We start from the raw sequence: 115343 nt of genomic DNA on the forward strand, positions 1-115343 counted from the left end.
GCCACCGTCATCGAGGTCAGCCGGGCGGCACGGCGAGCGGATGCGCGCCCGCACGACCACGAGCGCAGACCCCGACCGGCCGCGACTTTCTCAGACCACGCAATGCCGGCTCATAGACTCCTCATAGCCCACTGCCAATACTGGAGATGTGACTATCGACGGCTCCCTCCTCAGTGGCGACTCCCGCAGCAACCCCGCCAAGCAGCCCCGCCTGCGCCGGGCCGACGGCTCGCCCGTGCGCGCCCTCGTCGTCGACGACGAGAACACCCTCACCGACCTGCTCTCGATGGCGCTGCGCTATGAGGGCTGGGAGGTCAAGACGGCGAGCGAGGGGCGCCAGGCCATCACGATCGCCCGCGAGTTCCGCCCCGACGTGATCGTGCTCGACGTGATGCTGCCCGACATCGACGGGCTGCAGGTGCTGAACCGCATCCGCGGCGACGGCCACGAGACCCCCGTGCTCTTCCTCACGGCGAAGGATGCGCTCGACGACCGCATCGCCGGGCTCACCGCCGGCGGCGACGACTACGTCACCAAGCCGTTCAGCCTCGAGGAGCTGGTGGCGCGCCTGCGCGGGCTCATCCGCCGCTCGACCCTCGTCGTGGCCGACGCCGACGACCCGATCGTCACCGTCGGAGACCTCGAGCTGAACGAGGACAGCCACGAGGTCTTCCGCGACGGCGAGCCGATCGAGCTCACCGCGACCGAGTTCGAGCTGCTGCGCTACCTGATGCGCAACCCGCGGCGCGTGCTGAGCAAGGCCCAGATCCTCGACCGGGTCTGGAGCTACGACTTCGGCGGCAAGTCGAGCGTGGTCGAGATCTACATCTCCTACCTGCGCAAGAAGGTCGACGCCGGCCGCACGCCGATGATCCACACGGTGCGCGGAGCCGGCTACATGCTGAAGCCCGCGCTGTGACGCTGCGGCGCACGCTGATCGCCAGCGTGCTCGGCCTGATCGCCCTCGCCGGCGTGATCATCGGCGTCGTGAGCACGGTGGCGCTGAACGGCTACCTCGTGAACCAGCTCGACTCGCAGCTGCGCGAGGCGTCGAACCGCACCCTCTCGACCCTGCAGGGCGAGGGGCAGGGCGGTCCTCCGCAGGCGGGCTTCGGCCTCGGGCAGGCCTCCGGCACGGTGGCGGCCGTCGTGGCCGAGGGCGGATCGGCCGGTCTCGTGCTGAGCGAGGACGGCACCGCCGACTACCTCACCGAGTCGCAGCTCGCCGCCCTCTCTGGTGTCACCGCGGGCCCCGAGCCGGTGACGGTCGACATCGGCGACCTCGGCGGCTACCGCATCGAGGTGCAGTCGGTCGCGACCACCACGGGCGCCCCGGCCCTCGTGGTGACGGGCCTGCCGCTCCGGGACGTCGAGGGCACGCTGCAGCAGCAGATCGTCGTGATCGTGATCGTCACCGCCGGCGCCATGGCGCTGGCGGCCGTGGCGGCGTTCCTGATCATCCGTCTCGCCCTGCGGCCCCTCGACCGCGTCACCGCCACCGCCACCCGGGTGGCCGAGCTGCCCCTGGACCGCGGTGACGTCGCCCTCGCCGAGCGGGTGCCGGCGGCCGACACCGACCCGCGCTCCGAGGTGGGCCGGGTGGGCCTCGCCTTCAACCGGATGCTCGAGCACGTCGCCTCGGCCCTGACCTCCCGGCAGCAGAGCGAGAACAAGGTGCGGCAGTTCGTGGCCGACGCCAGCCACGAGCTGCGCACACCGCTGGCGAGCATCCGGGGCTATGCCGAGCTCACCCGGCGCACCGCCCCGGAGCTGCCGGGCGACGTGGCGCACTCGCTCGGCCGCATCGAGTCGGAGGCCACGCGCATGACCACCCTGGTCGAGGACCTGCTGCTGCTCGCCCGGCTCGACGCCAAGCCCGAGCTCGCGACGACCGAGGTCGACCTCTCGCTCGTGCTCGTCGACGCGGTGAGCGACGCCCACGTGGCGGGCCGCGACCATATCTGGGACCTCGAGCTGCCCGAGGAGCCGGTGACCGTCTCGGGCGACCCCGAGCGGCTGCACCAGGTCGTCGCCAACCTGCTGGCCAACGCCAGGGTGCACACCCCGCCCGGCACGCGGGTGACGGTCTCGGTCGACGGCTCGGCGGGTGCTCCGGATGCTCCGGTCGCCCTCGTGCGGATCGCCGACGACGGCCCCGGTATCGCGCCCGAGCTGCTGCCGACGCTGTTCGAGCGCTTCGTGCGCGGCGACGTCTCGCGCTCGCGGCACCAGGGCAGCACCGGCCTCGGCCTCGCGATCGTGAAGGCGGTGGTCGACGCCCACGGCGGTGCCGTCTCGGTGGAGAGCGAGCCGGGGGCGACGGTGTTCACGGTGGCGCTGCCGCTGGTCTCGATCGCGACGAGCCGGGAGCTGTGAGGGGTACGGTGAGACCATGACCGATCAGCAGAACGAGCCCATCATGGCCGGCGCCGACGACGCCGCGCTCACCGAGAAGGTCGAGGGCGTGCTCGCCCAGGTCAAGGCCGATTCCCCCGACGCCTCCTCGGCCGAGATCGCCGAGCTGCTGCGCGAGCGGCTCGACCAGGCCGGCCTCGAGGTCGACGACGACGAGATCGGGCGCCTGGCCGCCTGGGAGGCCGGCGAGAGCTGATTTGCAACCGGCGGCCGGGTGCCTTAGGCTTCACGAGGCCAAAGACCGCCGGTCGTCGGTGTGCGCTGCTGAGAAGCAGAGTTCACCGGCCGAAGATTCGTGAGAGCGAAGACCTGCGCAGGTGTACGAAGTAAGTCTCCAGCGTTCTGCTGTGTTCTCGCTCCGGCCTCCTGCGCCGGAGCTTTTCTTTTTCTTCTCCCAGAGCTCCTCTCCAGGTGCACCCGGTGGTCGTCCCGGCCGACACCATCGATTACTAGGAGCGCCATGGCGAACAAGGAAGCCTCGGTTGCCGAGCTCACGGAACTCTTCCAGAGCTCGACCGCCGTTCTGCTGACCGAGTATCGCGGTCTCACGGTCGCGCAGCTGAAGCAGCTGCGCGGAAGCATCCGTGAGCACGCGTCATACGCCGTGGTAAAGAACACGCTGACCAAGATCGCGGCGAACAACGCCGGCATCTCGTCGTTCGACGACGAACTCGCCGGTCCGTCCGCGATCGCCTTCGTCCACGGTGACCCCGTGGCCGTCGCCAAGTCGCTGCGTGACTTTGCCAAGGCAAACCCTCTTCTGGTCGTGAAGGGCGGGTACTTCGACGGTAACCCCCTGACCGCCGACGAGGTCACCAAGCTCGCCGACCTCGAGTCCCGTGAAGTCCTGCTGGCGAAGCTCGCCGGTGCCTTCAAGGCCTCGCTGTTCGGTGCCGCCTATCTCTTCAACGCCCCGCTGTCGAAGGCCGTTCGCACGGTCGATGCGCTGCGTGAGAAGCAGGAGTCCGCGTCCTGAGCTCCGGCTCCGGCACGCGGTTGAACTAACTACCACAACAAGGAGAACAACATGGCAAAGCTTTCCACCGAGGAACTGCTCGAGGCTTTCAAGGAGCTCACGCTCATCGAGCTGAGCGAGTTCGTCAAGGCGTTCGAGGAGACCTTCGAGGTCACCGCGGCTGCCCCCGTCGCCGTCGCCGGCCCCGCCGCTGCCGGTGGCGCCCCCGCCGAAGAGGCTGAGGAGCAGACCGAGTTCGACGTCATCCTCGAGGCTGCCGGCGAGAAGAAGATCCAGGTCATCAAGGAGGTGCGCGCCCTCACCAGCCTCGGCCTCGGTGAGGCGAAGGCACTCGTCGACGGTGCTCCCAAGGCCGTCATCGAGGGCGCCAACAAGGAGACCGCCGAGAAGGCCAAGGCCCAGCTCGAAGAGGCCGGCGCCACCGTCACCCTCAAGTAGTCTTCTCTGCTTCGAAGCGGATGCCCGGGCCTCACGGCTCGGGCATCCGTCGTTTAACCGGCCGCCCCTGATCGGCGCGGCGGTCAGCGCCGCGGGGGAGCCGTGGACGAGCGGATGACCAGCCGCGCCGGCACGAAGGTGTGCTTGGACGGCGGCGTCCAGCCCGGCTCCTCCAGCTGGCGGATCACCCAGTCGACCGCCTGCTCGCCCTGCAGGTCGGGCCGCTGCCCGATCGAGGTGAGCCCGAACATCTCGCTCAGCGGGTGGTCGTCGATGCCGATCACCGACAGGTCCTCGGGCACCGACAGCCCGAGCTCGCGCGCGGCGAGGATGACCCCGATGCCGACCTCGTCGCAGGCCGCGAACACGGCCGTGGGGCGGCGCCGCGGATCGCCGAGGAGCTGCTTGCCCACCCGGTAGCCGCCCGGGATGTCGAAGGGCGTCGCGACGTGGGAGTCGGAGTCGTAGCGGATGCCCGCCGCCTCCAGCGCCTCGCGGTAGCCGCGCAGCCGCTTGGAGTGCACGTGGAAGTCCATCTGCTCGTCAATGTCGCCGCCGACGTGCACGATGTCGCGGTGCCCGAGCAGCAGCAGGTGCTCGGTGGCGAGGCGCGCGGCCTCGATGTCGTCGATGCTGAGGGTGGGGATGCCGACCAGCGGCCCGCCGATGCCGGCGATGGGCTTGCCGAGCGAGAGCAGCCGCTCGGCCTCGGGAGCGGTGATCTCGAGGGTGACGGCGATCACGGCGTCGACCCGCTTGCGCACGAGGAAGTACTCGAAGACGCGGCTGCGCTCCTCGACCGTCTTGGTGGTGTTGTAGAGCATGAGGTCGTAGCCGCGGTCGAGCAGCGCCCGCTCGACACCCTCGATGATGCTGCCGAAGAACCACTGGTTGATCTCGGGGATGATCACCCCGACGTTGTTCGTGCGGCCGGTGACGAGGCTCGAGGCGCTCGAGGAGACGACGTAGCCCAGCGTCGCGGCGGCGGCGGAGACCCGGGTGCGCGTCTCGGCCGAGACGTAGCCGCGCCCGCTCAGGGCGCGCGACACCGTGGCCTTCGAGACCCCGGCGAGAGTCGCCACGTCTTCGATCCCCGACACGACGACCTCCTCGTCTTCCCGTGTGCAAACGCTTCCAGAATCCTAGCGCCACCTGACAGCGGATGTGGAGCACCAGTTTCGCGATCACCCTCTCGTCTGCTAGCGTGAGAGCGCTCTCTCCGAACCAATCGTTACCTTCTCGAGACATCGAGGACGCGGCTTGTCATTTGGTGGGAGTTATGGAAAGGTTTCCCTACACGCGCCTCCGAAGGCACCACGACGGAGCGCACAAACTCAATGAGGAGGAGATATGCGGTCACTTTCGCACCGCCGTGTCACAGCACCCATCGCCATCGCGGCGGGCCTCGGGCTCGCACTCGTCGGCTGCTCCGGCGGAGCCGGCGGCGGAGCGGCGGGCGGTGAGGCCGGTGAGGCCGACGGCGTCGTCACCGTCTACGGCACCATCGCCGACACCGAGGCCGAGCTTCTCGAACAGTCCTGGGCGGACTGGGAGAAAGAGAACAACATCGACATCCAGTACGAGTCGTCGAAGGAGTTCGAGTCCCAGATCGGCATCCGCGCGCAGGGTGGCAACCCGCCCGACCTCGCGATCTTCCCGCAGCCGGGCCTGCTCGCCGACCTCGCGTCGCGCGGCTTCATCCAGAAGGCCCCCGAGGGCGTCGAGAAGAACGTCGACGAGTACTGGTCGACCGACTGGAAGGCCTACGGCACCGTCGACGACACCTTCTACGGTGCTCCGCTGATGGCCAGCGTCAAGGGCTTCATCTGGTACTCCCCGAAGCAGTTCGCCGACAACGGCTGGGAGGTCCCGAAGACCTACCAGGAGATGGTCGACCTGACCGCGAAGATGCAGACCACCCTGGGCTCGGCCCCGTGGTGCGCCGGCTTCGGCTCGGGCGACGCCACCGGCTGGCCGGGCACCGACTGGGTCGAAGACCTGGTGCTGCGCCAGAGCGGCCCCGACGTCTACGACCAGTGGGTCAAGAACGAGGTCAAGTTCACCGACCCCGCGATCAGCGACGCCTTCACCTCCGTCGGCGACATCCTGCTCAACCCGAGCTACGTCAACGCCGGTTTCGGTGACGTCAAGTCGATCAACGCGACCGCCTTCGGCGACGTGGCGAACGCCATGGCCGACGGCAGCTGCGCGCTGACCCACCAGGCCTCGTTCTTCGACGGCTTCCTCACCGACGCCGGAGCCACGGTCGGCCCCGACGCCGACATCTGGGCGTTCGTCACCCCCGCGGTGAACGAGGGCGAGACCGCCGTCACCGGTGGTGGCGAGATCGTCGGAGCGTTCTCGAACGACGCCGACACCGTCAAGGTGCAGGAGTACCTCTCGAGCCCCGAGTGGGCCAACAGCCGCGTGTCGCTGGGTGGCGTCATCTCCGCGAACAAGGGCCTCGAGGCCTCCAACGCGCAGAGCCCCATCCTGCAGCAGGCCATCGGCATCCTCCAGGACGAGAAGACCACGTTCCGGTTCGACGCCTCCGACCTGATGCCCGGTGCCGTCGGCGCCGGAACCTTCTGGAAGGGCATGGTCGACTGGATCAACGGCACGCCGCAGGACGAGGTCCTGACCTCCATCGAGGGCGGCTGGCCGACCGAGTAGGTCGACCCGTCCATCCATAGACAGAACGGTCGCGATGAGGCCGCCCGAACCCTCGGGCGGCCTCCTTGCACCCTGGTGCTACGGTGTCCTCACGGCGCCGAGGGCGCCGGGCCGTTCCTGAGTTCAGAGTCGCACTCGAAAGGTTTTCATGTCCGATTTCCTTCTCTGGGTGGGGAAGCTGCCCGCGCTGGCGCAGATCCCCATCGTCCTCATCGCGTTCGGCATCGTCGTCGCGCTGATCCTGTTCTTCGTGGAGATCGCTCCACGAACCGGGCGCAAGTACACGATCATCCGTCTCGCGGTGTGTGTGATCGCCCCGTTCCTCGCCCTCGTGCTCGTGGGCTCGGTCTGGTGGGCGGCCCTCATCGCCGCGGCTCTCGGCCTGCTGTTCTTCTGGATCGACAAGCGCTCCTCGCAGGGCGCCGGCTATCTCTTCCAGCTCTTCGGCTTCCTGGCCCCCGCGATCATCCTGCTGGTGATCGGGCTCATCTACCCGACGGTCAAGACCGCCATCGACTCGCTGTTCTCGAGCCGCGGCAACTTCGTCGGGCTCGACAACTTCGCCTGGGTGCTCACGAACCCGCAGAACCTGCGCGTCATCCTGAACACCATCATCTGGGTGCTGGTCGTGCCGATCGCGTCGACCATCTTCGGTCTCGCCTACGCCGTCTTCATCGACAAGAGCCGCGGTGAGAAGTTCTTCAAGATCCTGGTCTTCATGCCGATGGCGATCTCGTTCGTCGGCGCGTCGATCATCTGGCGCTTCGTCTACACCTACCGTCCCGACGACCAGAGCCAGATCGGCCTGCTGAACCAGGTCGTCGTGTGGCTCGGCGGTCAGCCGGTGCAGTGGCTGCAGGAGTCCCCCTGGAACACCTTCTTCCTGATCGTCGTGCTCATCTGGATCCAGACGGGCTTCGCGATGGTCATCCTCTCGGCGGCGATCAAGGGCGTTCCCGCCGAGCAGCTGGAGGCGGCGGAGCTCGACGGCACCAACGCGTGGCAGCGCTTCACCAATGTGACGGTGCCGGGCATCCGCTCGTCGCTGATCGTGGTGCTCACCACCATCTCGATCGCCTCGCTCAAGGTGTTCGACATCGTGCGCACCATGACGGCGGGCGCGAACGAGACCAGCGTGCTGGCGAACGAGATGTACACGCAGTTCAAGAACTTCGAGTACGGGCGGTCGGCGGCCTTCGCCGTCATCCTCTTCATCCTGGTGATGCCGATCGTCATCTACAACGCCAGGCAGATCAAGAAGCAGAGGGAGATCCGATGAGCGCCGTGCAGCCGATCGACCTGCCGGTCGACAAGTCGACGAAGAAGCAGCTGAGGTCGGGCGAACGCGCGATCGAGCGCGACGAGACGGTGACCAAGCGTACCAAGCGCCGGCTCACCAGTCGCGGCGCGACGGTCGCCGCCCTGATCATCGCGGTGATCTGGACGATCCCGACCTTCGGTCTGCTGATCTCGTCGTTCCGCGAGCGGAACGCCATCCAGACCTCGGGCTGGTGGACGATCTTCGAGAACTGGGGCTTCACCCTCGACAACTACGTCGAGGTGCTGGGCTCGGGCAACTCCTCGGTCACCATCGCCTCGTCGTTCGTCAACTCGATCGCGATCACCATCCCGGCGACGCTGATCCCGCTGGTGATCGCGGCCCTGGCCGCCTACGCCTTCGCGTGGATCGACTTCAAGGGCAAGGACTGGCTGTTCATCGGCGTCTTCGCGCTGCAGATCGTGCCGATCCAGATGGCGCTCGTGCCGCTGCTCAGCCTGTTCTCGCGCGGTGTGGCCGTCGGTGACGACTGGATCTTCTCGGGCATCCCCTCGAACGGCACCTTCTCGCAGGTCTGGATCGCGCACACGATCTTCGCCCTGCCGCTGGCGATCTTCCTGCTGCACAACTTCGTGTCGGAGATCCCGCGTGAGGTCATCGAGGCGGCTCGCGTCGACGGCGCCGGTCACGGGCAGATCTTCTTCCGGATCATCCTGCCGCTGACCATGCCGGCGCTGGCGTCGTTCGCGATCTTCCAGTTCCTCTGGGTCTGGAACGACCTGCTGGTGGCGCTCATCTTCGCCGACGGCGGGGTGGCTCCGATCACGAAGCTGCTGGCCGAGATCACGGGCTCGCGCGGTCAGGACTGGTACCTGCTCACCGCGGGGGCGTTCGTGGCCATCATCGTGCCGCTGATCGTGTTCTTCGCCCTGCAGCGGTTCTTCGTGCGAGGGCTCCTGGCGGGTTCCACCAAGGGCTGACGCGCTCGCGCACGCATCGCGGTCACCGACGCTCTCACGGGCTCGGTGGCCGCGATTCGTGCGTGAGGCGGCGTTCGGGTTTCGCCCTGGGAGGACGGTGACGGTGGCGTCGGTGGTGCGGCGTACTGTCGTCACTATGAGTGGAATGGGCGGCGGTGGCCGCATGAGCGCCGTCGCGGCCGCCGGCGGGCGCACCCGCGTGGGCGGCGGCGGGGGCGGCGGGGGCGGTGGCCGCGTCTCCAGCGGCGACCGCGACGCGCAGCGCGCGGCGAACGCCGAGGCGCCGAAGATCCCGAACCTGCTGCGGCGCATCGGCGAGCTGTTCCGGCCCTACCGTCCGGCGCTCGCCGTCACCGCGGTGCTCGTGCTGATCGGGGCGGCCCTGACCGTGCTGCCTCCGCTGCTGACGCAGCAGGCCTTCGACCTCGGCCTCTTCCCGGCCGGCGGGCCGAACATCCCGATCCTGTTCGAGCTGGTCGGCGCGATGGTGCTGATCTGGATCGTGTCTGCCGCCCTCGGCGTGTGGCAGACGTACCTCACGGCCCGGGTCGGCAACAGCGTGATGGGCGATCTGCGCATCCGGCTGTTCACCCATCTGCAGCGCATGGAGCTCGCGTTCTTCACCCGCACCAAGACGGGCATCATCCAGTCGCGGCTGCAGAACGACGTGGGCGGCGTGGCCAACGTGCTCACCAACACGGTCTCGAGCGTGCTGGGCAACACGGTCACGGTGATCGCCGCGCTCGTGGCGATGCTGTTGCTGAGCTGGCAGCTCACGGTGGTCGCGGTCGTCCTGATGCCGCTGCTCGTGCTCGTGCAGCGCCGGGTCGGCCAGGTGCGGGCGCGCATCGCGGGCAAGACGCAGGAGTCGCTGTCCGACATGACGGCCATCACCCAGGAGACGCTGAGCGTCTCGGGCATCCTGCTGGCCAAGAGCTTCAACCGTCAGGGCGCCGAGATCGAGCGCTACTCCGACGAGAACCAGAACCAGATCGCGCTGCAGGTGCGCCAGCAGATGAGCGGGCAGTGGTTCTTCGCCATCGTCAGCATCGTGCTCTCGGTGGTGCCGGCGGTCGTCTACCTCGCGTCGGGCTACCTCATCCAGGGCGGGGTCGACGTCACCGCGGGCACGATCGTCGCGTTCACGACCGTGCAGGCGCGGTTGACCTGGCCGCTCCTCGGCCTGATGCGCGTGGGGCTCGACCTGCAGACCTCGGGCGCGCTGTTCGCCCGCATCTTCGAGTACCTCGACCTGAAGCCCACGATCGCCGATGCGCCGGATGCGGTGGACCTGCCGCGCGGGTCGGGTGCCGAGCGCGCGGGGCGGGTCGAGTTCGACCACGTGAGCTTCGTCTACCCCGACGGGGAGGTCGAGCATCCGACCCTCGACGACGTCTCGTTCGCGATCGAGCCGGGCCAGTTCGCCGCGTTCGTCGGGCCCTCGGGCGCCGGCAAGACCACGGTGTCCTACCTCGTGCCGCGGTTCTACGAGGCCACCTCGGGGGCCGTGAAGGTCGACGGGCACGACGTGCGCGAGCTGCGGCAGGAGTCGCTGATCGACCGGCTCGGCATCGTCAGCCAGGAGACCTACCTCTTCCACGCCACGATCGCCGAGAACCTGCGCTACGCGAAGCCCGACGCGACCGACGAGCAGCTGGCGACGGCGGCGCGGGCGGCCAACATCCACGACCGCATCATGAGCTTCCCCGAGGGCTACGAGACGCTCGTGGGGGAGCGCGGCTACCGACTCTCGGGCGGCGAGAAGCAGCGCATCGCGATCGCGCGGGTGCTGCTGAAAGACCCGGCCGTGCTGATCCTCGACGAGGCGACGAGCGCGCTCGACTCCATCTCCGAGCGGGTGGTCCAGGATGCGCTCGACACCGCCGCGCGCGGCCGCACCACGATCGCCATCGCGCACCGGCTGTCGACGATCGTGAACGCCGACGTCATCTTCGTGGTCGACGCCGGCCGCATCGTCGAGTCGGGAACGCACGAGCAGCTGCTGGCGCGCGGCGGCTCGTACGCGGCGCTGTACGCGCAGCAGCTCACCACGGCCTGAGCCGTCGTCGCGCGCGTCGTGCAGCTGCTCACGACGGCCTGAGCCGTCGTCGGCGCGCGCCGCGCCGCCCCGCCGGTCGCGCCCGCGCACCGGCCCGGTACGGCCTGAGCCGGATCTCCTCTCGGCACCCTCCGCGGTGAGGATGCGATCCGTCGCGTCGGCGTGATCGGAATATTAGCGTTCACATTAGGGCCTGCGGCGCGGGAACACCAGCACGATTCCGGTTATCGATTCGTTACCGAATTGCCAATTGTGAAGGCTCACATTTTGTGACTACCATGACGCACCGGCCCCGACGTGGCGGCCGACCCGGCACCATCACGCAGCACGACGCGGCCGGGACGATGAACAGAGAGGTTCACCATGAAGAAGAAGTTCCTCGGTCTCGCCGCGGCCGGAGCGATGCTCCTGACGCTCGCGGGCTGTGCCGGCGGCGGCACCAGCGCCGGCAGCTCCGAAGGCCCCAAGCCCGTCGACCAGCTCGTCGTCGGCTTCTCGCAGGTCGGCTCCGAGAGCGGTTGGCGCACCGCCAACACGACCGACATCCAGGCCGCCTTCAAGGACGCCGGCATCGAGCTGAAGTTCTCGGACGCGCAGCAGAAGCAGGAGAACCAGATCAAGGCGATCCGCTCCTACATCCAGCAGGGCGTCGACGTGATCGCGTTCTCGCCCGTCGTCGAGACCGGCTGGGACGCGGTGCTGAACGAGGCGAAGGCCGCGAACATCCCGGTCGTGCTCACCGACCGCGCCGTCGACTCGGCCGACGACTCGCTCTACGAGAGCTTCCTCGGCTCCGACTTCGTGGAGGAGGGCAAGAAGGCCGGTCAGTGGGTGCTCGACGAGTACAAGGACTCGACCGAGCCCGTCAAGATCATCCAGCTCGAGGGCACCACGGGCGCCGCGCCCGCCATCGACCGGGCCGAAGGCTTCGCCGACGCCATCAAGGGCGACGACAAGTTCGAGGTCGTCGCGAGCCAGACCGGTGACTTCACCCGCGCCGGCGGCAAGCAGGTCACCGAGGCGCTGCTGAAGTCGAACCCCGACGCGAACCTGATCTACGCGCACAACGACGACATGGCGCTCGGTGCCATCGAGGCGATCGAGGCGGCCGGCCTGAAGCCGGGCGTCGACATCAAGATCGTCAGCGTCGACGCGGTGAAGGACGGCATGCAGGCCCTCGCCGATGGCAAGATCAACTACATCGTCGAGTGCTCGCCGCTGCTCGGCAAGCAGCTCGTCGACATCGTCGAGCAGATCAACGACGGCAAGACGCCCGAGAAGCGCATCATCACCGAGGAGACCACCTTCACGAAGGACCAGGCCGCCGAGGCGCTGCCGACCCGTCAGTACTAGGTCGGCACCAGCACCACCAGCACCACCTGCACCACCTGAGAGCGGTGACGGATGCGCGGCCCCACACCCCGCATCCGTCACCGCCTCACCACGAACCCGCACCCGCACACCGCACCCGCACTCCCTCGAAGAAGAGAGAACTCATGACCGAACCAGTCGTGGAGATGAGCGCCATCTCCATCTCCTTCCCGGGGGTGAAGGCGCTCGACGACGTCAGCTTCCGCATGTTCCCGGGCGAGGTGCACTCGCTGATGGGCGAGAACGGCGCCGGCAAGTCGACGCTGATCAAGGCGCTGACCGGCGTCTACCAGATCGACAGCGGCACGATCGTCGTCGACGGCCAGCCCGTGTCCTTCACCGGTCCGGCCGCCGCCCAGGCCGCCGGCATCGCGACGGTCTACCAGGAGGTCAACCTCCTGCCGAACCTCTCGGTCGCCGAGAACATCCTGCTCGGCCGCGAGCCCCGCCGCTTCGGCTCGATCGACGGCCGCGCCATGCGCCGTCGCGCCGCCGAGCTGCTCGACGGCCTGAACCTCGACATCGACCCGGGCTCGCTGCTCGGCTCGCACTCGCTCGCCATCCAGCAGCTCGTCGCCATCGCCCGCGCGATCAACGTCGACGCGAAGGTGCTGATCCTCGACGAGCCGACCTCGAGCCTCGACGCCGACGAGGTGGCCGAGCTCTTCCGGGTGATCCGCTCGCTCCGCGACTCCGGCGTCGCCATCCTCTTCGTCTCGCACTTCCTCGACCAGATCTACGAGATCACCGACCGGCTCACCGTGCTCCGCAACGGCCGCCTCGTGGGGGAGTACCTCACCGAGGAGCTCCTGCGCATCGACCTCGTGCAGAAGATGATCGGCAAGGAGCTGACCGTCCTCGACGAGATCGGCCGCAAGGCCCACTCCGCCGACGGCGACGGTGCCGCGGCCGACCGTCCCGCCGAGTACGCCCGGGCCGAGGGCCTGGGCCGCAAAGGCGCGATCGAGCCGTTCGACCTCGTGATCGGCGAGGGCGAGGTGATCGGCCTGGCCGGTCTGCTGGGCTCCGGCCGCACCGAGCTGGCGCGCATCCTGGGCGGCATCGACCGCGCCGACTCGGGCACCCTGACCGTAGGCGGCGCCGGCTCGAAGCTGCGCACCCCGCGCCAGGCCATCTCCCGCCGCATCGCGTACTCCTCCGAAGACCGCCGCGGCGAGGGCATCATCGACGAGCTCACCGTGCGCGACAACATCGTGCTGGCCCTCCAGGCCGACCGCGGCTGGTTCCGCCCCATCCCCAAGAAGCGCCAGGAGGAGCTCGCCCAGAGCTACATCCAGGCCCTGAACATCCGGCCCGCGAACCCCGACGCGCTCGTGCGCAACCTCTCCGGCGGCAACCAGCAGAAGGTGCTGCTCGCCCGCTGGCTCGCCATCGCACCCCGCCTGCTCATCCTCGACGAGCCAACGCGCGGCATCGACATCGGTGCCAAGGCCGAGATCCAGAAGCTCGTCTACACGCTCGCCGAGAACGGCATGAGCGTCGTGTTCATCTCGGCCGAGCTCGAGGAGGTGCTGCGCCTGGCGCACCGCGTCGTGGTGCTCCGCGACCGCCGCCTCGTCGCCGACATCGAGAACGACGGCCTCACGGTCGACGCGCTGCTCGCGCTCATCGCCGACGGGTCGGTGGCCGAGGAGGGCGGGGTTCCGGATGCCCCGGCCGCCGTCTCCGGCTCGGGCGCCGCCCGCGCATCCGTCGCCGACACCCGCCCCGACGCCGACACCGACCCCGCCCCCCTCGAGACCTCGGGAGACCGACGATGAACGCCCTGCTCCTCCGCACCGTCTCGAGCCGGCTGTTCTGGCCGATCGTGATGCTGCTCGTCCTCGTGCTGATCAACGTGATCGCCTTCCCCGACTTCCTCACGGTGACGGTGAAGGACGGGCACCTGTTCGGCTCGATCATCGACATCCTGCGGAACGGGGCGCCGACGCTGATCATCGCGGTCGGCATGACGCTCGTGATCGCGACCCGCGGCATCGACCTCTCGGTCGGCGCGGTGGCGGCGATCTCGGGGGCCGTGGCCTGCTCGATCCTGCTCGGCTCCTCCGACCCGGGCAACCCCGGCACGGTGGCCGTCGCCGTGATCGTCGCGCTCGTCATCTCGCTCGTGCTCGGCGTCTGGAACGGGTTCCTCGTCTCGGTCATCGGCATCCAGCCGATCATCGCGACGCTCATCCTGATGACCGCCGGCCGCGGGGTGGCGATGCTGATCACCGAGGGCCAGATCCTCACCGTGAACAGCGCGCCGTTCAAGGAGCTCGGCTCGGGCTTCTGGCTGGGCATCCCGGTCGCCGTCGTGATCGGCGCCGTGATCTTCGCGGTCGCCGCGCTGCTCACCCGGCGCACGGCGCTGGGCATGCTGATCGAGTCGGTCGGCATCAACCCCGAGGCCAGCCGCCAGGCGGGTGTGCGGGCACGGGTGCTGCTGTTCACCGTCTACGCCTTCTGCGCCCTGTCGGCCGGCATCGCCGGGCTCATCCTGACGGCCAACCAGACGGCCGCCGACGCGAACAACACGGGCCTGTTCATCGAGCTCGACGCCATCCTCGCGGTGGTCATCGGCGGCACCTCGCTCGCCGGCGGCCGCTACTCCCTGGCGGGCACGCTCGTCGGCGCGCTGGTCATCCAGACCCTCGTCACCACGGTGTACACCGTCGGCATCCCGCCGATCGTGACCATGGTGTTCAAGGCGGCCGTCGTCACGGCCGTGTGCCTGCTGCAGTCGCCCACCACCAACGCCGCGTTCGCCCAGCTGCGCCAGCGGCTCGCCGCCCGCACCGCCCGAGTCAAGGAAGCAGCCGCATCATGACCGCCACCATCGACCGCCCCCGCACCGGGGCGCCCCTGCCGACCAAGCCCGGCCGCCCGCCGCGGCGCCCGGTCGACCGCCTGCGCGACGTGCTCACCAGCCCGAAGTCGGGCCCGGTGCTCGTCACCGCGGTGCTCTTCGTCGCCGTCTTCATCGTCGGCGGCGTGCGCTACAACGGCTTCTTCTCGGGCCAGGTGCTGCTGAACCTGTTCGTCGACAACTCCTACCTGATCGTGCTCGCGGTGGGCATGACCTTCGTCATCCTGACCGGCGGCATCGACCTCTCGGTCGGAGCGGTCGTGGCCCTGTCGACGATGATCGCGGCCAGTCTGCTGCAGACCGGGTGGTCGCCGGGGATCGTCATCCCGCTCATCCTGGTGCTGACCAGTGTGCTGGGCCTGCTGGTGGGCCTCATGATCCACGTGTTCAAGGTGCAGCCGTTCATCGCGACGCTCGCCGCGATGTTCCTCGCCCGCGGCCTCTGCTACGTGATCTCGAAGGACTCGATCTCGATCACCGAGCCCACCTTCGTGGCGCTCGCCGTGACGCGCATCCCGCTCGGCGGCGGCCTCAGCATCACCCCCAGCGTCGTGATCGCGCTCGCCGTGGTGATCGTCGCGGTCTGGGTGCTCGGCTTCACCCGCTTCGGCCGCACCGTGTACGCCATCGGCGGCAGCGAGCAGTCGGGCATGCTGATGGGCCTGCCGGTGGCGCGCACCAAGGTGATCGTCTACGTCGTGAGCGGCTTCTGCTCGGGCCTCGCGGGCGTGCTGTTCTCGTTCTACACGCTCTCGGGCTACCCGCTGACCGCGGTCGGCACCGAGCTCGACGCCATCGCCGCGGTGGTCATCGGCGGCACCCTGCTGACCGGCGGCTACGGCTTCGTGCTCGGCTCGGTGCTCGGTGTGCTCGTGCTCGGCGTGATCCAGACGATCATCACCTTCGAGGGCACGCTGTCCTCCTGGTGGACCAAGATCTTCATCGGCGCGCTGCTGCTCGTCTTCATCATTCTGCAGAAGGTGCTGACAGCTCGCAGGAGGTGAGGGTGCGGGGCCGACATAATACGTAGACGCGCGCGCATCCGCGGTGCCGATGAGGATCGACTGTGACTGAAGACGAGAGGGCGCGGGCCGCCACGATCTTCGATGTGGCGCGCCTCGCCGGGGTCTCGCACCAGACGGTGTCGCGGGTGCTGAACGACATGCCGAACGTGCGGCCGGCCACGCGGCAGCGGGTCGAGAACGCGATCAAGCAGCTGCGCTACGTGCCGTCGCCGGCGGCCCGTGCCATGGTCACCCGGCGCTCGCGCACCATCGGCCTGATCACCACCGGTTCGGCCGACTACGGGCCCTCGTCGACGGCGCTGCACTTCAACGAGACGGCTCGGGATGCGCGCTACGCCGTCATCACCGCGGGTCTGCTCGAGGCCGACGCCGTGCACGTGCGCAGCGCGGCCGAGCTGCTGGTGCGGCAGAACGTCGAGGCGATCGTGCTGATCGTGCAGCAGCGCGCGGCCGTGGAGGGCATCGCCGGGGTCGACCTCGGGGTGCCCGTGGTGGCCGTCGCGTCGGAGGACCGCGGGGTGCCGCACCGGGTGCAGCTCGACCAGTACGCAGGGTCGCGGGCCGCCGTCGACCACCTGGCGGAGCTGGGGCACCGCGACATCCGGCACATCGCGGGCCCGGTCGACTCGATGGACGCCGCGGAGCGCCTGCGCGGCTGGTTCGGCGGGCTCGCGGCGCACGGGCTCGTCAGCCGGGAACCGATGGTGGGGGACTGGACGCCGGCGAGCGGGTACGCGCACGGGGTGCGGCTCGCGGCCGAGGGGGCAGCGACCGCCGTGGTGGTGGCGAACGACCAGATGGCGCTGGGGCTGATCCGGGCGTACACCGAGGCTGGGCTGTCGGTGCCGGGCGACCTGAGCGTGGTGGGGTTCGACGACATCCCCGAGGCGGAGTACCTGTCGCCGCCGCTGACGACGGTGCGGCAGGACTTCACGGTGCTCGGGCGGGCGGCGATGGAGACGGTGCTCGAGGTGCTCGGGGAGCGGCCGGCGGAGGCCGGCGCGGTCGCGGCGGTCTCGGGGGTGTCGCTCGTGCGGCGCGGCAGCACGGCGGCGCCGCGCGCCCCGGGCGTGGCGGGCGCGGCGGGCGCGCCCGCCGCGCCCTCGGCGGCCGCCGCCTCGGCGGCGCGGCCGCCCGCGCCCTCCCGCGCCCGCACCCCCTAGCCCGCCCCACCCCTCCACCCTCGCGCGCACCCCTGCCTCGCCCCTCCACCCTCACGCGCGGATGGCGAGTGGTCACTTTCGGCGCCGACACGCCGGGGGGAGGCGACAGAAGTGACCACTCGCGAGGGGGTGGGAGCGGGCGAGGCGGGGCGCGCGTCGGGTGGGAGGCATAATCGGGGGATGGTGAGCGGGGGCGTCGGGGCGGGGCGGGCTGCCGGCGCGGCCGGCGGCGGTGGCTCCGGCGCGGGCGTCGGGGCGGGGGAGGGGGCCGCGCGGGTGCGGGCCGCGAGCGTGTTCGACGTGGCCAAGGCCGCGGGGGTGTCGCATCAGACGGTGTCTCGGGTGCTGAACGATCATCCGAGCCTCCGGCCCGTCACGCGCCAGAAGGTGCTCGACGCCATGCGCGAGCTCGACTACCGGCCGAACCTCGCCGCCCGGGCGCTGGTGACGAGCAGGTCGCGGATCATCGGCATCCTCTCGACGTCGAGCGGCGAGTACGGCCCCGCGTCGAGCATCGCCGCCGTCGAGGCCGCCGCGCGGGCGCGCGGGTACAGCGTGAGCATCGCCAACGCCGACGGCGTCGATCAGCGCTCGATCGACGAGGCGCTCGAGCACCTCGTCGACCTGTCGGCCGAGGGGATCGTCGTGATCGCGCCGCAGCTGCAGGTGCTGTCGGCGCTGTCGGCGCGGTCGTTCCGGATCCCGTTCGTGACGCTGCAGACGCTGCGGCAGGTCGACGGCGCCGAGCTCGCCCTCGACCAGGTCACGGGAGCGCGGCTCGCCACGGCGCATCTCGCCGAGCTGGGGCACCGCCGGATCGGCCACCTTGCGGGCGCCGTCGACTGGATCGACGCCGTCTCGCGCCGCGCCGGCTTCGCGGCCGAGCTCGAGACCCGCGGGATCGCCGTGGGCCCGGTGGCCGCGGGGGACTGGAGCGCGCCCTCGGGGTACCGGGCGGGGCAGGAGCTGATCGCCGCGGGCGTCACCGCGGTGTTCTCGGCCAACGACCAGATGGCGCTGGGGCTGCTGCACGCGGCGCACGACGCGGGGCTCGCCGTGCCGCGCGACCTGAGCGTGGTGGGCTTCGACGACACCCCGGAGGCCGCGCACTACCTCCCGCCGCTGACGACCGTGCGTCAGGACTTCGCCGAGGCCGGCCGCCGCGCCCTCGCCCGGCTGCTCGACGAGGACGGCACGAGCCCCTCGGCCGAGCCGGCGCTCGTCGTGCGGGCGTCGACGGCGCCTCCGTTGTGAGGCCGCGGCGGCCTCGCCGCCGCGGTGAAGGATTGACCCGGGAGAGCCTCGCCGCCGCAGGAGTGGTGGGTCGGTGGCCGCGGTGGCGGATTGACCCTGGGAACGGGCATCCGGATGCCGTACACTCGCTACGGCGGCCCTCATGTGATCGATCACATGAGGCGCCACGACACCACCTCATCTCGACGAAGGAGCCCCGATGACGAGCGACAGCGACCCGGCCGACGCGATCCGCAGCGGCCGTGCCACCCTCGGAATCGAGCTCGGCTCGACCCGCATCAAGGCCTGCCTGATCGGCGACGACCCCACCGAGGTGCTCGCCGTCGGCAGCCACGCCTGGGAGAACGAGTTCGTCGACCGCGTCTGGACCTACTCCCTCGAGAGCGTCTGGAGCGGTCTGCAGGCGGCCTTCGCCGACCTCGTCGCCGACGCCGAGCGCCGCCACGGCGTGCGCCCCGACACCTTCGGCGCCATCGGCGTCTCGGCCATGATGCACGGCTACCTCGCCTTCGACGCCGCCGGTGAGCTGCTCGTGCCGTTCCGCACCTGGCGCAACACCAGCACGGGCCCGGCCGCGGCGGAGCTCAGCGAGCTGCTCGGCGTGAACATCCCGCTGCGCTGGTCGATCGCCCACCTGCACCAGGCCGTGCTCGACCAGGAGCCGCACGTGCCGCAGCTCGCCTCCGTCACGACCCTCGCGGGCTACGTGCACTGGAAGCTGACCGGCCGCAACGTCCTCGGCGTCGGCGACGCCTCGGGCATGTTCCCGATCGACTCGACCACCAACGACTACGACGCCGAGCTGGTGGCGCGCTACGACGCGCTCGCCGCCCCGACCGCCCTGCCGAAGACGCTCGCCGAGCTGCTGCCCGAGGTGCTGCCGGCCGGTCGCGCGGCCGGCACGCTGACGCCCGAGGGGGCGGCGCTGCTCGATCCGAGCGGGGGGCTCCGTCCGGGCGCAGTGCTCTGCCCGCCCGAAGGCGACGCGGGAACGGGCATGGTCGCCACGAACTCGGTGGCGCCGCGCACGGGCAACGTGAGCGCCGGGACGAGCATCTTCGCGATGGTCGTGCTCGAGCATCCGCTGGCCTCGGTGCACCACGAGCTCGACCTGGTGACCACGCCCGCGGGCGACCCCGTCGCGATGGTGCACTGCAACAACGGCGCGAGCGAGCTGGCCGCGTGGGTGGGGCTGTTCGGGCGGTTCGCCGAGGCAGCAAATCCTGGGGCCGCCGTCGACACCGACGCCGTGTTCGACGTCCTGTTCCGCGAGGCGCTCGCCGGCGCCCCCGACGCCGGCGGCCTGCTCGCCTACAACCACCTCGCCGGCGAGCCCATCGCCGGCCTGGCCGAGGGCCGCCCGCTCGTCGTGCGCACCCCCGACAGCGACTTCAGCCTCGCCAACTTCATGCGCGCCCAGCTCTACGGCGTGTTCGGCACCCTCGCCCTCGGTATGCGGGTGCTCGCGGGCGAGGGCGTCGAGCTCGACCGGATGTTCGCCCACGGCGGCATGTTCCGCACCAGCGGTGTGGCGCAGCGCTTCCTCGCCGGCGCGCTGGCGGCCCCGGTGTCGGTGGCCGAATCCGCCTCGGAGGGCGGCGCCTGGGGCATCGCGGTGCTCGCCGCCTATGTGCGTGCGGCCGAGCGGGAGGACATCGCGCTCGACGTATTCCTCGACGAGCATGTCTTCGGGGGCGCCGTCTTCGAGACCTCGGAGCCCGACGTCGCCGACGTCGAGGGCTTCTCCGCCTACCTCGACCGCTACAGCGCCGGCCTCGCCGTCGAGCGCGCGGCGGTCGACGCCCTGACCCTGGAAGGACCCACCCGATGACCGATATCACCCCCGAGGTGCAGGAGGCGATCGACCGCGTGCGGAACGACGTCGCCGCCCTGCACGCCGAGCTCGTGCGCTACGGCCTCGTGGTCTGGACGGGCGGCAACGTCTCGGGCCGCGTGCCCGGCGCCGACCTCTTCGTGATCAAGCCGAGCGGCGTGCTGTACGACGAGCTGACGCCGGCGAACATGATCCTCTGCACGCTCGACGGCGAGGTCGTGGCAGGCTCGCCCGGCTCCGACCGCTCGCCCTCGAGCGACACCGCGGCGCACGCCTACGTGTACCGCAACATGCCCGACGTGGGCGGCGTGGTGCATACCCACTCGCCCTACGCCGTGGCCTGGGCCGCCTACGGCGAGCCCATCCCGTGCGTCACCACCGCGATGGCCGACGAGTTCGGCGGCGAGATCCCGATCGGGCCGTTCGCCATCATCGGCGACGACTCCATCGGCCGCGGCATCGTCGAGACGCTGAGCGGTCACCGCTCCCGCGCCGTGCTGATGAAGAACCACGGCCCGTTCACCATCGGCAAGGATGCGCGCGACGCCGTCAAGGCGGCCGTCATGGTCGAGGACGTCGCCCGCTCGGTGCTGTTCTCGCGCCAGCTCGGCACGCCGAACCCCATCCCGCAGCCGGCCATCGACTCCCTCTTCAACCGCTACCAGAACGTCTACGGACAAGACCCGACGGGATCACTCAATTGACCAAACTCAGCACCTCCCTCGACTCCTACGAGATCTGGTTCTTCACCGGCAGCCAGAACCTCTACGGCGAGGAGACGCTCCGCCAGGTGGCCGAGCAGTCACAGCAGATCGTGGCCACCCTCGACGGCGCCGACGCCATCCCGGTGAAGATCGTCTGGAAGCCCGTGCTGAAGGACTCCGAGTCCATCCGCCGCGCGGCCCTCGACGCCAACGCCGATGACAAGGTGATCGGCCTCGTCGCGTGGATGCACACCTTCAGCCCCGCCAAGATGTGGATCGCCGGGCTGGACGCGCTGCAGAAGCCCCTGCTGCACCTGCACACCCAGGCGAACGTCGAGCTGCCCTACGCCGAGATCGACTTCGACTTCATGAACCTGAACCAGGCCGCGCACGGCGACCGGGAGTTCGGCTACATCCAGACCCGCCTGGGCGTCGCACGCAAGACCGTGGTCGGTCACGCGACGAACCGCCGCGTGCAGGACGAGATCGGCCAGTGGGCGCGCGCCGCCGCCGGCTGGCAGGCCGTCAAGACGCTGAAGCTCGCGCGCTTCGGCGACAACATGCGCTTCGTCGCGGTCACCGAGGGCGACAAGACCGAGGCCGAGCTGCGCTTCGGCGTTCAGGTCAACACCTGGGGCGTCAACGAGCTCGCCGACGCGGTGGCGCTGGCAGAGGCGGACACCTCAGCCGTCGACGCGCTCGTCGCCGAGTACGAGGAGCTCTACGACGTCGTGCCCGAGCTGCGTGCGGGCGGGGACCGTCACCAGTCGCTGCGAGACGGTGCCGCGATCGAGCTCGGCCTGCGCTCGTTCCTCGAGGAGGGCGGCTTCGGCGCGTTCACCACGAGCTTCGAAGACCTCGGCTCGCTGAAGCAGCTGCCCGGCCTCGCCGTGCAGCGCCTGATGGCCGAGGGCTACGGCTTCGGCGCCGAGGGCGACTGGAAGACCGCCATCCTGGTGCGCGCCGCCAACGTGATGGGTGCGGGCCTGCCCGGCGGTGCCAGCCTGATGGAGGACTACACCTACGACCTCGTCGACGGTGCCGAGACCATCCTCGGCGCGCACATGCTCGAGGTCAGCCCGTCGCTGACGACCTCGAAGCCCACGCTCGAGATCCACCCGCTCGGCATCGGCGGCAAGGACGACCCGGTGCGCCTGGTCTTCACCGCCGACCCCGGCCCGGCCGTCGTGGTCGCGCTCAGCGACATGCGCGACCGCTTCCGCCTCGTGGCGAACGTGGTCGAGGTCGTGCCGCCGCGCGCCCCGCTGCCGAACCTGCCCGTCGGCCGTGCCGTCTGGCGCCCCGAGCCCTCGTTCGCCGTCTCGGCGGCGGCCTGGCTCACCGCGGGTGCCGCGCACCACACGGTGATGTCGACCGCGGTCGGGGTCGAGGTCTTCCAGGACTTCGCAACCATCGCCAAGACCGAGCTCCTGCGCATCGACGCCGAGACCACCCTCCGCGGCTTCCAGAACGAGGTCCGCTGGAACCAGGCCTACTACCGCCTGGCCCAGGGCCTCTAGCCCCTCACCCGGTAGCGCGAACGGCCCTTCGGCACCGTCCGGAGGGCCGTTCGCGCTACCCGGCCGGCAGGGTCAGCACGAAGCGGGCCCCGGGGGCGCGCGGTGGGGCGCAGGTGAGGTCGCCCGCGTGAGCGCGGGCGATGGCCCGGGCGATGGGGAGACCGAGGCCCGAGCCGCCGCCGGCCGCGTCGCGGGAGGCGTCGAGGCGCACCAGGCGGTCGAAGATGCGCTCGCGATCCAGGGCCGGCACGCCCGGGCCCTCGTCGGCGACCTCGAGGCGGGCGGTGCGGCCCTCGGCCGAGAGGGTGATGGTCACGGGGCCGCGGCCGCCGGTCATCCGGCTGGCGTTGTCGACGAGGTTCGCGACCACCTGGCCGAGCCGCTCGGGGTCGCCCTCGGCGCGCACCTCCTCGGGCGCCTCCACCCGCAGCTCGAGAGCCGGGTGACGGATGCGCTGCCGCTCGGCCTCGGCCGTGACGACCTCGCGCAGGCCGACCGGCCGCAGCGCGAGCGTGAGGCCCTCGTCGAGCCGGGCCATCAGCAGCATGTCGTCGATCAGGCGTCCGGCGCGCGCGGCCTCGCGCACGACGTGCATCGCCAGGCGCTCCTGCTCGGGTGGGGCGACGGATGCGCGCACGAGCGTGTCCGCCGCGGCGCGCATCCCGGCCACCGGGGTGCGCAGCTCGTGCGCGGCGTCGCTGACGAAGGCGCGCACTCGGCGCTCCGCCTCGACCGCGACGAGCTCGGACCGCTGGGACGCGGCCTCGGCCTCCCGCGCGGTCTGCTCGGCGTCGCGCGCCACGAGCTCGGCGTCGCGGGCGGCGCGTTCGGCGCCCTCGACGCCGTCGAGCATCTCGTCGAAGGCGCGGGCGGTGCGGCCGATCTCGGTGCGCGGGCTGGTGGGGTGCAGGCGCCGGCCGCGGTCGCCGCCGCCGATGTCCCGGGCGAGGGCGGTCATCGTCTCGAGCGGTCGGAGCGAGCGGCGCACGACGAGCACGAGGGCTCCGGCCGCCACCACGAGGAACGCGGCCGAGGCGGCCAGCATGATCCAGCGCAACTGCGCGAGGGTCTCGTCGACGGTCGCGGTGTCGGCCGTGAGGGTGAGGGTGCTGCCGTCGGAGAGCTCGGAGCGGAGGGTGAGCAGGCGGGCATCCGAGGTGTCGATGCTCGACGAGGTGACGGTCGCGCCGGTCGTGGGGGTGTCGGCGGCGCTGCCGGGGGTGGTCGTGTCGGTGGTGCCGGGCGCGTCGGTGTCGGCGGTGCCGGGCGTGGTCGTGCCGGGGGTGCCGGGGGTGGGCGCCGAGGCGGACGGCGCGGGGCCGGGCAGCGGGGGCAGGGCGGCGGGATCGGGGCCGCGGCGGAGCTCGTCGGGGGTGGGGCCCGCGACGACCGCGCCGCCGTCGGGCGACTCGATCAGCACCGAGACGCCCTGGGCCGAGAGCCGGTCGGCGAGCTCGTCGTTGGAGACCGTGCCGATCAGGGCGGCGGCCGCGGCGGCGCGGTCGGCGAGCCGCTCCTCGATCTGGGCGCGGAGGCGCTCGCCGAGCACGAGCTGCACGGTCAGGCCGAGACCGACGAGCAGCACCGCGAGCAGCCCGAGCACGGCGAGCACCGTGCGGGTTCGCAGCGATCCGGTGCGCAGGCCGCCGGCCGCGCCGGGAGCCGAGGGAGTGGTGGCGACGCGGGTCACGCGCTCAGCCGGTAGCCGATGCCGCGCACCGTGTGGATGAGGCGGGGGCCGTTCGCCTCCATCTTGCGCCGCAGCGAGCTGAGGTGCACCTCGACCACGTTCGGGTCGACGTCGTCGTAGCCCCAGACCTGGGTCAGGATCTGCCCCTTCGACAGCGTGCGCCCCCGGCTCTCGGCGAGGAAGCTGAGCAGCCGGAACTCGGTGGCGGTCAGCTCGAGCGCCGCGTCGGCCCGTCGGGAGCGGGCGCCGTCGACGTCGATCACGAGGTCGGCCACCTCGATCACCGCGGGGATGCGCCCCCGCCGCCTCAGCACGGCCGTCACCCGGGCGATCAGCTCGGCCATCGCGAACGGCTTCACGAGGTAGTCGTCGATGCCCTCCGAGAAGCCGCGCAGGCGGTCGTCGACGGCGTCGCGGGCGGTGAGCATGAGCACGCCGCAGTCGGTCGTGGTGCGCGCGGTGGCGGCGAGCTGGATGCCGCTTCGGCCCGGGAGCATCCAGTCGAGCACGACCAGGTCGGGCATGAACGACGCCAGCTCGCCGGCGAAGGCGCGGCCGTCGGGGAGGGCTCCGACGGTGAAGCCCTCGGCGGTGAGCGCCGTGGCGACGGCCTCGCGGATGGTCTCGTCGTCCTCGACCAGCAGGATGCGCGCAGGGGTGGTCATGGTGCGACCGTAGGCAGCGCGGCTATCGGCTCCCTATCGACCGGCTGAGAGCGGGCTGAGCTTAAGTCGAGCTTCAGATTCGCTTCCGAGAGTGGGGGATGCCGGGCCGAAGTCGCCCGGACGGCGCCCCGGCGCCGACACCGAACGGAGACCCCATGTCCGACCTGAACAGCTACTTCGACGACGCGACCAAGCCCATCCCGATGGAGCCGCAGCCGCCCCGCCGTCCCTCGCTCGCCCGCCGCATCGCCATCGGAGCCGCGTGCGGCGTGGTCGGCCTCGGGCTCATCGGCACGACGGCGGCCTTCGCCGCCTCGGGCGGATCGAGCCCCGTGCCGACCGTGGTCGCCTCGGCCTCGGCGACCCCGTCGCCTGCGGCCCCCTCGACCGACGCGGCCACGCCCCCGACTGACGCCCCCACGCCTCCGGCCGCTCCCGACGGCGCGACGCCTCCCGCTCCGGCGGACGGCGCCACCCCGCCGGCCCCGGGCGGCGACTGCGCCCCGGGCGCGGCCGGCGGCCCGCTCGCCGGCGGCCCCGCGGGCACCCCGCCCACGCTGCCCACCCCGCCCACCGACGGCAGCGCCCCCGCCGCCCCGACGCCCCCGACCGACACCCCCCAGGTGGAAGGCTCGTAACCCACTCAGCGCGAAGCGACTGTGCTGCCCCGCATCACGATCTTCGGGGCGACGTACTCGGTGCCGCCCTCCAGCGGCCCGCCGTCGATCGCCTCGAAGATGCGCTGGGCGGCACGGCGCCCGAGCTCCTGCAGCGTGCAGTCGATGCTGGTGAGCTCGGGCCGGGAGTTCACGGCCAGCACCTCCCAGTTGTCGTAGCCGATCACCGAGACGTCCTCGGGCACCGAGCGACCGTAGTCGCGGAGGGTCTCGAGGACGCCTCGGGCGATCTGGTCGGAGCCGCAGACGAAGCCGTCGATGTCGGGGTGCCGGTCGAGCAGCACGGCCGCCGCGTCGCGCCCCCACCCCTCGGTCCAGCTGCCGAACATCGGCTCGGCGACCGGGGGGACTCCGGCCGCGGCCAGGCCCTCGCGAAAGCCGGCGGCGCGGTCGATCGCCGCGGCGTAGCCGATGTCACCGGTGATGTGCGCGATGCGCCGCCGCCCGAACGAGAGCACGTGCTCCACGGAGAGCCGCCCGCCGACCACGTTGTCGGGGGTGAGCGACCGGTCGGTCGGGTCGTCCGACGGAGCGTAGGCGTAGACCACGGGCACCGGCAGGTCGTGCCCGAGGGAGGGCCGCGGGTCGGTCGAGCGCCCCACGACGATGATCCCGTCGACCCGTCGGTTCAGCAACGCCTTCAGGTGGTAGTTCTCGCGGATGCGGTCACCGCGCGCGTCGCAGAGGAACACGCTGATCTGGCCCGAGCCGAACGCATCCTCTGCCCCCATCAGGATGGGCAGCACGAAGCGGCCCTCGAGGTCGCTCGTGAGCAGCCCCACGGTGCCCGTGCGCCCCGCGATCAGGCTCTGCGCGAGGGCGTTGGGGGTGAACCCGATCTCGGTGGCAGCCGCCATCACCCGCTGCCGGGTGCTCTCGGCGACCTCGGCGCGGCCGTTCACGGCCTTGGACGCCGTGGCGATCGACACGCCCGCGAGGCGCGCGACGTCGTTCAGCGTCGCAGCCCGGCGCTGGCCGGATCGCGCAGTGTTGGCCATGATTCTCAACTTTCGAAAGCGTTGTCCCACACTAGCTCTTGACACAACCCGGATGCTTCGATTTACTTCTCGAAAGGCCTTTCGAAAACTTTCAGAAATGCCCCTGCACACAGCATCGCCGGGCATCCCGGCTCAATGACGAGCACACGAGGAGAACACACATGGCACGCATCAAGGGCCGTCTGGGCCGTATCGCGGCGGTGACGGTCGCCGGCGCACTGGCGGTGACCCTGGCCGCCTGCTCGAGCGGCGGCGGCGGCGGTGCCGCGGCACCCGCCGACATCCCGGCCACCGGCACCGACGACGGCAGCACCCTGACCCTCTGGACCAGGGCGCCGCTGGAGAAGCAGGCGAAGCTGCTCGTCGAGGCCTACAACGCCTCGCACGAGAACCAGGTCGACCTCACGGTCGTGCCGAACGACGACTACGTCGCCAAGGTCGGTGCCGCGGCCGGCGCGAACGGTCTCCCCGACCTGTTCGCGGCCGACATCGTCTACGCCCCGAACTGGGCCTCGCAGGGTCTGTGGAAGGACATCACCACCCAGATCGACGGCCTCGAGTACAAGGATGACCTGAACAAGGGCCACCTCGCCGCCGGAACCGTCGACGACAAGGAGTACGTCGTCCCGTTCGTGCTCGACCTGTCGATGCTGTTCTGGAACAAGGAGCTGTTCAAGGAGGCCGGCCTCGACCCCGAGAAGGCCCCCGCGAACCTCGAGGAGTTCGCCGACGCGGCGAAGAAGATCCAGGCCCTGAACAAGCCGGGCACCTACGGCACGGCCACCGGCCTGAACTGCGGCGGCTGCCTCGTGTTCACCTGGTTCCCGAGTGTCTGGGCCGACGGTGACCAGGTGCTGAGCGACGACGGGCTGGAGTCGCTGCTGAACAGCGACACCGCCAAGAAGGTCTACGACACCTGGAAGGACCTCTACGACTCCGGAGCGGTGCTGCCCTCCTCGACCGACGAGGCCGGCCCCACCTGGACCGCGGGCTTCACCGAGGGCAAGGTCGGCCTGCAGTTCTACCCGGCCACGCTGCTCAGCTCCACCCCGTTCGACGCGGGCGTGTCGGGCATCCCCGGCCCCGAGGGCGGCCAGTCGACCTTCGTCGGCGGTGACGGCATCGGCATCTCGAAGGACTCCGAGAAGTCGGCGCAGGCCTGGAACTTCCTCTCCTGGCTGACCTCCGAGGACGCCCAGGTCGGCGTGCTGGCGAAGAACGGCGACGCCGTCGCCCGCGGTGACCTGGCCTCGAACCAGTACTCCGAGGCCGACCCCCGCCTGGTCACCATCAACGAGGTCGCGGCCGAGGGCCAGACCCCGCTGGCGCTGAACTTCCAGCAGGCCTTCAACGCCCCGTCGAGCCCCTGGCTCACCCTGGTGCGGAACGCCGTGCTCGACGGCGGAGGCTCGGTTGACGCCGACAACGACGAGATCACCGCGGTGCTCTCGCAGTAGTCGATCCCACCACCGGCGGCCCGCCCACCCCACGGGGCGGGCCGCCCCACACCCGGTCGCGGGCCCCGAAGCCCCGGCCTGACACCGAAATACCGAAAGGCGCTCCATGTCGAGCAATGCCATCAAGACCCGCACCGCCCCGGTGCGCCGGCGCAGCGCGCAGCAGCGCGCCGAGGGCTGGCGGGGCTGGCTGTTCGCCGCCCCGACGGCGGTCATCGTCGTCGTGCTGTTCGTCGTGCCGCTGCTGCTGGTGTTCCAGATGTCGGCCAGCGACTGGCCGCTGCTCGGCGGCAACAAGGGCCTGAACGTGCCCGAGAACTTCACCGACGCCGTCGCCAACCGCTTCTTCTGGAACGCCGTCGGCTTCACGCTCCTCTATACGGTGATCACCACGGTCATCCTGCTGGGGCTCGCCCTCGGCCTCGCCCTGCTGGTGCAGGAGTCGACGCGGTGGAAGGGGTTCCTGCGCACGGCGATCCTCATCCCCAGTGCGCTCGGCCTCGCATCCGCCTCGCTGCTGTTCTACGTGCTCTACTCGCCGATCGCCGGCCCGTTCGCGGGGCTGATGAACGACCTCGGCTTCACCTTCCTCGGCACGCCCGAGGGGGCGCTCTGGTCGACGGTGTTCCTGATCGTCTGGCGCTACGCCGGCTTCTACATGCTGCTGATGCTGGTGGGCCTGCAGGCGATCCCCGACGAGGTCTACGAGGCCGCGCGCATCGACGGCGCGAGCCGCTGGCAGACCTTCCGCTCGGTGACCGTGCCGCTTTTGAAGCCCACCATCGCGATGACGATGGTGCTCTGCATCACCGGCTCGCTGCTGGCGTTCGAGCAGTTCTACATCCTCACCAAGGGCGGGCCCGACAACAGCACCATCACCGTGGTGCAGCTGATCTACTCCGTCGCCTTCCAGGGCCCCAACAACCTCGGTGTCGCCGCCGCCCTCTCGGTGATCGTGCTGGCGGCGCTCGTGGTCATCAACATCGCGCAGATCCGCGTGTTCAACGACAAGGAGCCGAAATGAGCGTCCAGTCGCTTCCGACCAGCAACACGACCAGCAGCAGCACCACCGGCCCCGCCACGGCCGGTGAGCCCGCCCCGCTGCCCCCGAAGCGCCGACGTCAGGGCAGCCGCATCGGCGGCATCGCCCTGCGCACGCCGTTCTGGGTGCTCTCCGGCGGCCTCGCGATCGTCTTCCTCTACCCGCTGATCTGGGCCGGGGTGTCGTCGTTCGCGCCGCTCGCCGGCACCAACCAGACCGACGGCTGGGGCATCGGCAACTACATCACCCTGGCGAACTACCAGGCCGGCATCTGGACCTACATCGGCAACTCGCTGTTCGTCTCGCTGCTGACCGTGGTGCTGACGCTCGTGACGTCGCTGCTCGGCGGCTACGCCTTCGCCCGCTTCCGCTTCCCGGGCAAGAACGCGCTGTTCCTCGCGACCCTCGCCATCCTGATGGTGCCGTACGCGTCGCTGCTCATCCCGCTCTACGTGCTGCTGAACATGATCGGCCTGTCGAACTCCCTCGTCGGCGTCTCGCTCGTGCTGACCATGCTGCAGCTGCCGTTCTCGACCTTTCTCATGCGGGTCTCGTTCGAGGCGGTGCCGAAAGAGCTCGACGAGGCCGCGATGGTCGACGGATGCTCGCGCTTCAGTGCTCTCTGGAGGGTGCTCATCCCCGCAGTGAAGCCGGGCATGATCACCGTCGGTCTGTTCGCCTTCCTGGCGGCGTGGAACGACTTCCTCGCCCCGCTGATCCTCATCAACGACTCCGACAAGATGACGCTGCCGCTCGCGATCTCCAACCTCCGCGGGCAGGTGCAGGGCGTCGTCGACTACGGCGCCACCGAGGCGGGAGTCGTCGTGCTCGCCCTGCCGTGCGTCGTGCTGTTCCTCGTTCTCCAACGTCACTACGTGCGCGGCTTCCTGTCCGGCGCCTTCAAAGGATGATCATGACCCTCATCGACCCCGCGGGCCGCACCATCGCCCGCTCAGACCGTCGCGCCGTCGTGGCGCCCGTGGTGCCGGCCTCCTCGGCCCTCGTGCCTCTCGGCGTGGGAGAGGTGCGCCTGACGGGCGGCTTCTGGGCCGCGCGTCAGGACGTGAACGCGGCCAACACCCTGCCCCACATCGAGCACTGGCTCGAGCGGGAGGGCTGGCTCGCCAACTTCGACCTCGCCGCCGCCGGCACCCTGCCCGAGGGGCGCCGGGGCCGCGAGTTCAGCGACTCGGAGGTCTACAAGTACCTGGAGGCCCTCGCCTGGGAGATCGGCCGCCGCCCCGACGCCGCGCTCGAGACCCGCTTCCGGGCGGTCGTCGACCGCATCGCCGCGGCCCAGGAGGCCGACGGCTACCTGAACACGCGCTTCGGCCGCCCCGGTCAGGAGCCGCGCTGGTCACAGCTCGAGTGGGGCCACGAGCTCTACTGCGCCGGGCACCTGTTCCAGGCCGCAGTGGCCCGGGCGCGCACCGCGCCGGGCGCCGACGACGGCCTGCTGGGCATCGCGACGCGGGTCGCCGATCTCGTCTGCGACGTGTTCGGGGAGCAGGGCATCCGCTCGGTCTGCGGCCACGCCGAGGTCGAGACCGCCCTGGTCGAGCTCGGCCGCGTCACGGGGGAGCCCCGCTACACCGAGCAGGCCCGCCTGTTCGTGGAGCGCCGCGGGCACCAGGTGCTGAAGGACATCGAGTACGGCCGCTCCTACTTCCAGGACGACATCCCCGTGCGGGAGGCCGACGTGATGCGCGGCCACGCCGTGCGGGCGAACTACCTCGCGAGCGGCGCCGCCGATGTGGCGAGCGAGCTCGGCGACGACGAGCTGCAGCAGGCGCTCCGGCGCCAGTGGCTGAACACCATCGCCCGCCGCACCTACGTCACCGGCGGCCAGGGCTCGCACCACCAGGACGAGGGCTTCGGCGAGGACTTCGAGCTGCCCAGCGACCGGGCCTACTCCGAGACCTGCGCGGGCATCGCCTCGATCCAGTTCAGCTGGCGGATGCTCCTGGCGGAGCCCGATCCCGCGTACGCCGACCTGATCGAGCGGACGCTCTACAACGTGCTCGCCACGTCGCCGTCGGAGGACGGCCGGGCGTTCTACTACGCCAACACCCTGCAGCAGCGGGTGCCCGGGGCGGTGGCGGACGTCGAGGAGGCGTCGCTGCGCGCATCCGCCTCTCTGCGCGCGCCCTGGTTCGAGGTGTCGTGCTGCCCACCGAACATCGCCCGCACGCTGGCGAGCCTCGACAGCTACGTGGCGACCCGGGACGCGCACGGCGTGCAGCTGCACCAGTACGCGCCGGCGGTCATCCGCACCCGGCTCGAGGACGGCGAGGAGATCGCGCTGACCGTGCAGACGGAGTACCCGGCCACCGGGCGCGTCACCGTGACGATCGACGCCGACGCGTCGCGCACCTGGACCCTCTCGCTGCGCGTGCCGGCCTGGGCCGAGGGCGCCGAGCTCTCCATCGACCCGGCCGACGGCACCACCGATCGCGAGCAGCGCACCGTGCCGCCCGGCACCGCCGAGGTCACGCGGGCCTTCCGGGCCGGCGACACGATCACGCTCCAGCTGCCGATGGCGCCGCGCTTCGTGCACCCCGATCCGCGGATCGACGGCGTGCGGGGATCGGTCGCGGTCGCCCGCGGCCCCGAGGTGCTCGCGCTCGAGTCGGTCGACCTGCCCGCCGGGATCGACGACGTGGCCGACGTGGCGCTCGACGCCTCGATCGCGCCGGTCGTGCGCGACGGCGAGGTGCTCGTCACGCTGCGGCCCCGCCGCGTGCCCGAGGCGCCGTTCCCGTACACGCCCGCCCCCGGCGCCGAGCTCGGCGACCCGGTCGCGGTGCGGCTGGTGCCCTACCACGACTGGGCCGAGCGCGGCCCCTCCACGATGCGCATCTGGCTGCCGACCACGTAGCCGACGACCCCGCCGGGCGCGGTTCCGACACCGCGCCCGGCCCTGCAGCACCACGAGCACCACGAGCACCATCTGATCACTCGACGATGAGGAGACCATGACCATGTCCAGACCCCGCCCCCGGTCGGCATCCGCCGCCCGCACGACCGTCGCCGGGCTGGTGACGGCCGCGGTCATCACCGGCGCCCTGGCCTCGCCCGCCGCCGCCGCGCCGAACGCCGATCTCGGCTATCCGGTGTTCACCGGCTCGGCGAACCCGGTGCCGGACACCGGCGTCGCCTACGACTCCCGCAACGAGCTCGGCGCCATCTTCGACGCCGACGTCGCGGCCGGTGCGGGCAGCTCGCCCGACTCCGATTTCTGGTTCGACCGGATGCTCGTGCGCACCGGCACCGACGGCAGCTTCGGTGACGAGAACCAGTGGATGTTCTCCCGCGGCAAGTCCGTGTTCATGAAGACCCACGACCCCTCGGTGCTCGGCTTCGGTGGCGACGTCGCCTACTGGGAGTCGATCGACGGACGCGGCGCCTACACGATCACGGTCACGGTCGACGGCCAGCCGCTCACCCTCACCGAGGCGACCGACCAGCGCAAGCAGACCCCGAGCTACTGGCGGAGCGTGTTCACCACCTCCGACGCCGAGCTCACCGTGGTCGAGACGAAGTACATCACCGACGGTAACGTCGCCGTGACCGGCGTCGAGCTGCGCTCGAGCGGGGGCGCCAAGAGCGTCACGCTGGGTGCCTCCTCGCCGTACACCACCGTCACTGAGGGCGACGAGCTGACCGGAGTGGTGAAGGCGCTGAACGACGTCACCACCGTCTACCCGCGATTCTCGGGCGACGGCATGACGGTCGCCGACGGCGCCCTCACCGGTGCGGTCGAGGTGCCGGCCGGCGGCAGCGCCACCACGAAGGTGCAGCTCGGCTTCGTCACCCCCGAGACCGAGACCTCGCGCACCGAGTACGACGCGTACCGGGCCGCCGACGCGGCCTCGGCCTACACGACCCACGTCACGGCCTACAACGCGTGGTGGGCCGACAACGTGCCCTACCTCGACACCCCCGAGGACAACATCGACAAGACGCTCTACTACCGCTGGTGGCTGATGCGGTTCAACTTCCTCGACGCCGACGCACCCGGCAACACGTTCCAGTTCCCCACCGCGGTCGAAGGCTCGCTGGGCTACAACAACGCCATCGTGCTCACCTCGGGCATGTTCATCGACGACTTGAAGTACTTCCGCGACCCGGCCTACGCCTACGGCACCTGGGTCTCGGCCGGCGAGGCTGCGAAGAGCTACAAGTTCGTCGACAACCCCGGCGACCCCGCCAACTGGAGCAACAGCTACACCCAGTACATCTCCGACGCGGCCTGGCGCTCCTACCAGCTGCACGGCGGGCCGACGCCCATCGCCGAGAGCCTCGGCACCTACGCCGCCAACGACGTCGAGGGGCTGATCGACGCCTACGACACCGACGACAGCGGGCTGATCGACTACAACTGGGCCGCGATGACGGGCAACGACGCCGACGCGGTGTCGTTCGACGAGCGCCCGGGCGCCTCGATGGACCGCACCGAGAACGCCTACCTCTACGCCAACGCGCTCGCCGCGGCCTCGGCCTTCGACGCCGCCGGCGACACCGCGAAGGCGGAGGAGATGCGCCAGTTCGCCGCCGACATCAAGTCCAAGGTGCTCGAGCTGCTCTGGGACGACGACGCGAACCTGTTCAAGCACCGCTTCACGAGCGACGGCCAGCTGGCGAAGTGGAAGGAGACGAACAACTTCTACCCGTTCTCGGTGGGACTCGTGCCCAAGAAGGGCGACGCCGATCACGCCGACGACTACGAGGACGCCCTGCGCCTGTTCGCCGACGACGGTCAGTACCCGATCTTCCCGTTCTTCACCGCGAACCAGGCCGACAAGGCCGAGGCCGCGGCGGAGGGCTTCCCCGGCAGCAACAACTTCTCGGTCATCAACTCGACCGTGCTGTTCCGGCTGTTCTCCTCGGTGCTCCGCGACTACGACACCGACGCGATCACCCCGGAGTCGTACAAGAAGCTGCTCTACTGGAACGCCTGGGCGCACTACCAGAACGGCGGCGACAACCGTCTGCCCGACCAGAACGAGTTCTGGGCCGGCGGCTCGGCCGACCCCGCGAAGATCGACTACCGCTCGTGGATCCACCACACCATCCTGGGTGCGACGAACTTCACGATGATCGAGGACACGATGGGGCTGCGCTCCCGGGACGACGCCAAGATCGAGCTCGACCCGATCGACATCGGCTGGGACCACTTCACCGCGAACAACATCCGGTTCCGCGACCACGACCTCACCATCACCTGGGACGCCCCCGGCGGTGAGCGCCACTACGGCGACGACGTGCCAGAGGGCTACTCCGTCTTCCTCGACGGGAAGCTCGCCTTCACGGTCGACTCGCTCTCGCACGTGGTCTACGACCCGGCCACCGGTGACGTGACCGTCGATGACGGCACGGCCGTGCTGAGCTCGGTCGCCTCGTCGGTCAAGCAGGCCAACGAGGTCGCGTACACCGCGGACGACCGGGTGACCGACATCTTCGCCAAGGCCGGCAAGGAGATCGACGCGGCCAGCGCCTCGTCCGAGAACCTCGCCGCAGGCGCCGACGTGACGGCCTCGTTCGAGGCGGACGGCCGCCCGGCCGCCGCCGCGGTGAACGGCACGACGATCAACGAGCCCTTCTGGGGCACGGCCGGGTCGCCGAACGCGAGTGACACGCTGACCGTCGACCTCGGTGCGGCGAAGACCGTCGACGACGTGCGGCTGTACTTCTACCAGAGCTCCAGCACCGCCACGGTGCAGGGCTACTCCGAACCGCAGAACTACCTCGTCGAGTACGACGACGGCGGCACCTGGAAGCCGGTCGCTTCCCAGGCGCGCACCCCGCAGTACCCGACGGCGAACTACAACCGGGTGCAGTTCCCGGCGGTCACGACCGACAAGCTCCGCGTCACCGTGGTGCACGCACCGGGGATGAAGACGGGACTGAAGGAGGTCGAGGCCTTCGCCACCGGCATCGCGGCGCCCGCGGCGAGCAACGTCGCCCCGTTCGTCGACGCCTACGTCGACGTGAAGGGCTCCGTGCCCGGTCAGACGAAGCTCGTCGGGACGGTGAAGGACGACGGCCTCCCGGGCGACGCCCTCACCTCCGGATGGAGCGTCGTGAGCGCACCGGAGGGCGGCGAGGCGATCTTCGCCGACCCGGCCTCGGCCAGCACCACCGCGAGCTTCACGGTCGAGGGCGAGTACGTGCTGCGGCTCAGCGGCAGCGACGGCGTGCTCTCGGCCGAGAAGGACGTCACCGTGCAGGGCGGTCTGGCCGCCGGAGGCGTGAACGTGGCTCCCGCCGGAACCCCGACGGCCTCGTACACCTCCCCCTGGACGAACATCGACGCCGTCAAGGACGGGACGTCGATGTTCACCGGCGGGTCGAACGACATGCTCTGGGGCACCTGGTCGGGCGAGCGCCCGGAGAGCCAGTGGCTGCAGTACGACTGGTCGGAGCCGCAGCGCATCGACAAGGTCGACCTCTCGTTCTGGCGCGACCAGGACGGTGACGACGTCGGAGACGGTGTCGCCGTGCCGAAGAGCTGGAAGCTCGAGGCGTGGGACGGCTCGGCCTGGGTCGAGGTCTCGAACCCGTCCGGCTACGGCCGCGAGGGCGACGCGGTGAACTCGGTCACCTTCGACCAGGTCACCACCACGAAGCTCCGCGCCACCTTCGCCGCCTCGTCGAACGGCACCACCTACGCCGGAGTCGGCGTGAGCGAGTTCCAGGTGTTCGTCGTGGCGCCCGTCTCGCTCGACCCGGTCGCGGTGCGCACCTCGGTCGGCACCGTGCCCGAGCTGCCCGCCACGGTCACCGGCGTCTACGCCGACGGCTCGCGGGCCGAGCTCGCGGTCAGCTGGCCCGCCATCGACCCCGCGAAGGTCGCCGGCGAGGGCAGCTTCACGGTGACCGGTGTGGTCACTGGAGCATCCCTCCCCGCCAGCGCCACGGTGTGGGTGCGGGCGACGCCTCCCGGTCAGATCACCACCGTCGATGCGGTGGCGGTCTCGACCCCGGCCGGCCGGGCACCCAGCCTGCCGACGACCGTGACCGTGCAGTACAACGACGGATCGCGCCAGAGCGGCGTCGCCGTCGAGTGGGCGGCCATCGACCCGGCGCAGTACGCCGCTCCCGGCAGCTTCACGGTGTCGGGCACGGTCGACGGCTCGCCGCTCGGCGCCACCGCGACCGTGACCGTGACGGGAACGGGCCCCGGCCCCGACCCGACCGGCCCGTCGGTCGACCGCATCGCGGGCGCCGACCGCTACGAGGTGTCGGCGGCGACGTCGGCGGCCGGGTTCCCCTCCGGTTCCTCCACCGTGTATGTCGCGTCGGGTCAGGCGTTCCCGGATGCCCTCTCGGCAGCCCCGGCGGCGACCATCGCCGGTGCACCGGTGCTGCTCACCCTCGGTGACCGCATCCCGGCACCCGTGCTGGCCGAACTGAAGCGGCTGGACCCGTCGAAGATCGTCATCGTCGGCGGAACCGACGCGATCGGCACGAAGGTCGAGACCGAGCTCGGCACGATCGGCGACGTCACCCGCATCGGTGGCGCCGACCGGTTCGCCGCATCGCGGAGCGTCGCCGAGGCGGCCTTCCCCGAGGGCGCCGAGGTGGCGGTGCTCGCCACCGGCCGCACCTTCCCCGACGCCCTGTCGGCGGGAGCTGCGGTCAAGGGCACCGGCCCGGTCATCCTGATCGACGGCACGGCCTCCTCGCTCGACAGCGCCACCACGGCGCTGCTGACGAAGCTGGGCGTGAAGACGATCGTGATCGCCGGTGGAACCGATGCGGTCTCGGCCGGTGTCGAGACCGCCGCGGCGAAGCTCGCCACGGCCACCCGCCTCGGCGGCGAGGACCGGTACGCGTCCTCCCGGGCGATCAACGAGTTCTTCGTCGAGAAGGCCGACCGGGTCGTGCTGGCCACCGGAGCGAACTTCCCCGACGCCCTCTCGGGCTCGGCGTTCGCCCCCGCGGTGGATGCGCCGCTGTTCACGGTGCAGGGCGACTGCATCCCGGCCGACACGCTGACGCAGATCACCGCGCTCGGCGCGAAGCAGGTCACCCTGCTCGGCGGCACGACGGTGCTCTCCCCGGCCGTCGAGTCCCTCACCGCCTGCCCGGCCGAGTGACCCGGCCCGCGAGCATGACGACCACGCAGATCCGGCCCGCCGCCCGCACCTCGGTGCGGCGGGCCGCAGCCCTCCTGACCGTGGGCGCCGTGCTCGCGGGCTCCGCCGTCCTGGCCGGCGCGGCGACCGCCGCGCGGGCCGAGACGGTCAACCCGATCCTCTCCGACGGCTCGTACTACTCCGCCGACCCGGCCACCCTGGTCGACGGTGACACGCTCTACGTCTTCGCTGGCCGCGACGAGGCGGGCCCGACCCAGAACGACTTCGTGATGAACGAGTGGCAGACGTTCTCGACGACCGACGTCGACTCCGGTGTGTGGCAGCACACCCCCGACGTGATGCGACCGGAGGAGGCCTTCGCCTGGGCGACGCCCGGCCGGGCCTACGCCGGCCAGGCCGTCACAGGCGCCGACGGACGGTACTACTGGTACGTGCCGGTGGCCCAGCGCGACCCCGGCAGCGCCGACGCCTTCGCCATCGGCGTCGCCGTCGCCGACAGCCCCGCGGGACCGTGGAGCGACGCCCTCGGCGCCCCGCTGATCTCGCAGAAGATCCTGGGCAACGACATCCAGAACATCGACCCGACGATCCTCACCGACGACGACGGGCGGGTGTACCTCTACTGGGGCACCTTCGGCCAGATGCGCGCGGTCGAGCTCGACCCCGGGATGACCTCGCTGATCGGCGAGCCGATCACGGTCACCGGCACCGACGGCTTCTTCGAGGCGCCCTGGATCTTCAAGCGCGGCGAGACCTACTACCTCGCCTACGCGGCGAACGACGTGGGCCCGAACTGCACCGAGGCCGTGTACCACGCGTGCATCTCCTATGCCACGAGCCCCGGGCCGATGGGTCCGTGGAGCTACGCCGGCCGGGTGCTCGCCCCGGTCTCCTCGACCACCAGCCATCCGGCGATCACCGAGTTCGACGGCCGGTGGTACATCGTCTACCACACGGCCGACGCCGTGGGCGGAAACCACTTCCGCCGCTCGGTCGCCATCGACGAGCTGAACTGGGACGACTCGGTCAGCCCCGCCCGCATCGAGGAGGTCGTGCAGACCCCTGTGAAGCAGATCGACCGCACCCCGCGGGCGAACATCGCGCCGTGGGCCACGGCCTCCGCGTCGAACCAGCCCGTGCCCGCGCAGTACTGGATCCGGGCCCTGAACGACGAGCTCGTGCGCCCCAACCCGCTGCCGCCGGACATGTGGGGCAACTACTCCGGCGACCGTCCCGAATCGGAGTGGCTGCAGTACGACTGGGCCGAGCCCCGCCGCATCGACTCGAGCACCGTCGACTTCTGGCGCGACTCCGAGCCGGGCTCCGGCGACGGGGTCTCGAACCCGGCCTCCTGGCTGCTGCAGTACCGCGACGCCTCCGGCGACTGGATCGACGTCGCCGACCCGAGCGGCTACGGCACCTCGACCGACGAGCCGCAGAGCGTGAGCTTCGCCCCGGTCACCACCACGGGCATCCGGCTCGCCCTGCAGGCGTCACCGGGCGACGGCACCTTCTCGGGCCTCGCCGTCGAGGAGTGGGAGGTGGGGGCCGCGCAGCCCACCGGCTACCGGCCGGTCTCGGTCACGACCGCCGCCGGCGCGCTGCCCGAGCTGCCCGCGACCGTGACGCTCGACCGGGCCGACGGCAGCACGTCGACGACGCCCGTGCTCTGGGACGACATCGACCCCGTGGACGTCTCACGCCCCGGCACCTTCTCGGTGCAGGGCTTCGCCGAGGGCTACGCCGCCGGGGAGGTGACCGCCGCGATCACGGTCACGGGCGACACCGTGCCCGGTGAGGACACCATCGCACCCGAGGTCGTGCTCGCTCCGACGAGCGCGGTTCCGGCGTCGGGCTGGTTCCGCACGGCGACCACCGTGCGCGCCTCGGCCACCGACGACCGCGACCTCCGCCTGCGTGTCGAGGTGCGGGTCGACGGCGGCGCCTGGACGGCCACCGACAACACGCGCATCGTCGACGTGCCCGTCTCCGACGACGGCGACACCCTGGTCGAGGCGAGGGCGACGGATGCGGCGGGCAACGTCTCGGCCGAGACCGCGCTCACCGTGCGGCTCGACCGCGCGGCGCCGGTGGTCACGCCGGCGGTCGAGCTGTCCGCCCGCCGGGTCTCGCTCAGCGCGAGCGACGCCGGATCGGGGGTGGCCTCGCTCGAGGTCTCCCTCGGCGACCGCGCCTCGTGGGCGCCGTACACCGAGCCCGTGGTGGCCGACGCCGCCCGCACCGAGGTGCACTACCGGGCGACGGATGCCGCGGGCAACGTCTCGGCGACGCAGTCGGTGACCATCCCGGCCGCCGACAGCACCCCGCTCGAGGGCGACATCGCCGGCCTCGCCACCGCCACCGCCTCGTACTCGTCACCGTGGACCCAGGTCTCCTGGGTCAACGACGGCGACGCCTCGGCCGAGGCGCCGGGCTGGGGCACCTGGCCCGAGGTGGGGGAGCAGTGGGTGCAGCTGGAGTGGCCGCGGCTGGTCGACGTCGATCGTGCCGACGTGAGCTTCTTCACCGACCAGGACGAGTCGGCGGGCGCCGGGGTGATCGTGCCGCGCAGCTGGCGGGTGCAGTACTTCGACATCGCCGCGAACGACTGGCGCGACGTCGAGGCGGCGGGGGAGTACGGCCGGGATCGGGTCGCCCCCAACAGCATCGCGTTCGATCGCGTGAGCACCGACCGGCTGCGCGTCGTGATGCAGGCGTGGGGCGCGGAGCCGACGCAGGGGTCGTCCGGCCTCCGCGAGGTGCAGGTGTTCGCCGCGGCGCCGGTGTCGACGGCGGTCGACCGGATCGCGGGCGACGATCGGTACGAGGTGTCGGCGGCGACGTCGGCGGCCGGGTTCCCGTCCGGGGCTTCGACCGTGTATGTCGCGTCGGGTCAGGCGTTCCCGGATGCCCTCTCGGCAGCCCCGGCGGCGACCATCGCCGGTGCGCCCGTGCTGCTCACCCTCGGTGACCGCATCCCGGCACCCGTGCTGGCCGAACTGAAGCGGCTGGACCCGTCGAAGATCGTCATCGTCGGCGGCACGAACGCCGTCGGTGCAGCGGTCGAGAAGGAGCTCGAGGGGTTGGCCGATGTCACCCGCGTCGGTGGTGCCGACCGGTTCGCCGTGTCGCTGAGCATCGCCGAGACGGCGTTCCCCGACGGGGCAGACCGTGTCGTGCTCGCCACGGGCCGCACCTTCCCCGACGCGCTCTCCGCGGGCGCAGCGGTCGACGGGAAGGCCCCGGTCATCCTGATCGACGGCGCCGCGACGTCCCTCGACAGCGCCACCAAGGCGCTGCTCGCGAAGCTGGGCGCGAAGGACGTGGTGATCGTCGGCGGCACCGACGCGATCACCGCAGCCCTCGCGGAGGACGTGGCGAAGGTCGCCGCGGTCACCCGCCTGGCCGGTGAGGACCGGTTCGCGTCATCCAGGGCGATCAACGAGTTCTTCTTCGAGAAGGCCGACCGGGTCGTGCTGGCCACGGGAGCGAACTTCCCCGACGCCCTCTCGGGCTCGGCGTTCGCCCCGGCCGTGGATGCGCCGCTGTTCACGGTGCAGACCGACTGCATCCCGGCCGAGACCCTGACGCAGATCACCGCGCTCGGCGCCACGCAGGTCACCCTGCTCGGCGGCACGACGGTGCTCTCCCCGGCCGTCGAGTCGCTGACCGCCTGCCCGGCCGGCCGATGAGGACCCTCGCCGGGCTCGTGCTCGCCGTCGCGCTGGTGGGCGCGAACACGGTGGGCGCGAGCCCGGCCGAGGCCGGCCCGGTCGAAGCGGCCGCGGCGGCCGCAGTCACGGCGACCGACGAGCTCTGGACGCCGCTGACCGAGGTCGGGCCGGGCGATCCGCTCGTCGAGCCCGAGGGGGCGGCGCCGTTCCGCCTCGACGTGGGCGGCCTGTCCGCTCTGCTGCAGGGCAGCCGCGACCGACGCGCGGCCGCGGCGCCCACCGAGCTCGAACTGCCCGACCCGAACGGGCGGCTCGTGCGCTTCGCGGTGCAGCCGCTGACGGTGATGGAGCCGGAGCTGGCGGCCGCGCATCCGGAGATCGTCGCCGTCGCCGGCCGCGGCATCGACGACCCGGGCCTGAGCGTGCGGGCCGACCTCTCGCCGCTCGGCCTGCACGCCTCGGTGCGCAGCGCCGACGGATCGACCACGGCCTGGTACCTCGACCCCGCGCTGCGCGGCGACGCGTCGACCTCGGTGTCGTACCCGGCGGGCGCCCTGCGCGACGACCGGTCGTCGCTCGCCGAGCCCGAAGCCCCCCAGGCGGTCGAAGCCCCCCAGGCGGTCGAACCCGACGCGATCGCGCCGGAGACCGACGCCGCCCCCGGCGCCGACGTCCCGCTCCGCACCGTGCGCGTCGCCTTCGCCAGCGACCCGAGCTTCGCCGCGTTCTACGGCAGCGATGCCGTGCTGGCCGCGAAGGTCTCGATCCTCACGCGCATCGGCGGGGTGGTCAACGACGACCTCGGCGTGCACCTGACCGTCGCCGACGGCACCGACCGGCTGAACTTCGACACCGTCGAGAAGGCCGAGGCCGCCGGCTACACCGCCCCGGCCCTCGCCACCTGCGGCCAGGCGAGCCTCGATCAGAACAGCGCCGCGATCGAGCGCCTGCTCGGGGTCGACGGCTACGACGTCGGCCATCTGCTGCTCGGGGTCGCCGGTGGTGGCCTGGCGGGCTACGCCGAGGTCGGGCTGCCCTTCGTCAAGGGCGGCGGATGCACGGGCGACCCGAACCCGGTCGGCGACGGCTTCGCCATCGACTATGTGGCGCACGAGCTCGGCCACCAGTTCGGCGGCAGCCACACCTTCAACGCCTGCGGCGGCAGCAGCGGCGCGACCGCGGTGGAGCCCGGCTCCGGCTCGACGATCATGGCCTACGCCGGCATCTGCGGCGCGAACGACCTGCAGCCGCACAGCGACCCCTACTTCTCCCAGGCCAGCATCGCCGAGATCCAGCGCACGCTCGCGCGCCTGCCCGCCACGGCCTCCGGCAACCGCGCGCCGGTCGTCACCGCACCGGCCGACCGCGAGCTGCCGCTGCAGACCCCCTTCACCCTCGTCGCCGACGGCTCCGACCCCGACGGCGACCCGGTGGGCTACCTCTGGGAGCAGAACGACGTCGGCGACCCCGACCGCGCCCTCTCCGACGGCGCCAAGACGGCCGGGCCGCTCGTGCGCGTCTTCGGCCGCTACGCCGCCGTCGGGTCCGACGCGACCCGGCAGTACTCCTCGCCGGGCGAGAACCTGCTCGGCGCCGATCCGGGCCGCACGATCCCCGACCTCGAGCAGATCCTCGCGGGCGACACCACCGCCGAGACCGGCACCTGCGACCCCGCGCTGACGGGCCTCGCCGCGCTCGAGTGCGCCTCGGAGTCGCTGCCGACCGCGGACTACCTCGACGACGGCGCCCTCGACTTCCGGGTGACCGCGCGCGATCAGAACCCGGCCGGCGGCGGCGTCTCGCACGACGACGTGCGGCTCACCCTCGCCCGCGACGCCGGCCCGTTCCTCGTGACGAGCCAGGGCGACGCCACCGAGGTGCTGCGCGGGGGAGCGGCGACCGACGTCACCTGGGCCGTCAACGGCACCGACCGCGCCGGCCTCGCCCCGACCGTGCGCATCCGGCTGTCGACCGACGGCGGCCGCCGCTTCGACACGGTGCTCGCCGAGGAGACCGCGAACGACGGCAGCGCGACGGTGACGGTGCCGAACATCGCGAGCACCGCGGTGCGCATCCGCGTCGAGGCCGTCGACAACTACTTCTTCGACCTCTCCGACGCCGACGTGACCATCGCCGCCGTGCCCCGCGTCGACCCCGCCGTCGACCGCATCGGCGGGTCCGACCGCTTCGCCGTCTCGGCCGCCGTCTCCCGCGAGTCCTTCCCCGACGGTGCCGAGACCGTCTACGTGGCCTCGGGAGCGGTCTTCCCCGACGCCCTCTCGGCGGCTCCGGCGGCGGCGCGGGCGGGAGCGCCGGTGCTGCTCACCCGTCCCGAGGGGCTGCCGGATGCGGTGGCCGCCGAGATCGCGCGCCTCGACCCCGCGCGGGTCGTCGTCGTGGGCGGCCCGCTCAGCGTGGGAACGGTCGTCGCCGAGCAGCTCGCCGCCACGGGCGCGGAGGTGACCCGAATCGGCGGACCCGACCGCTTCGCCGTCTCGCGGAGCGTCGCCGAGGCGGCGTTCCCCGACGGCGCCTCGACCGCCGTGCTGGCCACCGGCACCGACTTCCCCGACGCCCTGTCGGCCGGAGCCGCCGTCGCCGGGCAGAGCCCCGTGCTGCTCGTCGACGGCCGCGCGGGGTCGCTCGACGCCGCCACCCGGGCCGTGCTCGGGCGCCTCGGCGTCACCCGCCTCGTCGTCGTGGGCGGCGAGCTCTCGGTCTCCGCAGCGCTCGCGGCCGACGCGAGCGGCCTCGCGCCCGTCACCCGGCTCGGCGGCACCGATCGCTACGCCACGTCGATCGCCGTGACCGAGCACTTCTTCGCCGCGGCCGACCGGGTGCTGCTCGCCACCGGACGCACCTTCCCCGACGCCCTCTCGGGCTCGCCGCTCGGCCTCCCCGTGCTCGTCGTGCCCCCGGACTGCCTGCCCGGCGCGACCCGCTCCGCGATCGGTGCCCTCGGCGCGACCCGCATCACCCTGCTCGGCGGGGAGGCCGGTCTCGGCGCCGGTGTGGAGCGCCTGGACGTCTGCCCCTCACCCTGACGCTCCCGCCTCCCGCGCCGTGCCATGGGCTACAGTGGAGGGGTGTTCGTGAATCTCCTCTGTTGTCGTCGCTGAGCGACGACCTCCTCCGCAGACCAGGTTCGTCACAGCCCCGAAGCCGCCGCTCACCAGCGCGCGCCGTGCGAATCTGAGCACGTAGCGGCTGCGAGCCCCATCAAGGACACAGCAATGAAGTACGCGAACAGCGTCATCGACCTCGTCGGCAACACCCCGCTCGTGAAGCTCAACAGCGTCACCGAGGGCATCCGGGCCACCGTGCTCGCGAAGGTCGAGTACCTCAACCCCGGCGGCTCGTCGAAGGACCGCATCGCCACCCGCATCATCGACGCGGCCGAGCGCGACGGCTTGCTGAAGCCGGGCGGCACGATCGTCGAGCCCACCTCGGGCAACACCGGCATCGGTCTGGCGCTCGTGGCCCAGCAGCGCGGCTACCGCTGCGTGTTCGTGCTGCCCGACAAGGTCGGCGAGGACAAGCGCAACGTGCTCACCGCCTACGGCGCCGAGATCGTGGTCACCCCGACGGCCGTCGCGCCGGAAGACCCCGACTCCTACTACTCGGTGTCCGACCGCCTGGCCCGCGAGATCCCCGGCGCGTTCAAGCCGAACCAGTACTCCAACCAGAACGGTCCGCTCAGCCACTACGAGACCACCGGCCCCGAGATCTGGCGCGACACCGAGGGGCAGATCACCCACTTCGTCGCGGGCGTCGGCACCGGCGGCACGATCAGCGGCGTCGGCCGGTACCTCAAGGAGGTCTCCGGGGGAGCCGTGCAGATCATCGGCGCCGACCCCGAGGGCTCGGTCTACTCCGGCGGCACCGGGCGCCCCTACCTCGTGGAGGGCGTCGGCGAGGACTTCTGGCCCACCGCCTACGACGGCTCGGTCGTCGACCGCATCATCGCCGCGAGCGACGCCACCTCCTTCGAGCTGACCCGCCGCCTCGCCCGCGAGGAGGGCCTGCTCGTCGGCGGCTCGAGCGGCCTGGCGGTTGCGGCGGCCCTCGAGGCGGCCCGCGAGCTGCCCGCCGAGGCGGTCGTCGTGGTGCTGCTCCCCGACGGCGGCCGCGGCTACCTGGGCAAGATCTTCAACGAGAAGTGGATGCGCAGCTACGGCTTCACGAACTCCCCCGCCGGGTCGACCGTGCGTGACATCGTCAAGGGCAAGAGCGGGGAGCTGCCCGCGCTCGTGCACGCGCATCCGGCCGACACCGTGCACGACGTGATCGAGATCATGGCCACCTACGGGGTGTCGCAGCTGCCCGTGCTCTCGGCCGAGCCGCCCGTCGTGATGGGTGAGGTCGTCGGGTCGCTCGACGAGCAGAGCCTGCTCGACCAGGTCTTCGGCGGTCACGCCAGCATGACCGACACCGTCGCGGGACTCGTCGCCCCCGCGCTTCCCCTGATCGGTGCGAACGAGCCGGTCTCGGCCGCCCGTCAGGCCCTCACCCAGTCCAGCGCGCTGCTGGTCTCCGACGACGGCAAGCCCGTCTCGGTGATCACCCGCCAGGACCTGCTCACCTTCCTCGCCGAGGCGTGAGCCCTCTTCCCCGTCTTCCCCGCAAGTAAGGAGCCATCATGGCCAAGAACACCGACGCGTTCGAGACGCGCGCCATCCACGCCGGCCAGGAGTTCGACCCGACCACCGGCGCCATCATCCCTCCCGTCTACATGACCTCCACCTACGTGCAGGACGGCATCGGCGGCTTCCGCAACGGCTACGAGTACTCCCGCGGCGGCAACCCCACGCGCACCTCGCTCGAGACGCTGCTCGCCTCGCTCGAGGGCGCCAAGCACGGCCTCTCGTTCGCCTCGGGCCTCGCCGCCGAGGACGCGCTGCTGCGCGCCCTGCTCGAGCCGGGCGACCGCATCGTGCTCGGCAACGACGTCTACGGCGGAACCCACCGTCTGATCGAGCGCATCCACGGCAAGTGGGGCGTCGAGAACGTCGTCGTCGAGATGAGCGACCTCTCCGCCGTGTCGAAGGCCGTCGCCGGCGGCAGGACGAAGCTGCTCTGGCTCGAGACGCCGTCGAACCCGCTGATGAAGATCAGCGACGTCGCCGAGCTGGCCGAGATCGGTCACGCGGCCGGCGCCCTCGTGGTGGTCGACAACACCTTCGCCTCGCCCTACCTGCAGCAGCCGCTCACCCTCGGCGCCGACATCGTCGTGCACTCGACCACCAAGTACCTCGGCGGTCACTCCGACGTGCTCGGCGGCGCCGTGGTGCTGAACGACGACGCGCTCGAGGAGAAGATCCGCTTCCTGCAGTTCGCCTCCGGCGGGGTGAGCGGGCCGATGGATGCGTGGCTCACCGTTCGCGGCATCAAGACGCTCGCCGTGCGGATGGACCGGCACTCGGCCAATGCGCAGGCCATCGCCGAGCACCTGGTCGGGCATCCGGCCCTGGAGAGCGTGTACTACCCGGGCCTTCCCGACCACCCCGGCCACGAGCTGGCGAAGCGGCAGATGAAGTCGTTCGGCGGCATGATCTCGCTGGCGCTGAAGGGCGGACCGAAGGCGGCGCGCAAGTTCGCCGAGTCGACCACCGTGTTCCAGCTGGCCGAGTCGCTCGGCGGCGTGGAGTCGCTGATCGGCTACCCGTCCGAGATGACGCACGCGTCGGTCAAGGGCACGGCGCTCGAGGTGCCCGAGAACGTCATCCGCCTGTCGGTGGGCATCGAGTCGGTCGACGACCTGATCGCCGACCTCGACCGCGCGCTGCCGCGGCGCTGAGCGGGGCGGGAATGAGCGCGGTCGGGCCGAACTGGGCCGGAAGCTACGAGTACGGGGCTTCAGCCCTGCTGCACCCCACCTCGCTCGACGAGCTCGTGTCGCTCGTGACGGCGTCGCCGCGGCTGCGGGCGCTCGGCTCGCGCCACTCCTTCAACGACGTGGCCGACAGCCCGGGCGTGCTCGTCTCGGTCGACGCGCTGTTCGGCGACGACGAGCTCGTGCTCTCGGAGTCGGACCGCACGGTGACCGTCGGCGCGGCCACCCGTTTCGCGTCGCTCGCGGCGTTCCTCGAGCCGCGCGGCTGGGCGCTGCACAACCTCGGATCGCTGCCGCACATCTCCATCGGCGGCGCCATCGCGACCGGCACGCACGGCTCGGGCGTCGGCAACGGAAGCCTGTCCACCGCGGTCGCCGCCCTCGAGTACGTCGACGGCACGGGATCGCTCGTGCGCATCGCGCGCGGCGACGAGGGCTTCGAGGGCTCGGTCGTGGCGCTGGGGGCGCTCGGCATCGTCACGCGGGTGACGCTCGACATCCAGCCGAGCTATCAGATGCGGCAGGACATCTTCGTCGACCTCTCGTGGGAGGCCGCGCTCGACGGCTTCGACGAGATCATGGCCGCCGCGTACAGCGTGAGCCTGTTCGGTGACTGGGGCGATGCCGGGTTCAAGCAGGCGTGGGTGAAGACCCGGCTCGACGGCGTCGGTTCCGGTGCGGGGTCGCCGTCGGTGTCTTCTCCCGCTTCTGCGCCGTTCGCCTACGTCGACTCGTTCTTCGGGGCGCGGCCGGCCGGCTCCAAGGTGATGTCGCCCGCGGGCGATGACCTCGACAACACCACCGTGCAGGGTGGCGTGCCCGGGCCGTGGTCGGAGCGGCTGCCGCACTTCCGCGCCGACGTCACGCCGAGCGCGGGCGACGAGATCCAGACCGAGTACTTCGTCTCCCGAGCGGATGCGCGAGCCGCCCTCCTGGCCGTGCGGGCCCTCGGCGACCGCCTCCGCCCCCATCTGCTCGTGACGGAGCTGCGCACGATCGCTGCAGACGCCCTCTGGCTCAGCCCGGCCTTCGGACGCGACAGCCTCGCCATCCACTTCACCTGGAAGTCGCACCCGGCCGAGGTTCGCGCGCTGCTGCCGACGCTCGAGGCGGCGCTCGCCCCCTTCGACGTGCGGCCCCACTGGGGCAAATGGTTCGCGCTCGGCGCGGCGCAGCTCGCGCCGAAGTACGACCACCTGGCCGACTTCGCGGCCCTCGCGGACTCGCGCGACCCCGCCCACCGCTTCCGCAACCCCTACCTCACCCGCGTCCTGGGCCTCCCGTCCTGACCCACCCCTCGCCCCTGGCGGGGTAGCGCAAAGGGCCCTTCCCCCCGCGGGGAAGGGCCCTTTGTGCGACCGCGTCGCGCTCCGGGGCGCGGGAGTGGGGTCAGCCCAGGGCGGGCTTGCCCGCGGTGTAGATCCAGGTGTCGAAGAAGGCCGTGAGGTTCTCGCCCGAGACCTGCTCGGCGTAGGCGACGAACTGCTCGGTCGAGACCGCGGTGCCCGCGTGCTCGGTGGCCCAGCCCTTCAGGATGGCGAAGAAGTCGGCGTCGCCCACCTCGGTGCGGAGCGCCTGCAGCGTCATGCCGCCGCGGTCGTAGACCGCGCCGTCGAAGATGCCGGCCGCCCCGGGATCGGCGACGACGGTCTGCCAGAACGGCGAGCTAGCGTCGCGACGGTCGTAGGCCGCCTGGAACGCCTCCTGCGTGCTCGGCCCGCCGTGCTCGGCCGCCCACAGCCACTCGGCGTAGGTGGCGAAGCCCTCGTTCAGCCAGATGTCCGACCAGCGCTGCATCGACAGGCTGTCGCCGTACCACTGGTGCGCCAGCTCGTGCACGACCACGCTCGGGTCGGCGTCGGCCGGGAACGCCCACGCCGGGTAGATCGGCCGGGTCTGGTTCTCGAGCGCGTAGGGCAGGTCGTCTTGCACGGTCTCACCCGACTCGGGGTCGACGTGCTCGCCGATGTACCCGATGGCCAGGCCGCCGGCCTCGGTGAACGGGTAGGCGCCGAAGTACTGCGAGAGGAACGAGATGACCTCGGGCTCGCTCTCGAAGATCGACTTCGCCACGTCGCCCACCTTGACGCCGGGCGCCCCGTCGACGTCGCGCTGGAACAGCGTCGGGTCGATCGCGTCGTAGTAGGTGATGCCGTCGGCGCCGGTCTCGCCCGTGACCGTGTAGTCGCCGAGGGTCGCGGTGGCGAGATAGGTGGCCATCGGCTCCTCCATCTCCCAGTCGAACGTCGTCTGCCCGTTCGCGGTGCTCTGGCCGGCCAGCCGGCCGTTGCCGATCACCTGCAGCCCCTCGGGAACCGTCATTCGGGTCGAGAAGGTCGCCTTGTCGGAGGGGTGGTCGTTCGACGGGAACCAGGTGGCCGCGACGCGGGGCTGCCCGACGATCACGGCGCCCGTGGGGGTGCCGAACACGCCGGCCGGGCCGAACGCGTCGGAGACCTCGATGGGCACTCCGCTGTAGGCGACCGTCGTGGTGACGGTCGCGCCCTCGGCGAGGCCGCTCAGCGGGATGACGGTGAGCTCGGTGCGCGGAGGCGTGGCGTCGCCGCCCTCGTCGCCGTCGACCCGGGGCTGCCCGGTGACGTCGCTGATCTGCGTGGACGCCAGGCTCCAGTCGGCGGCCTGGCCGTTCACCGTGACGGCCGAGATGGTGATGGAGTCGGTGCCGTCGACCGCCCGGGTGTCGAAGTCGAGGTTGAACGCCGAGAGGTTCTGGGTGGCCACCGCGGTGACCGTCGCCGTGCCCGAGAGCACGTCGGTGTCGGGGGCGTAGGCGAGGTCGAGGTCGTAGTGCTGCACGTCGTAGCCGCCGTTGCCGTCGAGCGGGAAGTAGGCGTCGCCGATGCCGGCCGCGCCGGGCTGGTAGTCGACGGGGGAGGGCGTGGCCGTCGGCGTGATGATCGGCGCCGGGGTGCTCGGCATGGGCGACGGCGTGGAACCGGGAGGGCACGGAGCCGCGGCGCTCGCCGGAGCCGGCGCGAAGCCGCCGGAGGCGACGAGGGCGAGCACGAGCAGCGGGATCGCCGCGAATGCCGCCGTCTTCGCACGGCCGGCACGGCGCCCGAGCAGCAGCCAGGCGGCTGTTCCCCCGCCGATGGCGAGGAGCCCCAGGGCCAGCAGCAGCGGCCAGGACTCGAAACCGGTGGCGGCAAGCACACAACTCGTCACGGACGACCTCATCTCAGTTCGGTGACGCGACCCTATCCGACGCCGCATCGCCCGCGCCACCCGACGGGACATCCCGTCTCATACCTTTAACACGAGCCCCCCTGTGCAGGAGAGGACGCTGCCCGAGCAGCACCCCGGCGAGCACCAGCAGGGTGCCCACCGCCTGCGCCGGCCCGAACGCCTCCCCGGCCAGCAGCGTGCCGAGCAGCACTCCCGTGACCGGGTTGAGCAGCCCGATCAGCCCCACCGATCCGGCCGGCAGCCGGCGCAGCCCGGTGAACCAGGCGGCGAAGGCGAGCGCCGTGGCCACGAGCGAGACGTAGCCGAACCCCGCGAGAGCGGGCCCGTCGAGCCGTGGCGGCGCGCCCTCCAGCAGCAGGGCGAACGGCAGCACCGCGAGCCCTCCCGCGACCAGCTGCCACGAGGTGAGCGAGAGCACCCGGATGCCCCCGCCCCACTTCTTCGTCAGCACGAACCCCACCGACGACATCGCCATCGCGCCGAGAGACGCCGCGACCCCGAACCCGAGCTGCCCGCCCGCGCCGGCCCCGCCGCCGGCGCCGGACCCGACACCGGTGGCCGCCGCGCCACCGGACACCCCGACGGCGGCGCCGCCCAGCATCAGCACCACCCCGCCGATGCCGACGACGGCCCCGACGAGGCCCGCGGCCCGTGGCCGCTCCCCGAGCAGCGGCCACGCCACGAGCATCAGCACCCCCGCCGAGGACGCCATCAGCGTCGACGCGGTGCTGGTCGGCAGCAGCTGCGAGGCCGCGTAGATCAGCACGAAGAACGCGCCCACGTTGAGCACGCCGAGCACGGCCGCCTTCCACCACCAGTCGCCGCGCGGCCGCTCCCGCATGACGGCCAGCAGCACGAGCCCGGCCGGCAGCGCCCGCAGCACCGCGCCCCAGAGCGGCACGTCCTCGGGCAGGAACCACCGCGTCACGAAGTAGTTCGATCCCCACGCGATCGGCGCGACGGCCGTCAGCAGCATCCAGCGCCAGTTAGCTTCCATGGAAGCGACTATAGCTTCCTGGGAAGCTATAGTCGAGACATGGCCAGCCCCGAACCCGCCGCCGACCGAGTCGCCGAGATCCAGGCGGAGTGGCGCCGCGAGCGTCCCGACCTCGACGTCGCGCCGCAGGGGGTGATCGGGCGCGTCCACCGTCTGGCCGCGCACCTCACCGCCGAGCTGGTCGAGGTCTACGCGCGCTACGGGCTGGGGGAGGGGGAGTTCGACGTGCTCGCGACCCTCCGGCGCTCGGGCGGCGCCTTCGAGCTGGCCCCGAGCGAGCTCGCCGGGCACACCATGGTCACCACGGGCGCCATGACGAAGCGCCTCGACCGGCTCGAGGCGGCCGGGTTCGTGGTGCGGCGCGCGGCGGGCGGGGACGGGCGCCGGCGCGTGGTGGCGCTGACCGCGTCCGGCGTGGCGCTGATCGACGAGGCCTTCGCGGCCCACATGGCGAACGAGGCGCGACTCCTGGCCGGGCTGCCGGCGGCCGACCGGGCCGCGCTGGAGCGCATCCTGTCGCACTGGCTGCACGAGCTGGGCCTCTAGGGCGCGACACGCCGAACGTGTTCGATGTCGGTGGCCGAAGTTATCCTCAGGCCATCGGATGCGCTGTCTCCACAGGCGGGGTCGAAGTGGCGTCTTTTCGCGGCAGAGGCTGTGGAGGAGTAGTCGTGAAAGCTGTGCACAGATGTGGACAGCCTGTGGATAATTACACGGGTGTAACACTTCATCTAGGGGTGCTCGCCTGGCGGAGCAACTAGATGTAGTATTGAAGTCCCGGGTCGGGGAGCGCGTCAGAACGGCGCGAACAGCCCGCAGAATCACAGATCTTCCCGTTTTCATCGTTCGAGAAAGGTGCAGCACCTATGGCAATCACGGTCTACACGAAGCCCTCCTGTGTCCAGTGCACAGCCACGTACCGCGCCCTCGAGAACAAGGGTCTCGAGTTCGAGATCTTCGACCTCTCGGTCGACGAGAAGGCCCTCGAGACCGTCAAGGAGCTCGGCTACCTGCAGGCTCCGGTCGTCATGACCGACGACGGCGACCACTGGTCGGGCTTCCGCCCCGACAAGATCGCCGAGCTGGCCAGCCGCGCCGCCGTCTAGTCCCATCGAGATCGGCCAGATCATCCAGACGGGCCAGATCATCGAGACCGGCCAGATCAGCGCAGGTCGCCCGGTGTCCACCGATCTCATCTACTTCTCGAGCGTCTCGGGCAACACCCGCCGGTTCGTCGAGGGGCTGGGGCGTCCCGCCTCCCGCATCCCCCTCTACGCCCGCGAAGAGCGACTGAAGGCCACGGAGCCGTACGTGCTCGTGCTCCCCACCTACGGAGGTGGGGAGACGGGCGGTGCCGTTCCCAAGCAGGTCATCCAGTTCCTCAACGACGAGGAGAACAGAGGCCTGATCCGCGGCGTCATCGCCGCCGGCAACACCAACTTCGGCGAGGCCTACTGCCTTGCGGGCGACATCGTCGCGCGCAAGTGCAAGGTCCCGCTCCTCTATCGATTCGAAGTATTCGGAACACCGGATGACCGTGAGGCCGTCCAGATTGGATTGGACAGACTGTGGAAGCAACTCTGATCGACGCACCGACGGCGGCGCCGGCGCTCGACTACCACTCGCTCAACGCGATGCTGAACCTCTATGACGAGAACGGACTGATCCAGTTCGACAAGGACAAAGAGGCGGCGAAGCAGTACTTCCTGCAGCACGTCAACCAGAACACGGTCTTCTTCCACAACCTGAAGGAGCGCCTCGACTACCTGGTCGAGAAGGAGTACTACGAGCAGGCCGTGCTCGACCAGTACTCGTTCGAGTTCATCCAGCAGCTCAACGACCTCGCCTACTCGAAGAAGTTCCGCTTCGACACCTTCCTCGGCGCGTTCAAGTACTACACGAGCTACACGCTGAAGACCTTCGACGGCAAGCGCTACCTCGAGCGCTTCGAGGACCGCGTGGTCATGACCGCCCTCGGCCTCGCCCAGGGCGACGAGACGCTCGCCACCAACCTCGTCGAGGAGATCATCGGCGGCCGCTTCCAGCCGGCCACCCCCACCTTCCTCAACACGGGCAAGGCCCAGCGCGGCGAGCTCGTCTCCTGCTTCCTCCTCCGCATCGAAGACAACATGGAGTCGATCGCCCGTGGCATCAACTCGGCGCTGCAGCTCTCCAAGCGCGGCGGCGGCGTCGCCCTGCTGCTGTCGAACATCCGTGAGGCCGGCGCGCCGATCAAGCAGATCGAGAACCAGTCCTCGGGCATCATCCCCGTGATGAAGCTCCTCGAAGACAGCTTCAGCTACGCCAACCAGCTCGGTGCCCGTCAGGGTGCGGGTGCCGTCTACCTGAGCGCGCACCACCCCGACATCATGAAGTTCCTCGACACCAAGCGCGAGAACGCCGACGAGAAGATCCGCATCAAGACGCTGTCCCTCGGCGTCGTGGTGCCCGACATCACGTTCGAGCTCGCCAAGAACGACGAGGACATGTACCTCTTCTCGCCCTACGACGTCGAGAAGGTCTACGGTCTGCCCTTCGGCGACATCTCGGTGACCGAGAAGTACCGCGAGATGGTCGACGACCCGCGCATCCGCAAGACCAAGATCAAGGCCCGCGAGTTCTTCCAGACCCTCGCCGAGATCCAGTTCGAGTCGGGCTACCCGTACATCATGTACGAAGACACCGTCAACAAGGCGAACCCCATCAAGGGCCGCATCAACATGTCGAACCTGTGCTCGGAGATCCTCCAGGTCAACACGCCGACGACCTACAACGAAGACCTCTCCTACGCCGAGATCGGCAAGGACATCTCGTGCAACCTGGGCTCGCTGAACATCGCGCTGACCATGGACTCGCCCGACTTCGGCACCACGGTCGAGACCGCCATCCGCGGCCTCACCTCGGTGTCGAACCAGTCGCACATCGCCTCGGTGCGCTCCATCGAGACCGGCAACGACCGCTCGCACGCCATCGGCCTCGGCCAGATGAACCTGCACGGCTACCTCGCCCGCGAGCGCGTCTACTACGGCTCGGAGGAGGGTGTCGACTTCACGAACATCTACTTCTACACCGTGCTCTTCCACGCGCTGCGGGCCTCGAACAACATCGCCATCGAGCGCGGCGAGAAGTTCGACGGTTTCGACGACTCGACCTACGCCTCCGGTGAGTTCTTCGACAAGTACACCGACGAGGCGTGGGTGCCGGCGACGGCCCGTGTCGCCGAGCTGTTCGGGACCTCGAACGTGCGCATCCCCACGCAGGACGACTGGCGTGCGCTGAAGGCCTCCATCCAGGCCCACGGCATCTACAACCAGAACCTGCAGGCGGTGCCGCCCACCGGCTCGATCTCGTACATCAACAACTCGACGTCGTCCATCCACCCGGTGGCGTCGAAGATCGAGATCCGCAAGGAGGGCAAGATCGGGCGCGTGTACTACCCGGCGCCGTTCCTCACGAACGACAACCTCGAGTACTACGACGACGCCTACGAGATCGGCGCCGAGAAGATCATCGACACCTACGCCGCGGCCACGCAGCACGTCGACCAGGGCCTCTCGCTGACCCTGTTCTTCAAGGACACCGCGACCACGCGCGACATCAACAAGGCGCAGATCTACGCGTGGCGCAAGGGCATCAAGACGATCTACTACATCCGCCTGCGTCAGCTCGCCCTCGAGGGCACCGAGATCGACGGCTGCGTCTCGTGCATGCTGTGATGATCGTCGCCACGACAACCCGAAGGACTCTCCGATGACCCCTTCCGAGCCGCTGAAGCTCCTCACCAAGGTGCAGGCGATCAACTGGAACCGCATCCAGGACGACAAGGACGTGGAGGTCTGGAACCGCCTCGTCAACAACTTCTGGCTGCCCGAGAAGGTGCCGCTGTCGAACGACGTGCAGTCGTGGGCCACGCTCACGCCGGCCGAGCAGCAGCTCACCATGCGCGTGTTCACCGGCCTCACCCTGCTCGACACGATCCAGGGCACGGTCGGCGCGGTCTCGCTCATCCCCGACTCGCTGACGCCGCACGAGGAGGCCGTCTACACGAACATCGCGTTCATGGAGTCGGTGCACGCCAAGTCGTACTCGTCGATCTTCTCGACCCTGTCGAACACGAAGGACATCGACGAGGCCTTCCGCTGGTCGACCGAGAACCCGAACCTGCAGAAGAAGGCGTCGATCGTCCTCGACTACTACCACGGCGACGAGCCGCTGAAGCGGAAGGTCGCCTCGACGCTGCTCGAGAGCTTCCTCTTCTACAGCGGCTTCTACCTGCCGATGTACTGGTCGTCGCGGGCGAAGCTCACGAACACGGCCGACCTCATCCGCCTCATCATCCGTGACGAGGCCGTTCACGGCTACTACATCGGCTACAAGTTCCAGCGCGGGCTGGAGCTCGTCGACCAGGCCAAGCGCGACGAGATCAAGGACTACGCCTTCTCGCTGATGTACGACCTCTACGAGAACGAGGTGCAGTACACGCAAGACCTCTACGACGAGGTCGGTCTGACCGAAGACGTCAAGAAGTTCCTGCACTACAACGCGAACAAGGCGCTGATGAACCTCGGCTACGAGCCGATGTTCCCCAAGACGGTCACCGACGTGAACCCGGCGATCCTGTCGGCCCTGTCGCCGAACGCCGACGAGAACCACGACTTCTTCTCGGGGTCTGGCTCCTCCTACGTCATCGGCAAGGCCGTCAACACCGAAGACGAGGACTGGGACTTCTAGCCCACCCCCCCCGCCCTCGACGATCGGGCCCTCCCCTCCGGGGGAGGGCCCTTCGCGTTCGGCGGGGCGGGCCGTCGGCTAGCGTGGGAGGGTATGGCTGCACCGTCCGAGACCGTCGCGGCGCGGCTGGAGTGGCCCGACTTCGCGCGCGGGGCGAGCATCGTGATGGTGGTGCTGCTGCACCTGTTCCTGCTGCACTACATCTACTTCTTCTACGGGTTCCCCGGGTCCGACGTCGTCAACGCCGTCGTCGACGCGACCCTGCCGCTGCGCATGCCGCTGTTCTTCCTCGTCTCGGGCTACCTCGCCTCGCGGGCGATCCGGCGGCCGTGGCGGGCGGTGCTGCGGCCCCGGGTGCTGCTGCTGGTCTACCTCTACCTCGTCTGGGTCGTCGTCAACGCCGTCTTCGACGTGCTGCGCGAGCGATTCGGGCAGGGCGGCGCGGTCGACGTCCCCCGCTTCCTGCTCGACAACCTGCTCTGGCCCCAGACCACGCTCTGGTACCTCTACGCCCTGCTGCTGTTCTTCGTGGCCGCCCGTCTGACGCGGCGGGTGCCGCTGCCGGCGCTGCTCGCCTTCGCGATCGTGCTGTCGGTGCTCGGCACGACCTTCCTCGACGGGCTCCCGCAGCACCTCCTGCGCTCCTTCGTGTTCTACCTCCTCGCCGCCCGGGCGCCGCAGCTGATCGACCTGCTCCTGCGGCGCTCCGGGTGGATCGTCACCACGGTCACCGGGCTGGTCGCGGTCGCGCTGACCGCGCTGTACGTCGCGACCTTCGCCGATCTCGGGCTGTTCCTCGCGGCGGGGGTGGCGTCGGTCGCCTTCGCGCTCCAGCTGTCGGTGCGGGTGGCCGCGCATCCGCTCGCCGCCCCCGTGCGCTACCTCGGCCGGCACACCCTCGCGATCTTCCTGGTGCACCCGTTCGTCTTCATCGTGGCGAACGACGCCCTGCTGGCCCGGCCGGGGGCAGCCGAATGGATGCGCGACCACGACCTCGTGGTGATCGCCTACCCCTGGCTGCTGCTGGCCGCGACCCTCGCGTTCTGCGTCGGCGTCGAGGCGCTGGCACGCCGGATCGGGCTCGCCTGGCTCTTCTCGCTGCCGAGAACCGGGGCCGCCCAGAGCGAGAGCAGGCGCACGAGCACCAGCAGCTAATCCTGCGCGAGGATCTCCGCGTTCAGCCGCCGCTGCCACGCGACATCCGCCCACATCGGGTGATGCGGCGCGGCGTTCGAGCAGAGCACCACGCCCCAGACCCCGTGCTCGAGCGCCGTGCGGATGCCGATCTCGGCCAGCGCCCGCCCGATCGGCCCCTCCTCGAAGGTGCCGTGCAGCGGCGTGTACCCGATCCAGCCCTCACCGATCACGGCCGGGACGCCCTTCCAGCGCGCCCATTCGGCGATCGCGATCGTGCGCGACTCGATCTCCCGCTCCATCACGGCGCGGTAGGGCCCGTAGTTCTCGTACAGCCAGGTGTCCCAGCGGTCGGCGTCGAGCTGGTCGTAGCCGTAGATCATCTGGTCGGTGACGACGGTGGCCTCGAACTTCCACGAGGCGGCGCGGCCGTACTCGGCCGGGGTCGGCGCGTCGGGGCGCAGGAGCTCGCGCAGGGCGGCGTTCGGGAATCCCTCGCTGCCCTCGGCGCGGATGTCGAGGCGCTGCTGCAGCGCATCCAGCACCCCGTAGCTGTAGACGTGGAACTGCGCCGCCCCGAGCCCGTCGGGCAGCTGGTGCATCGCGAGGTGCGGCGGCTTGCCCCAGCTGGCGGTCACGAGCAGGTCGGGGTGGGCCGCCCGCAGCCGCTCGACGGCCTGTATGCCGCTGGAGGCATGCGGTGAGGCGACGTCGGGCAGCAGCGAGAAGTCGACCTCGTTGTGCAGCTCGACGAGCGCGATCGTGTCGCGGTGGCCGGCGGCGGTGAGGTGCTCGAGCATCCGGTTCCAGGAGGCGGCGAGCAGCTCGTAGCGCGACTCCTCGGGCACCGCGTGGATGGCCTCGAACCAGGCGCTCGACCGCGCGAACGCGGGGGACTGCTGGTACTCCCAGCTCGCCAGGATCACGACGACGCCGTGCCGCGACGCCGCCTCGAAGAGCTCCAGCAGGCGGGCGCCGACGTCGAGCGAGTACCCGCCGGGCACGTCGTACCAGCGCGTGCCCTCCCCGTAGAAGCCGCCGCCGGGGGCCGCGCCGAGCCCCTCGATCGACAGGTCGTGGGCGAGTGAGGCGAGCGGCCGGCCTTCGTGCGAGAGCTCAGCGAACAGCAGCAGGGGAGCGGCGCAGATGCGCACGGCGTTATAGCCGCGCTCGACGGTCTCCGCGAAGGCGCGGTCGAGGTCGGCGAAGGGGCCGCCGGGCTCGGCGCGGGTGTACCACGAGAAGTCCCAGAGGCTGATGGTGAGCCGCGGCGGCAGGTGCTCCGGGACCGGGCCGGTCAGATCGGTCATGCGGGAAGCCTTTCGTTCGAGGAGAGCGCCGGCGTGAAGGAGAGCAGCTCCTCGTCGCCGGCGAAGAGTCGCAGCGTCAGCTCGCACGCCACCACGCGACCGGCGAGCACCGCTTCGACCACGAACGGCGACCCGGGGGCCAGCGCCACCCACCACTCCCAGGCCGTTCCGCGGTCAGCCGGCGCGATGGCGGCGAAGAGGGTGCCCGCGAGGGGCGGGGTCAGCGACGCGGGGGCGAACGCCGGCGCCTCGAGGCGCACCCGGGCGCGCGGCACGGCGACGGTCGCCGAGACGTCGACGCGGGCGAGGGGCTGCCGCAGGGCATCCGACCTCACCGACACGCTCACGACGCAGTGCCGCGCCGACGGCGCAGCGGCCGACGCGAGCGGGTCGCGGGGCGGGGCCGTGCGGGCGTCAGCGGTCGTCACGGCATCGACACTACGGATGCGCGACCGCCCGGCACCATGGCCGAAACGTCGCTCGGCCTGGACGATCCGCCGACCCGTGAGGCCTCAGCCCGCGGGCGAAACGGCGTGCGCCGCGTACTGCTCCCGGATGATCGGCCGATGGTCGGGCGCCGGCGAGCCCGCGAGCGAGATCGCCCACGACGGCCGCGTGCCCGAGAGCACCCAGCCCGCCTGCACGGCGGCGCCGTCGGCCACGTACTCGCCCGGCAGCGGAACCGTCACCGGCACGTCGAACACCTGAGCGGCCACGGCCTGGACGGCCGGGTTGAGGGCGGCGCCGCCGATCAGCAGGATGCGCGAGGGCACGACCCCGACCCGCCGCACCGCGTCGAGCCCGTCGGCGAGGCCGCAGAGCAGCCCCTCGATGGCGGCGCGGGCGAGCCCCGGCCGGGTGGTGGAAGCGAGGGTGAGGCCGAACAGCGTCGCGGTCGCCGTGGGCAGGTTGGGGGTGCGCTCGCCCTCGAAGTAGGGCTGGAGCACGAGCCCGTCGGAGCCCGCGGGCGCCTCGAGCGCCAGTGCGCCGAGCTCGGTGTGCGAGACACCGAGGAGGGCGGCGGTGGCGTCGAGCACCCGGGCCGCGTTGAGCGTGGCCACCAGGGGGAGGAAGGCGCCCGAGGCGTCGGCGAAGCCGGCGACCGTGCCGCTCTCGTCGGACGAGGGCTCGCTCGTGACGGCGAAGACGGTGCCGCTCGTGCCGATCGAGACGACGACGTCGCCCTCGACGGCGCCCAGGCCGAGCGCCGCACCGGCGTTGTCGCCCGCGCCGGGGCCCACGACGATGCCGGCCGGCACCCGGACGGACACGGGCGCCGACGACGAAGACGCCGAAGCCGAGAACGCGACCGTCGACCCGGCGGACTCCGCCGGCCCCAGCACCCGCGGCAGCACCGCGTCGTGTCCGAGCGCCGCCACGAGCAGCTCCCGGTCGTAGGAGCCGGTGCGCGGGTTCCAGTACGAGGTGCCGCTGGCGTCCGAGCGGTCGGTCACCAGTTCTTCGAGCACCGGCCCCAGGGGCGAGGCGCCGGCCGGCCCGTAGCCGCGCAGGCGCCAGGTGAGCCAGTCGTGCGGCAGCGCGACGGCGGCCACCCGCTCGGCCGCCGAAGGCTCGGCGTCGCGCAGCCAGCGCAACTTGGTGGCGGTGAACGAGGCGACCGGCACACTGCCGGTGCGCTCGGCGAGCGAGGCGGCGCCGAACTCCTCGATCAGCGCGCGTGCGGCGGGAGCCGAGCGGGTGTCGTTCCAGAGCAGCGCCGGGCGGATGACGTCGCCGGCCTCGTCGAGCACGACCATGCCGTGCTGCTGCCCGGCGATCGCGATGGCGGCGACGTCGTCGAGCCCGCCGGCCGCGTCGAGCGCCGTCACGAGCGCGTCCCACCAGAAGGCGGGGTCGACCTCGGTGCCGGCCGGGTGGGTGGCCCGCCCCTGACGCACGAGCTCCCCGCTGTCGAGGTCGCGGATCACGACCTTGCAGCTCTGGGTGGATGAGTCGATGCCGGCGACGAGCGTCATTGGTGTCTCCTGGTGCGAGAAAAAGTTTGCTTCCACAACATATTCGACGGATGCCCGCCGGGGCAATCCGGCTCCACCGCCCGTGACCTTGCGAACCCCGACTACTCGTGCGAGAGTACTCCGGTGTCTCCGCTCCGTCTCTTCGTGCTCGGCTCGCTCGACGCGCGCGGGGCGATGCACGGGCACCAGCTGCGGCTGCTCGGCGAGGAGGAGCGCATCCACCTCTGGACCGACGTCAGCGTCGGCTCGCTCTACGGTGCCCTCAAGCGCCTCGCCGCCGACGGGCTGATCGCCGAGGAGCGCGTCGAGCGCGAGGGCGCCTACCCCGAGCGGCAGGTCTACGCGATCACGCCTGCGGGCCGCGAGGCGCTCGCCGCGCTCCGCGAGGAGGGCCTCCGCGCCATCCGCCTGAAGCATGACCCCTTCGATCTCGCGGTCACGCGACTCGACCCCGAGCGCCTCGACGAGCTCGCCCCCGAGCTCGAGCGCCGGATCGAGGCGCTGCAGACCCTGCTCGCCGAGCAGCAGGAGCGCCTCGACCGCGCCCGGCCCCACCTCTCCCTCGCCGAGACGTGGGTGATGGAGCACCGCTCCGACCGCGTGCGCTCGGAGATCGCCTCGCACGAGCGCCTGCTCGCGGCCGTGCCCGACATCGTCGCCGACGAGCGCCGCCGCGCCGGCGCCCTGCCCGAACCCGTAGCCCCCCGAAAGGCCCCCACCCCATGACCGATACCGCCACCACCCAGGCGCCGCCCGCCGTTCCGGCCCGCGCCTGGCGCGCGCTGATCGTGCTGCTCGCCGGCATGTTCATCGCCCTGCTCGACACGACCATCGTGAACGTGGCGCTCCCGACGATCCGCACCAGCATCGACGCCTCCGAGGCGACCCTGTCCTGGATCATCTCGGGCTACGCCCTCGCCTTCGGCCTCGCCCTCATCCCCGCCGGCCGCATCGGCGACCGCATCGGCCACAAGTGGGTCTTCTTCACCGGCGTCGCGCTCTTCACCGTGGCGAGCCTCGCCTGCGGTCTCGCGATGGACAGCACCCAGCTCATCGTCGCCCGCGTCGTGCAGGGCCTCGCGGGCGGCATCTTCGTGCCGGCCGTCACCGCCTTCATCCAGCTGCTGTTCCCGCCGCAGTCCCGCGGCAAGGCCTTCGCCATCATGGGCGCCGTGATCGGCGTCTCGTCGGCGCTCGGCCCGATCGTCGGCGGTCTGATCATCCAGGCCTTCGGCGAGGAGTCGGGCTGGCGCCTCGTCTTCGGCGTGAACCTGCCGATCGGTCTCGCCACCCTGGTGGCCGCCGTCTTCCTGCTGCCCGGCCGCACGGCCGACGCCGAGGGGGCCCCGGCGAAGCGCCCGAAGATCGCGCTGGACTGGGTGGGCCTCGTGCTCGTCTCGGCCGCCCTGGTCGCCCTGCTCGTGCCGCTGATCGAGGGCCAGGACGAGGGCTGGCCGCTCTGGACCATCCTCTCGCTCGTCGCCGGCGCCCTGCTCCTCGTCGCGTTCGGCGCCTGGGAGGTGCGGTACACCCGCCGCGGCAGCATCCCGCTGGTGCCGCCGAGCCTCTTCCGTCACCCGGCCTTCACCGGTGGCGTCGTGCTCGCCCTGGTCTACTTCGCGAGCTTCACCAGCATCTTCTTCACCATCTCGCTGCTCTGGCAGGCCGGCCTCGGCCACACCGCGCTCGAGTCGGGCGCCGTCTCGATCCCGTTCGCCATCGGCTCCATCGTCGGCTCCAGCCAGAGCGCGCGGCTGGCGCAGCGGCTCGGCCGCTCGGTGCTCGTGATCGGCACCGCGGCCGTCGTCGTGGGCCTCGCGGCCATCTGGGTCATCCTGCTGGTGACCCCGGCGGCCGACCTCACGAACTGGCTGCTGCTCGCCCCGCTCCTGATCGCCGGCGCCGGCAACGGGCTCTTCATCGCCCCGAACGCCCAGTTCATCGTCGCCACGGTCGACCGCAAGGAGGCCGGCTCGGCCTCGGGCGTCATCAGCGCCATGCAGCGCGTCGGCAGCGCGATCGGCATCGCCGTCGTGGGCAGCGTGTTCTTCGGCTCGCTGGTCGTCGGGCAGGGGTCTCCGGATGCTCTCGCCACCGGCTTCGTGAACAGCTCCGCCCTGGCGATGGCCGTCAGCACGGGCTTCGCGGTGCTGGCGTTCCTGCTCGTCTTCGCGCTCCCGAAGCGCACCTCGACGGGGCACTAGAGCACCTTCCTGGGAAAACCCTTGCGCTCGGAGCCGAGCAGCCGCTAACGTCATTACCCGCGGCAACTCGGCCGCCATGAACGAAAGGGGAGGTGAACACCATGATTCCGAATCGGAACTTCGACATGGCGCTTCCCCCGTTCATGCGCGTCACGGCCTAGCCGCGACCCGAACGCCAGGAAGCGCCTCCATCGCTCGTCATCTCATGGAGGAAGACTTCCCGTGTTCACCGCATCATCCCGCTCGCACGACAGCGAGCTGCTCCTGTTCCATCAACACGACCCCGTCTCGTGGGTCGACTCCCTGCAGTTCGGCCGCGGACTCGCGGCCGGAACCTACCGCCGTGACTGGACCTGGCTGGCCGTCGTCGACGACCGTCCGGTCGCCCGCGGCGTCTGGTGGGGCCCCGTCGGCTCGGTGCACCCCATCGAGCTGCACTGCCTGATCGTCGACCGCTCGCTCCCTCACCCCGAGGTGTGGGCGTCGGCCCTGATCCGCTCGGCGCACCGCGCCTTCGCGGAGGCGGGGGCCATCCTGGCGCCCGACTTCGTGATCGAGGTGCCCGCCGCCGCGCGTCAGGACGACGTGGTGCAGCAGGCCCTCGCCTGGCGCCGGGAGGCGGCGGTCTCCGCCGGCCTCACCGTGCTCGGCGAGGCCCCGCTCGAGGGCGGGGTGCAGCAGCTGCGGCACTCGGCCCGGGCCGTCCCGGCGCCCCGCGGCATCCGCGTCCACGCGGGTGTGTAGCGGGGCCCGGCGGCCGCGCCGACCGTCGGTGTGACTGTCACACGGTCGTCCCCTCGCCCGGGACGAGTGCGTGTGACAGTCACATCGGCCTCTGACGCGCATCCGGTGCTCACAGTTCCGGCCACCCCGGCGACGTGCATAATGTAAGGGCGTTCACGCCGTGTGAACGTGCACATCAGCACCAGAGCAGGTACGGGATGAACGAGCCCTCGGCGGAGGCCAAGCGCCCCCGGGCGCCGAGCATCCGCGATGTCGCGAAGCTCGCGGGGGTCTCGCACCAGACCGTCTCCCGGGTGCTGAACAACCACCCGAGCATCCGCGACGAGACCAAGGCCCGCGTGCTCGAGGTGATGGGCGAGCTGAACTACCGCCCCAACCGCGCGGCGAGAGCCCTGGTCACGAGCCGGTCCCGGGCCATCGGGGTGCTCACCTCCTCGCGCTCGGAGTACGGGCCGGCCTCGAGCATCAAGGCCATCGAGGAGGCCGCGCTGCTGCACGGCTACCTCGTGGTGACGGCGAACGCCGACGGCACCGACCGCGCCTCGATCGCCCGCGCCATCACGCACCTGCTCGACCAGGCGGTGGAGGGCATGGTCGTGATCGCGCCGCAGGTGCGCGTGTTCGACACCCTGCACGAGCTGAACCTCGACCTGCCCTACGTGACGCTGCAGTCCACCGGCCGGCAGGGCGACCATTCCCTCTCGGTCGACCAGATCGAGGGCGCCCGGCTCGCCACCCGGCACCTGATCGAGCTCGGCCATCGCGGCATCTACCACCTCGCCGGCCCCCAGGACTGGGTCGAGGCCGAGGCGCGGATGGAGGGGTTCCTGCGCGAGATGAGCGATCAGGACGTGCCGACGACGGCGCCGATCCTCGGCGACTGGACGGCGGAGTTCGGCTACTACGCCGGGCTCGAGCTACTGCGGGTGCGCGACTTCACCGCGATCTTCTCCTCGAACGACCAGATGGCGCTGGGGCTGATCCACGCCATCCGCGACGCCGGGCTCGACGTGCCGGGCGACATCAGCGTGGTCGGCTTCGACGACATCCCCGAGGCGGCGCACTTCTGGCCGCCGCTGACGACGGTGCGGCAGGACTTCGCCGAGCTCGGCCGCCGCTGCGTGGCGCTGCTGGTGTCCGCCGTCGACGACGACGCGCCAGGGTCGGGCCCGGTCGCCGAGTCCGCGCTGGAGTGGCCCGGGTCGCTCCTGCCGACCCTGGTGGTGCGCCGCTCGACCGGGCCGCCCCCGGCCTGACGGCATGCCGCCACCCGCCTGATCGCGCGGAACCCCCCGAACGGGGCGCATCCGCTCGGTTACCGAACCGAGACCATCGCCGACTTGACAGGCTCGGCCGCCATGGGCGTAATATCAATCCGATGTGACCGTTCACATGAACGAATTTGTGAACGGTCACACAAGACGAAGGGGTCATGAGGATGACGATGCGAGCCGAACTCGAGGTGGGCATCGCCCGCCTGCGGGCGGAGATCGCTGGTCTGCACTCCGAGCTCACGCGCTACGAGCTCGTGGTCTGGACGGGCGGGAACATCTCGGGTCGTGTGGTCGGCGCCGACCTGTTCGTCATCAAGCCCTCCGGTGTCTCCTATGAAGACCTGGCACCGGAGAACATGATCCTCTGCGACCTCGAGGGCACGGTCGTGCCGGGCACGCCCGGCGCCGCCCGCGCCCCCTCGGTCGACACCGCGGCGCACGCCTACGTGTACCGCACCATGCCGGAGGTCGGGGGAGTGGCCCACACCCACTCGCCCTACGCCGTGGCCTGGGCGACGCTCGGGGAGCCCATCCCCTGCGTCACCACGACCATGGAGGCCGAGTTCGGGGGCGAGATCCCCGTGGGGCCGCTCGCCCGGATCGGCGACGACTCGATCGGGCGGGGGATCGTCGACACGCTGGCGGGTCACCGCTCGCCGGCCGTGCTGATGCAGAGCCACGGCCCCTTCACCATCGGCCCGGACGCCCGGACCGCGGTGAAGACGGCGGTGCTCGTCGAAGACGCCGCGCGGGTCGCGCACCTGGCCCGCCAGCTCGGCGAGCCGCGGGAGCTCACTCCCTCAGCCACCAGTCCGATCACGACGAAGAAGTCCTACACCACATCACGAAAGGAAACACAGTGAAGATCAAGACACTGCTCGCAGGAGTCGCCGCCGGCGCCCTGATGGTCAGCCTGGCCGCCTGCTCCAGCGGGGGCACCACCTCGGGCGGCGGTGAGGGCGGCGGCGACGGCGGCCTCATCGGCGTGGCGATGCCGACGAAGTCGTCGGAGCGCTGGATCCAGGACGGCGACGCCGTCAAGTCGCAGCTCGAGGACGCCGGCTACACCGTCGACCTCCAGTACGCCGAGGACGACATCCCCACCCAGGTCTCGCAGATCGAGAACATGATCACCAAGGGCGCCAAGGCCCTGATCGTCGCGTCGATCGACGGCACCACGCTGACCAGCGTGCTGCAGGAGGCCGCGGACAACGACATCCCCGTCATCGCCTACGACCGCCTCATCCGCGACACCGAGAACGTCGACTACTACGCGTCGTTCGACAACTACAAGGTCGGCGTGCAGCAGGCCAACTCGGTGCTGAACGGCCTCGGCCTCGTCGACCTCGACGGCAACGCGACCGACGGCGCCCCCGCCGGTCCGTTCAACATCGAGCTGTTCGCCGGTTCGCCCGACGACAACAACGCCACGTTCTTCTGGAACGGCGCGATCGACACCCTTCAGCCGTACATCGACAAGAAGGTGCTCGTCGTGAAGTCGGGCCAGGAGGCCTTCGAGCAGGCCGCCACGCTCCGCTGGGACGGCGAGACCGCCCAGAAGCGCATGGAGAACCTGCTGACGTCGACCTACTCCGACGGCTCCAAGGTCAACGCGGTGCTCTCGCCCTACGACGGCATCTCGCGCGGCATCATCTCGGCCCTGACCGACGCCGGCTACTCCGTCGGCGCCGAGTGGCCCGTCATCTCGGGCCAGGACGCGGAGCTCGACTCCGTCAAGGCCATCGAGTCCGGTGAGCAGTACGCCACCATCTTCAAGGACACCCGCGAGCTCGCGACCGTGGCCGTCAAGATGGCCTCGGCCCTGCTCGAGGGCAACGAGCCCGAGACGAACAACACCGAGGACTACGACAACGGTGTGAAGGTCGTCCCGTCCTTCCTCCTCGAGTCGCAGATCGTTGTCAAGGACAACATCGAGGACACCCTCGTCAAGTCCGGCTACTGGACCGAAGAAGAGATCAAGGGCTAGTCAGCCCCACTGAGACCCCCGCCCCGGTCGCGCGAGAGCGCGGCCGGGGCGCGGGTCTCGCCCCACCCGGCGTACGGCGTACGAGGCAAGGAAGCAGGTAATCCACGACATGTCCGATGACAGGACGAACATCCTCGAGATGCGGAGCATCACCAAGACGTTCCCCGGCGTGAAAGCGCTGCAGAACGTGACGGTCGACGTCCGCCGCGGCGAGGTCCACGCGATCTGCGGGGAGAACGGCGCCGGCAAGTCGACGCTGATGAAGGTGCTCTCGGGTGTCTACCCGTTCGGCACCTACGAGGGTGACATCGTGTTCGAGGACGAGGTCGTGCAGTTCCGCGACATCCGCGACTCGGAGGCGAAGGGCATCGTGATCATCCATCAGGAGCTCGCCCTCAGCCCCTACCTCTCGATCGCCGAGAACATCTTCTTGAACAACGAGTTGAAGGGCCCGCTCGGCCTGATCGACTGGAACAAGACCAACCACGAGGCCGCCGCCCTGCTGGCGCGCGTGGGCCTGAAGGAGAACCCCACCACCAAGGTGCGCGACATCGGCGTGGGCAAGCAGCAGCTCGTGGAGATCGCGAAGGCGCTGTCCAAGCGCGTGAAGCTGCTCATCCTCGACGAGCCGACCGCGGCCCTGAACGACGAGGACTCCGACCACCTGCTGAACCTCATTCTGCACCTCAAGGAGCAGGGCATCACGTCGATCATCATCAGCCACAAGCTGAACGAGATCAAGAAGGTCGCCGACTCGGTCACCGTCATCCGTGACGGCAAGACGATCGAGACCATCTCGAAGGACGACGTCACCGAGGAACGCATCATCAAGGACATGGTGGGCCGCGACCTCGAGCACCGCTACCCCGACCACACGCCCCACATCGGCGAGGAGATCCTCCGCGTCGAGGAGTGGACCGCGCACCACCCGCAGGACCCGACCCGCGTCATGGTCGACGACGTGAACATCACCGTCCGCGCCGGCGAGATCGTCGGCATCGCGGGCCTGATGGGCGCCGGCCGCACCGAGTTCGCGATGAGCCTGTTCGGCCGCAGCTACGGCTCCAAGATCTCGGGCCGCGTCTTCGTCAAGGGCAAGGAGGTGAAGACCCGCACGGTCGCCGAGGCGATCGAGAACGGTCTCGCCTACGCCACCGAAGACCGCAAGACCTACGGGCTCAACCTGATCGACGACATCAAGCGCAACATCTCGATGGCGTCGCTGGAGAAGCTCGAGCGCTTCGGCCTGGTCGACGACGGCAAGGAGTTCCAGGTCGCGAACTCCTACCGCACGAGCATGAACATCAAGGCGCCGAGCGTGCTGGCGAAGACCGGGAAGCTCTCGGGCGGCAACCAGCAGAAGGTCGTGCTGTCGAAGTGGATCTACTCCGACCCCGACGTGCTGATCCTCGACGAGCCCACCCGCGGCATCGACGTGGGCGCGAAGTACGAGATCTACAGCATCATCAACAAGCTCGCGGCCGAGGGGAAGGGCATCATCGTCATCTCCTCCGAGCTGCCGGAGCTGCTCGGCATCTGCGACCGCGTGTACGCCCTCTCCGAGGGCCGGATCACCGGCGAGCTGCCCATCGCGGAGGCCACCCCCGAGGCCCTGCTCAAACTCATGACCATGGAAAAGCCCCGCTAGCCCGCGCGCTGCCGGAAGAGGAGAAACAACGACCATGTCCGACCTGGAAACCAAGCCGTCCGACGCGACGGCCGCGGGCGCGCAAGTCAACCCCGTCGAGAACAAGTTCACCGAGCGCCTCAGCCACATCCTGGGCGACCTCGGCAAGAACGGCATCTTCATCGCGCTGGTGCTGGTGGTGGTGCTGTTCAGCATCCTGACCAACGGCATCCTGCTGCGCCCCCAGAACATCTCCAACCTGATCGTGCAGAACGGCTACATCCTCGTTCTCGCGATCGGCATGGTGATGGTCATCATCGCGGGCCACATCGACCTGTCGGTCGGTTCGGTCGCCGCGTTCGTCGGCGCCGTGTCGGGTGTCTTCGCCGTGCAGTGGGGCCTCCCCTGGTGGCTGTCGATCATCCTGTCGCTCGCCGTCGGTGCCCTGGTGGGCGTCTGGCAGGGCTTCTGGATCGCCTTCGTGGGCATACCCGCGTTCATCGTGACCTTGGCGGGCATGCTGATCTTCCGCGGACTCGCCCTCGTCGTGCTGGGCAACGCCAACATCGGCTCGTTCCCCACGGAGTACCGTGCGCTCGGCAACGGCTTCCTGACCGACCTGTTCGGCCAGTTCGAGCTCGACCCGCTGACCCTCGGCATTGCGGCCATCGCGATCATCGCGCTGTTCGTTTCGCAGTTCCGCACCCGCCGCGCCCGTCAGAGCTACGGCCAGGAGGTCGAGCCCTTCGCCTGGTTCGTCGCCAAGCTGGTGCTCGTCGCCGTGGCCGTGGGCCTGTTCGCCTACGCCCTCGCCACCTACAAGGGCATCCCGGTCACGCTGATCGTGCTCGCCGTGCTCGTGCTCATCTACGGCACGGTCATGAACCGCTCGACCTTCGGCCGCCACGTCTACGCCATCGGCGGCAACCTGCACGCCGCGGAGCTGTCGGGCATCAAGACCCGCAACGTCACCTTCTGGCTGTTCGTGAACATGGGCGTGCTGGCCGCGCTGGCCGGCCTGATCTTCACCGCGCGACTGAACCTCGCCGGCCCGAAGGCCGGTGACGGCTTCGAGCTCGAGGCCATCTCGGCCGCCTTCATCGGCGGCGCGGCGGTGCAGGGTGGTGTCGGCACCATCGGTGGCGCGATCATCGGTGGTCTGATCATCGGTGTGCTGAACAACGGCATGTCGATCATGGGCATCGGCATCGAGTGGCAGCAGGCCGTCAAGGGCCTCGTGCTGCTGCTCGCGGTCGCGTTCGACGTCTACAACAAGCGCCGCTCCGGCGGTCGCTGAGCCTCGGCTCCTCCTCTCCGCATGAGCATTCGGCGGGTGTCCACCCGGCCCGGTATAGGGTCGCGGTCGTGACACCCGCCGAATTTCGTTTCACGCTCCCGGGCGGCGACGAGCTCGTGGCCCGCGCCGGGGCCGTGGTCGCGGTCTGCGCCGGCGACGAGTCGGGGCCCGACGGGCTCGCCCGCCAGGTCGCCGAGCGCGTCATGTCAGGCCAGGCCCCGGTCTACGCCTGGATCGACCGTCGCCGGGGCCTCGTGCCCGCGCTCGACGTGGCCGAGAACATCTTCATGGGGCACGAGCGCCGCCGCACGCGCGGGCTCTTCCGCGGCGGCATCGACTGGAAGCGCACGCGCGACGACGCGGCCGCACTGCTCGCCGGGGTCGGCTCCACGCTCCGCCCCGTCGACCGCGCGGGCGACGCCGGCGAGTTCGACCGCCTGCTGATCGAGATCGCCCGGGCCGAGGCCCGCGGGGCGGCCGTGATCACGCTCGACGAGCCCACCGCACGGCTCGCGCCGGCCGAGACCGCGCGGCTGCTCGAGGTGCTGGCGGGGCTCGCCCTGCGGGGCGCCGCCGTGCTGGTCGTGACGCAGCGGCCCGCCGAGGCGCTGGGCTACGCCGACGAGCTCGTCGTGCTCCGCGGCGGCGCGATCGTCGGCGTGCACCCGCGCGCGGCGTGGGCGGGCTCGGCCGCCGACCGCGGGGCCGTGCGCGACCGGGTGCTCGCCGAGCTGGTGGGGCCGACGGATGCGCGTCCCGCCGCCGCCCCGACGCCGCCGTCCCCCGGCGGCACGGTGCTCCGCATCGCGGGCTGGAGCACCTCCGACCCGGTCGAACCCGAGCGCGCCCTCGTCTCCGACGCCGCGCTGGAGGTGCGAGCCGGCGAGATCGTCGGCCTCGCCGGCCTCCGCGACTCCGGCGCCGAGTCGCTGCTGCTCAGCGTCTACGGTCGCTCCGAGGGCACCGCCACCACCGGCACCGTCGAGCTCGACGGCCGCCCCGTCGACACGTCCACCGTCGAGAAGGCCATCGCCGCCGGACTCTTCCTCGCCACCACCTCATCGTCCCGCTACCGGGTGCGCTTCGTCGGCGGCATCGCGATGCCCGTCTCGGCCTCGAAGCTGCCCGCCCTCGTCTCGCTCGGCCTCGTCGACCGCGACAGCGACACCGCACCGCGCGAGGGGCTCGGCGCCACCGTGCTCGGTGCCGCGCGCGCCCTCGGCAAGGGCGGCGACGAGGCCGGCCACATCCGCGGTCTGGTCGCGGCCTTCCCCGCCTCCGACCGCCGGGTGCTGCTGCTCGGCGAGCCCTTCCGCGGGTCGACGGATGCGCAGCGGGCCGAGCTCGTCACCCACCTCGAGGCGGCCCGCGCGGCCGGCAAGGCCGTCGTCATCGCCTCGGCCGACCTCCCGGCCCTCCTCGCCCTCTGCGACCGCGTCGTCACGATGGCGGCCGGACGCGTCACCGGCGAGGTGCGCCCGGGCGCCGACCCCGCCGCCGTCGGAGCCCTCCTCGCCCCCGCGTGACCCGGTGACCCGGCCTGATCCCGTGCCCCCGGGCGACCCGGTGACCCCGGGCGAGGGCGCCCGGCCGCGCGGAGTGCGGTGGGGGCTCGTCGACGTCGTCGCCGGCATCGCCGCGTTCGCCGTGCTGTCGGCCGTGGCGCGGGTGCTCGTGCGGCTCCCCGGGGTCGGTGGCGAGCCGGCCCTGGTGCTCGGCATCGAGCAGGTGATCGGCGGCTGGCTGCCGCTCGTGGCCGTGGTGCTGGTCGCCACCTGGTGGCGCGGAAAGCGGAGCCTCCGGCTCGACTTCGGGCTGCACCTGCGCCCCGTCGACCTCGTGGTCGGGCTCGGTGTCGGCGTGGGGCTGCGGCTCGCGGCGCTCGGCCTCGCCGAGCTCGTGCGGCAGGCGACGGGCACCCGGGCCACGGCGTTCTCCGGGGGAGTGGGCGACCCGGTGCTGTTCGTGCTGTTCGCGGTGCTGGCCGCATCCGTCGTCTCGCCCGTGGTCGAGGAGCTCTACTTCCGCGGTCTGGTGCTGCGCTCGATCGAGCGGGCGGTCGCGCCGGCCGGGTCGACGGATGCGCGGCGGCGCCGGGCCGCGACGATCGCCGTGCTCGGCTCGGCGCTGCTGTTCACGGCGTTCCACCTCGACGGCGTGCCCGAGACGGCCGCCGCCGCGTCGCGCCTGCTCACCCTGTTCGTGGTGGGGCTCGTGCTCGGGCTGATGGCGGTGGCCACGAAGCGGCTCGGGGCCTCGATCGTGGCGCACGCCGCCTTCAACCTCACGGTCGCCGTGCTCGAGATCGTGACCCCGCCGGCGGTGACGGGCTGAGCCGACCGACCCGTCGGCACGGGAGGCCGGTCGTCACGGGAGGCCGGCTACCCCTTCGGGTACGCCTCCCACGCCGACTGCACCATCTCGCGGAGCGTGTGCCGCATCTCCCAGCCGAGGTCGCGGGCGGCGAGCTCGCCGAGCGCCACGATGCGGGCCGGGTCGCCGGGGCGGCGCGGGGCCACCTCGGGGGTGAAGTCGATGCCCGTGACCGAAGCCACCGCATCCATGATCTCGCGCACCGAGACGCCGTCTCCCGAGCCCAGGTTGTAGGCGGGCAGCACGGTCTCGCCGGCCTCGAGCCGGCGCGCGGCCGCCACGTGGGCGAGCGCCAGGTCGGAGACGTGGATGTAGTCGCGCACGCAGGTGCCGTCGGGGGTGTCGTAGTCGTCGCCGAAGATCGTCGGGGTGCGGCCCTCGCCGAGCGCCCGGAAGATCAGCGGGAACAGGTTGTGCGCACTCGCGTCGTAGAGGTCGGGCGAGCCCGAGCCGACCACGTTGAAATAGCGGAGCGCCGTGGCCTCGAGCCCGGCGGCGACCGCCTGGTCGCGCAGCAGCCACTCGCCGATCAGCTTCGACTCGCCGTAGGGCGACTCGGGCGCCTTCGGGGTGTCCTCGGTGACGAGCAGGGTGTCGGGCGTGCCGTAGACGGCGGCGCTCGAGGAGAAGACGAGGCGGGAGACGCCGACCGCCTGCATCCGCTCGAGCAGCACGGCGGTGCCCGTGACGTTCTGCTCGTAGGTGTGCAGCGGGCGCTTCACCGAGACGCCGGCGTACTTGTAGCCCGCGACGTGGATGACCCCGGTGACGTCGTGGTCGCGGAGCGTGCGCTCGACGAGGTCGCCGTCGAGGATCGAGCCCTGGACGAACGCCACGCCCTCCGGCACGAAGCCGGCGAAGCCGCTCGAGAGGTCGTCGAGCACGACGGGGGTGAGCCCCGCGCCCTGCAGCGCGCGGACGACGTGGGCACCGATGTAGCCGGCGCCTCCGGTGACGAGCCAGGTGGTCATTCCGAGATCCTCTCGACGGCGGGGTCGGCGACGGATGCTCCGCCGAACGGGCGGCGCACCGCCCCCTCCGACGGCACCACGGTGAACACCACGGGCTCGCGGTAGCCCGCCTCGGCGAACGCGGCGCGCTGGGCCTCGGCCAGCGCCTCGGCCTTCGAGCGGTGGATCAGGGCGATCGACGATCCGCCGAAGCCGCCGCCGGTCATCCGCGAGCCGACCGCACCGACGCGGCGGGCCACCTCGACGGACAGGTCGAGCTCGGGCACGGAGATCTCGAAGTCGTCGCGCATCGAGGTGTGCGACGCGTCGAGCTGCGGGCCGATCGCGCCGGCGCCGTGCTTCTCGAGGGTGCGCACGAGGTCGAGCACGCGCTCGTTCTCGGTGATGATGTGCCGCACCCGGCGGAAGGTCTCGTCGTCGAGCAGCTCCTCGGCGCGGCCGAGGTCGTCGGGGCCGAGGTCGCGCAGCGACGGCACCCCGAGGGTGCGGGCGCCGAGCTCGCAGGAGGCGCGGCGGGCGGCGTACCCGCCGGTGGCGTGCTCGTGCTCGACGCGGGTGTCGGTGACGACGATGACGAGCTCCTCGTCGTCGAGGCCGAGCGGAACGACGCGGGTCTCGAGCGAGCGGCAGTCGATCAGCACGGCCGAGTCGAGGCGGCCGAGCAGCACGGCCGACTGGTCCATGATGCCGGTGGGCGCGCCCACGGCCTCGTTCTCGGCGCGGCGGCCGATCACGGCCAGGGTGCGGCGGTCGAAGCCGAGGCCCCAGAGCTCGTCGATCGCGAGGCCGACGACGCCCTCGAGCGCGGCGCTCGAGGAGAGCCCGGCGCCGACGGGGATGTCGGAGACGACGTAGAGGTCGAGGCCGGGCACCCGGGCGAGGTCGGCGCCCTGCACGCCGGCGGCCCAGATGACGCCGAGCAGGTAGGCCGACCAGCCCGACACGGCCTCGGCCGAGAGCTCGTCGATCGAGAGCTCGACGATCTCGTCGGTGAACGACGACGACACGCGCACGAGGCGGTCCTCGCGCTCCCGCACGGCCATCACGGTGTGGCGGTCGATCGCGAAGGGCAGCACGAAGCCGTCGTTGTAGTCGGTGTGCTCGCCGATCAGGTTGACCCGGCCGGGCGCGGCCCAGAGCGAGGTCGGGGCCTCGCCGAAGGCGGCCGCGAAGCCGCGCACGGCGGCGGCGTCGAGCTCCTCGAGGCCCTTCGGGGCGGGGGTGGCGGGGCTGTCGGTCATTCGTCGTCCTTGTCTGCGCGGGCGAGCGCGTCTTTCAGGAGGCCGGCCGCCGTCTCGGGCGGCACGTCCCCGATGAAGGCTCCCATGGCGGCTTCCGAGCCGGCCAGGAACTTCAGCTTGTCGGCCGCGCGACGCGGCGAGGTGATCTGCAGCATCAGCCGGATGTCGTCGCGGTGCTCGTTCACCGGCGCCTGGTGCCAGGCGGCGATGTAGGGCGTCGGCGTGTCGTACAGGCGGTCGATGCCGCGCAGGATGCGTCGGTAGACGACCGCGAGCTCGTCGCGCTCCTCGGGCGTCGTCTCGGCGAAGTCGGGCACGTGCCGGTTCATCAGCAGGTGCACCTCGACGGGCCAGCGGGCCGCGAAGGGCACGAAGGCGGTGACGTGCTCGCCCTCGATCAGCACGCGGTCGGAGCCGCGCTCGAAGTCGAGGATGTCGGCGAACAGCGTGGGGCCGTAGCTCTCGATCGAGGAGATCAGCTTCTGCGTGCGCGGGGTGATGTAGGGGTAGGAGTAGATCTGCCCGTGCGGGTGGTGCAGCGTGACGCCGATGGCCTCGCCGCGGTTCTCGAACGGGAAGACCTGCTGCACGCCGGGGAGCGCCGAGAGGGCGGCCGTGCGGTCGGCCCAGGCCTCGATCACCGTGCGCGCCCGGGTGACGGACAGGTCGGCGAACGAGCCCTCGGTCGCGGGGCTGAAGCAGACGACCTCGCAGCGCCCCACCGAGGTGGCGGTGCGGCCGAGGCCGACCTCGCGGAGGTTCGCGAGCTCGCCCGCCGGGTCGGTGCCCTCGGGGGCCAGATCGGGCCCGAACGACGGCGACTTGTTCTCGAACACGGCGACGTCGTAGTTGCTCGGCACCTCGGTGAGGTTCTCGGGGCTCGACGGGGCGAGCGGGTCGAGGTGCTTCGGCGGCAGCATCACGCGGTTCTGCCGGGCGGCGGCGATGGAGACCCACTCGCCGGTCAGCGGGTCCTGTCGCATCTGGGCGACCGGAGGCCGCGGGGCCACCGGGCGGGCGTCGTCGGCCCGCTCGGGAGGCAGGAGGGTGTCGGGGTCGTCGAAGTAGATCAGTTCGCGGCCGTCGGAGAGACGGTGCACCCGCTTGATGATCCCGTTGCTGAGGGTCTGCACCCCTCGATTACGCCAGTTTCGAACCCGAAAGTCAAGCCCGCCGATTCGGTTTCGAATGCGTAAGATGAAGCCATGGGGAATGACGCGTCGACGGTGCGGCGCACGCGCGTGCTCGAGCTCGTCGCGGCGACCGGCTTCGCGCGCGTCGCCGAGCTGAGCCGCGAGCTCGGTGTCTCCGAGGTGACGGTGCGCAGCGACCTCGCCGCCCTCGAGCGCGACGGCAGCGTCGACCGGGTGCACGGGGGAGCGGTGCTTCGCGGCATGTCCCCGCGCACCGATGCGCTGGAGCCCTCGTTCGAGTCGGCCCGGCAGACCTGGGCGGCCGAGAAGCGCCGCATCGGCGTCGCCGCCGCCGCGCTGGTCGAGAGCGGCAGCAGCGTGCTGCTCGACGTCGGCACCACCACCGCGGCCGTCGCCGACGCGCTGCTCGAGCGCGACGACCTCGACGACGTCGTGGTGATCACGAACGGCCTCTCCATCGCCCTCGCCCTTGAGGACGCCATCCCGCGCTTCACCGTCGTCGTCACCGGCGGCACCCTGCGGCCCCTGCAGCACTCGCTCGTCGCGCCCTACGCCTCGGCGCTTCTCGCGCGCCTGCACGCCGACCTCGCGATCATCGGCTGCACCGGCGTCGACGTGCGGGCCGGGGTGACGAACGTGAACCTCCCCGAGTCCGAGCTGAAGAGCGCGATGGTGGCGGCGAGCGACCGCGCCGTGGTGGTGGCCGACCCGTCGAAGATCGGGCACGCCGACGTGGGTATCGTGGGAGCGCTGGCCGACTTCGAGCTCCTGGTCACCGCATCCGGAACCGGCGCCCCCACCGGCCACGACGACCGGCTCGCCGCCCTGCGCGCCGCCGGGCTCGACGTGCTCGCAGCCCCCTGACACCCCCGCCCCGCCCCGCACCTCACCGAAGAGCTGAAGAGCTGAAGAGCCGAAGAGAAACGAGCCCCGCCGTGTCCGACACCTACCTCGCCGCCGCCGACCGCTACGAGCGGATGCCCTACAAGCGCTCGGGCCGGAGCGGCCTGAAGCTCCCCGAGCTCTCGCTCGGCCTCTGGCACAACTTCGGCCACGAGCGCCCCATCGACACTCAGCGCGCCATCATCCGCCGCGCCTTCGACCTCGGCATCACGCACTTCGACCTCGCCAACAACTACGGCCCGCCCGCCGGATCGGCCGAGACGAACTTCGGCCGCGTCTTCGCCGAAGACCTCGCGCCCTACCGTGACGAGCTGATCATCTCGTCGAAGGCCGGCTACCACATGTGGGAGGGCCCCTACGGCGAGTGGGGCTCGCGAAAGAACCTGCTCTCCTCGCTCGACCAGTCGCTGACCCGCCTCGGCCTGCCCTACGTCGACATCTTCTACTCGCACCGCTTCGACCCCGAGACCCCGCTCGAGGAGACCATGGGCGCGCTCGCGACCGCGGTGCACTCCGGCAAGGCGCTCTACGTCGGCGTCTCGAACTACTCGCCCGAGCAGACCCGGGAGGCCGCGCGCCTCCTCGCCGAGCACAAGGTGCCGCTGACCATCCACCAGCCGAGCTACTCGATGTTCAACCGGCACATCGAGACGGGCCTGCTGCCCGTGCTCGAGGAGGTCGGAGCCGGAAGCATCGTCTTCTCGCCGCTGCAGCAGGGCCTGCTCACCGACCGCTACCTCGACGGCCACGTGCCCGCCGACTCGCGCGCGGCGACCAGCAATTTCCTCTCGGCCGACCGCATCGACGACACCTACCTCGAGCGCGCCCGCGGGCTCGCCGAGATCGCGAAGGGCCGCGGCCAGACCCTGGCGCAGCTCGCGCTGACCTGGGTGCTCCGCCACCCGCAGGTCACCAGCGCCCTGATCGGTGCGTCCAGCGTCGCGCAGCTCGAGCAGAACGTGGCCGCGCTGGGTGCCCCGAAGCTCTCCGACGACGAGCTCGCCGCCATCGAGCCCTTCGCCGTCGACGGAACGGGGCGCCGCTGATTTGACGACGGTCCTGCACCCGGGCGACGCGCTGAGCGGCCGCCGCCGCTTCTTCTACGTCATCATCCTCGGGGCCCTCGTGGCGCTCGGCCCGTTCACGATCGACCTCTATCTGCCGGCCTTCCCGGTGCTCGAGGCCGAGTTCGACGTGCCGGCCGCCGCGATCCAGCTCACCCTCACCGGCACCACCCTCGGCTTCGCCCTGGGCCAGCTGCTGGTGGGTCCGCTGAGCGACCGGGTCGGGCGACGGATGCCCATCATCATCGCCTCGTCGGTGCACGTGCTGGCGTGCGTCGGTGCCGCGGTGGCGCCCGAGATCTGGAGCCTCGGCGTGTTCCGAGTCGTGCAGGGCATGGGCGCGGCGGCCGGAGGCGTCGTCGCCATGGCGATGGTGCGCGACCTGTTCGGCGGCCGCCGGCTCGTGGTGATGCTCTCGCGGCTCGCCCTCGTGTCGGGCCTCGCCCCGATCATCGCGCCGGTGATCGGCTCCCAGCTGCTGCTCGTGGTCGACTGGCGCGGCATCTTCTGGGTGCTCGCCGCCTACGGCGCCCTCGTGGTGACCGTGGTGTCGCTCTGGATCTCCGAGACGCTGCCGAAGGAGCGCCGGAGCGGCGCCGGGGGCTCGGGGGTGCTGCAGCGCTACCGCAACGTGCTGACCGACCCGATCTTCCTGGGCGTGGCGCTGATCGGCGGCATGACCTTCTCGGGGCTGTTCTCCTACCTCTCGGCGAGCTCGTTCCTGTTCCAGCAGGTCTACGGCTTCGATGCGCAGCAGTACGGCATCCTGTTCGCCATCAACTCGCTCGGCATCGTCGCGGGCACGCAGCTGAGTGCGCGCCTGACCCGGTGGTTCGGTCCGCAGTGGATCCTCGCGGTCTCGACCGTGCTGCTGTTCACCTGCGCCGCGCTGATCGCCCTGTTCTCGGTGCTCGACCTCGGCCTCTGGGGCACGCTCGTGCCGCTGTGGTTCTTCATCGCCTCCTGCGGGCTGACCTTCCCCTGCGTGCAGGTGCTCGCCCTGAACGCGCACGGCCACGAGGCCGGCACGGCGGCGTCGCTGCTCGGTGCCGGCAACTTCGGCATGGCCGGTCTCGTGTCGCCGCTCGTCGGGGTGCTCGGCATCGACTCGGCCACCCCGATGGCGACGGTGATGGGGGCGACGGCGCTCGTGAGCATCCTCTCGCTCTGGTTCGTGGTGCGGCCGAAGCGGGTGCCGGCCCTCGGGCACTGAGGTACGCTCACGGGATGTCAGACCAGCCGCCCCCGCCCGCCGAGACCCTCGGCCCGCCGGAGCCTCCCGTCCCCTACAAGGTCACGCGCCGCTGGCCGGTCGTCTCCGCGATCGTGGCGCTGCTGGTCGCCGTGCTGCTCGGCGTGCTCGTGGTCGTGCGCGAGCAGGGGCTGCCGTTCGGCATCGACGAGGAGTGGATGGACGAGATCCTCGAGAACCGCACCCCGATCCTCGAGGCGCCCTCGCTCGCGATGAACTACCTCGGCGGCGGCATCCTCGCGGTCGTCGTCATCCCGCTGATCGTCATCGCGCTGCTGCTGATCTTCCGGCGGCCGTGGGCCGCGCTGTTCTTCACGATCTCGATCATCCTGAGCGCCGCGGTCGTGCAGGTGCTGAAGACCGCCGTCGGGCGGCCCCGGCCCGAGGACATGCTGGTCGTCAGCGACTTCGGCTCCTTCCCCTCCGGTCACTCGGCGAACGCCGCCACGCTCGCCGTGGTGCTCGGCATCGTCTTCGCCCGCACCTGGATCTGGGTGGCCGGCTCGGTCTACACGCTGCTGATGATGGCGAGCCGCACCTACCTCGGGGCGCACTGGCTCACCGACACCATCGGCGGGCTGCTGCTCGGCGCCGGGGTCGCCGCCCTGGTCTGGGCGCCGTTCGCGGCGAAGATCTACGCCGAGCGGGTGCGCGACCATCGCCCCGTCTGGAACCGTTCCGCTCCGCCCGGGGTTACCGGTAGCGTCAGGGCATGAGAATCCTCCTTGTCGGCGCGGGCGGTGTCGGCGACGCGATCGCCAAGATCGCCGCACGCCGCAGCTTCTACGACCACATCGTCGTCACCGACTACGACCTCGCCCGAGCCGAACGCACCGTCGCGTGGGTCGAGGGCAAGCACGGCGCCGAGGTCGCGGCCCGCTTCACCGCCGACCGCATCGACGCCTCGAACCCCGACGACGTCGCCGAGGTCGCCCGGCGCCACGGCGCCACCCACGTGATGAACGCGGTCGAGCCGAAGTTCGTGCCGACCATCTTCGCCGGCGCGCTCGCCGCGGGCGCCGACTACCTCGACATGGCCATGAGCCTCTCGGAGCCGCACCCCACCAACCCCTACTCCGAGACCGGCGTCAAGCTCGGCGACGACCAGTTCGCGCAGGCGCCCGACTGGGAGACGGCCGGCCGGCTCGCCCTAGTCGGCATGGGCGTCGAGCCCGGGCTCTCCGACGTCTTCGCCCGCTACGCCGCCGACCACCTGTTCAGCGAGATCGACGAACTGGGCACCCGCGACGGCGCGAACCTCGTGGTGCGCGACAGCGACGGCAACGAGATCTTCGCCCCCTCCTTCTCGATCTGGACCACGATCGAGGAGTGCCTGAACCCTCCCGTGATCTGGGAGAAGGACACCGGTTGGTTCACCACCCCGCCGTTCTCGGAGCCCGAGGTCTTCACCTTCCCCGAGGGCATCGGCGACGTCGAGTGCGTCAACGTCGAGCACGAGGAGGTGCTGCTCATGCCGCGCTGGGTCGACGCCAAGCGCGTGACCTTCAAGTACGGGCTCGGCGAGGAGTTCATCGGCATCCTGAAGACACTGCACCAGCTCGGGCTCGACAAGACCCAGCCGGTGCGCGTGCGCTCGGCGAACGGTCCCGTCGAGGTCGCGCCCCGCGACGTCGTCGCGGCCGGCCTGCCCGATCCCGCGACCCTCGGCCCCTTCATGACCGGCAAGACCTGCGCCGGGCTCTGGGTCACCGGCACCGGCCCCGACGGCGAGCCGCGCGAGGTGTACCTCTACCACGTCAGCGACAACGAGTGGACGATGGCCGAGTACGAGGCCCAGTGCGTCGTCTGGCAGACGGCCCTCAACCCGGTCATCGCGCTCGAGCTGCTCTCGACGGGCACCTGGGCGGGCACGGGTGTTCTCGGCCCGGAGGCCTTCGACGCGAAGGCCTTCCTCGACCTGATGGCGGCGCCGGTCGACGAGGGCGGCTACGGCCAGGCCTGGGGCCTGGAAGACCGGCTCGCCTGAGGCACGGGCAGACCTGACCATGAGCGGCGTCGCGGTGCACACCGGCGGCTCGGCCCTGCCCGTCGAGGTCGAGGCCGTCGAGCTGCACCGCATCGCGATGCCCCTCGTGCGTGCGTTCGAGACGAGCTTCGGCCGCCAGACCGCCCGCGACGTGCTGCTCGTGCGGGTGCTCACCGCCCAGGGCGAGGGCTGGGGCGAGTGCGTCGCCATGGCCGACCCGGTGTACTCGAGCGAGTACGTCGAGGGGGCGGCGGCGGTCATCCGCGACTACCTCGCCCCGGCGCTGCTCGCGGCCCGCACCGTGCGTGCGGCCGAGGTGTCGAGCGTGCTCGGCGGCACGATCGGCCACCGCATGGCGAAGGCCGCCCTCGAGGCGGCGGTGCTCGACGCCCAGACCCGCGCGGCCGGCATCAGCTTCGGCGAGTACTTCGGTGCGGTACGGCCCGAGGTCGACTGCGGCGTCTCGGTCGGCATCGCGCCCTCGATCGAGGCGCTGCTCGACGAGGTCTCCGAGTACGTCGAGGCGGGCTATCGGCGCATCAAGCTCAAGATCAAGCCGGGCCGGGACCTCGAACCGGTCGCGGCCGTGCGCTCGATGCTGGGGCCGGATGCGCTGCTGCAGGTCGACGCGAACACCGCCTACACCGTGGCCGACATCGACCACCTGCGCGGGCTCGACGACTTCGGGCTGCTGCTGATCGAGCAGCCCTTCGTCGAGGAGGACATCGCCGCCCACGTGATGCTGGCCAAAGCCATCGACACCCCGGTCTGCCTCGACGAGTCGATCACGGGCACGGCGGTCGCGATCGACGCGATCGAGCGCGACGCGACCTCGATCGTCAACATCAAGGCCGGCCGGGTGGGCGGGTACCTCGAGGCCATCCGCATCCACGACGCGTGCCTCGAGCGCGACGTCGCCGTGTGGTGCGGCGGGATGCTCGAGACCGGCCTCGGCCGCGCCGCCAACGTGGCGCTCGCCGCCCTGCCCGGCTTCACGCTGCCGGGCGACACCTCGGCGTCGGACCGCTACTTCGCCGACGACCTGACCGAGTCGTTCGTGCTCGTCGACGGACGGCTGGCCGTGCCCTCGGGCCCCGGAACCGGCGTCACCGTGCGCACCGAGCTGGTCTCCGCGTGGCGCACCCGCCCCGTCGAGCTGCTCACCCGTGCCTGAGATCGCGCTGCGGCCGTTCGACACGGCGCGGGCCGGCGATCGGGCGGCCGTGCTCGAGATCTGCGTGCGCACCGGCGACGCGGGGCGCGATGCGAGCGGTCTGCATCCGGATGCGCGGGTGCTGACCGACCGCTACGCCACGCCCTATCTCGACCTCGAGCCGGCGCTCGCCGTGCTGGCGACGGTGGGCGACGAGGTCGTGGGCTACGTGCTCGGAACGGCCGACACGGCGCGCTTCGCCGAGCACTTCGCCGCGCATCCGTCGAGCCTGACCGCAGCGGAGCGGCGGGAGCACGCCGACCGGCTGCTGACCTTCGAGGCGGCCCGGCTGCCCGCGCACCTGCACATCGACCTGCTGCCGGCCGCCCAGGGGCGTGGCGCGGGGCGGGCGCTGATCGAGGCGTTCGTGGCGGCGCTGCCCGCCGGGACCGCCGGAGTTCACCTCGCCGTCGACCCCGCCAACACCGGGGCACAGGCGTTCTACCCGCGGGTCGGGTTCCGGGAGCTGCGGCGCGACGCCGACGGCGTGCTGTTCGGACGCCAGCTCGGCTGACCGGCGCTCAGGGCAGCAGCAGGGTCGGCGACATGAGCCCGATCAGCAGCAGCGCCAGCGCGGCGATGCCGCCGGCCGCGGCGAGCGCCCCGACCCAGGGCCAGCGCTCGAACCAGTAGAGCAGCTCGGGCATCTCCTCGCGCAGGGCGGCGGCGGTGACCGGGTCGAGGCGACGGCGCACCGGAACGTCGACGGCGGCGGCGACCCGCTCGATGTCGTCGCTCGACCAGAACTCGCCGCGCATCCGGAGCAGCAGTTCACCCGCTGTGTCGATCAGGAAGAGCTGGTGCGTGGTCTCGGTGGAGGGCCCCCGGTAGACGTCGAGCACGATCGCGGAGGCGATGCGCTTCAGCGGCACGCGGTTGCGCGAGAAGAAGCCGCGCTCGAGAACGGCGTCGCGATCGACGCGGATGCTGACGGCCCGCAGCAGCAGCACCGCCGCCAGGTAGAGCAGCACGACGAAGCCGAAGGCGATGACCACGCGCGGCCAGCTGCCGCGGGGGATGGCGTACCAGAGCATCGCGGTGAAGATCGGCAGCGTGAGGGCGGCGACGACGATGCGCGCCTGCGCGAGGATCTGCGCGCGCGGCCGGAGCTCACGCGCCGAGACCCCCGTCTGCACACTCACCCCACCACCGTAGAGGCGGCGGCCCGTCGGGCAGTAGCGGCCACATGGGGGACACCGCGGCGCCTCCTCCCAGCCGCCGCCCAGAGTGCGACCGGAGTCGGAAAGCGGCCGCAACCCCTGTCGGGCGCGGGGTCGCCTTCGTAAGCTGAGCGCATGACCGCTCACGATGCAGTCCCCCTGTCCGTCGTCGACTCCTGGTGGCGCGCCGCCAACTACCTCTCGGTGGGGCAGATCTACCTGCTCGACAACCCGCTGCTGAAGCGGCCGCTGAAGGTCGACGACATCAAGCCCCGCCTGCTCGGGCACTGGGGCACGACGCCGGCGCTGAACTTCATCTACGCGCACCTGAACAAGCTGATCGTCGAGCGGTCCTCGAACGTCATCTACATCGCGGGCCCCGGTCACGGCGGGCCGGGCGTCGTGGCGAACGCGTGGCTCGACGGCACGTACTCCGAGCTGTTCCCGCAGGTGTCGCTGAACGGGGAGGGGATGCGCCGGCTGTTCCGCCAGTTCTCGTTCCCGGGCGGCATCCCCTCGCACGCGGCGCCCGAGACGCCCGGCTCGATCAACGAGGGCGGCGAGCTCGGCTACTCGCTCGTGCACGCCTACGGGGCGGCGCTCGACAACCCCGACCTCATCACGGCCTGCGTGATCGGCGACGGCGAGGCCGAGACGGCCACGCTCGCCACGAGCTGGCACCTGAACAAGTTCCTCAGCCCGATGACCGACGGCGCGGTGCTGCCGATCCTCAACCTCAACGGGTACAAGATCGCCAACCCCACCGTGCTGGCGCGCATCCCGGAGCACGAGCTGGAGTCGCTGTTCATCGGCTACGGCTACTCGCCCCGGATCGTGGCCGGCGGCTTCGACGACGAGGACCCGATGGCGGTGCACCAGCGTTTCGCCGACACGATGGCGCAGGCCTTCGACGACATCGCGACGATCCAGCGCCAGGCCCGCTCGGGCGGCGAGACGGCGCGCGCGGCGTGGCCCATGGTCATCCTGAAGACCCCGAAGGGCTGGACCGGGCCGAAGTTCGTCGACGGGCTGCCCGTCGAGAACACCTGGCGGGCGCACCAGGTGCCGCTGGCCGGCGTGCGCGATAACCCCGAGCACCTCGCCCAGCTGCAGGAGTGGCTGATGAGCTACCGGCCCGGCGAGCTGTTCGACGTGCACGGCAAGCCCGTCGCCGAGCTCGCCCCCGCGCGGCCCGTGGGCGATCTGCGGATGAGCGCGAACCCGCACGCGAACGGCGGGCTGCTGCGCAAGGCGCTCACGCTGCCCGCGCTCGAGCCGGTCGCCGTCGACATCACTCCGGGCGACGGACCGTCGGGGCCCGGCACCGGCGCCGAGGGGCGGGGCGCCGTGGTCGAACCGACCCGGGTGCTCGGGGCGTGGCTGCGCGACCTGATCCGGCTGAACCCCGACTCGTTCCGCATCTTCGGGCCCGACGAGGTCGCCTCCAACCGGCTCGACGACGTCTACGAGGTGACGGCCAAGGAGTGGCAGGCCGAGGTGCTCGAGACCGACGAGAACCTGTCCCACAACGGCCGGGTGATCGAGATCCTCAGCGAGAACCTCGCGCAGGGCCTGCTCGAGGGCTACCTGCTGACGGGGCGGCACGGGCTGTTCACGTCCTACGAGGCCTTCATCCACGTCGTCGATTCGATGTTCAACCAGTACGCCAAGTGGCTGGAGTCGAGCGCGAAGGTGGAGTGGCGCCGGCCGGTGTCGTCGTTCACCTACCTGCTCTCCTCGCACGTCTGGCGGCAGGACCACAACGGCTTCTCGCACCAGGACCCGGGGTTCCTCGACCACGTGGTGAACAAGCAGTCCAGCGTGGTGCGGGTCTACCTGCCGCCGGATGCGAACACCCTCCTCGTGACCGCCGAGCACTGCCTGGCGTCCCGCGACTACGTCAACGTGATCGTGGCGGGCAAGCAGCCCACCGCCTCGCTGCTGTCGCTGGAGGAGGCCCGCACCCATGGCGCCCGCGGCGTGAGCGTCTGGGAGTGGGCCGGCACCGAGCGCGTGGGGGAGGAGCCCGATGTGGTGGTCGCGGCGGCCGGTGACGTGCCGACCGTCGAGGCGATGGCGGCCGTGCAGATCCTGAAGAAGGAGATCCCCGACCTCGCGGTGCGCTTCGTCAACGTGGTCGACCTGATGCGCCTGCAGGAGCACACCGAGCATCCGCACGGCCTCGACGCAGCGTCGTTCGACGCGGTGTTCACCACGGACAAGCCGGTGGTCTTCGCGTTCCACGGCTACCCGTCGCTGATCCACCGGCTCACCTACCGGCGCACGAACCACTCGAACATCCACGTGCGCGGGTTCAAGGAGATGGGCACCACGACGACGCCGTTCGACATGCTGATGCTGAACGACCTCGACCGCTTCCGGCTGGTGATGGACGTGATCCGGCGGGTGCCGCGGCTCTCGACCGCGTACGCGGGGCTGTCGCAGAAGATGGACGACGAGCGGGCCGCGCACCGCGCCTACACGCGGGCGCACGGCGAGGACGCGCCCGACGTGACCGGCTCCGCCGGGCTCGTCTTCGCCTCCGACGAGGACGTGGCCGAGGCGCAGGCCGACACGGGCGACGACAACGCGCGCGGCGGCCGGGGCGAGTTCGGCTGAGCGGCGCCTCGGCTCGCGTGCTCTGGGGTGGGTTCGGGCGTGCATCCGCGTACCATCGAGGCATGAGTTCTGAGAATCTGCTCGGCCTGCCCGAGACCCGTCTGCCCGAAGACCCGGGGGTCGCCGAGGCGCTCGCCGGAGCCGTCGGCTACGACATCGACGAGGTGCTCGAGGCGACCGTGACGTCCCACCCCACCTCGTCGCTCGCCTGGGCGACGCTCGCCGACCGCGCCTTCTCGCGCGGCGAGACCCTGCAGGCCTACGCCTTCGCCCGCGTCGGCTACCACCGCGGCCTCGACGCCTTGCGCAAGGCCGGCTGGCGCGGCCAGGGCCCCGTGCCGTGGTCGCACGAGCCCAACCGTGGCGTGCTGCTGTCGCTCTACCTGCTGCGCCGGGCCGCCGACGCGATCGGCGAGACCGACGAGGTCACCCGCCTGACCGACTTCCTGCAGGGCGCCGACCCGCGTGCGGTCGAGGCGATCGAGGCCGGAGAGCGCTGAGGCTTTCCTTTCGGAATGCCGAGGCGTACTGTTGCGTTCTATCAGACGACGGAAGGAGTCGATATGAAGGTGCAGAACTCTTAAGAGCTCGATGTAGCCGGTGAGCGGCACGACCGCTCATTTCCAGCTCTCGACGAACCGCCCCCGCTACGGCCGGGGCGGTTCCCCTTTTAAGCGGCGGTCGTCAGGGGGCGCCGGGGAGGCTCTCGCAGGGGACCCCGTCGTTGTTGCCGTCCAGGCGGGCGACGTCTCCGTAGTAGGGGTAGTAGAGGTCGAACCAGGCTTTGGCCGCTGCCCAGTTCGGGAAGTCGCCGCAGTTCTTCGTGTCGCCGGGGTTGGCCGGAGGCGCCGGGGGTGCGGGCGGTGCCGGGGGAGCGGGCGGCGCGGGAGGTGCGGGCGGAGCCGGCGGCGGGGGCGGCGGTGCGCACTCGCTCAGGTCGAAGACCGAGTCGGAGACGGCGTTCGGGCCGCCGACGATCACGCGCTGGGCGTCGGGGTAGCTCGAGTTCACGGCGCCGGCCGTCGACGGCGTCACGCAGCTGCCGGGCACCACGATCAGGGGCGAGCCCTGCACGCCGGCCAGGGTGCCGCCGGCGAGGGCGTCGGCGAAGGTGCGGCCGGTGGCGAAGAAGATCCGGGAGGCCGACGGGAACGCGGCGCGGTTGACGGCCATCGAGGTCTCGTAGCGGTCGGCGCCGCCGATGCGGGTGACGGGCGCGATGGCGTCCAGCCCGGAGGCCACCGCCGGGCCGACCGAGTTCGGCCCGCCGACCACGACGATGTCGGTGGCGTCGAGAGCGGCCACAGCCTCGCGGGAGGGGGTGTCGAGCTCGCCGCCGCGACCGTTCACGAGCAGCACGGGGGATCCCGCTCGCGCTGCCGCCGGCGTGGCGGAGAGGGCGTCGGGGAAGCCGGCGCCGGTGGCCACGTAGAGCGACGGGGCACCCGCCGGGAAGCCGAACTCCACCAGGGCGCGGGAGACGGCGTAGCGGTCGTCGCCGCCGATGCGGAGCACCTCCGGGGCGTACGACCCGAGGGTCTGCTCGACCGACTGGTTCACGGCGAATTCGCCGCCGACGACCACGATGCGCGACGGCTGGAGCTCGGCGAGCCGGGCCCCGACCACGTCGGGCAGGCGGTCGGTGAGGGTCAGCAGCAGCGGCGCATCCATTCTCGCCGCGACGGCGCCGGCCGAGAGGGCGTCGGGGTAGTCGGTGCCCTTCGCGATGAACACGGTGTCGACCGGGCCCTGCCACTCGCGGGAGATCGTGACGGCCACGTCGTAGCGCGTCTCACCGCCGAGGCGGACGTCGCCGCTCGACGGGATGCTCGCGGCCGCCACGTCGGTGGCGGCTTCGGACGGCGCGGCGGCGTCGGTGGCGGCCGGGGTCGCCGTCGGTGTGGCCGCGGGCGCGGGCGTGGCGGCGGCCGAGGCCGTCGGCTCGGGCGTGGCCGTCGGCGCCTCCGTCGCCACGGGCGCGGCAGGCGCGGCGGGCGTCGCGGTCGCGGTGGTCTCGGGGCTCGCCGGCGGCAGCGTCGTCGCCTGCGCCGGAAGGGCGGTGGCGACGAGGAGGCCGGTGAGCAGAGCGGGGATCGTGAGCAGAGCGGATCGCTTCATGGGTCCTGTCCGTAGGGTCGAGCCGACCATATGGCACAGGTGTAGACCGCGCGTAGCCCCCGTTGTGGTGGTTGCCCGGCGGGCCGGCGATGCCCTAAGCGGAGGCTTCCGGAACGGGCGCGAGGGCGGCGGCCCAGGGCTGGGGGGTCGAGCGCACCGGGTCGCCCGTGGTGGCGGCCTGCTGCAGGAGGAGGGCGAGGTAGTGGTCCTGGCTCGCCTCCGCGAGGGAGTAGACGTCGGGGCCGCCCGCGATGCGGGTGCGCATGCCCTCGAGCATCCGCGCGATGGCGATCTCGTCGTCGGCGAGGCGGCCGGGCATGAAGGGGTTGGTGAACATCCACTCCTCGCCGAGCAGCAGGCCGCGCAGGAACAGCCCCTCGAGGTTGCCGCCCTCGCCCGTCATCACGCGGCGCAGCTGCCCGAACACCGGCTCGTCGTGGCCGCGGACGTACCGCACCTCGAGGTTCTCCAGCTCCCCGCGATCGCCGCGGACGAGCATCCGGTTGCCCCTGATCCACGAGAAGTACTGCTCGGGCGCGAAGTCGTAGACCCCGAGACGGTCGCCGAAGTCGAAGCGCGCGGTGGTCTGCGTCGCGGTGACGAAGCGCTCCTCGTGCGGGTCGCCGTGGCGGTCGGGGCCGGCCAGCAGGGGATAGGTGAAGTTCTGGGCGGTGATGGTGGCGTCCTCGGCGCCGACGCCGAGGGCCCGGCGCAGCACGCTCACGCCGTGGTAGTCGTGGCACTGGGCGACGACGGCCTGGCTGATCCGGCCGAGGCGGCCCGAGGCGGCGACCGCGAGCTGGGCGCTCAGAAGCGGCGAGAGGTGGTACTGCTCGGCGACCTGCACGATGGCCCCCGGCACGCGTTCGACGTCGCGCCAGAGGTCGACGAGCTCGGCGAGATCGGTGGCCGGCGGGGTCTCGGTGAGCACGGGCATCCGCTCGTCGACCAGGTTCCGGATGATCGCGGGGGCGGCTTCCCGCGGCACCGACACCACGGCGAACTCGGGTGCGGCGGCGAGCAGTTCGTCGACGTCCCTGAACGGATGCACGCCCCGCGCCTCGAGCCGCGCCGCCGTTCGGGGGCTGCGCGTGACGAGGCCCGCGACCTCGAAGCGGTCGGGCAGGGCCTCGGCGATGCGCAGGAAGAACTCGCTGCGCCACCCGCTCCCCACGATGCCGAACCGGACGGGGCCTTCGCTGCTTCCCTGCATGCCCTCCACGCTAGCCCGGGGAGGGCCCGCAGCGGGGCCGGGTTTCCAGCCGTTCTGTCGTGCTGTCGTTCTGTCGTTCTGGCGGAGAATGGGGGATTCGAACCCCCGAGGGCTTGCACCCAACACGCTTTCCAAGCGTGCGCCATAGGCCACTAGGCGAATTCTCCTGGCATCGCACGGCGATGACCATGAAGCATCCTACCTGCTCCCGGCACCGCCCGCCGACCGCGTACGCTCCCGACGGATATTCAGGCCTCCGCGACCATAGTGGTCGCCGACCCCCCGAAAATCATTCCGGAGCGTACAGCTCAGAGCGCGCGGAGCGCCTCCGCGATGGGCGTCGCGCCCGAGATCGCCTCGAACTGCTTGTGCACGCCCTCGCCCGAGGTGAGCAGCTGCGCGATCAGCCACGCGACGTCGGCGCGCGGGATGCTGCCGCGCCCGGTCGACTCCGCGAGCGTCACCGACCCGGTCGCCGGGTCGTCGGTGAGGCCGCCGGGGCGCACGATCGTCCAGTCGAGGTCGCTCTCGCGCACCGCCGCGTCGGCCTCGCTCTTGGCCTTGAGGTAGATCTGGAACACGTCGTCGCTCGACGGGTCGAACGAGTCGGCGCCCATCGACGAGACGAGCACGTACCGCTTCGCACCGGCGCGCCACGCGGCGTCGGCGAGCAGGATGGCCCCGTCGCGGTCGACCGTCTGCTTGCGCTCGGCGCTGCTGCCCGGCCCGGCTCCCGCGGCGAACACCACGGCGTCGATCTCGCGCGACGACAGCTCGGCGGCGAGTGCCTCCGAGTCGGACTGCTCGAGGTCGAGCACGAGCGCCTGCCCGCCCGCCTCCTCGATGTCGGCCGCGTGGTCGGGGTTGCGCACGATGCCCCACACCTCGTTCCCCGAGGCGCTGAGCAGCTTGGTGGTGTGCAGGGCGATCTGGCCGTGTCCTCCGGCGATGGCGATCTTCATACCCCCACCCAACTCCTCTGCACGCGATTCATCAAGCGCGCCGCAGTTGCTACACTGGTCGTCGGCTCCCCGTGTGGCGCCATCCAGGCCAACTCCCCCAGGGCGGAAACGCAGCAAGGGTAACCGGGCTCTGGCGGGTGCGCGGGGAGTCCTTCTTCGTTAACGAGGTCTGCCGGCGGGGGCGGGCGGCCGCGCATCCGCTCGTCATCGCGCCGAGGTTCACCCGTTTAGGGGCGCGAGGCGAGGGGCGCCGCGTCGCTAGCCTCGGGCCATGACGTCATTCCGCCGCACCGCGCTCGCAGCCCTCGCCCTCGGGGTGGTGCTGGTGGCCTCCGGATGCTCGGCCCCCGCCCCCGCGCCCGAGCCGACGGTGACCGTCACGGTCACCCCCACCGCGACCGCGAGCCCCACGAGCGACCCGGCACCGAGCCCGGAGCCGACCACGGAGGTCGACCCGAACGCCTACGTCGCCTCCGACACCTCCACCTGGGTGGTCTCCTTCGCGGGCATAGGCCCGCTGGTGATCGGCGACACCTTCGAGGTCGTGCAGGCCGACGTGCCCGCCGCCCCGGTGATCTGCCGCCCCGGCGTCGACACCTGGACCTTCGGCGGCGTCGGCGTCACCCTGGTCAGCGGCATCGACGAGCAGAACCCGGCCGCGCCCGTGACCCTGGTGCGGATCGTCGCCATCGACGCCGTGCAGCCCGGCACCGGGCCGCGCACCGTCGAGGGCATCGGCCTCGGCTCGACGATCGCCGAGCTGCAGGCGGCGCGACCCGATGCGGTCGCCACTCCCGGGCAGCAGGGCCAGCCCGCCGCCTACCAGCTGTTCTCGGACGGCCGGGTGGTGACCTTCCAGGATTCCGGCACCGGCACGATCCAGATGATCACGGTCTCGAGCTCCACCGGGGTCGTCGGGGACATCTGCGGCGCCTGAGCGGGTTTCCGGGCGCGTCACAGCCCCGCCTGGATAGAGTGGAACACGGACAACCGAAGAGGATTCCGTGTCATCACTTGAGAACATCCCCGCTTCCGTCCCCGGCGTGAAGAGCATCTACATCACCTCCGCCGAGGGCCACTCCGGCAAATCCACGATCGCGCTCGGCGTGCTCGAGATGCTGCGCCGTTCGGTGCAGCGGGTGGCGGTGTTCCGCCCGATCGCCCGCAGCGTCGCCGACCGCGACTACGTGCTCGAGATGCTGCTCGAGCACGACGGCAGCGAGCTCGGCTACGAGCAGGCGATCGGCGTCACCTACGACGACGTGCACGCCGATCCCGAGGCCGCGCTGTCGCGCATCCTGCAGCGCTACAAGGCGGTGGAGCGCGAGCACGACGCCGTGCTCATCCTCGGCAGCGACTACACCGACGTCGGCAGCCCCTCCGAACTCAGCTACAACGCGCGCATCGCCGCGAACCTCGGCGCACCCGTGCTGCTCGTGCTCGGCGGGCGCAAGGGGCAGGGCTCCGAGGAGCTGCTCGGCCGCTCCGAGGCGCGCTCGGCCGACGAGATGCGGCAGATCACCGAGCTCGCCCTGGTCGAGCTGAAGAACGCGCACGCGACCCTGGTCGGCATCGTCGCGAACCGCTCCGACCCCGAGAACCTCGAGAAGATCCGCGACGCCATCTCGCTGGCCGCCCGGGACGCGGTGGACGAGCTGGTGCAGTCCGCGGCCGCCGAGCCGGCGCCCGTGACGTCGTCGATCCCGGTGCAGCCGCGCCGCATCCCGGTCTGGGCCATCCCCGAAGACCGGGTGCTCGTGGCACCGAGTGTGGCGAGCATCCTGGAATCGATCGGCGGCACCCTCGTGCTCGGCGACTCGCGGCTGATGGCCCGGGAGGCGCTCGGCGTCGTGGTCGCCGCGATGTCGATGCGCAACGTGCTGCCGCGGCTCACCGAGGGAGCCGTCGTGGTCGTGCCGGGCGACCGCTCCGAGCTGCTGCTCGCGGTGCTGATGGCGAACTCCTCGGGCACCTTCCCGTCGCTCGCCGCGATCGTGCTGAACGGCGGCTTCGAGGTGTCGGAGCCGGTGATGCGGCTGATCCGCGGCCTCGACCCGAAGATCCCGATCATCTCGACCGAGCTCGGCACCTACGAGACCGCCGTGCGCATCACCTCGACGCGCGGGCGCCTCGCGGCCGACTCGCCCGTGAAGTTCGACAACGCGCTGGCGCTGTTCGAGCAGTACGTCGACGGCGGGCAGCTGCTGCGCCTGCTCGACGTGTCGAAGGCGGATGTCGTGACGCCGCTGATGTTCGAGTACGGACTGCTCGACCGCGCCCGCCAGGCCGACCGGCACATCGTGCTGCCCGAGGGCGGGGACGACCGCATCCTGCGCGCGGCGAACACCGTGCTCACCCGCGGGGTGGCCCGGCTGACGATCCTCGGCGAGGAGGACGCGGTGCGCACCCGCGCCGCCGAGCTCGGCCTCGACCTCGACGCGGCGGCAGTCGTCTCGCCGTTCGACCCCGTGCTGCGCACCCGCTTCGCCGAGGAGTACCAGAAGCTCCGCGCCCACAAGGGCACGACCTTCGACATGGCCTACGACACCGTCACCGACGTGTCGTACTTCGGCACGATGATGGTGCAGCTCGGCCTCGCCGACGGCATGGTCTCGGGGGCCGCGCACACGACGGCCCACACCATCCGGCCGGCGTTCGAGATCATCAAGACGCGCCCCGGGGTGTCGGTGGTGTCGAGCGTGTTCCTGATGGCGCTCGCCGACCGCGTGCTCGTCTACGGCGACTGCGCCGTCGTGCCCGACCCGACGAGCCCGCAGCTGGCCGACATCGCGGTCTCCTCGTCCGAGACCGCCGCCCAGTTCGGCATCGACCCGCGCGTGGCGATGCTCTCCTACTCCACGGGCTCGTCGGGCTCGGGCGCCGACGTCGAGAAGGTGCGCGAGGCGACCGCGCTCGTGCGGGCCGCCCGCCCGACGCTGCCGGTCGAGGGGCCGATCCAGTACGACGCGGCGACGGATGCGGTGGTCGCCGCCGCGAAGATGCCCGGCTCGCAGGTGGCCGGCCGGGCGACGGTGTTCATCTTCCCCGACCTGAACACGGGCAACAACACCTACAAGGCGGTGCAGCGCTCGGCTGGCGCCGTCGCCATCGGGCCGGTGCTGCAGGGTCTGAACAAGCCGATCAACGATCTTTCCCGAGGAGCGCTCGTGCCCGACATCGTGAACACCATCGCCATCACGGCGATCCAGGCGGCGACGGCGGGTGCGGCGGCATCGGGTGCTGCGTCTTCGGGTGCCGGGGCGGTGTCCGCATGAGCGCCATCCTGGTCGTCAACAGCGGCTCGTCGTCGTTCAAGTACCAGCTGATCGAGATCGAGTCGGAGCAGGTGCTCGCCTCGGGGCTCGTCGAGCGCATCGGCGAGGACGTCGGTCACACCAAGCACACCACCCCCGAGGGATCGTGGGAGTCGGAGGACCCGATCGCCGACCACACCGCCGGGTTCGCGGCGATGCTCGCCGCCTTCGGCGACCACGGCCCGTCGCTCGACGAGCATCCGCTCATCGCCGTCGGCCACCGGGTCGTGCACGGCGGCAAGCGGTTCCACGAGGCCACCATCGTGACGGATCTCGTGAAGATCAACATCGAAGACCTCAGCGAGCTCGCCCCGCTGCACAACCCGGCGAACCTCGCGGGGATCGATGCGGCGCAGAAGGCGTTCCCGTCGGTGCCGCAGGTGGTGGTGTTCGACACGGCGTTCCACCAGACGCTGGCGCCCGCGGCCTACACCTACGCGATCGACGCGGAGCTGGCGGCGAAGCAGCGCATCCGGCGGTACGGGTTCCATGGCACCTCGCACAAGTACGTGTCGGGGGCGGCGGCCGAGTACCTCGGGCAGGACCTCTCGTCGCTGAAGCTGATCGTGCTGCACCTCGGCAACGGCGCCTCCGTCTGCGCCGTCGACGGCGGGCGCTCGGTCGAGACCTCGATGGGCATGACGCCGCTCGAGGGGCTCGTGATGGGCACGCGCTCGGGCGACCTCGACCCGGCGGTGCTGTTCCACCTCAACCGCAAGACGGGCATGGGGTTCGCCGAGCTCGACGAGCTGCTGAACCGCCGCTCGGGGCTGCTCGGGCTGTCGGGCAAGGGCGACATGCGCGACGTGCAGCAGGCGGCCGCCGCGGGCGACGAAGCGGCGACCCTGGCGCTGGAGGTGTATCTGCATCGCATCCGGGGCTACGTGGGGTCGTACTATGCGCAGCTCGGGCACCTCGACGCGATCGTGTTCACGGCGGGCGTGGGGGAGAACAACCCGCTGGTGCGGGCGCGCTCGCTCGCCGGCCTCGAGGAGCTGGGCATCACGGTGGATGCGGGGCTGAACGAGGCTCCGGGCTCGGAGGCGCGGACGATCTCGGCTCCGTCGTCGCGGGTGAAGGTGCTGGTGGTGCCGACGAACGAGGAGCTGGAGATCGCGCGGCAGTCGTTCGCGGCGGTGTCGGCGTAGCGGGTCGTGGGGTTCGCTCGGCCGGTCGTGCCGGGCGGGCATCCGGTGGTCGCATGCCCGTCGGGCTATGGGTTGCCGGGCCTCAGGCCGAGCGGCCCGGGAGCATGTTGAGCGCCTGGGCGCGCTGCGCGAGCAGCTCGGCGTAGGTGCCGTCGCGCTCGGCCCAGCGGAGGCGGCGGGCGGCCGCCACCACGATCTCGGGCGGCGTGGGGGTCTGAGCGAGCAGCCCCAGCGCCTCGTCGAGGAAGGCCTCGAGCGGGAGGGCGGCGGGGTTGACCTTCTCCTGTCCGGCGGTGGCGACCGCGGGCGGGACGAGCTCGGTGACGTCGACGCCGGTTCCGGCCAGCTGGGCGCGGAGGGCCTCGGTGTAGGCGTGGACGCCGGCCTTCGAGGCGCCGTAACCGGGCATCGGCGGGAACGGCAGGAAGCCGATGCCCGAGGACACCGTCACGACGTCACCGGCGCCGCGCGCGATCAGGTGCGGCGTGAAGGCGTCGACCACCCGGATCGTGCCGAGCAGGTTCACCGCGATCGCCGCGTCGGTCTGGGCGATGTGGGCGGGGTTGCGGAGATCCTCCAGCTGCATCACGCCCGACATGGTGACGACGAGGTCGAGCTCGGGGTGGCGGGCGAGCACCTCGTCGCGGGCCCGGGTGACGGATGCGGGGTCGGTGACGTCGATCGTCACGGTGTCGAGGCCGTCAAGGCCTGGGCGGGCGGTGTCGCGACCGCCGACGACGACGGTGCTGCCGGCCGCGGCGAGCCGGCGGGCGAGGCCGAGTCCGATGCCGGAGGTGCCGCCGACGATGAGCGCGGTGCGGTGGGTGAGGTCCATGGTGAGTCCTTCTGGTCGAGGTGGGGGCGTGCAGGCGGTGGGTGGATGCGCGGCGGGGGTCGGGCGCCGGTGCGGCCTGGGGCCGTGCGACCGGTGACGGTCCGCGGGCGGCGGGCCGTGCATCCGATGCTCGACCGGGCGACGCGGCCGGGGGAGTCCCCCCGTGATCCGGGGAGTGGCAGGACCCCCTCAGGCGAGGCGGAGGGTGGCTATCGTGAAAACGTGACCACCTCAGGCCCTGATCCGGCCGCCGACGAGAACCGCCTCGGCGCCTACCTGCGCGCTCGCCGCGGTCTCGTCACCCCCGAGCAGGTGGGGCTCCCGGGCGGGAGTCACCGCCGCGTGCCCGGCCTCCGCCGCGAGGAGCTCGCCCTGCTCGCGGGCATCAGCGCCGACTACTACCTCCGCCTCGAGCGCGGACGCGACAGCAACCCCTCGGCCCAGGTGCTCGAGGCGCTCGCCCGCGTGCTGCACCTCGACGACGTCGAGACCGACTACCTCCTCGGCCTCGCCAAGCCGCCACCCCGCAGAACCGCGGCCCGGCCCGCCCGCCGCACCGAGCGCGTGCCCGAGCGGCTGCACCACCTGCTCGCCGCCCTCGAGCTGCCCGCGTTCGTCGAGGGCCGCTTCTTCGACGTGCTCGCCGCGAACCCGCTGGCGGTCGCGTTCAACCCTCGGCTCGTCCCGGGCGAGAACCGCCTGCGCTCGCTGCTGCTCGACCCCGAGGAGCGCGCCTTCCACGACGACTGGGAGCGCGCCGCCGCCGACTCGGTGGCGGCCTTCCGCAGCACGATCGGCGACGACGCGACGGATGCCCGCGCCGTCGAACTCGTCGGCGAGCTCTCCCTGGCCAGCGGCCGTTTCCGCACGCTCTGGGCGCGCCACGACGTGCAGCGGCTCGAGGGCGGGGTCGCGACCGTGCACCACACGAGCGTCGGATCCCTGCGCCTCAACCGCGAGAAGCTGCCCGTCGGCGACGTGCTGCTCGTGGTCTACTACCCCGACGAGCACTCCGACTCGGCCGAGCGGCTGGCGCTGCTCGCCGCGAGCGCCCGCTCCTCGCTCGAACGGTAACCGTCAATCGTCCGCGATCAGCCGCTTCCCGAAGCTCACCGCGGCATCGCGCCCGTACCCGAGCGCCCGATAGAACTCCATCACGCCCTCGTTCCCCTCCCTGATCTGCAGGTTCACCTTCGGGCACCCCATCCCGAGCAGCCGCTGCTCGACCTCCTGCATCAGCGCCCGCCCGTCGCCGCGACCCTGCCGCGCCGTCGTCACCGCGAGGTAGTTCACCCATCCCCGGTGCCCGTCGAACCCGGCCATGGCGCTCGCGACGACCGCCCCCGAGGCATCGACCCCCACGAGGAAGAGCTCCGGCTGCACGGTCAGCTTCCGCGCGATGTCCCGCCGCGGGTCGTTCCACGGCCGGGTCAGCCCGCACTCGGCCCACAGGGCCACCACGGGCTCGGTGTCGGCGTGCTCGAACGAGCGGATGCGCAGCCCCCCGTCACCCGCCCGGGAGACCTCGGGCGCGGGCGCGTCGGCAGCCGGGAGCTCGGGTGGGGTGGGGCCGAGGGTGCGGCTCAGAGCATCCGTCATCGACCGCCGCTGCACCTCGGCGGGATACGTCTCGGGATCGGCCGCGCCGAGCGTGTTCATGCCCTCGGCGACCGCCACCAGGGTGAGGGCCTCGCGGCGGATGCGCTCAGCCGACCACGCGGGCCGGCACGCACCGAGCAGGCGCTCGACCCGCTCGACGAAACTGCGGTTGCCCGCCCGGTGCCGCGCGGCGAGGGTCGGATCGGCCAGCGCCGCCGCCAGGTAGCTCACCCATACGCGGGCCTCATCGACGCTCTGCGCGTCGAGCGACAGCGCGTTCAGCAGCACGGCCTCGAGGGCCTGCTCGGGGGTGGGCGCCCGCTCGGGGTCGCCGGGCGCGCGCGCCTCGGCGGCATCGGCGCGCACGCGGGTGCGGTCGTGCAGGAGGTCGCGGGCGTGCAGCAGCAGGGCGTCCTTCGTCGGGAACGCGTGCATCACGAGGCCGGTGGTGCAGCCGGCGCGCTCGGCCACCGCACGGATCGTCAGCCCCGGCAGCCCGCGCTCGGTCAGCACCGCCCAGGTGGCCTCGGACAGGCGCTGCCGCTGATCGTCGACGTCGCGCTGGCGGGCCATCGTGCATCCGTTTCTTCTCGTGGTGAAGCGTTACTGTCTCGCTTTGACCGTCAGCATAACAAGCGTTACGGTAATGCTTGTTACGAGAGGATGACATGACCCGTCGACCCGCCCTTCCCGTCTCCGTCGAGCGCGTGCCGTTCGACGACCCCGACGCCGATGCCCTGCGCCGGGCCCAGCGCGTCGAGCTCGACGCGCGCTACGGCAGCGACGACCACGAGCCGGGCGCCGTGCCGACCGCCGCGTCGACCCCGGTCTTCGTGGTGGCGCGCACGCTCTCGGGCGACGCCGTGGGGTGCGGGGGGCTGCGCCCGCTGCCCGGGGGTGGGGCCGAGGTGAAGCGCATGTACGTGCATCCGGATGCCCGGGGGCAGGGCGTCTCGACCGCGATCCTGCGGGCGCTCGAGGAGGAGGCGCGGGAGCTCGGGGTCGCGCGGCTCGTGCTCGAGACCGGCACGGAGCAGCCCGACGCGATGCGGTTCTACGAGCGGGAGGGGTACGAGCGGATCGAGCCGTTCGGGCCGTACATCGGGTCGGAGTACTCGGTCTGCTACGCGCGGACGCTGTAGCGCCGCCGCTGCCGGTGCCGGGCCCTCGGGCCGACCCCGGTGTCGGTGGCCGCAGGTAGTCTTAGCGGGTGGTTACCGCCCTCTATCGCCGCTATCGGCCCGAGACCTTCGCCGAGATGATCGGGCAGTCGCAGGTGACCGATCCGCTCATGACGGCGCTGCGCACGAACCGGGTCAATCACGCCTACCTGTTCAGCGGCCCGCGCGGCTGCGGCAAGACGACGTCGGCGCGCATCCTGGCCCGCTGCCTGAACTGCGCGGAGGGCCCCACCGACACGCCCTGCGGCGTCTGCCCCTCGTGCGTCGAGCTCGGCCGTGACGGCCCCGGCTCGCTCGACGTGGTCGAGATCGACGCCGCCAGCCACAACGGCGTCGACGACGCCCGCGACCTGCGCGAGCGCGCCGTCTTCGCCCCCGCGCGCGACCGCTTCAAGATCTTCATCCTCGACGAGGCCCACATGGTCACGCCGCAGGGCTTCAACGCCCTGCTCAAGATCGTCGAGGAGCCGCCGGAGCACATCAAGTTCATCTTCGCGACGACCGAGCCCGACAAGGTCATCGGCACCATCCGCTCGCGCACCCACCACTACCCGTTCCGGCTCATCCCGCCGGCGCAGCTGCTCGAGTACGTGCAGTCGCTCTGCGAGTCCGAGGGCGTCGACGTCGCCCCCGGCGTGCTGCCGCTCGTCGTGCGCGCGGGCGGCGGCTCGGCCCGTGACACGCTGTCGCTGCTCGACCAGCTCATCGCCGGCTCCGAGAACAACCACGTCGACTACGAGCGCGCGGTCGCGCTGCTCGGCTACACCCACGGCGCCCTGCTCTCCGAGGCCGTCGACGCGCTCGGCACCCACGACGGCGCGGCGGTCTTCGACGCGGTCGACCGCGTGATTCAGACGGGTCAAGACCCGCGCCGCTTCGTCGAAGACCTGCTCGAGCGCCTGCGCGACGTCATCGTCGTCTCGGCCACCCGCGAGCAGGCCGCCTCGGTGCTCCGCGGCGTGCCCGCCGACGACCTCGAGGTCATGCGCCGCCAGGCCGCCCTCTTCGGCCACGCCGAGCTCTCGCGCGTCGCCGACATCGTGAACTCCTCCTTGAGCGAGATGACCGGGGCGACTTCGCCGCGGCTGCACCTCGAGCTGATGATGGCGCGGGCCCTCGTGCCGGCCGCCGACGACACGCAGCGCGGGGCGCTCGCGCGGGTCGAGCGGCTGGAGCGGAGGATCGGGGTGGATGCGGGGGATGCGGCGGGGGCTTCCGCTCCTGCGGCTTCTTCTTCTTCTTCTTCTTCTTCTTCTTCTTCTTCACCTGCTGCTTCTGTTGCTGCTCCACCTTCTGCTCCTAGCGCGTCGGCGTCGGCGCCGGCGCCCGCGCCCGCCGAGCCGCCGGTGAACACGGTTCCGGATGCGCAGACCGCCGCCGCGTCGTGGAACATCGCCGCCCCGGCCGCCGCCGCGCCCCCCGCCTCGACCCCTACCAATGCCGCGTCGTCTCGCGATGACGCCGACCCGACCCCCCGCTCCACGCCAGACGTGGTCGCGGTCCCCCCGGCGGCCACGCCGGTGCAGGCGATCGCCGCGGCGGCCGGCGAGGTCACGCTGCAGCAGCTGAAGGACGCCTGGCCCGAGATCCTCGAAGCCGTGCAGAAGGCGAAGATGACCGCCTGGCTGGTCGTCTTCACCGCGCAGGTGCGTGCGCTCGACGGAGACGTCCTCACGCTCGCCTTCCCCAGCGAGAACGACGTGGCGAGCTTCAAGGAGCGCTCGGCCCCCGGCCAGGGCGTCAGCGAGTACCTCCGCCAGGCGATCCTCGACGTCCTCGGCCTCCGCGTGAAGTACATCGCCCGCGTCGACACCACCCTCCGCCCCCACGACGCCCCCGCGCCCGCGTCCGCGAACGCCGCGCCCGCCCCGTCCCCTGCGGCCGCCGCGCCCGCGTCCGCGAACGCCTCTCCCGCTCCCGCGCCCGCCTCTCACACGTCCGCCGGGCCCGCCACACCCGCTCAGTCGGCGCCCGCCACTCCTGCGCAGTCCGCTTCCGCCGCGTCTCCCGCTTCTGCGCCTGCCGAACCTGCACCGACCGCGCCTGCCGCCCCGGCTCAAACCGGTCCGGCCACTCCGGAGCGCACCGCGCCGGCTGCTGCCGCGCCGGCTCCTCAGCAGACGCCGACCGCTGACGCCGCACGCACCTCCGACGCCACCTCGTCCGAGGGGGCGTCGGCACCCGCGTCCGGATCCACTCCGCCTGCAGCACCCGAGGGCAGCGGCGAGGACGACGACGACGACGAGTTCGACGAGGACGAGGAGCTCGAGGAGCTGCCGCCCGAGGAGGAGCTCGCTCCCGAGCCGAAGGCGATCGTCGACTCCTCCGGCTGGACGGTCCCCGGCCTGAACGAGAACACCGCCGCCGCCCCCGCCGAGCCCGGCCCGGAGAGCGACTCGGCCGAGGTCGCCCGCATGCGCGCGCAGCTCGCCGCCCTCAAGGGCTCCGCCTCCACGACCCCGCGCCCCCACACGGATGCACCCGGACGACCTCCCCAGCAGGCCCCGGCCGATCGTCCCCAGGGAGGTGCGCCGAACCAGCGTCCCCAAGCGGCACCTGCGCAGGCTCGGTCGAACGAGCGTCCGCAGAGCGCGCCGAGTGGCCGTCCGCAGGGAGGTGTGCCGGCCCAGCGTCCGCAGGGAGGTGCGCCGACGACGTCATGGGATGTCGTCGCCATTCCTACTTCCGGCGACGAGGAGCCGCCGCCGTTCGATGAGCCGATGGCGAGCGACGAGCCCGACCTGCCGCCGTCCCTGGCCGACATCCTTCCCGGCGGCACGGCCTCGGCCGGTGTACAGCGAACCCCCGCACCCAGCCAGCAGCCGACCGGGCCGCGCGCCGACGCACAAAGCGGCCAGTCTGGCGAGCAGCGGTCCGAGGCCCCCGGCGCGTCGGCCGGGGTGCGGGCGGGCGATCCTGCGGCACGGCCCGGGGCGCTGCGGTTCGAAGCGTCCGGGCCCGATGAGGGTGGGGCGGGAGCCGGCGCGCCGCAGCAGCCGACCGCTGCCGCACCGCAGCGACCCGCGAGCGCCGGCACGGGCACGGGCGCAACCGCCGGCGGGCGGGCTCGCTACGGCGAGGCCGTCGTGCGCGAGATCCTCGGCGCCAACTTCATCGAGGAGCAGCCGCTGCCCGGCCGCGAGGGCTAGCACCCCGGGGCCGCGCCGCGACGGAGCAGCCGCGCTGCGGCCACTCGACCAGAACCCGGCGGGCCACCGCCGCCCCGAGCATCCGCCCCGAGCAGTCACCGCGATGAGAACACCGCCGAGCACCGTCACATCGATCATCCGCAGAACTCAGAGAGAGACCCAGAGCCCACCCGCATGTACGAAGGCATCGTCCAGGAACTGATCGACGAGCTCGGCCGCCTGCCCGGCATCGGGCCGAAGTCGGCGCAGCGCATCGCGTTCCACATCGTGCAGACGGAGTCGTTCGACGTCAGCCGCCTCGCCGAGATCCTGACGGACGTGCGCGAGAAGGTGCACTTCTGCCAGATCTGCGGCAACGTCTCCGAGCAGGAGACGTGCGGCATCTGCCGCGACCCGCGCCGCGCCCAGAACCTGATCTGCGTGGTCGAAGAGGCGAAGGACGTCGTCGCCATCGAGCGCACCCGCGAGTTCCGCGGCCTCTACCACGTGCTCGGCGGCGCGATCAGCCCGATCGACGGCATCGGGCCCGACAACCTGCGCATCCGGGAGCTCATGCAGCGCCTCGCCGACGGCACGGTCACCGAGGTCATCATCGCCACCGACCCCAACCTCGAGGGCGAGGCGACGGCGACCTACCTCTCGCGCCTGCTCACGACGCTCGAGATCCGCGTCACCCGCCTGGCCTCGGGCCTGCCCGTCGGCGGCGACCTCGAGTACGCCGACGAGGTCACCCTCGGCCGCGCCTTCGAAGGGCGCCGCCTCGTCGAGAACTGACCAGCGGATGCCCACCGGCAGCCCATCGTGACCCCGCCCCCCTTGCCATCCGAGCAGCGGATGCTCGGCGGTGGCGCATCGTGACCACCGCCTACATCGTGGTCTCCGAGGCGGGGCCCGGCCGCGTGCTGCTCGAGCCGCTCGATCCCGACGGAGCCCCCGTCGGATCCGCGGCGGAACTCCCGCGCACCGCCCTCGCGGCAGCCGTGGCGGAACGAGAACGAGCCCGTCCCCGCTGGGTCTGGAACGACACCCAGCGCTGGTACCCCGCCCTCCTGGCCGAGAACGTCCGCATCGACCGCTGCATCGACCTCCGCCTCTGCCACACGATCCTCCGCGCCTCCACCCTCACGGCGAACTCGGCCCTGGCGACCGCACCCCCGAACGCCTGGGACACCCTCCGCCCCGCCGGCGCCCCCGCCGCCACCCCGAAGCCGGTGGAACCCTCCCTCTTCGACGACCTCGCCGAGATCGACCGGCCAGTCGAACCAGTCGATCCACGATCGACCCGCCACAAATCGCCCTCTGAAGGCGCTGAAAAGGCGATTATCGACGGCTCGACGGGAGACGAGCGGGCGACGGGAGACGAGCGGGCGACGGGAGGCGAGCGGGCGACGGGCGGCGAGCGGGAGGTGGGGGACGAGCGACGCGAGTTCGCGCTCCAGCGCGACGCGATCGCGACCGCGAGCGACCCGAGCCGCATCGCGCTGCTCGTGGCCGCCGAGTCCGTCGGCGCGCTGGCCGCCGCCGAGCTGCGTCACGCCGGCCTCCCGTGGAGCGCCGAACGCCACGACGCCCTCCTCACCCGCGTGCTCGGCCCCCGCCCGCGCGAGGGCGAGCGACCGGCCGAGCTCGAGCGGCTGCTGCAGCGCATCCGGAACCTGCTCGGCGACCCCACGGTCAACCCCGACTCCCCGGTCGAGCTGCTGAAGGCCCTGCGCCGCGCCGGCATCACGGTCGACAGCACCCGCGAGTGGGAGCTCAAGAACCTGAAGCACCCCGCCATCGAGCCCCTGCTCGACTACAAGAAGCGCTCCCGCCTGCTCACCGCGAACGGCTGGAACTGGCTCGACACCTGGGTCGTCGACGGCCGCTTCCACGCGAACTACCTGCCCGGCGGCGTCGTCACGGGCCGGTGGGCGGCCGAGGGCGGCGGCGCGCTGCAGCTGCCGAAGCAGGTGCGCGGGGCCGTCGTCGCCGACGAGGGGCGGATGCTCGTGGTCGCCGACGCCGCCCAGCTCGAGCCGCGCATCCTGGCCGCCCTCGCCGGCGACCGCGCCATGGCCGCCGCGGGCCGCGGGCGCGACCTCTACGACGGCATCGTCGCCTCGGGCGCGGTCGACACGCGAGCGCATGCCAAAGTCGGCATGCTCGGCGCGATGTACGGCGGCACGGCCGGCGAGAGCGGCCGGATGCTCCCGCGGCTCGCCCGCGCCTTCCCGGCGGCGGTCGCCTACGTCGAGGCGGCGGCCCGCACGGGCGAGACCGGAGGCGTGGTGAGCACGCGCCTCGGCCGCACGAGCCCGCGCCCGAGCGACGAGTGGCGCGACCTGCACGACCTGGCGGCCTCCGATGGGGCGACGGATGCTCTGCGAACCCGCGCCCGCACCGAAGCCCGCTCGTGGGGGCGCTTCACCCGCAACTTCGTGGTGCAGGGAACGGCCGCGGAGTGGGCGCTGTGCTGGATCGGCTCCATCCGCCGCCGCCTGCACGCCCTGGCCGCGGCCGACGCCGCCGCGAACCCGCGCACCGCGCCAGACGCGGCCGCCGCCGACGACCCGACGACCGCCGCCGACACCCTCACGACCGGCCCCCACCTCTCCTTCTTCCTCCACGACGAGGTCATGGTGCACACCCCCGCGCACCTCGCCGACGCCGTCGCCCACGAGCTCCGCGAGGCCGCTGCCGAGGCCGGCCGCCTCATCTTCGGCGACGCCCCGGTCGAGTTCCCCGTCACGGTCGCGATCGTCGACAGCTACGACAAGGCCAAGTAACGACACAGCGAGAAGGCGCACCAGCGCGCCCGACGCCCGCCGTAACGTCCCATCCCCCCGCGATATAGTCGAGAGGTCGTCCCGCCCCCGCCCCCCAGGAGTCCCACCGTGAGCTTGATCGTGCAGAAGTTCGGCGGCTCGTCGGTCGCCGACGCCGAGAGCATCAAGCGGGTCGCGAAGCGCATCGTCGAGACCCGTAAGGCCGGCAACGAGGTCGTCGTCGCGGTCAGCGCCATGGGCGACACCACCGACGAGCTGCTCGACCTGGCCCACGAGGTCGCCCCCATCCCCGCCCCGCGCGAGATGGACATGCTGCTCTCCGCCGGCGAGCGCATCTCCATGGCGCTGCTCGCGATGGCCATCGAGAGCCTCGGCCACACGGCCCGCTCCTTCACGGGCAGCCAGGCCGGCATGATCACGGATGCCCGGCACGGCGCCGCCCGCATCGTCGACGTCACCCCCGTGCGCCTGCGCGAGGCGCTCGACGACGGCGCGATCGTGATCGTCGCCGGGTTCCAGGGCTTCAATCGCGACACGAAGGACATCACGACCCTCGGTCGCGGCGGCTCCGACACGACGGCCGTGGCCCTGGCGGCCGCCCTGAACGCCGACGTCTGCGAGATCTACACCGACGTCGACGGCATCTTCTCGGCCGACCCCCGCCTCGTGCCCAAGGCGCACAAGATCGACCGCATCACGAGCGAGGAGATGCTCGAGCTCGCGGCGAACGGCGCGAAGGTGCTCTACATCCGCGCCGTGGAGTACGCGCGGAGGCACGGGGTCACGCTGCACGTGCGCTCGAGCTTCAACAACAACGAGGGCACCATCGTCTACAACCCCACCGAAAGCGAGACCGCCGTGGAAGAGCCCCTGATCGCCGGAGTCGCCACCGACCTGAGCGAAGCGAAGATCACCGTGGTCGGCGTGCCCGACATCCCGGGCAAGGCGGCGCAGATCTTCACGCTGGTGGCCAAGACCGGCGCGAACATCGACATGATCGTGCAGAACGTGTCCGCGGCCAGCACCGGCCTCACCGACATCTCGTTCACGCTGCCCAAGAGCGACGGCCAGCAGGTGCTCACCGCGCTCCGCGCCGAGCAGTCCGAGACGGGCTTCCTCGGGCTGCAGTACGACGACCAGATCGGCAAGCTCGCGCTCGTCGGAGCCGGCATGCGCACCAACGCGGGCGTCTCGGCGAAGCTGTTCACGGCGCTCTACGAGGCGGGCATCAACATCGAGATGATCTCGACGTCGGAGATCCGCATCTCGGTCGTCACCCGCGCCGACACCATCAACGACGCCCTGCGCGTCGTGCACACGGCCTTCGGCCTCGACGCCTCCGAAGAGGCCGTCGTGCACGCCGGCACCGGCCGCTGACGCAGACCAGCACCACCTCCCACACTCGGGAGAAGAAAAGAGAGACAGTATGAGCAAGGCACTGAACGTCGGCGTCGTCGGCGCCACCGGCCAGGTCGGCAAGGTCATGCGCCGCCTCCTCGAGGAGCGCGACTTCCCGATCGAGAAGATCCGCTTCTTCGCCACCGCCCGCAGCGCCGGCACCGTGCTGCCGTTCCGCGGCCAGGACGTCGTGGTCGAGGACGTCGAGACCGCCGACCCCACGGGCCTCGACATCGCGCTCTTCTCGGCCGGGGCCACCGGCTCGCGCGCCCAGGCCCCCCGCTTCGCGGCGGCCGGTGTCACGGTCATCGACAACTCCAGCGCCTGGCGCATGGACCCCGACGTTCCCCTCGTCGTCTCCGAGGTGAACCCGCACGCGATCGCCCAGGCGACCAAGGGCATCATCGCGAACCCGAACTGCACCACCATGGCGGCCATGCCCGTGCTGAAGGTGCTGCACGAGGAGGCCGGCCTCGAGCGCCTCATCGTCTCGACCTACCAGGCGGTCTCGGGCTCCGGCCTCGCCGGCGCCGAGGAGCTCGCCGAGCAGGCCCGCGCCGCGGTCGCCGACGAGCACCTGCTCGACCTCGTGCACGACGGCTCGGCCGTGACCATGCCCGAGCCGGTGAAGTACGTGCGCCCGATCGCGTTCGACGTCATCCCGCTGGCCGGCTCCATCGTCGAGGACGGCGACGAGGAGACCGACGAGGAGAAGAAGCTCCGCAACGAGAGCCGCAAGATCCTCGAGCTGCCCGAGTTGCTCGTCTCGGGCACCTGCGTGCGCGTGCCGGTGTTCACCGGTCACTCCCTGTCGATCAACGCCGAGTTCGCGAACGACCTCACGCCCGACCGCGCCCGCGAACTGCTCGCCGCGGCCCCCGGCGTCGAGCTGTCCGACGTGCCGACCCCGCTGCAGGCGGCGGGCAGCGACCCGAGCTTCGTGGGGCGCATCCGTCAGGACCAGTCGGCCCCCGGCAAGCGCGGCCTCGCCCTGTTCATCTCGAACGACAACCTCCGCAAGGGCGCCGCGCTGAACGCGGTGCAGATCGCCGAGGTCATCGCGGCGACCGCCGGTGCCGCCGCCGACAGCGCCGCGGCGACCGCGACCGCCACCGCCTGACCCGAGCCGCCCGACCCGAGCGACCCGACCCGAGCCGCCCGACCCGACCCGAGGACCTCCCGCACCAATCGCCGCGACGCGCTGCACCGAATACTCCTCATGGAGCCTCGTGCAGCGCGTCTCGTCGTCATCGCCGTGGCCGCGGTCGTCGCGGTCTGCGCCGTGCTCGTCACGGTCTCGGTCGTGACGGGCAGCAGCCGGGCCGACCAGCCGGGAACCACCTCCGGCACCGGCCAAACCACCGGAGAAGGCCAGACCACCGGCGGCAGCACCGACCCGAACGCCCCCGTCGTCGCCTTCTACGGCGACTCCTACACGCTCGGCACCGGCGCCTCCGACCCCGCGAAGCGCTGGTCGAGCGTCATCGCCGCCGACCGCGGCTGGAACGAGTTCAACTACTCCGTCAACGGTCTCGGCTTCGTCAACCACCGCCAGAGCACTCCGCCCGACTACGGCCCCGAGGACGGCGTCTCGCGCTCCATCGCCGCCGACCCCGACATCCTCTTCATCACCATGGGCCTCAACGACAACTTCTCGATGCCCGACCGCGCCGACGACATCCGCAGCGCCATCGCGACCGACTTCCAGACCCTGCGCACCGCTCTCCCCGACGCGCGCATCGTCGTGGTCGAGCCCTTCTGGTACACGGATGACCGTCCCGACTCCCTCGCCCAGATCATCGACTGGGTGCAGAGCGAGGCCACCGTGATCGGCGCCGACTTCATCCCGGGCGCCTCGCACTGGATCGAGGGGCACCCCGAGTGGATGGCCTCCGACGGCCTGCACCCGAACGACGACGGCTACGCCGAGATGGCCGTGCGCATGGACGAGTCCCTCCGCGCCATCGGCCTCTGACCAGCGGATGCGCGGTCGCGCCGGCCCGCAGCACCCCGCACCCGGCGCCGAACGAACCCTCACCGGGCACCGAACGAACCCGCACCCGGCCCGGTGCGCCCACCCGCCGCCGTCCGGATAAACTCGCGGCATGACGGTGCGCAGCACGATTCGGACGGGGTCGTTCCTCGGCTCGGCGGCGCTCGCCGCCGTGACCTTGGCGACCGCCGTGGCGGGCATCGTGTCCGGCCTGTCCGACCCGCCCGAGAGCGTCGTCGCGTGCCTCGTCTTCCTGATCGCCGTGGGGGTCACCGCGGTCTACCAGCAGCCCATCGGGCGTGTGCCCGGCCTCCCGCCGTTCGGGGTCGCCGGAGCCCTGCTCGTCATCGCCCTGCCGGCCGAGAACCCGGTGCTCGAGGTGGGCCTGTGGGTGATGGCCTACTTCGTCTCGAAGACCGTCAGCTCCCGATCGCCCTGGATGGCCGCGCAGTGGACCGGCGTCGCCGCCCTCGGCGCCATCGCCTTCGTGAGCCTCGGCCGGCTGCTGATCGCCGCCGGCCTGCCCGCGGTCGTCGCCATCGTGCTCGGCACCGCCGCCCACGTGGTCGTGGTGCTTGGCGTCTACTTCCTCTGGCAGCAGGGCCGCTGGAACTCCGACGGCGGCCGCGGCCTCTCGGGCATCAGCGTGCCCCGCGTGCTCGTCGTCTACGTGCTGTCCACCGTGGTCGGGATCGCCGTGCACGTCGCGAGCGTCGGCACGCTCGGTCTCCTCGGCCAGGGTGAGAACGTCGAACTGGCGCGGATGACCGTTCCGCTGCTGGTCGTCGCGCTGCTGTTCTACGGGCTGGCCAAGCGCTCCCAGACGCGCAGCGGCGAGCGTCGGCTGAGCGGCGTCGTCGATGCGGCGCGCGCCCTGCCCTGGGACGTGACGGCCGACCCCAAGGAGACGATGGTCGAGTTCGCCCGCCGGGCGATCGACGCCACCGAGTTCGAGGTGCGCCGCACCCCGCCCGGGCGCAACGAGATCGGCGCCCGCTTCTCGGCGCTCGACACCACCGACCCGCAGCTGAACCCCGAGTCGATCGCCCCGGCCGACGACGACGTGGCCAACGAGCACCGCGAGGACGCCGTCGAGCCGCAGGAGTTCCTGGTGGCCGGCCGCAAGACCGGGGGAGTGCCGTTCACCCCCGACGACGAGCTCGCCCTCGACGCGATCGGGCACATCGCCAGCGAGACCGCGCGGGTGCGCGGCGCCTACGACACCCTGCTCGACCGGGTCGACCGCGACTCGCTCACCGGCCTGCCGAACTACAACGCCTTCCAGCGCTCCCTCGCCCGCCTGAACGAGGACCGCACCTACGCGTCGGGCATCGCGGTGCTGTTCATCGACCTCGACCAGTTCAAGCGACTGAACGACACCGAGGGCCACCACATCGGCGACGAGATGCTCTCGGTCGTGGCCACGCGTCTGCGCGCCAGCGTGCGGCCGCACGACTTCGTGGCCCGCGTCGGGGGCGACGAGTTCGTCGTCGTGCTCACGAAGCTGCAGTCCCTCGCCGAGGCGAAGGGCGTCACCGACCGCATCGTGGCCAACATCGGGGCGCCCGCGAACCTCGGCGGCCGCGAGTTCCGGCCGCTCGTGAGCGTGGGCCTCGCCTACTCGGGCCACCAGGAGACCGACCCGCAGTCGATCGTGGTCGACGCCGACCACTCGATGCTCGCGATCAAGAAGTCGCGCCGGCAGGGCGGCCCGTCGTCGGAGTCGAGCGTCGGCATCTCGCCGCACCGCTCCAGCCGCATCAACGAGATCGTCGCCCGGGCGATCGACGACGGGTCGCTGAACGTCGTCTACCAGCCGATCGTCAACACCCTCGAGGACAAGATCTGGGCCTTCGAGTCGCTGGTGCGCTACACGCACCCCGAGCTCGGCCGCATCTCGACGGCCTCGCTGATCGAGAAGGCGAAGGGCCTCGGCCGGATGGACGAGCTGACCCGGCAGGTCATCGCGACCTCGCTGCAGTCGGCCCGGGAGTTCCGCAAGCTGGTGCCCGGCATCACGGTGATGACGATCAACCTCGAGGTGGGCCAGATCCGCGACGAGCACGTCGGGGCGTTCCTGAAGGACATCGTGCCGCGCTACCCCGACGTCACCCTGTGCCTCGAGCTGAACGAGCGCTCCACGAAGGACATCGACGACGACCTGCGCGCCCAGGCCGAGCACTTCCGCGAGCTCGGCATGCTGATCGCGCTCGACGACTACGGGTCGGAGGCCTCCTCCGTGGGAGCCCTCGTCCGCATCCCGATGGACATCCTGAAGATCGACCGCTCGCTGGTCGACAACCTCGACGACACCCGACAGCGCGAGGTCGTGCGCGCGCTGCAGGGCTTCGGCGACGCCTTCGACTACTCCACGATCGTCGAGGGCATCGAGACGCAGGATGCGGTGGACGTGCTGGTCGGCATCGGCGTGCGGCACGCGCAGGGCTTCTTCTACGGCCGCCCCGCACCCTTCGCCCAGACGATGTCCCGTCTGAAGAGCTACGGCGCCGCCGGCACGGTGGGCCGCTCGGTGGCCCCGGCCGCCCCGGCCGCTCCCGCCCCGGCCACCCGGGCGGGATAGAGTTGCGCTGTGTCGACTAGGGGAGTGGCGCGGCCGGTGCTGCCGCGCATCGGGCTGATCGTGGCGGTCGTCGCCATCCTGGTGGTGCTGATCGGCATGGTCGCCGGTGTGGGCGCCATCCTCTCGCAGGGCGGGGTCGCGGCGGGCAACCCCTTCGCCGGCACCTCCCTCTACGCCGACCCCGCGTCGAAGGCGGCCACCGCGGCCGACGAGGCCACGGAGTCCGGCGACACCGACGACGCCGCCGTGTTCACGAGCATCGCCGAGGTGCCGACGGCCATCTGGCTGACGCCCGAGAAGCACCCGATCCGCGAGATCGGCGGCTACGTCTCCGACCTCGTCACCGCGGCGGCGAAGCTCGGCCAGGTGCCGCTGTTCACCGTCTACGGCATCCCGAACCGCGACTGCGGCAACTTCTCCAGCGGCGGGCTCACGGTCGAGCAGTACCCGGTCTGGGTCGACGAGATCGCCGGCGCGCTCACCGACAGCGGCGCCGTCGTCATCCTGGAGCCCGACGCGCTGGCCCTCGCCGACGAGTGCGACAACGTCGAGGAGCGGCTCGGCGAGGTCGGCGCCTCGGTCGACGCCCTCGCGGCGGCCGGTCTCACCGTCTACATCGACGCCGGGCACTCCAACTGGGGCCCGCCCGCCGAGATGGCCGATCTGCTGAACCGTGCGGGCATCGAGCGGGCCCGCGGCTTCGCCACGAACGTCTCGAACTACAACAACACCGACCGCGAGCAGTACTACGCGAACACCATCTCGAGCCTCACCAACGGCGCGCACTACGTGATCGACACCGGGCGCAACGGCAACGGGTCGACCGGCGAGTGGTGCAACCCGGCGGGCCGTGCGCTCGGCGCCACCCCGGCGGCCAGCCCCTCGGGCTCGGCGCAGGACGCGAACCTCTGGATCAAGCCGCCGGGGGAGAGCGACGGCGAGTGCAACGGCGGCCCGGCGGCCGGCGAGTGGTGGAACGAGAACGCGCTGGAGCTCGCGGCCGACGCCGCCCGGTGACCGCTGTCGAAGATTGCCCCTCACGGGGCCCGAACCGTTGGTAGCATCGGGGCAATGGACACACATGGGGAACGTCGCGTCGCCGTCATCATCGAGGACGACGCCGACATCAGGCATCTGCTCGAGACGGTGCTGACGCAGGCCGGGTTCGAGGTCATCGCGACCGGGAACGGCCTCGACGGGGTGCAAGCCGTGCGCGCCTACGACCCCATGGTCACCACCCTCGACGTCAGCATGCCCGGCATCGACGGCTTCGAGGCGGCGAAGCGCATCCGTGCCTTCAGCAACACCTACCTCGTCATGCTCACCGCCCGCGACGAGGAGATCGACACGCTGCAGGGCCTCGAGGCCGGCGCCGACGACTACCTCACCAAGCCCTTCCGCCCCCGCGAGCTGCGTGCCCGCGTCGAGGCGATGATGCGCCGTCCGCGCCAGGTGCTGGCCGTCGACGGCTCCGGCCCGGTCGCGCCCGTGGCGGCACCCGCTCCGGCGCCGGTGCAGGCCCCCGTCGCGGCCGCTCCGGCCGCCACGATCGCCGAGCCGCAGTACACCCCGGCCCCCACCGCGCAGGCCGTGGCCGTGCAGGCCGAGCCCGCCGAGGCGGCGGCGGCCCCCGCCACTACGAAGAGCTACGAGCGGGAGGACGGCTGGCTCGACCACAACGGCCTCTACGTCAACTCCGAGATGCGGCTGGCCGAGAAGGACGGCAGGTCGATCGACCTGACCCGCAGCGAGTTCGACCTGCTGAACGCCCTGATGGAGAGCCAGCGCCGTGTGCGCAGCAAGGCCGACCTGGCGCTGCTCCTGCGCGGCGAGAGCTACGTCACCGCGCACTTCGTGAGCGAGGCCGACAAGCGGGCCATCGAGGTGCACATGGCGAACCTGCGCCGCAAGCTGGCCGACAGCATCACCACCCCGCGCTGGATCGAGACGGTGCGCGGCGTCGGCTACCGCCTGGCGGCCTCAGACAACGACTGACGCTCAGGCCCGACTGCAGTTCAGGCCCGACCGCAGCTCAGGCCCGACCGCAGCTCAGGCCGACTTCGCCGACCGCGCCCCGCCGGCCGGGGCATCCGGTCGCCGCATCGCCTCGAGCACCCCGAGCAGCTCCCGGCAGGTGGCCTCGCCCACGGCCTGCAGCCGCGGCAGGTGACGCAGGCTGCCCTGCAGGTCGAAGCCCTTCACGGCCGAGTGCACCATGCCGGCGATCGCCTCGAGCGACCAGGCGCCGAGCATCGTGCTCGACGAGCGGATGCTCAGCAGCACCACGTCGGCATCGTCGAAGTCGCGGTTCCCGAGGGCTTTCATCAGCCTCTGGGACCGGGTCTCCCAGAGGCTGATGAAGTCGTGCACGAACCGACCGCGCCGGTCGTCGTCCCCCACGGAGTTCAGGAGCGAGACCAGCGTGTCGTGTTCGACGTAGTTCGAGGTCAAACCTTGTACCCGCGGTAACGGCGGAGCACCTTGCCGAACATCTCGAGGGTCTGGACGATGGTGATGACACCGAGGATGGGCCAGCCGATCCAGAGGATGGTCGACTGCATGAAGGCGTCGAGCTGGAACCAGCCGAGCACGAGCACCGCGATGGTGAGGAAGATCACGACGAAGGGGATGAGGTAGCTGTTGCCTCGGCCCTTCTCGGCCTTGGCCTGTGCCGCCCAGTTGTCGGTCTGCTTGCGCGAGAGGAACTTGGTCCAGGCGCGGATGAAGTGCCCGAGCCTGATCCACATGTAGACCTCGGCGGGGAACAGGGCCACGGCGAAGAAGATGTCGCGGGCGCTGCGGTCGTGCATCGACAGCGCGGTGCGCAGGTTCAGCAGGATGGCCACGATCGGCGGCACGAGCCAGATCGGCGAGAACACGAAGGCGCTGATCGAGAGCGACGCGAGCAGCAGCAGCACGAACAGCACGCGGGTGACCAGGTTGATCAGCATCGAGAAGTTCTCGAGCCAGCGCAGGCGCAGGTTGGGGTGGAAGGGCTGGCCCTTGGTGTCGCCGCGCTGACCGGGCCACATGAGCTCGATGGCGCCGAAGTTCCACTTGACCTGCTGGCCGTCGAGACCGCGGATGGTGGTCATGCCGCCGACGTCGGCGCGGGCCTGCGCGGAGATCTTGGTGAGGTAGCCGGCGCTCTTGATCTGCAGCGACAGCAGGGAGTCCTCCACCTCGCTGTCCTTCACCCAGGGCGTGTTCTGGTGGTTCTCGACCATGATCTGGCGCAGCGCCTTGGTGGAGAAGATCGAGAACTGGCCGCCGAGCACCGCCATGTTGCGGCCCTTCAGCATGTTCTGCATGTTGAAGGCGGCGAACTGGAAGCGCTGGCCGGTGACGAGGAACTTGGCGACGAAGCCCTTGATGGGTTCCTCGTCGATCGAGAAGATGGCCGAGATGCCGCCGATGCGGGAGTCGGAGGTGATCTCCTCGGCGAGGCGCTCCACCGCGTCCGGGGCCGCCGTGGTGTCGCCGTCGACACCGAGCAGGAAGTCGCAGCCCTCGACCAGCTGGTAGCCGTAGTTGAGCGCGCCCACCTTCTTGTCCTTGTTCTTGCCGATGTCGTGCACGTACACCTCGGTGAACTGCTCGATGCCGTCGACCTCCTTGAGGTGCGGCCCGGCGTACTGCGCGGCGATCTTCACGGTGTCGTCGGTGGTGTTGTTCACGACGACGTGGATGACGTCGGGGAGACGAGTCTGGCCCAGGAGCGACTCGAGAACGTCGGCGATGGACTCGGCCTCGTTGTAGGCCGGCACGATGCAGCCGATCGTGGGACGGTAGCTCGGGAGGGACTCGACCGATTCGATGAAGTCGTTCTCGAACTCGTCGCCGTGGTCACCGAGCTCAGTGCGATCGGTGACGTAGGGGTTCAGGTTCTCTGCCATGTCCACAGTCTGGCGCAGGGCCCCCAGCGTTGTCGCGTGAATGGGCTAGGGTCGCGTCAAGATCGGCTTAAGATTGCCTCAGGCGATCGGGGAGGGTGTTCCACATGGCACGCATGCGCACGACGAGGGCCCTGTCCAGGGCCCGCACGACCGGTCTCGCGGCCCTCGCCCTGACCGGCGTCGTGGCCCTCAGCGGCTGCGGCACGGCGCCCTGGGACCAGTCGCGCTTCAGCACGACCACGCCCACCTCCTCGCCGACGAAGACGCCGACGGCGGCGCCCACGATCACCCCGGTCGTCAACGAGCTGGCCACGGGCTCGGCGCAGCACCAGCTGCAGGCCGGTGACATCACGCTCACCATCGACTACTACTCCACGCTGAGCATGGACGAGTGGACGGCCGAGGCGAACAAGCCCATCACCTTCTCGCTCTCGGGCAAGCTCGGCACCGACGACGGCCAGAGCTTCTACCTCTCGCGCGTCTCGGTGACGCCGGCGGTCAACGGCCCGGCGGGCAGCCTGCCCGCGCCGGCCGCCATCACCGACCAGTCCTCGGTCACCCCCGGGTACTACATCAAGGGCCCGTACAGCTACAGCCAGACCTTCATACTGCCGGCCTTCGACCCGGCGGCGACCTCGGTGACGCTCTCGTTCACCTACGAGATCCTGTTGCAGACCGCTCCCGCGTCGGGCGACTACGCCAAGCAGACGGCGAGCGACCAGATCACGGTCGCGATCGCCCAGCCCGCCGAGTAGGCGCGCGCCAGGGCCTCCGCCTCAGGCGACCGGGCTGCGGCGCCCCACGACGATGCGGTTGCCGCCCTCGTCGCGCGCCTCCGACGCGGCCGCGTCGAGCGCCGAGCGCAGCACGGGCAGCCCGTAGCCGAAGGTCTCGGTGTCGACGACCCCGAAGCTCGCGGTGGCCCGCAGCGACTGCTCGGTGTCGATCGGCTCGTCGACGAGCGCTGTCTGCAGCTTGATGGCCAGCTGCTCGGCGTCGTTCGCCGTGGCCACCACGGCCACGATCACGAACCGGCCGGCGCCGGTGTGGCCGAGCAGCGAGCAGGTCGGCGCGTGGTGGCGGATGATCTGGGCCACCGAGCGGATGGCGCGGTCGCCGAAGTCGCGGCCGAAGGCCATGTTCATCTGCGGCAGGTTGTCGACGTCCATCGCCACCATCGCGAGGCGCTCGCCGTGGAAGGAGCTGCGCTCGATCCAGTCGGCCCACTGCTGCATGAACGACGCGGCCGAGAGCACCCCGACCACCGAGTGCACGCCCACGGTGACGTCGCCGAGGGCGCGGGCGCCCGAGCGCTCGGCCTGCAGGATCGACAGCGAGATGGTGCTGAGCAGCACCAGGAGGATCGTGATGATCGTGGTCGTCTGCGTGCCGAAGTAGCTCTGGAAGACCTCGCTCTCCGGGCCGAGCGTGACGAAGATCGAGGTGCGCAGCACGTAGTAGGCGCAGACGATCCAGAGGCAGAAGCTCAGGATGCGCGCGTTGAGGTTCCTCCGCATGCGCGAGCGCATCGTCTCGGCGCCGCCGAGCCCCGCGAAGACCGCGATGCCCGCGAACAGCCCGGAGGAGCCCGTCCACGCGCCGCCGGCCGAGCCCTCGACGGCGGTCAGCAGCGCGACCACGCCGCCGCCCGCCAGCGCCAGCCAGACGAGGCTGCTGCGGCCGTTGAACATGCGCGCACCCGCCCAGAGCGCCCCGATGGAGACGACGTAGGAGCAGTTGCCGATGGCGAGCACCCACCAGAGCTCGGGGGCGACGTTCCAGGCCGAGTACGACAGCGCGGTGAGCATGCCGCCGAGGAACGACAGGCTCCAGAGGCGGCCGGACGCGTCGTTCCGCCGCATGGCGGTGTTGACGATGAACGACACCCCGCAGAGCAGGATCACGAAGGTCGCGGTGAGCAGGAGGGTGCTGCCGTCGAGCTGCATGCCGCCCCTCCCGTCGAGCAAGTCGTGCCGAAGTCCGTGCCGAAGTCCGTGCCGAAGTCCGAGCCGAAGTCTAACGCGCGCGCGGGATCGTAGCGGTGAAAGTCGTGCCGACTCCGCTG

91 protein-coding genes, 1 tRNA gene and 1 other RNA gene (1 of these 93 running past the window's edge) are annotated in these 115343 nt (G+C 71.3%); 70 read left to right on the plus strand and 23 right to left on the minus strand.

Translation table 11 applies throughout. The features are described 5' to 3' along the window. Positions 1-154: 154 nt before the first annotated feature. The 5 genes from ITJ64_RS09715 to rplL all read left to right on the plus strand — a co-directional run bounded on the left by ITJ64_RS09715 (position 155) and on the right by rplL (position 3829). Positions 155-919, plus strand: a complete 765-nt coding sequence (locus ITJ64_RS09715; RefSeq protein ID WP_370545153.1) for a response regulator transcription factor — start codon at positions 155-157, stop codon at positions 917-919. Further along, positions 916-2376 (plus strand): sensor histidine kinase, encoded by a 1461-nt coding sequence (locus ITJ64_RS09720; protein ID WP_370545121.1) that lies wholly within the window; start codon positions 916-918, stop codon positions 2374-2376. The genes ITJ64_RS09715 and ITJ64_RS09720 overlap by 4 nt, the downstream gene beginning before the upstream one ends. A 16-nt stretch (positions 2377-2392) precedes the next feature. Continuing rightward, a complete protein-coding gene (locus tag ITJ64_RS09725; RefSeq protein ID WP_194680423.1) occupies positions 2393-2611 on the plus strand; it encodes a hypothetical protein in 219 nt (72 codons plus the stop codon). A 264-nt stretch (positions 2612-2875) separates the two neighbouring features. Beyond that, a complete protein-coding gene (rplJ, locus tag ITJ64_RS09730; RefSeq protein WP_173182592.1) occupies positions 2876-3391 on the plus strand; it encodes a 50S ribosomal protein L10 in 516 nt (171 codons plus the stop codon). 51 nt (positions 3392-3442) lie between these two features. Beyond that, a complete protein-coding gene (gene rplL / locus ITJ64_RS09735) occupies positions 3443-3829 on the plus strand; it encodes a 50S ribosomal protein L7/L12 (RefSeq protein ID WP_194680424.1) in 387 nt (128 codons plus the stop codon). 83 nt (positions 3830-3912) lie between these two features. Here the strand turns inward: rplL and ITJ64_RS09740 are convergent, their stop codons facing one another. Beyond that, positions 3913-4929: a LacI family DNA-binding transcriptional regulator gene (locus ITJ64_RS09740; RefSeq protein ID WP_194680425.1), complete on the minus strand. Its 1017-nt coding sequence runs from the start codon at positions 4927-4929 to the stop codon at positions 3913-3915. A gap of 250 nt (positions 4930-5179) precedes the next feature. On the opposite strand from ITJ64_RS09740, the gene ITJ64_RS09745 reads away from it, so the two are divergent. From ITJ64_RS09745 to araA, 13 genes are all read left to right on the plus strand, one after another. Beyond that, positions 5180-6502 (plus strand): ABC transporter substrate-binding protein, encoded by a 1323-nt coding sequence (locus tag ITJ64_RS09745; RefSeq protein WP_194680426.1) that lies wholly within the window; start codon positions 5180-5182, stop codon positions 6500-6502. A gap of 148 nt (positions 6503-6650) precedes the next feature. Continuing rightward, positions 6651-7781 (plus strand): carbohydrate ABC transporter permease, encoded by a 1131-nt coding sequence (locus tag ITJ64_RS09750; RefSeq protein ID WP_173182596.1) that lies wholly within the window; start codon positions 6651-6653, stop codon positions 7779-7781. Continuing rightward, positions 7778-8761, plus strand: coding sequence for a carbohydrate ABC transporter permease (locus ITJ64_RS09755; RefSeq protein ID WP_194680427.1), 984 nt, complete (start codon positions 7778-7780; stop codon positions 8759-8761). The genes ITJ64_RS09750 and ITJ64_RS09755 overlap by 4 nt, the downstream gene beginning before the upstream one ends. Positions 8762-8924: 163 nt before the next feature. Continuing rightward, entirely contained in the window at positions 8925-10820 is a 1896-nt protein-coding gene (locus ITJ64_RS09760) for an ABC transporter ATP-binding protein (RefSeq protein ID WP_194680428.1), read from the plus strand. Between the two features lie 363 nt (positions 10821-11183). Continuing rightward, positions 11184-12173 (plus strand): ABC transporter substrate-binding protein, encoded by a 990-nt coding sequence (locus tag ITJ64_RS09765; RefSeq protein WP_194680429.1) that lies wholly within the window; start codon positions 11184-11186, stop codon positions 12171-12173. 143 nt (positions 12174-12316) lie between these two features. Next, positions 12317-13972, plus strand: a complete 1656-nt coding sequence (locus ITJ64_RS09770; RefSeq protein WP_194680430.1) for a sugar ABC transporter ATP-binding protein — start codon at positions 12317-12319, stop codon at positions 13970-13972. Next, complete coding sequence (locus tag ITJ64_RS09775; protein WP_194680431.1) at positions 13969-15021, plus strand: ABC transporter permease; 1053 nt, start codon at positions 13969-13971, stop codon at positions 15019-15021. Before ITJ64_RS09770 ends, ITJ64_RS09775 begins: the two co-directional genes overlap by 4 nt. Continuing rightward, a complete protein-coding gene (yjfF, locus tag ITJ64_RS09780; protein ID WP_194680432.1) occupies positions 15018-16064 on the plus strand; it encodes a galactofuranose ABC transporter, permease protein YjfF in 1047 nt (348 codons plus the stop codon). The genes ITJ64_RS09775 and yjfF overlap by 4 nt, the downstream gene beginning before the upstream one ends. A gap of 62 nt (positions 16065-16126) precedes the next feature. Continuing rightward, positions 16127-17248, plus strand: coding sequence for a LacI family DNA-binding transcriptional regulator (locus tag ITJ64_RS09785; RefSeq protein WP_194680433.1), 1122 nt, complete (start codon positions 16127-16129; stop codon positions 17246-17248). 180 nt (positions 17249-17428) lie between these two features. Continuing rightward, positions 17429-18502 (plus strand): LacI family DNA-binding transcriptional regulator, encoded by a 1074-nt coding sequence (locus ITJ64_RS09790; protein ID WP_194680434.1) that lies wholly within the window; start codon positions 17429-17431, stop codon positions 18500-18502. Positions 18503-18701: 199 nt separating this feature from the next. Further along, positions 18702-20333 (plus strand): xylulokinase, encoded by a 1632-nt coding sequence (locus tag ITJ64_RS09795; RefSeq protein ID WP_194680435.1) that lies wholly within the window; start codon positions 18702-18704, stop codon positions 20331-20333. Further along, positions 20330-21040: an L-ribulose-5-phosphate 4-epimerase gene (locus ITJ64_RS09800; RefSeq protein WP_173182605.1), complete on the plus strand. Its 711-nt coding sequence runs from the start codon at positions 20330-20332 to the stop codon at positions 21038-21040. Before ITJ64_RS09795 ends, ITJ64_RS09800 begins: the two co-directional genes overlap by 4 nt. Then, positions 21037-22560, plus strand: a complete 1524-nt coding sequence (gene araA, locus ITJ64_RS09805; RefSeq protein WP_194680436.1) for an L-arabinose isomerase — start codon at positions 21037-21039, stop codon at positions 22558-22560. Before ITJ64_RS09800 ends, araA begins: the two co-directional genes overlap by 4 nt. 55 nt (positions 22561-22615) lie before the next feature. Here the strand turns inward: araA and ITJ64_RS09810 are convergent, their stop codons facing one another. Both ITJ64_RS09810 and ITJ64_RS09815 read right to left on the minus strand, forming a co-directional pair. Beyond that, a complete protein-coding gene (locus tag ITJ64_RS09810; RefSeq protein WP_194680437.1) occupies positions 22616-24250 on the minus strand; it encodes a HAMP domain-containing sensor histidine kinase in 1635 nt (544 codons plus the stop codon). Next, positions 24247-24915, minus strand: a complete 669-nt coding sequence (locus ITJ64_RS09815; RefSeq protein ID WP_194680438.1) for a response regulator transcription factor — start codon at positions 24913-24915, stop codon at positions 24247-24249. The genes ITJ64_RS09810 and ITJ64_RS09815 overlap by 4 nt, the downstream gene beginning before the upstream one ends. A gap of 155 nt (positions 24916-25070) precedes the next feature. On the opposite strand from ITJ64_RS09815, the gene ITJ64_RS09820 reads away from it, so the two are divergent. Further along, positions 25071-25553 (plus strand): hypothetical protein, encoded by a 483-nt coding sequence (locus ITJ64_RS09820; RefSeq protein WP_194680439.1) that lies wholly within the window; start codon positions 25071-25073, stop codon positions 25551-25553. 5 nt (positions 25554-25558) lie between these two features. Here the strand turns inward: ITJ64_RS09820 and ITJ64_RS09825 are convergent, their stop codons facing one another. Next, positions 25559-26590, minus strand: a complete 1032-nt coding sequence (locus ITJ64_RS09825; protein WP_194680440.1) for a LacI family DNA-binding transcriptional regulator — start codon at positions 26588-26590, stop codon at positions 25559-25561. 161 nt (positions 26591-26751) lie between these two features. Between ITJ64_RS09825 and ITJ64_RS09830 the strand changes: the two genes are divergently transcribed. The 10 genes from ITJ64_RS09830 (at position 26752) to ITJ64_RS09875 (ending at position 47987) form a co-directional block, all read left to right on the plus strand. Next, on the plus strand, positions 26752-28047 hold the full coding sequence (locus tag ITJ64_RS09830; protein ID WP_194680441.1) for a sugar ABC transporter substrate-binding protein: 1296 nt from the start codon (positions 26752-26754) through the stop codon (positions 28045-28047). A 106-nt stretch (positions 28048-28153) separates the two neighbouring features. After that, complete coding sequence (locus ITJ64_RS09835; protein ID WP_173182611.1) at positions 28154-29071, plus strand: carbohydrate ABC transporter permease; 918 nt, start codon at positions 28154-28156, stop codon at positions 29069-29071. Next, on the plus strand, positions 29068-30000 hold the full coding sequence (locus ITJ64_RS09840) for a carbohydrate ABC transporter permease (protein ID WP_194680442.1): 933 nt from the start codon (positions 29068-29070) through the stop codon (positions 29998-30000). Before ITJ64_RS09835 ends, ITJ64_RS09840 begins: the two co-directional genes overlap by 4 nt. Continuing rightward, positions 29997-31967 carry a glycoside hydrolase family 127 protein gene (locus ITJ64_RS09845; protein ID WP_370545122.1) on the plus strand — a complete coding sequence of 657 codons (1971 nt, stop codon included), beginning with the start codon at positions 29997-29999 and terminating at the stop codon, positions 31965-31967. Before ITJ64_RS09840 ends, ITJ64_RS09845 begins: the two co-directional genes overlap by 4 nt. A 97-nt stretch (positions 31968-32064) precedes the next feature. Next, on the plus strand, positions 32065-37191 hold the full coding sequence (locus ITJ64_RS09850; protein ID WP_194680444.1) for a cell wall-binding repeat-containing protein: 5127 nt from the start codon (positions 32065-32067) through the stop codon (positions 37189-37191). Positions 37192-37205: 14 nt separating this feature from the next. Next, positions 37206-40883: a cell wall-binding repeat-containing protein gene (locus ITJ64_RS09855; protein WP_194680445.1), complete on the plus strand. Its 3678-nt coding sequence runs from the start codon at positions 37206-37208 to the stop codon at positions 40881-40883. Further along, positions 40880-43909 carry a cell wall-binding repeat-containing protein gene (locus ITJ64_RS09860; protein WP_194680446.1) on the plus strand — a complete coding sequence of 1010 codons (3030 nt, stop codon included), beginning with the start codon at positions 40880-40882 and terminating at the stop codon, positions 43907-43909. Before ITJ64_RS09855 ends, ITJ64_RS09860 begins: the two co-directional genes overlap by 4 nt. 189 nt (positions 43910-44098) lie before the next feature. Continuing rightward, positions 44099-45466, plus strand: a complete 1368-nt coding sequence (locus ITJ64_RS09865; RefSeq protein WP_194680447.1) for a cystathionine beta-synthase — start codon at positions 44099-44101, stop codon at positions 45464-45466. 38 nt (positions 45467-45504) lie between these two features. Then, positions 45505-46662: a cystathionine gamma-synthase gene (locus ITJ64_RS09870; protein ID WP_194680448.1), complete on the plus strand. Its 1158-nt coding sequence runs from the start codon at positions 45505-45507 to the stop codon at positions 46660-46662. Between the two features lie 11 nt (positions 46663-46673). Further along, positions 46674-47987: an FAD-binding protein gene (locus tag ITJ64_RS09875; RefSeq protein WP_194680449.1), complete on the plus strand. Its 1314-nt coding sequence runs from the start codon at positions 46674-46676 to the stop codon at positions 47985-47987. A 100-nt stretch (positions 47988-48087) separates the two neighbouring features. Here the strand turns inward: ITJ64_RS09875 and ITJ64_RS09880 are convergent, their stop codons facing one another. Together ITJ64_RS09880 and ITJ64_RS09885 are read right to left on the minus strand one after the other, a co-directional pair. Continuing rightward, positions 48088-49884 (minus strand): M1 family metallopeptidase, encoded by a 1797-nt coding sequence (locus ITJ64_RS09880; protein ID WP_370545123.1) that lies wholly within the window; start codon positions 49882-49884, stop codon positions 48088-48090. Between the two features lie 13 nt (positions 49885-49897). Next, positions 49898-50902 (minus strand): DMT family transporter, encoded by a 1005-nt coding sequence (locus ITJ64_RS09885; protein WP_194680450.1) that lies wholly within the window; start codon positions 50900-50902, stop codon positions 49898-49900. Between the two features lie 39 nt (positions 50903-50941). Between ITJ64_RS09885 and ITJ64_RS09890 the strand changes: the two genes are divergently transcribed. The 6 genes from ITJ64_RS09890 (at position 50942) to ITJ64_RS09915 (ending at position 56788) form a co-directional block, all read left to right on the plus strand. After that, entirely contained in the window at positions 50942-51448 is a 507-nt protein-coding gene (locus tag ITJ64_RS09890; protein ID WP_194680451.1) for a MarR family winged helix-turn-helix transcriptional regulator, read from the plus strand. 320 nt (positions 51449-51768) lie between these two features. Then, positions 51769-52008: a glutaredoxin-like protein NrdH gene (gene nrdH / locus ITJ64_RS09895; protein ID WP_194680452.1), complete on the plus strand. Its 240-nt coding sequence runs from the start codon at positions 51769-51771 to the stop codon at positions 52006-52008. Positions 52009-52081: 73 nt separating this feature from the next. Continuing rightward, positions 52082-52486 carry a class Ib ribonucleoside-diphosphate reductase assembly flavoprotein NrdI gene (nrdI, locus tag ITJ64_RS09900; protein WP_194680453.1) on the plus strand — a complete coding sequence of 135 codons (405 nt, stop codon included), beginning with the start codon at positions 52082-52084 and terminating at the stop codon, positions 52484-52486. Further along, on the plus strand, positions 52471-54618 hold the full coding sequence (nrdE, locus tag ITJ64_RS09905) for a class 1b ribonucleoside-diphosphate reductase subunit alpha (protein WP_370545124.1): 2148 nt from the start codon (positions 52471-52473) through the stop codon (positions 54616-54618). The genes nrdI and nrdE overlap by 16 nt, the downstream gene beginning before the upstream one ends. A 34-nt stretch (positions 54619-54652) precedes the next feature. Next, positions 54653-55633 (plus strand): class 1b ribonucleoside-diphosphate reductase subunit beta, encoded by a 981-nt coding sequence (nrdF, locus tag ITJ64_RS09910; protein ID WP_194680454.1) that lies wholly within the window; start codon positions 54653-54655, stop codon positions 55631-55633. Positions 55634-55726: 93 nt separating this feature from the next. Beyond that, on the plus strand, positions 55727-56788 hold the full coding sequence (locus ITJ64_RS09915; protein ID WP_194680455.1) for an acyltransferase family protein: 1062 nt from the start codon (positions 55727-55729) through the stop codon (positions 56786-56788). Here the strand turns inward: ITJ64_RS09915 and ITJ64_RS09920 are convergent. The 3 genes from ITJ64_RS09920 to xylB all read right to left on the minus strand — a co-directional run bounded on the left by ITJ64_RS09920 (position 56785) and on the right by xylB (position 60053). After that, on the minus strand, positions 56785-58077 hold the full coding sequence (locus ITJ64_RS09920; RefSeq protein ID WP_194680456.1) for a cellulase-like family protein: 1293 nt from the start codon (positions 58075-58077) through the stop codon (positions 56785-56787). The genes ITJ64_RS09915 and ITJ64_RS09920 overlap by 4 nt on opposite strands. Beyond that, a complete protein-coding gene (locus ITJ64_RS09925) occupies positions 58074-58505 on the minus strand; it encodes a hypothetical protein (RefSeq protein ID WP_194680457.1) in 432 nt (143 codons plus the stop codon). Before ITJ64_RS09925 ends, ITJ64_RS09920 begins: the two co-directional genes overlap by 4 nt. A gap of 84 nt (positions 58506-58589) precedes the next feature. Further along, positions 58590-60053: a xylulokinase gene (gene xylB / locus ITJ64_RS09930; RefSeq protein WP_194680458.1), complete on the minus strand. Its 1464-nt coding sequence runs from the start codon at positions 60051-60053 to the stop codon at positions 58590-58592. Between the two features lie 123 nt (positions 60054-60176). Here xylB and ITJ64_RS09935 point away from each other — a divergent pair, with 123 nt between their 5' ends. From ITJ64_RS09935 to ITJ64_RS09980, 10 genes are all read left to right on the plus strand, one after another. Next, positions 60177-60779 carry a PadR family transcriptional regulator gene (locus ITJ64_RS09935; RefSeq protein ID WP_194680459.1) on the plus strand — a complete coding sequence of 201 codons (603 nt, stop codon included), beginning with the start codon at positions 60177-60179 and terminating at the stop codon, positions 60777-60779. After that, positions 60776-62257, plus strand: a complete 1482-nt coding sequence (locus ITJ64_RS09940; protein WP_194680460.1) for a DHA2 family efflux MFS transporter permease subunit — start codon at positions 60776-60778, stop codon at positions 62255-62257. The genes ITJ64_RS09935 and ITJ64_RS09940 overlap by 4 nt, the downstream gene beginning before the upstream one ends. Before the next feature lie 222 nt (positions 62258-62479). After that, positions 62480-63001, plus strand: coding sequence for a hypothetical protein (locus tag ITJ64_RS09945; protein ID WP_194680461.1), 522 nt, complete (start codon positions 62480-62482; stop codon positions 62999-63001). A 197-nt stretch (positions 63002-63198) separates the two neighbouring features. Continuing rightward, entirely contained in the window at positions 63199-64257 is a 1059-nt protein-coding gene (locus ITJ64_RS09950) for a LacI family DNA-binding transcriptional regulator (RefSeq protein ID WP_194680462.1), read from the plus strand. 182 nt (positions 64258-64439) lie between these two features. Then, entirely contained in the window at positions 64440-65138 is a 699-nt protein-coding gene (locus tag ITJ64_RS09955; RefSeq protein WP_194680463.1) for an L-ribulose-5-phosphate 4-epimerase, read from the plus strand. Beyond that, positions 65135-66262 carry a multiple monosaccharide ABC transporter substrate-binding protein gene (gene chvE / locus ITJ64_RS09960; RefSeq protein WP_370545125.1) on the plus strand — a complete coding sequence of 376 codons (1128 nt, stop codon included), beginning with the start codon at positions 65135-65137 and terminating at the stop codon, positions 66260-66262. The genes ITJ64_RS09955 and chvE overlap by 4 nt, the downstream gene beginning before the upstream one ends. 109 nt (positions 66263-66371) lie before the next feature. Continuing rightward, positions 66372-67910, plus strand: coding sequence for a multiple monosaccharide ABC transporter ATP-binding protein (gene mmsA / locus ITJ64_RS09965; protein ID WP_194680464.1), 1539 nt, complete (start codon positions 66372-66374; stop codon positions 67908-67910). A gap of 34 nt (positions 67911-67944) precedes the next feature. After that, entirely contained in the window at positions 67945-69186 is a 1242-nt protein-coding gene (gene mmsB / locus ITJ64_RS09970; protein ID WP_194680465.1) for a multiple monosaccharide ABC transporter permease, read from the plus strand. 68 nt (positions 69187-69254) lie between these two features. Then, on the plus strand, positions 69255-70712 hold the full coding sequence (locus ITJ64_RS19340; protein WP_194680466.1) for a sugar ABC transporter ATP-binding protein: 1458 nt from the start codon (positions 69255-69257) through the stop codon (positions 70710-70712). A 4-nt stretch (positions 70713-70716) separates the two neighbouring features. Next, on the plus strand, positions 70717-71520 hold the full coding sequence (locus ITJ64_RS09980; RefSeq protein WP_194680467.1) for a type II CAAX endopeptidase family protein: 804 nt from the start codon (positions 70717-70719) through the stop codon (positions 71518-71520). Positions 71521-71567: 47 nt separating this feature from the next. Here ITJ64_RS09980 and galE read toward each other — a convergent pair whose 3' ends face one another. Genes galE through galT form a run of 3 tightly spaced genes read right to left on the minus strand, consistent with a single transcriptional unit; the run spans position 71568 to position 74904 of the window. Continuing rightward, complete coding sequence (gene galE / locus ITJ64_RS09985) at positions 71568-72530, minus strand: UDP-glucose 4-epimerase GalE (RefSeq protein ID WP_194680468.1); 963 nt, start codon at positions 72528-72530, stop codon at positions 71568-71570. Then, positions 72527-73771, minus strand: coding sequence for a galactokinase (galK, locus tag ITJ64_RS09990; protein ID WP_194680469.1), 1245 nt, complete (start codon positions 73769-73771; stop codon positions 72527-72529). Before galK ends, galE begins: the two co-directional genes overlap by 4 nt. Then, positions 73768-74904, minus strand: a complete 1137-nt coding sequence (galT, locus tag ITJ64_RS09995) for a galactose-1-phosphate uridylyltransferase (protein ID WP_370545126.1) — start codon at positions 74902-74904, stop codon at positions 73768-73770. Before galT ends, galK begins: the two co-directional genes overlap by 4 nt. A gap of 72 nt (positions 74905-74976) precedes the next feature. On the opposite strand from galT, the gene ITJ64_RS10000 reads away from it, so the two are divergent. The 7 genes from ITJ64_RS10000 (at position 74977) to ITJ64_RS10030 (ending at position 81858) form a co-directional block, all read left to right on the plus strand. After that, entirely contained in the window at positions 74977-75789 is an 813-nt protein-coding gene (locus ITJ64_RS10000) for a DeoR/GlpR family DNA-binding transcription regulator (RefSeq protein WP_194680470.1), read from the plus strand. A gap of 113 nt (positions 75790-75902) precedes the next feature. Further along, the gene (locus tag ITJ64_RS10005) at positions 75903-76874 is read left to right on the plus strand and encodes an aldo/keto reductase (protein WP_194680843.1); all 972 of its coding nucleotides are present in this window, start codon (positions 75903-75905) and stop codon (positions 76872-76874) included. Between the two features lies 1 nt (position 76875). Beyond that, on the plus strand, positions 76876-78105 hold the full coding sequence (locus ITJ64_RS10010; protein WP_194680471.1) for a multidrug effflux MFS transporter: 1230 nt from the start codon (positions 76876-76878) through the stop codon (positions 78103-78105). A gap of 14 nt (positions 78106-78119) precedes the next feature. After that, positions 78120-78860 carry a phosphatase PAP2 family protein gene (locus ITJ64_RS10015; protein ID WP_194680472.1) on the plus strand — a complete coding sequence of 247 codons (741 nt, stop codon included), beginning with the start codon at positions 78120-78122 and terminating at the stop codon, positions 78858-78860. Beyond that, complete coding sequence (locus tag ITJ64_RS10020; protein WP_194680473.1) at positions 78857-80131, plus strand: saccharopine dehydrogenase family protein; 1275 nt, start codon at positions 78857-78859, stop codon at positions 80129-80131. The genes ITJ64_RS10015 and ITJ64_RS10020 overlap by 4 nt, the downstream gene beginning before the upstream one ends. 19 nt (positions 80132-80150) lie before the next feature. After that, the gene (gene menC / locus ITJ64_RS10025; RefSeq protein ID WP_194680474.1) at positions 80151-81305 is read left to right on the plus strand and encodes an o-succinylbenzoate synthase; all 1155 of its coding nucleotides are present in this window, start codon (positions 80151-80153) and stop codon (positions 81303-81305) included. After that, positions 81298-81858 (plus strand): GNAT family N-acetyltransferase, encoded by a 561-nt coding sequence (locus ITJ64_RS10030; protein WP_194680475.1) that lies wholly within the window; start codon positions 81298-81300, stop codon positions 81856-81858. Before menC ends, ITJ64_RS10030 begins: the two co-directional genes overlap by 8 nt. Before the next feature lie 7 nt (positions 81859-81865). Here the strand turns inward: ITJ64_RS10030 and ITJ64_RS10035 are convergent, their stop codons facing one another. Further along, a complete protein-coding gene (locus ITJ64_RS10035; RefSeq protein ID WP_194680476.1) occupies positions 81866-82486 on the minus strand; it encodes a hypothetical protein in 621 nt (206 codons plus the stop codon). A gap of 153 nt (positions 82487-82639) precedes the next feature. Between ITJ64_RS10035 and ITJ64_RS10040 the strand changes: the two genes are divergently transcribed. Together ITJ64_RS10040 and ITJ64_RS10045 are read left to right on the plus strand one after the other, a co-directional pair. Then, complete coding sequence (locus ITJ64_RS10040) at positions 82640-85123, plus strand: phosphoketolase (RefSeq protein ID WP_194680477.1); 2484 nt, start codon at positions 82640-82642, stop codon at positions 85121-85123. A 62-nt stretch (positions 85124-85185) separates the two neighbouring features. After that, the gene (locus ITJ64_RS10045) at positions 85186-85623 is read left to right on the plus strand and encodes a DUF3151 domain-containing protein (RefSeq protein WP_194680478.1); all 438 of its coding nucleotides are present in this window, start codon (positions 85186-85188) and stop codon (positions 85621-85623) included. A gap of 184 nt (positions 85624-85807) precedes the next feature. Here ITJ64_RS10045 and ITJ64_RS10050 read toward each other — a convergent pair whose 3' ends face one another. The 4 genes from ITJ64_RS10050 to ITJ64_RS10065 form a co-directional block, all read right to left on the minus strand. Next, complete coding sequence (locus ITJ64_RS10050) at positions 85808-87241, minus strand: cell wall-binding repeat-containing protein (RefSeq protein WP_194680479.1); 1434 nt, start codon at positions 87239-87241, stop codon at positions 85808-85810. Between the two features lie 94 nt (positions 87242-87335). After that, positions 87336-88454, minus strand: a complete 1119-nt coding sequence (locus tag ITJ64_RS10055; RefSeq protein ID WP_194680480.1) for a Gfo/Idh/MocA family protein — start codon at positions 88452-88454, stop codon at positions 87336-87338. A 79-nt stretch (positions 88455-88533) separates the two neighbouring features. Then, positions 88534-88621, minus strand: a tRNA-Ser gene (locus tag ITJ64_RS10060). 141 nt (positions 88622-88762) lie between these two features. Then, the gene (locus tag ITJ64_RS10065) at positions 88763-89416 is read right to left on the minus strand and encodes an SDR family oxidoreductase (RefSeq protein WP_194680481.1); all 654 of its coding nucleotides are present in this window, start codon (positions 89414-89416) and stop codon (positions 88763-88765) included. A 60-nt stretch (positions 89417-89476) separates the two neighbouring features. Here ITJ64_RS10065 and ffs point away from each other — a divergent pair. The 4 genes from ffs to ITJ64_RS10085 all read left to right on the plus strand — a co-directional run bounded on the left by ffs (position 89477) and on the right by ITJ64_RS10085 (position 93878). Beyond that, positions 89477-89573: signal recognition particle sRNA small type (ffs, locus tag ITJ64_RS10070), an RNA gene on the plus strand. 114 nt (positions 89574-89687) lie between these two features. Then, a complete protein-coding gene (locus tag ITJ64_RS10075; protein WP_194680482.1) occupies positions 89688-90353 on the plus strand; it encodes a hypothetical protein in 666 nt (221 codons plus the stop codon). Positions 90354-90420: 67 nt separating this feature from the next. Further along, positions 90421-92691: a phosphate acetyltransferase gene (gene pta / locus ITJ64_RS10080; protein WP_370545127.1), complete on the plus strand. Its 2271-nt coding sequence runs from the start codon at positions 90421-90423 to the stop codon at positions 92689-92691. Further along, positions 92688-93878, plus strand: a complete 1191-nt coding sequence (locus ITJ64_RS10085) for an acetate/propionate family kinase (RefSeq protein WP_194680483.1) — start codon at positions 92688-92690, stop codon at positions 93876-93878. Before pta ends, ITJ64_RS10085 begins: the two co-directional genes overlap by 4 nt. 82 nt (positions 93879-93960) lie before the next feature. Here the strand turns inward: ITJ64_RS10085 and ITJ64_RS10090 are convergent, their stop codons facing one another. Then, complete coding sequence (locus ITJ64_RS10090; protein WP_194680484.1) at positions 93961-94713, minus strand: SDR family oxidoreductase; 753 nt, start codon at positions 94711-94713, stop codon at positions 93961-93963. 222 nt (positions 94714-94935) lie between these two features. Between ITJ64_RS10090 and ITJ64_RS10095 the strand changes: the two genes are divergently transcribed. Further along, positions 94936-95787, plus strand: a complete 852-nt coding sequence (locus ITJ64_RS10095; protein WP_370545128.1) for a helix-turn-helix domain-containing protein — start codon at positions 94936-94938, stop codon at positions 95785-95787. A 3-nt stretch (positions 95788-95790) separates the two neighbouring features. Here ITJ64_RS10095 and ITJ64_RS18900 read toward each other — a convergent pair whose 3' ends face one another. Further along, positions 95791-96885, minus strand: a complete 1095-nt coding sequence (locus ITJ64_RS18900) for a GNAT family acetyltransferase (protein ID WP_228507778.1) — start codon at positions 96883-96885, stop codon at positions 95791-95793. 95 nt (positions 96886-96980) lie between these two features. Between ITJ64_RS18900 and ITJ64_RS10105 the strand changes: the two genes are divergently transcribed. The 10 genes from ITJ64_RS10105 (at position 96981) to ITJ64_RS10150 (ending at position 111377) form a co-directional block, all read left to right on the plus strand. Beyond that, positions 96981-97454 (plus strand): GNAT family N-acetyltransferase, encoded by a 474-nt coding sequence (locus tag ITJ64_RS10105; RefSeq protein WP_194680485.1) that lies wholly within the window; start codon positions 96981-96983, stop codon positions 97452-97454. Between the two features lie 116 nt (positions 97455-97570). Continuing rightward, positions 97571-100642, plus strand: a complete 3072-nt coding sequence (locus tag ITJ64_RS19345; RefSeq protein WP_194680846.1) for a DNA polymerase III subunit gamma and tau — start codon at positions 97571-97573, stop codon at positions 100640-100642. Between the two features lie 174 nt (positions 100643-100816). After that, on the plus strand, positions 100817-101416 hold the full coding sequence (gene recR / locus ITJ64_RS10115; protein WP_179546401.1) for a recombination mediator RecR: 600 nt from the start codon (positions 100817-100819) through the stop codon (positions 101414-101416). Between the two features lie 80 nt (positions 101417-101496). Continuing rightward, the gene (locus tag ITJ64_RS10120) at positions 101497-103410 is read left to right on the plus strand and encodes a bifunctional 3'-5' exonuclease/DNA polymerase (protein ID WP_370545129.1); all 1914 of its coding nucleotides are present in this window, start codon (positions 101497-101499) and stop codon (positions 103408-103410) included. A gap of 108 nt (positions 103411-103518) precedes the next feature. After that, positions 103519-104787, plus strand: a complete 1269-nt coding sequence (locus tag ITJ64_RS10125) for an aspartate kinase (RefSeq protein ID WP_194680486.1) — start codon at positions 103519-103521, stop codon at positions 104785-104787. 49 nt (positions 104788-104836) lie between these two features. Continuing rightward, the gene (locus ITJ64_RS10130) at positions 104837-105928 is read left to right on the plus strand and encodes an aspartate-semialdehyde dehydrogenase (RefSeq protein WP_194680487.1); all 1092 of its coding nucleotides are present in this window, start codon (positions 104837-104839) and stop codon (positions 105926-105928) included. Between the two features lie 99 nt (positions 105929-106027). Next, positions 106028-106783: an SGNH/GDSL hydrolase family protein gene (locus tag ITJ64_RS10135; RefSeq protein WP_194680488.1), complete on the plus strand. Its 756-nt coding sequence runs from the start codon at positions 106028-106030 to the stop codon at positions 106781-106783. Between the two features lie 130 nt (positions 106784-106913). After that, complete coding sequence (locus tag ITJ64_RS10140; RefSeq protein ID WP_194680489.1) at positions 106914-109382, plus strand: bifunctional diguanylate cyclase/phosphodiesterase; 2469 nt, start codon at positions 106914-106916, stop codon at positions 109380-109382. Positions 109383-109391: 9 nt separating this feature from the next. Further along, complete coding sequence (locus ITJ64_RS10145; RefSeq protein ID WP_194680490.1) at positions 109392-110399, plus strand: glycoside hydrolase family 6 protein; 1008 nt, start codon at positions 109392-109394, stop codon at positions 110397-110399. A 54-nt stretch (positions 110400-110453) separates the two neighbouring features. Further along, complete coding sequence (locus ITJ64_RS10150; protein ID WP_194680491.1) at positions 110454-111377, plus strand: response regulator transcription factor; 924 nt, start codon at positions 110454-110456, stop codon at positions 111375-111377. A gap of 54 nt (positions 111378-111431) precedes the next feature. Here ITJ64_RS10150 and ITJ64_RS10155 read toward each other — a convergent pair whose 3' ends face one another. Beyond that, positions 111432-111833 carry a hypothetical protein gene (locus ITJ64_RS10155; protein WP_194680492.1) on the minus strand — a complete coding sequence of 134 codons (402 nt, stop codon included), beginning with the start codon at positions 111831-111833 and terminating at the stop codon, positions 111432-111434. Continuing rightward, positions 111830-113278: a glycosyltransferase family 2 protein gene (locus tag ITJ64_RS10160; RefSeq protein ID WP_194680493.1), complete on the minus strand. Its 1449-nt coding sequence runs from the start codon at positions 113276-113278 to the stop codon at positions 111830-111832. Before ITJ64_RS10160 ends, ITJ64_RS10155 begins: the two co-directional genes overlap by 4 nt. Before the next feature lie 104 nt (positions 113279-113382). Between ITJ64_RS10160 and ITJ64_RS10165 the strand changes: the two genes are divergently transcribed. Beyond that, positions 113383-114033 carry a hypothetical protein gene (locus ITJ64_RS10165; protein WP_228507780.1) on the plus strand — a complete coding sequence of 217 codons (651 nt, stop codon included), beginning with the start codon at positions 113383-113385 and terminating at the stop codon, positions 114031-114033. A 21-nt stretch (positions 114034-114054) separates the two neighbouring features. On the opposite strand, the gene ITJ64_RS10170 is transcribed toward ITJ64_RS10165, so the two are convergent. Both ITJ64_RS10170 and ITJ64_RS10175 read right to left on the minus strand, forming a co-directional pair. After that, positions 114055-115224: a GGDEF domain-containing protein gene (locus ITJ64_RS10170; protein ID WP_194680494.1), complete on the minus strand. Its 1170-nt coding sequence runs from the start codon at positions 115222-115224 to the stop codon at positions 114055-114057. Between the two features lie 70 nt (positions 115225-115294). Continuing rightward, positions 115295-115343: the 3' end of a cell wall metabolism sensor histidine kinase WalK gene (locus ITJ64_RS10175; RefSeq protein ID WP_194680495.1), read on the minus strand. It continues 1586 nt past the right edge of the window; the window shows 49 of its 1635 coding nt (coding positions 1587-1635); the start codon falls outside the window, past its right edge; the stop codon is at positions 115295-115297.

This window comes from Herbiconiux sp. VKM Ac-1786, from assembly GCF_015350805.1.
Lineage (GTDB): Bacteria > Actinomycetota > Actinomycetes > Actinomycetales > Microbacteriaceae > Herbiconiux.

What these genes read in the sequence shown, in the direction of transcription:
- ITJ64_RS09725 (WP_194680423.1), top strand. Translation starts at nt 2,393, where the DNA reads ATGACCGATCAGCAGAACGAGCCCATCATGGCCGGCGCCGACGACGCC.
- rplJ (WP_173182592.1), top strand. Translation starts at nt 2,876, where the DNA reads ATGGCGAACAAGGAAGCCTCGGTTGCCGAGCTCACGGAACTCTTCCAG.
- rplL (WP_194680424.1), top strand. Translation starts at nt 3,443, where the DNA reads ATGGCAAAGCTTTCCACCGAGGAACTGCTCGAGGCTTTCAAGGAGCTC.
- ITJ64_RS09745 (WP_194680426.1), top strand. Translation starts at nt 5,180, where the DNA reads ATGCGGTCACTTTCGCACCGCCGTGTCACAGCACCCATCGCCATCGCG.
- ITJ64_RS09750 (WP_173182596.1), top strand. Translation starts at nt 6,651, where the DNA reads ATGTCCGATTTCCTTCTCTGGGTGGGGAAGCTGCCCGCGCTGGCGCAG.
- ITJ64_RS09755 (WP_194680427.1), top strand. Translation starts at nt 7,778, where the DNA reads ATGAGCGCCGTGCAGCCGATCGACCTGCCGGTCGACAAGTCGACGAAG.
- ITJ64_RS09760 (WP_194680428.1), top strand. Translation starts at nt 8,925, where the DNA reads ATGAGCGCCGTCGCGGCCGCCGGCGGGCGCACCCGCGTGGGCGGCGGC.
- ITJ64_RS09765 (WP_194680429.1), top strand. Translation starts at nt 11,184, where the DNA reads ATGAAGAAGAAGTTCCTCGGTCTCGCCGCGGCCGGAGCGATGCTCCTG.
- ITJ64_RS09770 (WP_194680430.1), top strand. Translation starts at nt 12,317, where the DNA reads ATGACCGAACCAGTCGTGGAGATGAGCGCCATCTCCATCTCCTTCCCG.
- ITJ64_RS09775 (WP_194680431.1), top strand. Translation starts at nt 13,969, where the DNA reads ATGAACGCCCTGCTCCTCCGCACCGTCTCGAGCCGGCTGTTCTGGCCG.
- yjfF (WP_194680432.1), top strand. Translation starts at nt 15,018, where the DNA reads ATGACCGCCACCATCGACCGCCCCCGCACCGGGGCGCCCCTGCCGACC.
- ITJ64_RS09790 (WP_194680434.1), top strand. Translation starts at nt 17,429, where the DNA reads ATGGTGAGCGGGGGCGTCGGGGCGGGGCGGGCTGCCGGCGCGGCCGGC.
- ITJ64_RS09795 (WP_194680435.1), top strand. Translation starts at nt 18,702, where the DNA reads ATGACGAGCGACAGCGACCCGGCCGACGCGATCCGCAGCGGCCGTGCC.
- ITJ64_RS09800 (WP_173182605.1), top strand. Translation starts at nt 20,330, where the DNA reads ATGACCGATATCACCCCCGAGGTGCAGGAGGCGATCGACCGCGTGCGG.
- ITJ64_RS09815 (WP_194680438.1), bottom strand. Translation starts at nt 24,915, where the DNA reads ATGACCACCCCTGCGCGCATCCTGCTGGTCGAGGACGACGAGACCATC.
- ITJ64_RS09820 (WP_194680439.1), top strand. Translation starts at nt 25,071, where the DNA reads ATGTCCGACCTGAACAGCTACTTCGACGACGCGACCAAGCCCATCCCG.
- ITJ64_RS09825 (WP_194680440.1), bottom strand. Translation starts at nt 26,590, where the DNA reads ATGGCCAACACTGCGCGATCCGGCCAGCGCCGGGCTGCGACGCTGAAC.
- ITJ64_RS09830 (WP_194680441.1), top strand. Translation starts at nt 26,752, where the DNA reads ATGGCACGCATCAAGGGCCGTCTGGGCCGTATCGCGGCGGTGACGGTC.
- ITJ64_RS09835 (WP_173182611.1), top strand. Translation starts at nt 28,154, where the DNA reads ATGTCGAGCAATGCCATCAAGACCCGCACCGCCCCGGTGCGCCGGCGC.
- ITJ64_RS09840 (WP_194680442.1), top strand. Translation starts at nt 29,068, where the DNA reads ATGAGCGTCCAGTCGCTTCCGACCAGCAACACGACCAGCAGCAGCACC.
- ITJ64_RS09845 (WP_370545122.1), top strand. Translation starts at nt 29,997, where the DNA reads ATGATCATGACCCTCATCGACCCCGCGGGCCGCACCATCGCCCGCTCA.
- ITJ64_RS09850 (WP_194680444.1), top strand. Translation starts at nt 32,065, where the DNA reads ATGACCATGTCCAGACCCCGCCCCCGGTCGGCATCCGCCGCCCGCACG.
- ITJ64_RS09855 (WP_194680445.1), top strand. Translation starts at nt 37,206, where the DNA reads ATGACGACCACGCAGATCCGGCCCGCCGCCCGCACCTCGGTGCGGCGG.
- ITJ64_RS09860 (WP_194680446.1), top strand. Translation starts at nt 40,880, where the DNA reads ATGAGGACCCTCGCCGGGCTCGTGCTCGCCGTCGCGCTGGTGGGCGCG.
- ITJ64_RS09865 (WP_194680447.1), top strand. Translation starts at nt 44,099, where the DNA reads ATGAAGTACGCGAACAGCGTCATCGACCTCGTCGGCAACACCCCGCTC.
- ITJ64_RS09870 (WP_194680448.1), top strand. Translation starts at nt 45,505, where the DNA reads ATGGCCAAGAACACCGACGCGTTCGAGACGCGCGCCATCCACGCCGGC.
- ITJ64_RS09875 (WP_194680449.1), top strand. Translation starts at nt 46,674, where the DNA reads ATGAGCGCGGTCGGGCCGAACTGGGCCGGAAGCTACGAGTACGGGGCT.
- ITJ64_RS09885 (WP_194680450.1), bottom strand. Translation starts at nt 50,902, where the DNA reads ATGGAAGCTAACTGGCGCTGGATGCTGCTGACGGCCGTCGCGCCGATC.
- ITJ64_RS09890 (WP_194680451.1), top strand. Translation starts at nt 50,942, where the DNA reads ATGGCCAGCCCCGAACCCGCCGCCGACCGAGTCGCCGAGATCCAGGCG.
- nrdH (WP_194680452.1), top strand. Translation starts at nt 51,769, where the DNA reads ATGGCAATCACGGTCTACACGAAGCCCTCCTGTGTCCAGTGCACAGCC.
- nrdF (WP_194680454.1), top strand. Translation starts at nt 54,653, where the DNA reads ATGACCCCTTCCGAGCCGCTGAAGCTCCTCACCAAGGTGCAGGCGATC.
- ITJ64_RS09915 (WP_194680455.1), top strand. Translation starts at nt 55,727, where the DNA reads ATGGCTGCACCGTCCGAGACCGTCGCGGCGCGGCTGGAGTGGCCCGAC.
- ITJ64_RS09920 (WP_194680456.1), bottom strand. Translation starts at nt 58,077, where the DNA reads ATGACCGATCTGACCGGCCCGGTCCCGGAGCACCTGCCGCCGCGGCTC.
- xylB (WP_194680458.1), bottom strand. Translation starts at nt 60,053, where the DNA reads ATGACGCTCGTCGCCGGCATCGACTCATCCACCCAGAGCTGCAAGGTC.
- ITJ64_RS09940 (WP_194680460.1), top strand. Translation starts at nt 60,776, where the DNA reads ATGACCGATACCGCCACCACCCAGGCGCCGCCCGCCGTTCCGGCCCGC.
- ITJ64_RS09950 (WP_194680462.1), top strand. Translation starts at nt 63,199, where the DNA reads ATGAACGAGCCCTCGGCGGAGGCCAAGCGCCCCCGGGCGCCGAGCATC.
- ITJ64_RS09955 (WP_194680463.1), top strand. Translation starts at nt 64,440, where the DNA reads ATGACGATGCGAGCCGAACTCGAGGTGGGCATCGCCCGCCTGCGGGCG.
- mmsA (WP_194680464.1), top strand. Translation starts at nt 66,372, where the DNA reads ATGTCCGATGACAGGACGAACATCCTCGAGATGCGGAGCATCACCAAG.
- mmsB (WP_194680465.1), top strand. Translation starts at nt 67,945, where the DNA reads ATGTCCGACCTGGAAACCAAGCCGTCCGACGCGACGGCCGCGGGCGCG.
- galE (WP_194680468.1), bottom strand. Translation starts at nt 72,530, where the DNA reads ATGACCACCTGGCTCGTCACCGGAGGCGCCGGCTACATCGGTGCCCAC.
- galK (WP_194680469.1), bottom strand. Translation starts at nt 73,771, where the DNA reads ATGACCGACAGCCCCGCCACCCCCGCCCCGAAGGGCCTCGAGGAGCTC.
- ITJ64_RS10000 (WP_194680470.1), top strand. Translation starts at nt 74,977, where the DNA reads ATGGGGAATGACGCGTCGACGGTGCGGCGCACGCGCGTGCTCGAGCTC.
- ITJ64_RS10005 (WP_194680843.1), top strand. Translation starts at nt 75,903, where the DNA reads ATGCCCTACAAGCGCTCGGGCCGGAGCGGCCTGAAGCTCCCCGAGCTC.
- ITJ64_RS10015 (WP_194680472.1), top strand. Translation starts at nt 78,120, where the DNA reads ATGTCAGACCAGCCGCCCCCGCCCGCCGAGACCCTCGGCCCGCCGGAG.
- ITJ64_RS10020 (WP_194680473.1), top strand. Translation starts at nt 78,857, where the DNA reads ATGAGAATCCTCCTTGTCGGCGCGGGCGGTGTCGGCGACGCGATCGCC.
- menC (WP_194680474.1), top strand. Translation starts at nt 80,151, where the DNA reads ATGAGCGGCGTCGCGGTGCACACCGGCGGCTCGGCCCTGCCCGTCGAG.
- ITJ64_RS10040 (WP_194680477.1), top strand. Translation starts at nt 82,640, where the DNA reads ATGACCGCTCACGATGCAGTCCCCCTGTCCGTCGTCGACTCCTGGTGG.
- ITJ64_RS10045 (WP_194680478.1), top strand. Translation starts at nt 85,186, where the DNA reads ATGAGTTCTGAGAATCTGCTCGGCCTGCCCGAGACCCGTCTGCCCGAA.
- ITJ64_RS10050 (WP_194680479.1), bottom strand. Translation starts at nt 87,241, where the DNA reads ATGAAGCGATCCGCTCTGCTCACGATCCCCGCTCTGCTCACCGGCCTC.
- ITJ64_RS10055 (WP_194680480.1), bottom strand. Translation starts at nt 88,454, where the DNA reads ATGCAGGGAAGCAGCGAAGGCCCCGTCCGGTTCGGCATCGTGGGGAGC.
- ITJ64_RS10065 (WP_194680481.1), bottom strand. Translation starts at nt 89,416, where the DNA reads ATGAAGATCGCCATCGCCGGAGGACACGGCCAGATCGCCCTGCACACC.
- ITJ64_RS10075 (WP_194680482.1), top strand. Translation starts at nt 89,688, where the DNA reads ATGACGTCATTCCGCCGCACCGCGCTCGCAGCCCTCGCCCTCGGGGTG.
- ITJ64_RS10085 (WP_194680483.1), top strand. Translation starts at nt 92,688, where the DNA reads ATGAGCGCCATCCTGGTCGTCAACAGCGGCTCGTCGTCGTTCAAGTAC.
- ITJ64_RS10090 (WP_194680484.1), bottom strand. Translation starts at nt 94,713, where the DNA reads ATGGACCTCACCCACCGCACCGCGCTCATCGTCGGCGGCACCTCCGGC.
- ITJ64_RS18900 (WP_228507778.1), bottom strand. Translation starts at nt 96,885, where the DNA reads ATGGCCCGCCAGCGCGACGTCGACGATCAGCGGCAGCGCCTGTCCGAG.
- ITJ64_RS10105 (WP_194680485.1), top strand. Translation starts at nt 96,981, where the DNA reads ATGACCCGTCGACCCGCCCTTCCCGTCTCCGTCGAGCGCGTGCCGTTC.
- ITJ64_RS19345 (WP_194680846.1), top strand. Translation starts at nt 97,571, where the DNA reads ATGATCGGGCAGTCGCAGGTGACCGATCCGCTCATGACGGCGCTGCGC.
- recR (WP_179546401.1), top strand. Translation starts at nt 100,817, where the DNA reads ATGTACGAAGGCATCGTCCAGGAACTGATCGACGAGCTCGGCCGCCTG.
- ITJ64_RS10130 (WP_194680487.1), top strand. Translation starts at nt 104,837, where the DNA reads ATGAGCAAGGCACTGAACGTCGGCGTCGTCGGCGCCACCGGCCAGGTC.
- ITJ64_RS10135 (WP_194680488.1), top strand. Translation starts at nt 106,028, where the DNA reads ATGGAGCCTCGTGCAGCGCGTCTCGTCGTCATCGCCGTGGCCGCGGTC.
- ITJ64_RS10140 (WP_194680489.1), top strand. Translation starts at nt 106,914, where the DNA reads ATGACGGTGCGCAGCACGATTCGGACGGGGTCGTTCCTCGGCTCGGCG.
- ITJ64_RS10150 (WP_194680491.1), top strand. Translation starts at nt 110,454, where the DNA reads ATGGACACACATGGGGAACGTCGCGTCGCCGTCATCATCGAGGACGAC.
- ITJ64_RS10160 (WP_194680493.1), bottom strand. Translation starts at nt 113,278, where the DNA reads ATGGCAGAGAACCTGAACCCCTACGTCACCGATCGCACTGAGCTCGGT.
- ITJ64_RS10165 (WP_228507780.1), top strand. Translation starts at nt 113,383, where the DNA reads ATGGCACGCATGCGCACGACGAGGGCCCTGTCCAGGGCCCGCACGACC.
- ITJ64_RS10170 (WP_194680494.1), bottom strand. Translation starts at nt 115,224, where the DNA reads ATGCAGCTCGACGGCAGCACCCTCCTGCTCACCGCGACCTTCGTGATC.